At 62.9% G+C, this 110918-nt stretch carries 114 protein-coding genes and 2 tRNA genes (2 of these 116 running past the window's edge); 50 read left to right on the forward strand and 66 right to left on the reverse strand.

The genetic code is table 11. The features are described from left to right. The 6 genes from phnD to JI748_RS14045 all read left to right on the forward strand — a co-directional run. Window positions 1-27: the end of a phosphonate ABC transporter substrate-binding protein gene (phnD, locus tag JI748_RS14020; RefSeq protein WP_201631889.1), read on the forward strand. The gene continues 876 nt to the left of window position 1, outside the view; only the last 27 of its 903 coding nucleotides appear in the window; its start codon lies off the left edge, out of view; it ends in the stop codon at window positions 25-27. Between the two features lie 148 nt (window positions 28-175). Continuing rightward, entirely contained in the window at window positions 176-1141 is a 966-nt protein-coding gene (gene phnE, locus JI748_RS14025) for a phosphonate ABC transporter, permease protein PhnE (protein WP_201631892.1), read from the forward strand. Continuing rightward, window positions 1141-2448: a phosphonate ABC transporter, permease protein PhnE gene (gene phnE / locus JI748_RS14030; protein WP_201631894.1), complete on the forward strand. Its 1308-nt coding sequence runs from the start codon at window positions 1141-1143 to the stop codon at window positions 2446-2448. Before phnE (JI748_RS14025) ends, phnE (JI748_RS14030) begins: the two co-directional genes overlap by 1 nt. A gap of 101 nt (window positions 2449-2549) precedes the next feature. Then, on the forward strand, window positions 2550-3650 hold the full coding sequence (locus JI748_RS14035; RefSeq protein ID WP_201631897.1) for a tetratricopeptide repeat protein: 1101 nt from the start codon (window positions 2550-2552) through the stop codon (window positions 3648-3650). Window positions 3651-3660: 10 nt separating this feature from the next. After that, complete coding sequence (locus JI748_RS14040) at window positions 3661-5022, forward strand: phospholipase effector Tle1 domain-containing protein (protein ID WP_201631900.1); 1362 nt, start codon at window positions 3661-3663, stop codon at window positions 5020-5022. Beyond that, complete coding sequence (locus tag JI748_RS14045) at window positions 5019-6677, forward strand: tetratricopeptide repeat protein (protein ID WP_201631903.1); 1659 nt, start codon at window positions 5019-5021, stop codon at window positions 6675-6677. Before JI748_RS14040 ends, JI748_RS14045 begins: the two co-directional genes overlap by 4 nt. An 81-nt stretch (window positions 6678-6758) precedes the next feature. On the opposite strand, the gene JI748_RS14050 is transcribed toward JI748_RS14045, so the two are convergent. Continuing rightward, window positions 6759-6833 (reverse strand) — tRNA-Gly (locus JI748_RS14050). A 200-nt stretch (window positions 6834-7033) separates the two neighbouring features. Here JI748_RS14050 and JI748_RS14055 point away from each other — a divergent pair. Genes JI748_RS14055 through JI748_RS14065 form a run of 3 tightly spaced genes read left to right on the forward strand, consistent with a single transcriptional unit; the run spans window position 7034 to window position 8909 of the window. Next, window positions 7034-7990, forward strand: coding sequence for a thioredoxin family protein (locus JI748_RS14055; protein ID WP_201631906.1), 957 nt, complete (start codon window positions 7034-7036; stop codon window positions 7988-7990). A gap of 14 nt (window positions 7991-8004) precedes the next feature. Then, window positions 8005-8673: an LON peptidase substrate-binding domain-containing protein gene (locus JI748_RS14060; protein ID WP_201631920.1), complete on the forward strand. Its 669-nt coding sequence runs from the start codon at window positions 8005-8007 to the stop codon at window positions 8671-8673. Beyond that, window positions 8673-8909, forward strand: a complete 237-nt coding sequence (locus tag JI748_RS14065) for a Trm112 family protein (protein WP_164533128.1) — start codon at window positions 8673-8675, stop codon at window positions 8907-8909. The genes JI748_RS14060 and JI748_RS14065 overlap by 1 nt, the downstream gene beginning before the upstream one ends. A gap of 249 nt (window positions 8910-9158) precedes the next feature. On the opposite strand, the gene JI748_RS14070 is transcribed toward JI748_RS14065, so the two are convergent. Next, complete coding sequence (locus JI748_RS14070; protein WP_201631924.1) at window positions 9159-10373, reverse strand: FAD-dependent monooxygenase; 1215 nt, start codon at window positions 10371-10373, stop codon at window positions 9159-9161. A gap of 268 nt (window positions 10374-10641) precedes the next feature. On the opposite strand from JI748_RS14070, the gene JI748_RS14075 reads away from it, so the two are divergent. The 4 genes from JI748_RS14075 (at window position 10642) to JI748_RS14090 (ending at window position 16389) form a co-directional block, all read left to right on the forward strand. Continuing rightward, the gene (locus JI748_RS14075) at window positions 10642-10980 is read left to right on the forward strand and encodes a P-II family nitrogen regulator (RefSeq protein WP_164533126.1); all 339 of its coding nucleotides are present in this window, start codon (window positions 10642-10644) and stop codon (window positions 10978-10980) included. Window positions 10981-11003: 23 nt separating this feature from the next. Then, entirely contained in the window at window positions 11004-12395 is a 1392-nt protein-coding gene (locus JI748_RS14080) for an ammonium transporter (RefSeq protein ID WP_201631928.1), read from the forward strand. Window positions 12396-12711: 316 nt separating this feature from the next. Next, the gene (locus JI748_RS14085; protein WP_201631942.1) at window positions 12712-15435 is read left to right on the forward strand and encodes a DNA translocase FtsK; all 2724 of its coding nucleotides are present in this window, start codon (window positions 12712-12714) and stop codon (window positions 15433-15435) included. Between the two features lie 324 nt (window positions 15436-15759). Further along, window positions 15760-16389, forward strand: coding sequence for a LolA family protein (locus JI748_RS14090; RefSeq protein ID WP_201631945.1), 630 nt, complete (start codon window positions 15760-15762; stop codon window positions 16387-16389). Between the two features lie 159 nt (window positions 16390-16548). Here the strand turns inward: JI748_RS14090 and JI748_RS14095 are convergent, their stop codons facing one another. Further along, on the reverse strand, window positions 16549-17361 hold the full coding sequence (locus JI748_RS14095) for an undecaprenyl-diphosphate phosphatase (RefSeq protein ID WP_201631948.1): 813 nt from the start codon (window positions 17359-17361) through the stop codon (window positions 16549-16551). Window positions 17362-17469: 108 nt separating this feature from the next. On the opposite strand from JI748_RS14095, the gene JI748_RS14100 reads away from it, so the two are divergent. Genes JI748_RS14100 through JI748_RS14115 form a run of 4 tightly spaced genes read left to right on the forward strand, consistent with a single transcriptional unit; the run spans window position 17470 to window position 20842 of the window. Continuing rightward, window positions 17470-18150 carry a glutathione S-transferase family protein gene (locus JI748_RS14100; RefSeq protein ID WP_201631951.1) on the forward strand — a complete coding sequence of 227 codons (681 nt, stop codon included), beginning with the start codon at window positions 17470-17472 and terminating at the stop codon, window positions 18148-18150. 57 nt (window positions 18151-18207) lie between these two features. Then, a complete protein-coding gene (queG, locus tag JI748_RS14105; protein WP_201631953.1) occupies window positions 18208-19332 on the forward strand; it encodes a tRNA epoxyqueuosine(34) reductase QueG in 1125 nt (374 codons plus the stop codon). Beyond that, window positions 19329-20192, forward strand: coding sequence for an SDR family oxidoreductase (locus tag JI748_RS14110; RefSeq protein WP_201631956.1), 864 nt, complete (start codon window positions 19329-19331; stop codon window positions 20190-20192). Before queG ends, JI748_RS14110 begins: the two co-directional genes overlap by 4 nt. Continuing rightward, entirely contained in the window at window positions 20189-20842 is a 654-nt protein-coding gene (locus JI748_RS14115) for a GNAT family N-acetyltransferase (RefSeq protein WP_201631958.1), read from the forward strand. Before JI748_RS14110 ends, JI748_RS14115 begins: the two co-directional genes overlap by 4 nt. A gap of 76 nt (window positions 20843-20918) precedes the next feature. Here JI748_RS14115 and JI748_RS14120 read toward each other — a convergent pair whose 3' ends face one another. Next, on the reverse strand, window positions 20919-21704 hold the full coding sequence (locus JI748_RS14120; RefSeq protein WP_201631961.1) for an alpha/beta hydrolase: 786 nt from the start codon (window positions 21702-21704) through the stop codon (window positions 20919-20921). 152 nt (window positions 21705-21856) lie between these two features. On the opposite strand from JI748_RS14120, the gene infC reads away from it, so the two are divergent. Then, window positions 21857-22393 carry a translation initiation factor IF-3 gene (gene infC / locus JI748_RS14125; RefSeq protein ID WP_201637371.1) on the forward strand — a complete coding sequence of 179 codons (537 nt, stop codon included), beginning with the start codon at window positions 21857-21859 and terminating at the stop codon, window positions 22391-22393. A gap of 58 nt (window positions 22394-22451) precedes the next feature. Here the strand turns inward: infC and JI748_RS14130 are convergent, their stop codons facing one another. Further along, on the reverse strand, window positions 22452-22727 hold the full coding sequence (locus JI748_RS14130; protein WP_201631963.1) for a hypothetical protein: 276 nt from the start codon (window positions 22725-22727) through the stop codon (window positions 22452-22454). Window positions 22728-22878: 151 nt separating this feature from the next. On the opposite strand from JI748_RS14130, the gene JI748_RS14135 reads away from it, so the two are divergent. Together JI748_RS14135 and JI748_RS14140 are read left to right on the forward strand one after the other, a co-directional pair. Beyond that, window positions 22879-23277, forward strand: a complete 399-nt coding sequence (locus tag JI748_RS14135; protein ID WP_201631966.1) for a YsnF/AvaK domain-containing protein — start codon at window positions 22879-22881, stop codon at window positions 23275-23277. 1 nt (window position 23278) lies between these two features. Beyond that, window positions 23279-24190 carry a YsnF/AvaK domain-containing protein gene (locus JI748_RS14140; RefSeq protein WP_201631969.1) on the forward strand — a complete coding sequence of 304 codons (912 nt, stop codon included), beginning with the start codon at window positions 23279-23281 and terminating at the stop codon, window positions 24188-24190. Between the two features lie 55 nt (window positions 24191-24245). On the opposite strand, the gene JI748_RS14145 is transcribed toward JI748_RS14140, so the two are convergent. The 5 genes from JI748_RS14145 to irrA all read right to left on the reverse strand — a co-directional run bounded on the left by JI748_RS14145 (window position 24246) and on the right by irrA (window position 27641). Further along, window positions 24246-25139, reverse strand: coding sequence for a ribokinase (locus JI748_RS14145; RefSeq protein WP_201631972.1), 894 nt, complete (start codon window positions 25137-25139; stop codon window positions 24246-24248). Next, window positions 25136-25672, reverse strand: coding sequence for a DUF1697 domain-containing protein (locus tag JI748_RS14150; RefSeq protein WP_201631973.1), 537 nt, complete (start codon window positions 25670-25672; stop codon window positions 25136-25138). Before JI748_RS14150 ends, JI748_RS14145 begins: the two co-directional genes overlap by 4 nt. Then, the gene (locus JI748_RS14155; RefSeq protein WP_201631976.1) at window positions 25669-26265 is read right to left on the reverse strand and encodes a YdeI/OmpD-associated family protein; all 597 of its coding nucleotides are present in this window, start codon (window positions 26263-26265) and stop codon (window positions 25669-25671) included. Before JI748_RS14155 ends, JI748_RS14150 begins: the two co-directional genes overlap by 4 nt. Window positions 26266-26268: 3 nt before the next feature. After that, window positions 26269-27108, reverse strand: a complete 840-nt coding sequence (locus tag JI748_RS14160) for an arylamine N-acetyltransferase family protein (protein WP_201631979.1) — start codon at window positions 27106-27108, stop codon at window positions 26269-26271. A gap of 95 nt (window positions 27109-27203) precedes the next feature. Beyond that, a complete protein-coding gene (gene irrA, locus JI748_RS14165) occupies window positions 27204-27641 on the reverse strand; it encodes an iron response transcriptional regulator IrrA (protein WP_201637373.1) in 438 nt (145 codons plus the stop codon). 170 nt (window positions 27642-27811) lie between these two features. On the opposite strand from irrA, the gene fabA reads away from it, so the two are divergent. Together fabA and fabB are read left to right on the forward strand one after the other, a co-directional pair. Next, window positions 27812-28345 carry a 3-hydroxyacyl-[acyl-carrier-protein] dehydratase FabA gene (gene fabA, locus JI748_RS14170; RefSeq protein ID WP_201631982.1) on the forward strand — a complete coding sequence of 178 codons (534 nt, stop codon included), beginning with the start codon at window positions 27812-27814 and terminating at the stop codon, window positions 28343-28345. Window positions 28346-28431: 86 nt separating this feature from the next. Continuing rightward, entirely contained in the window at window positions 28432-29658 is a 1227-nt protein-coding gene (gene fabB, locus JI748_RS14175; RefSeq protein ID WP_201631985.1) for a beta-ketoacyl-ACP synthase I, read from the forward strand. On the opposite strand, the gene JI748_RS14180 is transcribed toward fabB, so the two are convergent. From JI748_RS14180 to ubiE, 7 genes are read right to left on the reverse strand one after another with little or no spacing between them, the layout of a single operon-like run. After that, window positions 29655-29840: a hypothetical protein gene (locus JI748_RS14180; RefSeq protein WP_201631987.1), complete on the reverse strand. Its 186-nt coding sequence runs from the start codon at window positions 29838-29840 to the stop codon at window positions 29655-29657. The genes fabB and JI748_RS14180 overlap by 4 nt on opposite strands. Window positions 29841-29889: 49 nt before the next feature. After that, window positions 29890-30621: a HesA/MoeB/ThiF family protein gene (locus JI748_RS14185; RefSeq protein WP_233280534.1), complete on the reverse strand. Its 732-nt coding sequence runs from the start codon at window positions 30619-30621 to the stop codon at window positions 29890-29892. After that, complete coding sequence (locus tag JI748_RS14190) at window positions 30611-31360, reverse strand: DUF2259 domain-containing protein (protein ID WP_201631993.1); 750 nt, start codon at window positions 31358-31360, stop codon at window positions 30611-30613. Before JI748_RS14190 ends, JI748_RS14185 begins: the two co-directional genes overlap by 11 nt. Further along, window positions 31311-31766, reverse strand: coding sequence for a dUTP diphosphatase (gene dut, locus JI748_RS14195; RefSeq protein WP_201631996.1), 456 nt, complete (start codon window positions 31764-31766; stop codon window positions 31311-31313). Before dut ends, JI748_RS14190 begins: the two co-directional genes overlap by 50 nt. Then, on the reverse strand, window positions 31763-32359 hold the full coding sequence (locus tag JI748_RS14200) for a hypothetical protein (RefSeq protein WP_201631998.1): 597 nt from the start codon (window positions 32357-32359) through the stop codon (window positions 31763-31765). Before JI748_RS14200 ends, dut begins: the two co-directional genes overlap by 4 nt. Before the next feature lie 14 nt (window positions 32360-32373). Further along, window positions 32374-33918 (reverse strand): 2-polyprenylphenol 6-hydroxylase, encoded by a 1545-nt coding sequence (ubiB, locus tag JI748_RS14205; RefSeq protein WP_201632001.1) that lies wholly within the window; start codon window positions 33916-33918, stop codon window positions 32374-32376. A 3-nt stretch (window positions 33919-33921) separates the two neighbouring features. Then, window positions 33922-34686: a bifunctional demethylmenaquinone methyltransferase/2-methoxy-6-polyprenyl-1,4-benzoquinol methylase UbiE gene (ubiE, locus tag JI748_RS14210; protein WP_201632003.1), complete on the reverse strand. Its 765-nt coding sequence runs from the start codon at window positions 34684-34686 to the stop codon at window positions 33922-33924. Window positions 34687-34785: 99 nt separating this feature from the next. Between ubiE and mutM the strand changes: the two genes are divergently transcribed. The 8 genes from mutM (at window position 34786) to JI748_RS14250 (ending at window position 45337) form a co-directional block, all read left to right on the forward strand. Next, window positions 34786-35670: a bifunctional DNA-formamidopyrimidine glycosylase/DNA-(apurinic or apyrimidinic site) lyase gene (gene mutM / locus JI748_RS14215; protein ID WP_201632006.1), complete on the forward strand. Its 885-nt coding sequence runs from the start codon at window positions 34786-34788 to the stop codon at window positions 35668-35670. A 330-nt stretch (window positions 35671-36000) separates the two neighbouring features. Further along, window positions 36001-36267 (forward strand): 30S ribosomal protein S20, encoded by a 267-nt coding sequence (gene rpsT / locus JI748_RS14220; RefSeq protein ID WP_164533100.1) that lies wholly within the window; start codon window positions 36001-36003, stop codon window positions 36265-36267. 883 nt (window positions 36268-37150) lie between these two features. Beyond that, on the forward strand, window positions 37151-38593 hold the full coding sequence (dnaA, locus tag JI748_RS14225) for a chromosomal replication initiator protein DnaA (RefSeq protein WP_201632009.1): 1443 nt from the start codon (window positions 37151-37153) through the stop codon (window positions 38591-38593). A gap of 185 nt (window positions 38594-38778) precedes the next feature. After that, window positions 38779-39153, forward strand: coding sequence for a hypothetical protein (locus JI748_RS14230; RefSeq protein ID WP_201632012.1), 375 nt, complete (start codon window positions 38779-38781; stop codon window positions 39151-39153). Window positions 39154-39274: 121 nt separating this feature from the next. Further along, window positions 39275-40399: a DNA polymerase III subunit beta gene (gene dnaN / locus JI748_RS14235; RefSeq protein WP_164533098.1), complete on the forward strand. Its 1125-nt coding sequence runs from the start codon at window positions 39275-39277 to the stop codon at window positions 40397-40399. A 153-nt stretch (window positions 40400-40552) separates the two neighbouring features. After that, on the forward strand, window positions 40553-41659 hold the full coding sequence (gene recF, locus JI748_RS14240; protein WP_233280535.1) for a DNA replication/repair protein RecF: 1107 nt from the start codon (window positions 40553-40555) through the stop codon (window positions 41657-41659). Between the two features lie 96 nt (window positions 41660-41755). Next, the gene (gyrB, locus tag JI748_RS14245) at window positions 41756-44209 is read left to right on the forward strand and encodes a DNA topoisomerase (ATP-hydrolyzing) subunit B (protein ID WP_201637375.1); all 2454 of its coding nucleotides are present in this window, start codon (window positions 41756-41758) and stop codon (window positions 44207-44209) included. Between the two features lie 105 nt (window positions 44210-44314). Further along, on the forward strand, window positions 44315-45337 hold the full coding sequence (locus JI748_RS14250) for an LLM class flavin-dependent oxidoreductase (RefSeq protein ID WP_201632017.1): 1023 nt from the start codon (window positions 44315-44317) through the stop codon (window positions 45335-45337). A gap of 149 nt (window positions 45338-45486) precedes the next feature. On the opposite strand, the gene JI748_RS14255 is transcribed toward JI748_RS14250, so the two are convergent. Beyond that, window positions 45487-46005, reverse strand: coding sequence for a hypothetical protein (locus JI748_RS14255; protein WP_201632020.1), 519 nt, complete (start codon window positions 46003-46005; stop codon window positions 45487-45489). 225 nt (window positions 46006-46230) lie between these two features. On the opposite strand from JI748_RS14255, the gene JI748_RS14260 reads away from it, so the two are divergent. Beyond that, entirely contained in the window at window positions 46231-48966 is a 2736-nt protein-coding gene (locus JI748_RS14260) for a transglycosylase domain-containing protein (RefSeq protein ID WP_201632022.1), read from the forward strand. 36 nt (window positions 48967-49002) lie between these two features. On the opposite strand, the gene JI748_RS14265 is transcribed toward JI748_RS14260, so the two are convergent. Together JI748_RS14265 and JI748_RS14270 are read right to left on the reverse strand one after the other, a co-directional pair. Continuing rightward, the gene (locus tag JI748_RS14265) at window positions 49003-49740 is read right to left on the reverse strand and encodes a M48 family metallopeptidase (protein WP_201632025.1); all 738 of its coding nucleotides are present in this window, start codon (window positions 49738-49740) and stop codon (window positions 49003-49005) included. 268 nt (window positions 49741-50008) lie between these two features. Next, a complete protein-coding gene (locus JI748_RS14270) occupies window positions 50009-50470 on the reverse strand; it encodes a DUF2852 domain-containing protein (protein ID WP_201632028.1) in 462 nt (153 codons plus the stop codon). Between the two features lie 129 nt (window positions 50471-50599). On the opposite strand from JI748_RS14270, the gene JI748_RS14275 reads away from it, so the two are divergent. Then, on the forward strand, window positions 50600-51922 hold the full coding sequence (locus JI748_RS14275; RefSeq protein ID WP_201632045.1) for an ActS/PrrB/RegB family redox-sensitive histidine kinase: 1323 nt from the start codon (window positions 50600-50602) through the stop codon (window positions 51920-51922). Between the two features lie 38 nt (window positions 51923-51960). Next, a complete protein-coding gene (locus JI748_RS14280; RefSeq protein ID WP_201632060.1) occupies window positions 51961-52512 on the forward strand; it encodes an ActR/PrrA/RegA family redox response regulator transcription factor in 552 nt (183 codons plus the stop codon). Between the two features lie 127 nt (window positions 52513-52639). Here JI748_RS14280 and JI748_RS14285 read toward each other — a convergent pair whose 3' ends face one another. The 6 genes from JI748_RS14285 to JI748_RS14310 all read right to left on the reverse strand — a co-directional run bounded on the left by JI748_RS14285 (window position 52640) and on the right by JI748_RS14310 (window position 57729). Next, entirely contained in the window at window positions 52640-52996 is a 357-nt protein-coding gene (locus JI748_RS14285) for a DUF1428 domain-containing protein (protein WP_201632063.1), read from the reverse strand. Between the two features lie 74 nt (window positions 52997-53070). Then, complete coding sequence (locus JI748_RS14290; protein ID WP_201632066.1) at window positions 53071-54108, reverse strand: DUF2793 domain-containing protein; 1038 nt, start codon at window positions 54106-54108, stop codon at window positions 53071-53073. Between the two features lie 195 nt (window positions 54109-54303). Beyond that, window positions 54304-55137: a metal ABC transporter permease gene (locus JI748_RS14295; RefSeq protein ID WP_233280536.1), complete on the reverse strand. Its 834-nt coding sequence runs from the start codon at window positions 55135-55137 to the stop codon at window positions 54304-54306. Next, a complete protein-coding gene (locus JI748_RS14300; protein WP_201632069.1) occupies window positions 55134-55985 on the reverse strand; it encodes a metal ABC transporter permease in 852 nt (283 codons plus the stop codon). The genes JI748_RS14295 and JI748_RS14300 overlap by 4 nt, the downstream gene beginning before the upstream one ends. Further along, window positions 55982-56848: a manganese/iron ABC transporter ATP-binding protein gene (locus JI748_RS14305; RefSeq protein ID WP_201632072.1), complete on the reverse strand. Its 867-nt coding sequence runs from the start codon at window positions 56846-56848 to the stop codon at window positions 55982-55984. Before JI748_RS14305 ends, JI748_RS14300 begins: the two co-directional genes overlap by 4 nt. After that, window positions 56845-57729, reverse strand: coding sequence for a metal ABC transporter substrate-binding protein (locus JI748_RS14310; RefSeq protein ID WP_201632074.1), 885 nt, complete (start codon window positions 57727-57729; stop codon window positions 56845-56847). The genes JI748_RS14305 and JI748_RS14310 overlap by 4 nt, the downstream gene beginning before the upstream one ends. A 121-nt stretch (window positions 57730-57850) precedes the next feature. On the opposite strand from JI748_RS14310, the gene JI748_RS14315 reads away from it, so the two are divergent. Then, window positions 57851-59044 carry an O-antigen ligase family protein gene (locus JI748_RS14315; protein ID WP_201632077.1) on the forward strand — a complete coding sequence of 398 codons (1194 nt, stop codon included), beginning with the start codon at window positions 57851-57853 and terminating at the stop codon, window positions 59042-59044. After that, window positions 59041-59916 (forward strand): glycosyltransferase family 8 protein, encoded by an 876-nt coding sequence (locus JI748_RS14320; protein ID WP_201632079.1) that lies wholly within the window; start codon window positions 59041-59043, stop codon window positions 59914-59916. The genes JI748_RS14315 and JI748_RS14320 overlap by 4 nt, the downstream gene beginning before the upstream one ends. On the opposite strand, the gene JI748_RS14325 is transcribed toward JI748_RS14320, so the two are convergent. The 7 genes from JI748_RS14325 to JI748_RS14355 all read right to left on the reverse strand — a co-directional run bounded on the left by JI748_RS14325 (window position 59913) and on the right by JI748_RS14355 (window position 65042). Continuing rightward, the gene (locus JI748_RS14325) at window positions 59913-60719 is read right to left on the reverse strand and encodes a hypothetical protein (RefSeq protein ID WP_201632081.1); all 807 of its coding nucleotides are present in this window, start codon (window positions 60717-60719) and stop codon (window positions 59913-59915) included. The two genes, JI748_RS14320 and JI748_RS14325, sit on opposite strands and share 4 nt — an antisense overlap. A 49-nt stretch (window positions 60720-60768) precedes the next feature. Further along, complete coding sequence (locus JI748_RS14330; protein WP_201632083.1) at window positions 60769-61659, reverse strand: hypothetical protein; 891 nt, start codon at window positions 61657-61659, stop codon at window positions 60769-60771. Next, window positions 61656-62552 carry an ABC transporter ATP-binding protein gene (locus JI748_RS14335; RefSeq protein ID WP_233280537.1) on the reverse strand — a complete coding sequence of 299 codons (897 nt, stop codon included), beginning with the start codon at window positions 62550-62552 and terminating at the stop codon, window positions 61656-61658. The genes JI748_RS14330 and JI748_RS14335 overlap by 4 nt, the downstream gene beginning before the upstream one ends. Continuing rightward, complete coding sequence (locus JI748_RS14340) at window positions 62549-62914, reverse strand: GntR family transcriptional regulator (RefSeq protein ID WP_201632085.1); 366 nt, start codon at window positions 62912-62914, stop codon at window positions 62549-62551. Before JI748_RS14340 ends, JI748_RS14335 begins: the two co-directional genes overlap by 4 nt. Before the next feature lie 62 nt (window positions 62915-62976). Continuing rightward, complete coding sequence (locus JI748_RS14345) at window positions 62977-64365, reverse strand: TadG family pilus assembly protein (protein ID WP_201637381.1); 1389 nt, start codon at window positions 64363-64365, stop codon at window positions 62977-62979. A gap of 15 nt (window positions 64366-64380) precedes the next feature. Continuing rightward, window positions 64381-64617, reverse strand: coding sequence for a pilus assembly protein TadG-related protein (locus tag JI748_RS14350; RefSeq protein WP_201632087.1), 237 nt, complete (start codon window positions 64615-64617; stop codon window positions 64381-64383). Further along, entirely contained in the window at window positions 64614-65042 is a 429-nt protein-coding gene (locus JI748_RS14355) for a TadE family protein (RefSeq protein ID WP_201632089.1), read from the reverse strand. The genes JI748_RS14350 and JI748_RS14355 overlap by 4 nt, the downstream gene beginning before the upstream one ends. 179 nt (window positions 65043-65221) lie before the next feature. On the opposite strand from JI748_RS14355, the gene JI748_RS14360 reads away from it, so the two are divergent. Further along, window positions 65222-66031 carry a siderophore ferric iron reductase gene (locus JI748_RS14360; RefSeq protein WP_201632091.1) on the forward strand — a complete coding sequence of 270 codons (810 nt, stop codon included), beginning with the start codon at window positions 65222-65224 and terminating at the stop codon, window positions 66029-66031. Here the strand turns inward: JI748_RS14360 and JI748_RS14365 are convergent, their stop codons facing one another. The 17 genes from JI748_RS14365 to JI748_RS14445 form a co-directional block, all read right to left on the reverse strand. Beyond that, window positions 66032-67069 (reverse strand): hemolysin family protein, encoded by a 1038-nt coding sequence (locus JI748_RS14365; RefSeq protein WP_233280539.1) that lies wholly within the window; start codon window positions 67067-67069, stop codon window positions 66032-66034. It lies immediately after the preceding gene. A gap of 81 nt (window positions 67070-67150) precedes the next feature. Further along, on the reverse strand, window positions 67151-67627 hold the full coding sequence (gene ybeY, locus JI748_RS14370) for an rRNA maturation RNase YbeY (protein ID WP_201632104.1): 477 nt from the start codon (window positions 67625-67627) through the stop codon (window positions 67151-67153). Window positions 67628-67636: 9 nt separating this feature from the next. Then, the gene (locus JI748_RS14375) at window positions 67637-68698 is read right to left on the reverse strand and encodes a PhoH family protein (protein WP_233280540.1); all 1062 of its coding nucleotides are present in this window, start codon (window positions 68696-68698) and stop codon (window positions 67637-67639) included. A gap of 379 nt (window positions 68699-69077) precedes the next feature. Further along, window positions 69078-69401, reverse strand: a complete 324-nt coding sequence (trxA, locus tag JI748_RS14380) for a thioredoxin (protein ID WP_164533071.1) — start codon at window positions 69399-69401, stop codon at window positions 69078-69080. Window positions 69402-69560: 159 nt separating this feature from the next. Beyond that, window positions 69561-72962: a double-strand break repair helicase AddA gene (addA, locus tag JI748_RS14385; RefSeq protein ID WP_201632110.1), complete on the reverse strand. Its 3402-nt coding sequence runs from the start codon at window positions 72960-72962 to the stop codon at window positions 69561-69563. Then, window positions 72959-75976, reverse strand: a complete 3018-nt coding sequence (gene addB, locus JI748_RS14390) for a double-strand break repair protein AddB (protein ID WP_201632113.1) — start codon at window positions 75974-75976, stop codon at window positions 72959-72961. Before addB ends, addA begins: the two co-directional genes overlap by 4 nt. Beyond that, window positions 75973-76629, reverse strand: coding sequence for a nucleotidyltransferase family protein (locus tag JI748_RS14395; protein WP_233280693.1), 657 nt, complete (start codon window positions 76627-76629; stop codon window positions 75973-75975). Before JI748_RS14395 ends, addB begins: the two co-directional genes overlap by 4 nt. 78 nt (window positions 76630-76707) lie before the next feature. Then, a complete protein-coding gene (locus tag JI748_RS17450; protein ID WP_233280541.1) occupies window positions 76708-79215 on the reverse strand; it encodes a methyl-accepting chemotaxis protein in 2508 nt (835 codons plus the stop codon). Between the two features lie 98 nt (window positions 79216-79313). Further along, window positions 79314-80294, reverse strand: coding sequence for an acetyl-CoA carboxylase, carboxyltransferase subunit beta (gene accD / locus JI748_RS14405; protein WP_201632119.1), 981 nt, complete (start codon window positions 80292-80294; stop codon window positions 79314-79316). Window positions 80295-80391: 97 nt separating this feature from the next. Further along, window positions 80392-81216: a tryptophan synthase subunit alpha gene (gene trpA / locus JI748_RS14410; RefSeq protein WP_164533060.1), complete on the reverse strand. Its 825-nt coding sequence runs from the start codon at window positions 81214-81216 to the stop codon at window positions 80392-80394. Beyond that, on the reverse strand, window positions 81216-82430 hold the full coding sequence (gene trpB / locus JI748_RS14415; protein WP_201632120.1) for a tryptophan synthase subunit beta: 1215 nt from the start codon (window positions 82428-82430) through the stop codon (window positions 81216-81218). The genes trpA and trpB overlap by 1 nt, the downstream gene beginning before the upstream one ends. A 119-nt stretch (window positions 82431-82549) precedes the next feature. Further along, window positions 82550-83200, reverse strand: coding sequence for a phosphoribosylanthranilate isomerase (locus JI748_RS14420; protein ID WP_201632123.1), 651 nt, complete (start codon window positions 83198-83200; stop codon window positions 82550-82552). A 51-nt stretch (window positions 83201-83251) separates the two neighbouring features. Beyond that, window positions 83252-83611 carry a lipopolysaccharide assembly protein LapA domain-containing protein gene (locus tag JI748_RS14425; RefSeq protein ID WP_201632126.1) on the reverse strand — a complete coding sequence of 120 codons (360 nt, stop codon included), beginning with the start codon at window positions 83609-83611 and terminating at the stop codon, window positions 83252-83254. Between the two features lie 32 nt (window positions 83612-83643). Continuing rightward, a complete protein-coding gene (locus JI748_RS14430) occupies window positions 83644-83928 on the reverse strand; it encodes an integration host factor subunit beta (RefSeq protein WP_164533056.1) in 285 nt (94 codons plus the stop codon). Window positions 83929-84029: 101 nt separating this feature from the next. Next, window positions 84030-84539, reverse strand: a complete 510-nt coding sequence (locus tag JI748_RS14435; RefSeq protein ID WP_201632129.1) for a GNAT family N-acetyltransferase — start codon at window positions 84537-84539, stop codon at window positions 84030-84032. A 69-nt stretch (window positions 84540-84608) separates the two neighbouring features. Further along, on the reverse strand, window positions 84609-86294 hold the full coding sequence (gene rpsA / locus JI748_RS14440) for a 30S ribosomal protein S1 (RefSeq protein ID WP_233280694.1): 1686 nt from the start codon (window positions 86292-86294) through the stop codon (window positions 84609-84611). A 231-nt stretch (window positions 86295-86525) separates the two neighbouring features. Further along, entirely contained in the window at window positions 86526-87167 is a 642-nt protein-coding gene (locus JI748_RS14445) for a (d)CMP kinase (RefSeq protein WP_201632134.1), read from the reverse strand. Between the two features lie 188 nt (window positions 87168-87355). Here JI748_RS14445 and JI748_RS14450 point away from each other — a divergent pair, with 188 nt between their 5' ends. Continuing rightward, a complete protein-coding gene (locus tag JI748_RS14450; protein ID WP_201632137.1) occupies window positions 87356-87754 on the forward strand; it encodes a TIGR02300 family protein in 399 nt (132 codons plus the stop codon). A 141-nt stretch (window positions 87755-87895) separates the two neighbouring features. Next, window positions 87896-87971: transfer RNA gene (locus tag JI748_RS14455), tRNA-Ala, on the forward strand. 223 nt (window positions 87972-88194) lie between these two features. Here the strand turns inward: JI748_RS14455 and JI748_RS17455 are convergent. From JI748_RS17455 to JI748_RS14470, 3 genes are read right to left on the reverse strand one after another with little or no spacing between them, the layout of a single operon-like run. Next, complete coding sequence (locus JI748_RS17455; protein ID WP_233280542.1) at window positions 88195-88356, reverse strand: type II toxin-antitoxin system RelE/ParE family toxin; 162 nt, start codon at window positions 88354-88356, stop codon at window positions 88195-88197. Between the two features lie 26 nt (window positions 88357-88382). Continuing rightward, complete coding sequence (locus JI748_RS14465) at window positions 88383-88613, reverse strand: transcriptional regulator (protein ID WP_233280543.1); 231 nt, start codon at window positions 88611-88613, stop codon at window positions 88383-88385. 47 nt (window positions 88614-88660) lie between these two features. Beyond that, a complete protein-coding gene (locus tag JI748_RS14470) occupies window positions 88661-88846 on the reverse strand; it encodes a DUF2934 domain-containing protein (RefSeq protein ID WP_201632142.1) in 186 nt (61 codons plus the stop codon). A gap of 121 nt (window positions 88847-88967) precedes the next feature. On the opposite strand from JI748_RS14470, the gene JI748_RS14475 reads away from it, so the two are divergent. The 3 genes from JI748_RS14475 to JI748_RS14485 all read left to right on the forward strand — a co-directional run bounded on the left by JI748_RS14475 (window position 88968) and on the right by JI748_RS14485 (window position 91919). After that, the gene (locus JI748_RS14475; protein ID WP_201632145.1) at window positions 88968-90131 is read left to right on the forward strand and encodes a winged helix-turn-helix domain-containing protein; all 1164 of its coding nucleotides are present in this window, start codon (window positions 88968-88970) and stop codon (window positions 90129-90131) included. Window positions 90132-90190: 59 nt separating this feature from the next. After that, window positions 90191-91498: a nicotinate phosphoribosyltransferase gene (gene pncB, locus JI748_RS14480; protein ID WP_201632148.1), complete on the forward strand. Its 1308-nt coding sequence runs from the start codon at window positions 90191-90193 to the stop codon at window positions 91496-91498. Between the two features lie 163 nt (window positions 91499-91661). Further along, the gene (locus tag JI748_RS14485; RefSeq protein ID WP_201632150.1) at window positions 91662-91919 is read left to right on the forward strand and encodes a hypothetical protein; all 258 of its coding nucleotides are present in this window, start codon (window positions 91662-91664) and stop codon (window positions 91917-91919) included. On the opposite strand, the gene JI748_RS14490 is transcribed toward JI748_RS14485, so the two are convergent. From JI748_RS14490 to tsaB, 4 genes are all read right to left on the reverse strand, one after another. After that, on the reverse strand, window positions 91916-92092 hold the full coding sequence (locus JI748_RS14490) for a hypothetical protein (RefSeq protein ID WP_201632153.1): 177 nt from the start codon (window positions 92090-92092) through the stop codon (window positions 91916-91918). The genes JI748_RS14485 and JI748_RS14490 overlap by 4 nt on opposite strands. Window positions 92093-92180: 88 nt before the next feature. Further along, window positions 92181-92567, reverse strand: a complete 387-nt coding sequence (locus tag JI748_RS14495) for a Fur family transcriptional regulator (protein ID WP_201637387.1) — start codon at window positions 92565-92567, stop codon at window positions 92181-92183. Between the two features lie 90 nt (window positions 92568-92657). After that, the gene (gene rimI, locus JI748_RS14500) at window positions 92658-93137 is read right to left on the reverse strand and encodes a ribosomal protein S18-alanine N-acetyltransferase (RefSeq protein ID WP_201632156.1); all 480 of its coding nucleotides are present in this window, start codon (window positions 93135-93137) and stop codon (window positions 92658-92660) included. Between the two features lie 5 nt (window positions 93138-93142). Then, window positions 93143-93751 (reverse strand): tRNA (adenosine(37)-N6)-threonylcarbamoyltransferase complex dimerization subunit type 1 TsaB, encoded by a 609-nt coding sequence (gene tsaB, locus JI748_RS14505; RefSeq protein ID WP_201632159.1) that lies wholly within the window; start codon window positions 93749-93751, stop codon window positions 93143-93145. 251 nt (window positions 93752-94002) lie between these two features. On the opposite strand from tsaB, the gene lnt reads away from it, so the two are divergent. Both lnt and JI748_RS14515 read left to right on the forward strand, forming a co-directional pair. Further along, a complete protein-coding gene (gene lnt / locus JI748_RS14510; RefSeq protein ID WP_201632162.1) occupies window positions 94003-95616 on the forward strand; it encodes an apolipoprotein N-acyltransferase in 1614 nt (537 codons plus the stop codon). Between the two features lie 62 nt (window positions 95617-95678). Next, window positions 95679-97352, forward strand: a complete 1674-nt coding sequence (locus JI748_RS14515; protein ID WP_201632165.1) for a glycoside hydrolase family 3 protein — start codon at window positions 95679-95681, stop codon at window positions 97350-97352. A 47-nt stretch (window positions 97353-97399) separates the two neighbouring features. On the opposite strand, the gene metK is transcribed toward JI748_RS14515, so the two are convergent. Continuing rightward, window positions 97400-98653 carry a methionine adenosyltransferase gene (gene metK, locus JI748_RS14520; RefSeq protein WP_201632168.1) on the reverse strand — a complete coding sequence of 418 codons (1254 nt, stop codon included), beginning with the start codon at window positions 98651-98653 and terminating at the stop codon, window positions 97400-97402. A gap of 218 nt (window positions 98654-98871) precedes the next feature. On the opposite strand from metK, the gene JI748_RS14525 reads away from it, so the two are divergent. The 7 genes from JI748_RS14525 to JI748_RS14555 all read left to right on the forward strand — a co-directional run bounded on the left by JI748_RS14525 (window position 98872) and on the right by JI748_RS14555 (window position 104258). Beyond that, entirely contained in the window at window positions 98872-99486 is a 615-nt protein-coding gene (locus JI748_RS14525; RefSeq protein WP_201632171.1) for a ribonuclease D, read from the forward strand. Then, window positions 99487-100143, forward strand: a complete 657-nt coding sequence (locus JI748_RS14530) for a hypothetical protein (RefSeq protein ID WP_201632174.1) — start codon at window positions 99487-99489, stop codon at window positions 100141-100143. Further along, window positions 100140-100598: an LptA/OstA family protein gene (locus JI748_RS14535; protein WP_201632177.1), complete on the forward strand. Its 459-nt coding sequence runs from the start codon at window positions 100140-100142 to the stop codon at window positions 100596-100598. The genes JI748_RS14530 and JI748_RS14535 overlap by 4 nt, the downstream gene beginning before the upstream one ends. Further along, entirely contained in the window at window positions 100595-101353 is a 759-nt protein-coding gene (gene lptB / locus JI748_RS14540; protein ID WP_201632180.1) for an LPS export ABC transporter ATP-binding protein, read from the forward strand. Before JI748_RS14535 ends, lptB begins: the two co-directional genes overlap by 4 nt. A 106-nt stretch (window positions 101354-101459) precedes the next feature. Continuing rightward, window positions 101460-102962, forward strand: coding sequence for an RNA polymerase factor sigma-54 (gene rpoN / locus JI748_RS14545; protein ID WP_201632194.1), 1503 nt, complete (start codon window positions 101460-101462; stop codon window positions 102960-102962). A gap of 202 nt (window positions 102963-103164) precedes the next feature. Beyond that, window positions 103165-103743 (forward strand): ribosome hibernation-promoting factor, HPF/YfiA family, encoded by a 579-nt coding sequence (hpf, locus tag JI748_RS14550; protein ID WP_201632197.1) that lies wholly within the window; start codon window positions 103165-103167, stop codon window positions 103741-103743. 47 nt (window positions 103744-103790) lie between these two features. Beyond that, complete coding sequence (locus JI748_RS14555) at window positions 103791-104258, forward strand: PTS sugar transporter subunit IIA (RefSeq protein WP_201632200.1); 468 nt, start codon at window positions 103791-103793, stop codon at window positions 104256-104258. 54 nt (window positions 104259-104312) lie between these two features. On the opposite strand, the gene JI748_RS14560 is transcribed toward JI748_RS14555, so the two are convergent. From JI748_RS14560 to JI748_RS14595, 8 genes are all read right to left on the reverse strand, one after another. Further along, window positions 104313-105602, reverse strand: a complete 1290-nt coding sequence (locus tag JI748_RS14560; RefSeq protein ID WP_201632203.1) for a bifunctional folylpolyglutamate synthase/dihydrofolate synthase — start codon at window positions 105600-105602, stop codon at window positions 104313-104315. Between the two features lie 167 nt (window positions 105603-105769). Continuing rightward, window positions 105770-108193: a phenylalanine--tRNA ligase subunit beta gene (gene pheT, locus JI748_RS14565; protein WP_201632206.1), complete on the reverse strand. Its 2424-nt coding sequence runs from the start codon at window positions 108191-108193 to the stop codon at window positions 105770-105772. 55 nt (window positions 108194-108248) lie between these two features. Beyond that, entirely contained in the window at window positions 108249-108512 is a 264-nt protein-coding gene (locus tag JI748_RS14570) for a DUF2442 domain-containing protein (RefSeq protein ID WP_201632209.1), read from the reverse strand. Further along, window positions 108493-108729 carry a DUF4160 domain-containing protein gene (locus JI748_RS14575; RefSeq protein WP_201632211.1) on the reverse strand — a complete coding sequence of 79 codons (237 nt, stop codon included), beginning with the start codon at window positions 108727-108729 and terminating at the stop codon, window positions 108493-108495. The genes JI748_RS14570 and JI748_RS14575 overlap by 20 nt, the downstream gene beginning before the upstream one ends. 3 nt (window positions 108730-108732) lie before the next feature. Further along, window positions 108733-109863 (reverse strand): phenylalanine--tRNA ligase subunit alpha, encoded by a 1131-nt coding sequence (pheS, locus tag JI748_RS14580; protein ID WP_201632213.1) that lies wholly within the window; start codon window positions 109861-109863, stop codon window positions 108733-108735. A 219-nt stretch (window positions 109864-110082) separates the two neighbouring features. Next, complete coding sequence (gene rplT, locus JI748_RS14585; protein ID WP_164533042.1) at window positions 110083-110484, reverse strand: 50S ribosomal protein L20; 402 nt, start codon at window positions 110482-110484, stop codon at window positions 110083-110085. Window positions 110485-110504: 20 nt separating this feature from the next. Then, window positions 110505-110705 (reverse strand): 50S ribosomal protein L35, encoded by a 201-nt coding sequence (gene rpmI, locus JI748_RS14590; RefSeq protein WP_046105910.1) that lies wholly within the window; start codon window positions 110703-110705, stop codon window positions 110505-110507. A gap of 119 nt (window positions 110706-110824) precedes the next feature. Next, window positions 110825-110918 carry the 3' portion of a glycosyltransferase family 2 protein gene (locus JI748_RS14595; RefSeq protein WP_201632216.1) on the reverse strand. It continues 758 nt past the right edge of the window, so only the last 94 of its 852 coding nucleotides appear in the window; its start codon lies off the right edge, out of view; the stop codon is at window positions 110825-110827.

Raw genomic sequence — 110918 nt, forward strand, 5'->3', positions numbered from 1 at the left:
GCCCGCCGCTCGGTCATCGGCAGCTGATTTCGATCCTTGGCTGCGGTCGACACGTCACCGCAGCCTTTCCCAAACGCGATGTCATCCCCGCGCAGGCGGGGATCCATCCTGAGATCTCAAGATGGACCCCGGGTCAGGCCCGGGGTGACATCGGGTTTGTGGGGGCAACAAGCCTATGACAGACACCAGTCAATCGCTCTCGCCTGCCGGCGAAACGCTGCTGCGCCACTATCGCAGCCAGGTGATGACGCGGCGGGTTTATACGATCATCGGGGTCGTGGGCGTGCTGGTCGCGCTGGCGCTGGCCATGAACTATGCCAATGCCGCCAATTCGGGGAAGTTCATCGAACGCCTCCCCTATATGTTCGACTTCATCAAGAACTTCGTGCCGCGCGATCCGCTCGAGATCTTTCGCGCCATGTTTGCCCTGGAGTCCCCCTATTTCGACGGCTCGGCGAAGTATGACTATACGTCCAGCCGCGTTTATCTGACCGACAGCCTCTACATCCCAAACTTCATTTATCAGCTGATCGTCACGGTCAACATCGCCGTCGTCTCGACGCTGATCGGCGGCACCATCGCCTTTTTCCTCTGCTTTTTCGCCGCCACTAACCTCGTTGGCGCCGGCGCCGTGCGCTGGTTCGTGCGCCGCATCATGGAAGTTTTGCGCGCTTTTCCAGAGATCGTCATCGCCGGCCTCCTCACTGCCGTGCTCTCGATCGGACCGATCGCAGCCATCGTCGCCGTTTCGCTGCACACCATCGGCGCCTTGGGAAAACTCTTCTTCGAAGTCGTCGAAAATTCCGACATGAAGCCCGATGAAGGCCTCAAGTCTGTCGGCGCCAGCTGGGCTGAGCGGGTGCGCTACGCCATCGTGCCGCAAGTGCTGCCCAATTTCGTGTCCTATGGCCTCCTGCGGCTCGAAGTGAATGTGCGCGCCTCCACCATTATCGGCGCCGTGGGCGGCGGCGGCATCGGCGAAGTTTTTCGCCTTTCCATCGGCCGCGACTATGCCGCCCAGACCTACGCCATCATCATTCTCCTGCTCGTCACCATCATCGCCATCGACCAGCTGTCGGGCGCGTTGCGGCGCAAGCTCGTGGGCGATGTGAGCTTTAATCTCGGGAAGGCCAGCGTTTGATGAGCACGATCAGCCAAGCCGAACGCAGCCGCCTCCTCCGGAAATATCCCGAGGTCTTCCGGTCGAGCTTCGTCAAGCGCCACGGCCTTGTGCTCGGCGTCGGCGCGGCAGTGCTCTACCTCTTGTTCTGCTGGATCTTCTTCAATGTCGGCCCGGCGCTGCAAAACGGCAAATGGGATCGCGCCGCCATCTACGTCCAGGACTGGTATAGCTGGCGCGCCACCCCTCGCCTGCGCTTCGGCGAGGACGGCACCATCACCCCGCAATGGTCGAGCCGCGGGCAATATCCGGCCGATCACGCCATCGACTGGCTGGTGCCCAACGCAGATGGCCTGACGGCCAGCTTCGGCAGCGACGCCGACCGGCTGGACATTTCCACAAGCCAAGTCGATGTCTATCTTGGCGGTGCGGTTTACCCCGTTACCATCACATCCGATGCGGCGCTGGCGCCGGAAAATACGCCGCCCCAGATCGTCCAGGATGGCAGCAAGGTACTGGTCGACTATGGCTTTGCAGGCCAGGCCGAGATCCGCGACAACCAAGTCTATGTGCAGCGCCGCTTTTTTGGCTGGGCCAATTTTCTTTACGACCCGACCTCGCCGCTGTGGGGCAACGACCTCTTCGACACGATCGGCCTGATCGCCACTGGCCAAGGCCCGCTCGTGCTCAAGGAATGGCTGGGCAACAAGGCCTGGCAGCATGGCGACATCCTCACCAAGCTGATGCAGACGCTGGTCATGGCTTTCGTCGGCACGCTGCTGGCGACGCTCTTTGCCTTCCCGCTCGCGTTTTTTGCCGCGCGCACCATCACCCCCAACCGCGCCGCCAACTGGCTGATGAAGCGCTTCTTCGACGTCATCCGCTCGGTCGACATGCTGATCTGGGCGCTGTTCTTCACCCGCGGCTTCGGCCCCGGCCCGATCCCTGGCATTGCCGCAATCTTCTTTACCGATACCGGCGCGCTCGGAAAGGTCTATGCCGAGGCGCTCGAAAATGTCGACGACAAGCAGCGCGAGGGCATGAAATCGGTGGGCGCAAGCCCCATGGCCGTCAACCGCTTCGGCGTCGTGCCGCAGGTGCTGCCGGTCTTTGTCTCGCAATCGCTCTACTTCTGGGAATCCAACACCCGCTCGGCCACGGTGATCGGCGCGGTGGGGGCCGGCGGCATCGGCCTCAAGTTGCTCGAAGCCATGGGCACAAATTCCGATTGGGATAAGGTCGCCTATATGGTGGTACTGATCCTCCTCGTCGTTTTTCTCTTCGACAATATCAGCACCGCCATTCGCCAACGCCTGATCGGCCAGTAGAACGATCAATTTCGCATCGACTACCCCTTTAGGCCGCTTGCCAAGTAAAACCGGGCGCGTTTAAGTCAAGGCGGAGCTTTATGCTCTGCGGGGAAGAAGCGATGACGTTTGTGCGCACGATGCTTGCAGCGACATTTGTTGTTGGGGCCATGTCGGTGCCTGCCTGGGCACAGGAGCAATCGGCGGCCGAGCTCTGCTCTGAGCGCGTCGGCGAAGGCGTCGAGTTCGACGATATCGAACCGATCGGCGCAATCGAAGCCTGTCTCGATGCGGCCAAGGCAGAACCGGACAATATCGACTTCCGATATGGCCTTGCGCGCGCCTATGACGCTGCGGAAGACTACGAGAAAGCCCATATCCACTATACCGCCGCCATGGATGGCGGCAGCCTCAAGGCCCGGGCAGCGCTGGGGCAGCTCTATGAATTCGGCCTCGGCGTCGACATCGACTACGAGCGGGCAGCAGAACTCTACCAGCCGGCGCTCGAAGGCGGCGTGCGCATCGCTATCGAGGGCATGGGCAAGCTCTACGAGACCGGCAATGGCGTGAAGCAGGATTATGCCCGCGCGGCTGAACTTTATCGGCAGGCTTCCGAGGATGGCTCGGATTGGGCGACCGCCTCGCTGGGGTGGCTTACGGAAAATGGCTGGGGCGTGGCCCAAGATGACGTCGAAGCCGTGCGCCTCTACCAGATCGCCGCCGATGCCGGCATCGACTTCGCGCAGAACAATTTGGCGACTTTTTACGAAAATGGTCGTGGCGGGCTCGCAAAAGACCCCGAGGAAGCCGTTCGCCTTTACGCCTTGGCGTCGGACCAGGGCATGGCGCTGGCTTCCAACAACCTGGCGCAGCACTATATTCAGGGCACAGGGGTCGAACGGGACCTCGCCAAGGCCGAGGATTATTTCCGCAAGGCCATCAGCGAGGGCCAGCCCGCCGATGTCGCCAGCGCGCAAAACAACCTGGCCTGGATGTTCGCGACCGAGGGCGATGACCTCAAGGATGCCGAGGCGCTGTCCCGCGCCGCCGTCGCTGCTGAGCCGGACAAGGCCACCTATCACGATACGCTGGCTTGGGTGTTGCACAAGGACGGGCGCAGCGAGGAAGCGCTTCCGGTGATCAAGAAGGCGATCGAGCTCGATCCTGCGGACGAAGCCTTCAGCGAGCATCTTGAGGCCATCGAAGCCGCAATCGCAGGCTGAGGCGGCTGACGTGAAACGGCTGGTCTTCTGTTTCGATGGCAGCTGGAACCGGCTGGATGCGCCGCATCCTACTAATGTGCTGCTGACCGCCGAAAGCGTGCTTCCGATGGCCGCAGACGGGGTGACGCAGATCACCTTTTACGACGAAGGCGTGGGCAGTGAACCGGGCGAAGGCCTTGCCGGTGGCGTATTCGGCGCCGGCCTCGTCAAGAATCTGAGCGACGGCTACCGCTTCCTGATCTTCAACTACGCGCCAGGCGACGAAATCTACGTCTTCGGCTTTTCCCGCGGCGCCTATACGGCGCGCTCGTTCGTGGGGCTTCTGGGCACCTGCGGCATTCTCGATCGCCGTCATGCGCAGCGCGCCGACGAGGCGGTGAACCGCTACAAGCGGCGCAGCAAGGACGAGGCCTATCTTCAGTCGATGCTGGAGTTCCGGCGCGAATGCGTACCCCATCTTTGCGTCTCGGCCGAAGAGGACGAATGGCGCGCCCAGGCCACGCAAGATTACGCGCCCGGCACGCTGCCGCTCCTGACCGTCAAGTATCTTGCCGTCTGGGACACGGTGGGGTCGCTGGGCATTCCGCGCTACGTGATCATGGCGGACACCATCAATCGCCAGCATCAATTCCATGATGTGAGCCTTTCGCCCATGGTGCAGCATGCGCGCCACGCGGTCGCGATCGACGAGCACCGGATCGATTTCGAGCCGACGCTCTGGCAGAACCTCGATGCCCTTAACGAGGCGCGCGACGCCGATCCATCGGCGGTTGACGCGCCCTATCAACAGATGTGGTTTTGCGGCACCCATGGCTCGGTCGGCGGCGGTGGCGTCAAGCGCGGCCTTTCGGACGCGGCTTTGGACTGGATCTGGGACGGCGCTCGGCATGCCGGCCTCGATCTCGACACCGGCCCGGGCTCGCCCCTTCGAAGCATGGCCATGTCGCACCGCGAAAGCCTCAGCAATCAAGCCGACAATGCCGGCTTTTCGGCGCTGCGCTTCGTCATGAACCGCCTGCCCAAGGCCGATCGCAATCCTGGCCCGGCCAAGCTGCACGAAATCAGCCCCAGCGTCTGGCGGCGCTGGCGCGAAAAGCCCGAGAACCTCCCCGAACGCGAACCCTACCGGCCCATGACGCTGGAGCTGCTCGCAGCAGAACTCGATGTGCTGCCGGAGCCGGCAGACGAAACGCTGACCGGCGCCTCGATCCATATCGTGCGCGAAGGCGAATCTCTTCGCAGCATCGCCTTGGCGACCTATGGCTCAGCCGATGCCGAGACACTGATTTTCCGCGCCAATGCCAACAAGCTGGCGCGGCCGGATGCAATCTACGCGGGGCAGGCCTTGTGGCTGCCGGAGAGAGTGGCATGAGCGACGACAAACAGGCGGAAACGGGTGTGCCGGCACCGGTAGAACAGTCGCCGCCAAAGGAGAAGGTGGCGGGCACAAGGCGTTTGCAGCGACCGGCTTGGCTCACGCTGCCCACTGTCGAATCCACCTCGAACTCGATGCGCGCCGTGGTGGTCAACCTCGTGCTGCTTGCCATAATCCTCATGGCCGCACCGCTGATCGCGAGCCAGGCGGCGCGCGACCAGATCCTGCTCGAGCCAATCAGCGTCCCCAGCGGTCTCCAGGTCACCGGCCTCACGCCGGAAGTCGCCTCCGCGCGCCTCAATGACGGCTTGCTGCAGATCATTGCCGAGGCAGATAGCGACAAGTCCAGCATCAATGCCATTCCAGAAGGCGAGCAGACCACCTTCGACATCCCCGAGTCCGGCATATCGGTGGACGCGCTGGTGAGCTATGCGCGCCAATTCTTCAACCTCCATGAAACCGTGATCGGCGGCGAATTCCGCTGCGGCGACGCCGAATGCTCGCCCGCAAAAGTCTCCTTGCGCCTGCGCATCAAGGGCAAGGAGCGCAGTGTCATCGACCTTCCACCGATGCGACGATCCACCGAAGCCGAATATTTCCGCACCGCGGGGCTGGAGGTCATGCGCCACCTCGATCCGTTCACCGCACTCGCGGCCGAGGTCGACACGCACCCCTCTAATGCCGCAACCATCGCACGGCAGCTGATCGCATCGGGGCACGAGGATGCCAAATGGGCGCACAATGTGCTGGGCAATGTGCGCCGCAATGCCGAAGAGCCGGAGGATGCGCTGGCGGAATATCGGGCCGCTCTGGAAATTGATCCTCGCTTCCCACCGGCACTCGCCAATATGGCAAGCACATTGGCCGAGAACGACCGGTTCGAAGAAGCCGAGCCCTATCTGGTGCGGTTGGCGGCGGCCGATCCCGACAGTCCGCTAGAAGCGGAGGTCCGCAGCGTCATTGCACGCGCCAGCGGCGACATCGAAGCGGCGCGGGATTTCCTGCTGCTCGCCTCGGACCGCGATCCGCTCAACGCTCGTTACAAGACCAAGGCGGCGTTCATGCTCTTGAGCGAGGACCGAACCGGTGAAGCGCTGGAGCTGGCGCTTGCAGCCTTCGCATTGAGCCCCAGCGATCCTCTCCCCCTGGGTTTCCTAGCCGGCTACTATGCCGGGCAGGGCGACTTCGTGGCTCTCGAAAAGCTTTATCGCGACGCGGCCGAATTTGCGCCCGAGAACGACGCCTTCCAGGCGCAACACGCCAATCTCCTAATGATTAACGGCAATTACGAAGCCGCTTTGGCGCGGCTCGATCAGGCGCTGCTCGTCAATGAAGGCAATGTCGATTATCGCCTCAGCCGCGCCGATGCGCTGACGGCATTGGGACGTCACGAAGATGCGCTGATCGACATCGATCTGGCCGCACAACGCGATCCCAGCAATCCAAAAGTGGTCTACGCACGGGCACGCAGCCTCGATTCGCTCGGTCGAAAAGCCGAGGCGATCGCTACCTACGAGCAGTTCCTGGTCATGCAACCGGAAGGATCGGAAGCAGAATTGGCCAAGGCTTTTGTGCGCTTCGCCAAGGCATCTGCGGCGGAGCCGGTTGCCGAGATCACCACCCCGGTAGAAGAAGCCCCAATTGAGGAGTGAAAGGGCAATCGGCTGCCCTGAAACGACGAAGGGCCAGACTTGCGGTCTGGCCCTTGGATCGTTGTCTTCCCGGAGGAAGATTGGAGCGGGCGATGGGATTCGAACCCACGACCCTAACCTTGGCAAGGTTATGCTCTACCCCTGAGCTACACCCGCGCTCCGTTGTCTCCGTGCTCCCTTGGAAGTCCGGCGACGCGGGCCTATATGCCTAAACACCGGACCGATTGCAACAGCGTTTTTTGCCCTTGTGACAGTTTGGCAAAACCCTTGTGGAAATGGGGGGCTTGCCAGCGCAGCGGTGCCAAGCGCAAAAAGGCCCGGAACGCCTTCTTTGCCCATTCAAAGAGCCAAGCACGATGAGTTTTTCCCTCGATGGCGCCCCCAGCGCTTCCCCTGCCCCGGCCAACCTTGTCCGCGAGGGCAGCGATGCCGGCTTCAAGGCCGACGTGATCGACGCTTCGATGGACGCGCCGGTGCTGGTGGATTTCTGGGCGCCCTGGTGCGGTCCCTGCCGGCAGCTGACCCCGGCGATCGAAAAGGTCGTCAAAGAAAAGGCCGGCGCGATCCGCCTGGTCAAGATCAACATCGATGAGCATCCGCACTTTGCCGGCCAGCTGGGCGTACAGTCGATCCCTGCCGTTTTCGCCTTTGCCGGCGGCCGGCCGGTGGACGGCTTCATGGGCGCAATGCCGGAAGGCGAAGTGCGCAAATTCGCCGATCGCGTCATCGCCGCAGCGGGTGCTGGCGCAGCCGGCGGCGGGCAAGGGCAGGAGCAGTCGCTCGAAGCCCAGATCGAAGAGGTCATGCAGGTGGCGGCGCAGGCCGTCGCCAGCGGCGATGTCAGTCAGGCGGCGCAGATCTATGGCATGGTGCTCCAGCACGTGCCCGACCATGCCGAGGCCCTCGTTGGCCTTGCCGGGGTTTATCTTCAGGCCGGCGAGATCGAGCAGGCCCGGGTGACGCTCGACATGGTGCCGGAAGACAAGCGCAGCGGCGCCCCTTATGACGCCGTCGCCAATGCCATCCGCCTCAAGGACGAGGCGTCCGGCCTTTCCGAAGCCGCAACGCTCGAAGCCGCCATCGCGGCCAATCCGGACGATCACCAGGCGCGCTTCGATCTGGCCATGGTGCGCAATGCGGAAGGGCAGCACCTCGAGGCGGCCGAAGCTCTGGTGGCCATCATCAAGCGCGACCGTGCCTGGAACGAGGATGGGGCGCGCAAAAAGCTCATCGAATTTTTCGACGCCTGGGGCCCTAAGGACCCGGCAACGCTCAAGGGCCGGCGGATGTTGTCCGCAGCGCTCTTTTCGTAACAATCGAGGCGCCAATGCCCAGACGTCCGACCAGCCCGCAAGACCTGCCGCGTTCCGTGCCGCTCTTTCCTTTGACCGGCGCGCTGCTGCTGCCGTTTTCGCACCGGCCGCTCAATATCTTTGAGCCGCGCTATATCGAAATGGTGGATGCGGCGCTGCGCGGCGACCGGATGATCGGGCTGATCCAGCCCGAGGATACGAGCGAGGAAAGCCCTTCCGGCCGGGCCCCGCTCCAGGATGTGGGCTGCATCGGGCGGCTGACGCATTTCGAGGAAAGTGGCGACGGGCGCTATTTCATCATCCTCGAAGGGGTGACGCGGTTCCGCTTGATGCATGAGCTCACCGTGCAGACTCCCTACCGCCAGGGCGTCATTTCGGGCGACGATTTCGGCCAGGACTTCAAGCGCGATTTCGGCGAGGAGGCGGTCGACCGCGCGCGCTTCGTCAAGATGATGCGCGACTATGCCGAGTTCGCCAATATCGAGCTCAACTGGGAAGAGATTGAATCGACCGGCACGGCCGACCTCGTCAATTTCTGCTGCATGGTCTCGCCCTATGGCGCGGTCGAAAAACAGGCTTTGCTGGAAGCGCCGACGCTCGAAGCACGCGCTGAAACATTGATCGCCATGACCGAATACGAGATCGCCCGCGGCGGCGCCGGCGGTTCGGGCACGCTCAACTGATGAGCGAAGCGCCCAATGCGCTTCGCCATGTCGTCGATGCGCAAACGCTCGAAATGCTGGTCTGCCCGCTGACCAAGACGCGGCTGACGCTGAGCGCCGACAAGACCGAACTAATTTCGGTCGCCGCCCGCCTCGCCTTCCCGATCCAGAAAGGCGTGCCGCTTCTAAGCCTTGATGAGGCACGGGTGGTGGAGCCGGAGGAATTGAGGAAGCAGTCTCATCCACCGAGCAGCTGAACTTCGTGAGACCTCATGGTGAGCCCGTCGAACCACGAGGTCGGGTGGCTGGATAGTGCCACGACCTCGTCCTTCGACAGGCTCAGGATGAGGTCTACTTCTGGGTAAGGCGCACAGCTCCCCCCCCCCCACCCAACCTCCCCCGTAAGTCGGGGGAGGAGCTGCATCGTGCATGTCTTGAGTTTGCAGCCGACACCGAACGAACTCCTCCCCCGCCTTACGGGGGAGGGGGGTGGGGGCTACGCTTCACTAAATCGGCAGCCCACTCAGCAACTTCGGTCCCCTGCCGCCGATCCCGGACGCTGTCCGAATAAGGAGGTTCTTGACCGGTCCCGTGCGATCGACGAGCCCGAGACCGAAATCGCGGATGGCCCGCACTGGGGCGATATCGTTGGAGAACAGCCGGTTCATGCCATCCGTCACCACGGCCATCGAGGCGGTGTCGAACTGGCGCCAGTTCTGGTAGCGGGCCAGGACATCGTCGCCGCCATGATCGAGGCCAAGCCGCATGGCTTCGATGATGACCTCGGCAAGCGCGGCCACATCCTTGAGCCCGAGATTAAGACCCTGCCCGGCAATGGGGTGGACGACATGCGCCGCGTCGCCGATCAGGGCAAGCCGCGGCCCGACAAAGCTCTTGGCGATCTGAAGCCGCAGGGGAAAGCCCATCAGCTTGTCCTCGAGCGTGACGGCCCCAAGGGTCGAGCCCATCACTGCTTCGATTTCAGCTTCGACCGTTTCGGTGTCCATGGCCAGGAAGCGCGGCGCTTCCTGGGAGCTCTCGGTCCAGACTAGCGATGACCTATTGCCCGTCAGTGGCAGGCTGGCAAAGGGCCCATTTGGGCGGAAATGCTCGTAAGCGACGCCCCCATGCGGCAATTCGTGGGCGATGGTGGCAACAAGGCCGGTCTGGCCATAGTCGTGGCCAAAGGTTTCGATGCCTGCCCGTTGCCGCAGCGCTGATTGCCCACCGTCGGCGGCGATAATCAGCGGCGCCGAAAGCAGGCGTCCATCGCTCAGGGTCAGAGTGCCCGTTTCGGACCATGAAGCGATCTCTGCCGGCGTAATGACGGTGATCAGATCCTGCGCCGCTGCCAGAAGCGCTGAACCGCTGGCCGAATTGGGCACCATATGGGCAAAAGGTTCGCCGGGCGCGACTTCGCCGTCGAACTGCAAGAACAGTGGCCGGGCGAGGTCGCGCTTGCCCGAGTCGGTGATGTTCATAGCCAAGATGGGCTGGCTCTGGTCCACCATCTCGCCCCAAACGCCCAGCGCTTCGAAAACGCGGCGGACGCCGGCAGCAATGGCCGATGCGCGATTGTCGCGCGGTACGCTCAGCGGCCTTCGATCCACCAAGGCGACACGGATGCCCGGCGCCGATTTGGCGAGCGCCAGCGCCATGGTGAGGCCAGCCGGACCGGCTCCGACGATGAGGACGTCGTATCGCTGCTGCGCTGCGGACATTGGCTACTCCTTGCTCCATTCATTTCACAACTGAGCCGCGACAATGCAAGGGCGCCGAGTGCCTCAGGCACTTTGCTCATATTTTGAGCAGTCTAAGCAAGACCAGCACAATGCGTGTGCACAAAATTGCATCACATTGCCGCCGCCGATTATCAGATTTCCTAACAGACTGATTTTGCTATCTTAATTTCCGCTCTCGAGTTTGGCACGGCGCTTGACTCCATCTTGGCCATACCAGCATGCGCCGTCCTGGCGCCAAGGGGGACACATGAAACTTGTGGTAGCCATCATCAAGCCATCGCGGCTCGAGGAAGTGCGTCAGGCGCTGAACTCCCTCGATGTCCATGGCATGACCGTGACCGAGGTCAAAGGATACGGCCGGCAGAAGGGCCATTCGGAAATCTATCGCGGCACCGAATATGCCGTGCACTTCCTGCCCAAGCTCAAGGTCGAGATCGCCGTGGATGACGCGCTGGCCGACGCGGTGAGCACCGCCATCCGCGATGCCGCCCAGACCGGCCGCATCGGCGACGGCAAGATCTTCGTGCTCGACCTTCTGGCCGTCACCCGCATCCGCACCGGCGAAACCGGCGCGGCAGCCCTTTAAGCGTCTTCGGGAGAAACAATCAGATGAAGATAGATAAAATCCTCGGGGGCGCTGCACTGGCCTCCCTTCTGCTGGCCCTGCCAGCCTTTGCCCAGGACGCGGCCCAGCCGCTGGCCGAAGCCGGCGCATCGGTTGCTGAAGCCACGACCGAAGCCGCAGCCGTCGTCGACAAGGGCGACGTCGCCTGGATGCTAGTCTCGACCATGGTCGTCATCGTCATGACCATTCCCGGCCTTGCGCTCTTTTACGGCGGCCTCGTCCGCGCCAAGAACATCCTCTCGGTCCTGACCCAGGTGTTCCTCGGCTTCTCGATGATCTCGATCCTCTGGGTAGCCTACGGCTATTCGCTGGCCTTTGCAGGCCCGACCGAAGGCGGCCTTTCGGCTTTCGTCGGCGACTTCTCCAAATTCTTCCTCAACGGCGTGACGCTCGAATCCACCGCCGCGACCTTCTCGGCCGGTTTCGAACTGCCTGAGCTGGTCTTCGTCACCTTCCAGCTGACCTTTGCCTGCATCACCTCGACGCTGATCGTCGGCGGTATCGCAGAGCGCATGAAGCTGGGCGCGCTCCTGGCTTTCCTCGCCATCTGGTTCACCTTCTCCTACATCCCCATGGCTCACATGGTCTGGTCGGGTCCGGGCCTCCTTTTCGGCATGGGCGCCTATGACTTTGCCGGCGGCACCGTCGTTCACATCAATTCGGGCGTTGCCGCCCTCGTCGCCGCCATCGTTCTCGGGCCACGCATGGGCTATATGAAGGAGCCGATCGCTCCCCATAATCTCGTCTGGACCTATGCCGGTACCGGCCTTCTCTGGTTCGGCTGGTTCGGCTTCAATGCCGGCTCCAATCTCGAAGCCAATGCCTTGACCGCCGTCGCCCTGATCAACACCGTCCTCGCTCCCGCTGCTGGCGCCCTCGCCTGGGCTCTGGGCGAAAAGGTGACCCGCGGTCATGCTTCCGCCCTTGGTGCCGTTTCCGGCGCCGTTGCCGGCCTCGTCGCCATCACCCCGGCTGCCGGCTTTGCCGGTGTCGGTGGCGCCATCATCCTCGGCGCCATTGCCGGCGTCGTCTGCCTCTGGGCCGTGGTCAACCTCAAGCCGATGCTCAAGTATGACGACTCGCTCGACGTCTTCGGCATCCACGGCGTGGGCGGTATCGTCGGCGCGCTCGGCACGGCAATCGTCGCAGCACCCGGCCTTGGCGGTTACCCGCTGGGCGACGCGGCGGCCTACTCGATCGGCGGCCAGTTCATGGTGCAGCTGACCGGCGTTGCCATTGCCATCGTTTGGTCCGGCGTCGTGGCATTCGTCGCCATGCTGATCGTCAAGGCCATCTTCGGCGGTGCCAAGGTTTCGGAAGCCTCCGAATCGGATGGCCTCGATCTCTCGACCCACGGCGAACGCGCCTACAACTGATCTCACTCCGGCAGGTGGCGCATTGTGCCGCCTGCCACACACGCGACGGTGTTTGTGGCCCGGCCATTCGAGCTTAGCTCTCATGGCCTTCTCGCCTCAAATTGCTCCACTGGAGCAATTTGCGCCCCGAGAGGGGCGACGGCTCGAAGCGTGCGGCTCATGTCCTCTTGGCCCGCCACAGAGGCTTCCCACTCGCAAACAGCATGGGCCGCACACCTCGATCCGCCATGGTTAGCACGCGATTAACCCTGGCCCGCTAAGGTCAAGCCCATCGGCCCGGTCTGATGGTTTTGATGGGCCCAAAGAGTTCGCGTACATGCCCAGCCATCCCCTTCCGACGATCGACGATGTCCGCCCTGTGCCGCCCCGCAGCCGGGCCGGCGCAGCCAGCAAAGGCAAGGCCAAGGCTCCGCCTGCGCCCCCACCCGCTATCGCCATCCGCATTCCACTGCGCATTGCCGGGCTGATGCTGCTGGGGCTTTCGGCGGTGATTCTTGCCTCGCTCGCCTCCTGGTCGGTGGATGATCCATCGCTGTCGCTGGCGACCGCCAAGAAAGCCGCCAATTGGCTGGGTTATCCGGGCGCCGTGATCGCCGACCTCGTGTTCCAGTTCCTGGGCCTTGCCGGTCTCGTCATGGTCGTGCCGCTTGCCCTTTGGGGCTGGGCGATGGCGCGCCGCTATCGCCTTACACACCCTGCCCTGCGGCTGATCGCCTGGCTCGGCGCCGTCGTTCTTGCCGCCGGGGTGTTTTCCTTTATCGCCATGCCTGAAAGCTGGCCGCTGCCGACCGGCCTCGGCGGTTTGACGGGCATGCTCTTCACCTACCTTGCGGGCATGATTGCTGGCGACCAGCCGCAGGCTGTGACCTCGACCCTTTTCGCCATCATCCTCGCCGCACCCGCCCTCGCCTTGTTCTGGATCGCCATGGGCCTCGGCACGGCCGTTCCGGTCAAGGCCGCGAAGGCCGGCTCCCGCAAGAGCGCGGCGGCCGATCTTGAAGACGAACGCGAACCCAATCCGCTGGTGGAAGTGGCCATGGGCGCCATGGTCCATCTCGGCTATTCCATGCGCACCGCCTTCCGCCGTGCTCGGGCCGAGCATGCGGCGCGCCGCCAGGCAGACGATGTCGGCGAGTTCGCCCATACCGAGCCGAGCCTCGATGGCGAGGCGCCTGCCGTGGTCGTCGACCGCGAACCGGTGATGGCCAACCCGCAGCGCCGCATCCATGCGCCGGTGAGCCATGCCGTCGAGCCAAGCTTTGAACCCAGTGCCCGCATCCAGGCGCAGCCGGACTATGACGACACCGCCATCGACTATCCCGATGAGCCCGAAGAAGACGAAGTCCCCTTCGTCGCCGACGTGCCGGTGGTCAATCGCACCCAGCGCGGCGACTCGCGCTTCCATCCCGTTGATCCGGCAGCACCGCGCACAGCCGTGGCCGTTGCCGCGCCGGCTCCCCGCCCGGCCCAGGGCCAGCGCCAGTTCCGCGAAGCGCAGCCTTCCCTCCTCGACGAACCCGGTGGTTTCGAGCTGCCGGCGCTGAGCCTGCTCGCTGAACCCAAGCACAAGGGCCCCTCGCCCGAGCACGCCCCGGAACGTCTCGAAGAGATGGCGCGGCGTCTCGAAGAAGTGCTGGGCGATTTCGGCGTCAAGGGCGACATCATCAATGTCCGTCCCGGCCCCGTCGTCACCCTTTTCGAACTCGAACCGGCCCCCGGCATTAAATCGAGCCGCGTCATCTCGCTGGCCGACGACATCGCCCGCTCGATGTCGGCCATCTCCGCTCGCGTCGCCGTGGTCCCCGGCCGCAATGCTATCGGCATCGAGCTGCCCAATCAGGTGCGCGACACGGTGTTCTTCCGCGAAATGCTGGCGAGCTCCGACTTCGAGAAGATGAAGGGCAAGCTCCCCATCTGCCTCGGCAAGACCATTGGCGGCGAGCCGGTGATCGCCGACCTCGCCCGCATGCCGCACTTGCTAATCGCCGGTACCACTGGTTCGGGCAAGTCGGTGGGTATCAACACCTTCATTCTCTCGCTGCTCTACCAGATGACGCCCGAGCAGTGCCGCATGATCATGATCGATCCCAAGATGCTCGAACTCTCGATCTATGATGGCATTCCGCATCTGCTCACCCCCGTCGTCACCGATCCGCAAAAGGCGGTGGTGGCGCTCAAATGGGCGGTGCGCGAGATGGAAGATCGCTATCGCAAGATGAGCAAGATCGGCGTCCGCAATATCGACGGCTTCAACCAGCGCGTTGCCGAAGCCGCCAAGGAAGGCCGCGTCATCACCCGCACCGTGCAGACCGGCTTTGACCGCGAAACCGGCGAAGCGATCTTCGAGAGCGAAGAGTTCGACCTCCAGCCCCTGCCCTATATCGTCGTCATCGTCGACGAAATGGCGGACCTGATGATGGTGGCCGGCAAGGACATCGAAGGCGCCATCCAGCGCCTCGCGCAGATGGCCCGCGCCGCCGGCATCCACATCGTCACGGCAACGCAGCGCCCGTCGGTCGACGTCATCACCGGCACGATCAAGGCCAATTTCCCGACCCGTATCTCATTCATGGTGACGTCAAAGATCGATAGCCGCACCATTCTGGGCGAACAGGGCGCCGAGCAGCTCCTGGGCAATGGCGACATGCTCTACATGGCATCGGGCGGCCGCACCAAGCGCCTCCACGGCGCCTTCGTGTCCGACGGCGAAGTGGAAGCGGTGGTCAACCACCTAAAGTCGCAGGGGGCGCCCGACTATCTCGACAACATCACCGAGGATGAAGACGAGAACGGCGAGATCACGGCTGACGCTATGGGCGAAAGCGGCGGTGGCTCGGGCGACGAGCTCTACGACAAGGCCGTTCACATCGTCCTTTCGGACAAGAAGGCCTCGACCTCCTATGTGCAGCGCCGCCTCGGCGTCGGCTACAACAAGGCGGCGACCCTGATTGAGCGCATGGAACGCGAAGGCGTCATCAGCCCGGCCAATCATGCCGGCAAGCGCGAAATCCTCGTCGGCAACAACGCGGATGGGTATTGATCATCCCTTGCGAAGATAGGGTTTGCAGAGTTGCCTGCACCCCCTCCCTAGCTCTGCTACGGCCTTGAAGGCCTAGCGGCGCTACCCTCCCCTCAAGGGGGAGGGTGAGCTTGGGGACTTGGCATTGCCTAGCCAAACACACCGGTCTCACCTTCCCCCTCAGAGGGGAAGGCAAGCAAAGCTTGGCGACGAAGGAGCCTAGCGGCGCTCGGAAGGGGGCGACTTCCGTGCACCTAGCGCGGGGCTTGCGGAACTTCCACCTCTTGCCGCAATTACTGCATAGCCTAGGGTCAATAGCGTCACCCTTCGGAGGAAAACCTGCCCATGAACCGTCGCCATGCCCTGATGTTCGGCCTTGCCGCTGCCTGTGCCACGACCCTGCCGGCGCTGGCTCTTGATCGAGCGCTCACGCCGGAAGAGCAGGCGCTGATCGGCGAGATCAACGCGCATAACTCGGCCGTCCGCACCATGGCTGGGCGCTTCCTGCAGATCGATACACAGGGCGGAAGGCAGGAAGGCACGTTCTTTCTTGAACGCCCGAGCAAGATCGCGTTCCGCTATGCCCCGCCGAGCCGGGAGGAAATCGTCTCGATCGGCCGCGGTTTTTACGTCATCGACCGGCGCGAAGAGACCTATTACGCCTATCCGCAGGACTCGATCCCGCTGCGCCAGTTCCTGGGCGACAATATCGACCTGCTGAATGCCAATGTCGTCAATGTCACCAATAGCGACGGCTACATGTCCATCACCGTAATCGACAACACCGTGGCCGGTACCGTTCAGGTCTCACTGATCTTCGACACAGAGACCAAGGACCTGGCGCAGTGGACGCTGGTCGAGCCCAGCGGCTCCGAACTCACCTTCTCACTTTACGACGTGCAGAAGGATGTCGACATTCCCGACCACTTCTTCACCTTCCCCGCCACCTATACGGGCCGGGAACCGCCGCGGTAAGGCATTCTCCTGAGCCATTGAACCCTCATGGTGAGGTGCGAAGCGCCAGCGTAGCCTCGAACCACGAGGGTGGGTGAGTGGAGGGTCGTGCCACGCCCTCGTCCTTCGAGGCTCCGCTTGCGCTTCGCGCCTCAGGATGAGGGCTACTTGTGCCCCTGCTCAGCGCCCGAAAGCGAAGATCGCCACGAGCCCGGCGGCGCCGACCAGGATGCGCCACCAGGCAAAGGGGGCAAAGCCGTAGCGGGAAACGAAGTTGAGAAGATAGCGCACGACCAGCGCGCCGACCACGAAGGCTGCGGCAAAGCCGATGGCGACGCTGATCGCGATGGAGCCGTCTATCATGTCGCGGCTCTTGTAGAGGTCATACCCAAAGGCGCCGACCATGATCGGCAGGGCAATAAAGAAGGTGAATTCTGCAGCAGCGCGCTTTGACGCGCCAAACAGCATGCCGCCGACAACCGTCGACCCGGAGCGGGAGACGCCGGGCACCAGCGACAGCATCTGGAAAAGCCCGATGATCAGCGCCAAATGCCAGGGAAAGCGGTAGATGTCGTCGTATCTGGGCTGGAGCGGCAGCCGATCGACGATGAGGAGGACAATGCCGCCGACAAGAAGCGTCGTGCAGATCAGCGTCGCCGACTCCCAAAGATCGCCCTGGATGAAATCGCGCAGCAGTACGCCGGCAATCACCGCCGGAAAGCAGGCGAGAATGACGGAAAGCGCGAACTGCCAGGCATAGGCCTTGCCGGTCAGCGCGTCGCGGATCAGAAGCCCAAGTTTGGCGAAATAGACCGTGACAACGGCAAGGATCGCACCCAGCTGGATCAGGACGATAAAGGTCGCCGGCTGGGTGAGGCCGAAGAAATGCCCGGCCAGAAGCAGATGGCCGGTGGAGCTTACCGGAAGGAATTCGGTAAGCCCTTCGAGAATTCCGAGGACCAGCGGCACAAAAAGACCTTGATCGGCGTTCATCTGATCCCCTAACTCAACAAAAGAGCCGTTGCGGCCAAGCTTCTAGCCCTGTTCGACCAGGGCGCCAAGGCGGGGATTGCGGCCGCGGCACCCTAAAAAGAGCGTCCAATGCCAAGCCTCGTGCACTATCCCCTCGATCCTGCGTCCCGGCTGATCCGGCTGATGTGCGCCGAATATGGCGTCCCGCTCGACCTCGAGGAGATCAAGCCCTGGTTGCGCGAAGAGGCTTTGCTGGAGCTTAATCCGGCGGCGACGCTGCCCATCATGTTCACCGAAACGGAAGCGGCGATCATCGGCATCATGGCCAATATCCATGCTGTCGAAGACCTTTATGCTCCCGAAACGGTGGAAGGCCTGCTGCCGGCGGATCCTTTGTCTCGTGCCGAAATGTGGCGGCTGGTGGAATGGGTTCTGGTCAAGCTCAATGACGAGGTGACGCGGTACCTCTTCGAGGAAAAGATCGCCAAGCGCGACATCCGCGGCGCCACGCCCGAGCCTTCGGTGCTGCGCGCGGCCAAGGCAAACCTTCAGGAACACCTTCTTTACTTCAACTGGCTCCTCGCTAGCCGCAACTGGCTGGGCGGCGACACGATGAGCCTCGCCGATTTCGCCCTCGCCGCCCATATCTCGACGCTCGACTATATGGGCGACCTCGACTGGTCGAAAATCCCGGGCGAAACGCGCGACTGGTACTCCCGTATCAAGTCGCGGCCAGCCTTCCGCACCCTGCTCAACGACCGCGTGGTGGCCATGCCACCCAGCCGAGGCTATTCCGATCTCGATTTTTAGTGCTTTGCAGCACGGCGGGCTCATGCAGTAGACCTCGTGCACAGCCATGAGGTCTACTTGAATACGCAAACCGAAAAACTCGTCGCCGAGCTGCGCAGCCGTGCTAGGGCGCTGGGTTTTGACGCCTTCGGCATTGCGGCGACCGATGCACGTCCGGACTTGCCTGAAAAGCTGCGCCACGCCATCGAACAGGGCTGGCACGCTGAAATGACTTGGATGGCCGAAACCGAGGAACGGCGCGGCGATCCGCGGCGGCTATGGGAAGAGGCGCGCTCGGCCATCCTCCTCGGCGTCAATTATGGCCCCGACACCAATCCGCTCCACCTGCTGGCTGAAAAAAGCATCGGCAACATTTCGGCCTATGCGCGCAATCGCGATTACCACGACATCATCAAGGGCAAGCTCAAGGAGCTGGCAGGCCTCCTGGCGCGACGCGGCGGTGCCGATGTCAAAGTGTTTGTCGATACCGCGCCGCTGATGGAAAAGCCGCTGGCCGAGGTGGCAGGGCTTGGCTGGCAGGGCAAGCACTCCGTGCTGGTTAGCCGCGAGTGGGGATCCTGGCTGTTTTTGGGCGCGATCCTGACCTCGGCGGAACTGCCGGTCGACAAGCCGCACCTGGAAAGCTGCGGCTCCTGCACCCGCTGCCTCGACGTCTGCCCGACCAATGCCTTTCCCGCGCCCTTCCGGCTCGATGCCCGGCGGTGCCTCGCCTATTACAGCGTCGAGCATAAGGGGCCGATCCCGCGCGAATTTCGGCGGCCGATGGGCAACCGCATCTATGGCTGCGACGATTGCCTTGCCGTTTGCCCCTGGAACAAGTTTGCCTCGATCAGCCGCGAAGCCAAGCTGCGTTCGCGCCCGGAACTGGAGCGGCCGGAACTGGCGGACCTGGTGGCGATCGACGATGCCGGGTTCAGAGCGTTGTTTGCCGGCTCGCCGGTCAAGCGTATCGGGCATGAGCGCTTCTTGCGTAATGTGCTGATTGGCATCGGCAACTCGGAAAGCGAGATCCTCGTGCCCTCTGTCATGGCACGGATGGCCGACGCCTCGGCGCTGGTACGCGGGGCGGCCGTCTGGGCGCTGCGGCGGTTGGACCCCGAGCAGGCCAGCGCCGTGCGAGAGCGGCACCTCGATGGGGAAACCGATCCTGCCGTGCGGGACGAGTGGAGCGGAATGGTATGAAGGCGTTCTTTTTCGGGCTGGGCTACTCGTCGCAGCACGCCGTCAAGGCGACGCGGGAGCGCGGCTTTGCCGTTGGCGGCACGGTGCGATCGGCTGAGAAGGCCGAACGGCTACAGGCTGAAGGCATCGATGCCATTGTGTTCGACGGCGAACGGCCCGGACCCGGGGTCGGCGCCGCACTGGAGGACGTCACCCACGTCATCCTCTCGGCCGCGCCCGGTGACGACGGCGACCCCGTCCTGCAGCACCATCGGGCAGAGCTCGATGCGGCACCCAGGCTCGAATGGCTTTGCTATTACTCGACGGTCGGCGTTTACGGCGATTTCGACGGCGCCTGGATCGACGAGACGGCGCCGCTTGTGCCGCGCAACATGCGCAGCGACCTCCGCGTTCTCGCCGAACAGGCCTGGCGCGATTATGCGGCGCAGCGCGGCGTGCCGCTGACCATTCTGCGCCTTGCCGGCATTTACGGGCCCGGCCGCTCGACCTTCGACAGGCTGCGCGACGGCACGGCGCGGCGGGTGATCAAGCCGGGCCAGGTGTTCAACCGCATCCATGTCGCCGATATCGCGCGCGTCACGGCGCTGGCCGCCGAACGGCGGCTCGATGGCACATTCAACATGGCCGACGACGAGCCGGCGCCGCCGCAGGACGTGATCGCTTATGGTGCCGAAATGATCGGAATGCCCGTGCCGCCTGACCTTCCCTTCGAAACCACCGAAATGTCGCCCATGCAGCGCAGTTTTTACCGCGACAACAAACGGGTCTCCAACCGGGCGATCAAGCACGCGCTCGGCATCGAGATGCTTTATCCCAACTACCGCGCGGGCCTGCGGCAGATCCTGGAGAGCGAAGAATGACCGTGCAGCCGGCAAAAGGCGCACCGGAGCGCGTCGTCCTCGATGGCCGCTATGCGCGCCTCGAGCCGCTGGAACGGCGCCACGCGGCGGACCTCTTCGCGCAGTCTTATGGCGAGGGCGTGCCGGAGCGTTATCGCTGGCTGTTCGAATACGCACCGGACAGCGTCGCCGCCGCTGAAGACTTCGTCGAGCGCGCCAATGCCAGCGGCGACCGCTATGTGGCGGTGGTCGACAAATCGAGCGGCAGGGCCGTTGGCCGCCAGGCCTGGATGCGCATCTTTCCGGAGCATGCCTCAATTGAAATCGGCGGCATCTATTGGGGACCGGTCATGGCCCGCTCGCGCCTCGCCACCGAAGCGCTGTTCCTTTTCGCCCGCCACGCTTTCGACGAGCTCGGCTACCGGCGCTTCGAATGGAAGTGCAACAATCGCAATGAACCCTCCAAAAAGGCCGCCGCCCGTTTTGGCTTTCAGTATGAAGGCCTCTTCCGGCAGGACCGCATCGTCAAAGGCGAAAGCCGCGACACGGCCTGGTTTTCGATCCTTGAAAGCGAGTGGCCCTCCTTGCGCGCGGAATTCGAACGCTGGTTGCAGCCTGAGAATTTTGGCGACGATGGGATGGAGCGCACGAAGCTTCGCGTTCGCGGATAAACCCCGCCCCCGCCTCCCCCTGGTAGGGGGAGGCGCCGTATTGTGCACTTGGCTCGATCTAGCTCCTCCCCCTTCTTCAGGGGGAGGTTGGGTGGGGGTCAACCATCCCCAGAACCGCAGCCCGCAATCGTTCCAGATCTTCCTCCCGGCTCAGCCGGTGATCGCCGTCCGGGATCAGCGTGAACGTCACCGGATCGTGGAGGATGTGGGTCAGGAGCTTGGCCGCATGCGCGTGCGGCACGTCGGGATCCTTGGCGCCCTGGAGGATGTGCACGGGGCAGCCGGTTTCGATGACCTTGCCGAACAGCAGGTGTTTTGCGCCGTCTTCAACGAGCGCCCGCGTGTAGCGGTAAGGGCCATCGCCATAGCGGCTGTCGCGCTCGAACCAGCCTTGCCGCTCGAGGTCGCGCGCCTGTTTCTTGGTCATGCGCTGGGGGATCAAGGTGGCGGTGGCATCGGTTGCCGGCGCAATCAGCACCAGGCCCTTGAGCGGCGCGCCCTTGGCCAGTTGCCGCTGCGCCAGGAGCAGTGCCAGCCAGCCACCCATCGACGACCCGCAGGCGATCTGCGGGCCGCTCGTGGTCGCAAAAACCGCCTCGGCTTCCTCAAGCCAGCGGCTGACGGTGCCCTCGTCGAACGCGCCCCCCGACAGCCCATGCCCGGAATAGTCGAAGCGCGTCACCTCAAGGCCATGTTCGGCGCCCAATGTGTCCAGCGTCATCGCTTTGATGCCGCTCATCACCGAGCGAAAGCCGCTCAGCCAGAAGATGCCCGGGGCCCCGCCGGACCGCTGTTCGATGGCGATGTCACGCTGATCGGGCCCCGTGCCGACGGCAAGACGAAGAGATTGCGTAAAGCTCATGAGCGAAAACCGCGCCTCATGCGTTAGAAAGTGAGTTTCCCCGGCGCAACAAAGGGAATATCCCTGTCCGGGCCAGTTGACTTTAGCTGCCGCTAACACGATTTTATCCTCGAATTCACCCCTTTGCTTGAACAACACAAGGATCGCTTGCCATTCGTCGTCCCATGAGACCCGTAGCGCCCCAGAAAGATGGGCCGCTTGCCAATGAGGATATCACCAGCCCTGACGTCCAGCTTATCGATGCCGAAGGTGAAAACCGCGGCGTCGTGCGAACGCGCGATGCTTTGGCCGAAGCGCAGGAAGCCGGGCTCGACCTCGTGCTGATCGCTGCCAATTCGCAGCCGCCCGTTGCCAAGATGCTCGATCTTGGCCGCTATAAGTACGCGGCGCAGAAGAAGGCCGCCGAAACGCGCAAGAAGCAGAAGGTCATCGAAGTCAAGGAAGTTCAGCTGCGGCCGAACATCGATACCCATGACTACGAGACCAAGATGAAGGCTGTGCAGCGGTTCTTGGACGAAGGTGATCGCGTCAAGGTGACGATGCGCTTCCGTGGCCGCGAAATGGCGCACCAGGACCTGGGCATGCAGCTGCTGCTCAAGGTCAAGGAGCAAACCGAAGCCGTGGCCAAGGTCGAGTCGCAGCCGCGCTCGGAAGGTCGTCAGATGGTCATGGTGCTGGCGCCCAAATAAGGGATGCCGGATCTGAGAATTTTTTGAAAGCGGGTCGCAAGGCCCGCTTTTTTTGCGCCTAGCTGACGACGCGCAGAAGCGGGCGGCGCGACCAGTGGATGAGGCTTACGTCCATCATGCCCTCGCCAGCGCTGCTGGCCACGAGAGCATAGCGGAAGCGCTCGGCGATGGGCCGGAGCTGTTCCACGGCGGCTGCCGACACCGTACGCTGCAACAGCGGCTCGCCCTGTGCCATCAGAACGCTGAGCGCACCCACTTCGACGCCCAAATCGAAATCGGCATTTTGCTCCGGAAAGCGCAGGCGCACCGCATCCACTATTTCGATCTTGCGCATCGGCAACTCCTTGGTAGGGCCGATTTTCGCGCGGGGTGGTGAAAGATTCCTTAAAAATGACGGGACGGTGACAGTGCGGGTTCCCCATTATTTTTGCGGAACTTGAGAGTCAGGTGGTCGTTTTGGAAGTCCTGAGATGCGGACAGGGTCGATGCAAGAGAGAGAAGACGTTCTTCAGCTCGTCACCGAGACGGCGACGATCGAAAAGCTTGACCTGCTTACGGGCCGGGTCCGCGTCACCACCCAGACCGAGACAGCCGAGCAATTGGTGTCGGCGGCGCTGGAGCGGCAGGATGTGGAAATTGTTCGAGTACCCCTCGATCGCGAGATCGATGCAGTCCCCCCGGTTCGCACCGAGGACGGGGTGACCATCGTTCCCGTGGTCGAAGAAATCCTCGTGGTCGAGAAGCGCCTCGTGCTTCGAGAAGAGATCCACATTCGTCAGACCAAGACCACGCAGACCGTTGAACTGCCGGTGGAGCTACGCAAGCAGCACGCCAAAATCGAACGCGAAGACGTCAAATCGAACCCAATCGAAGAGGATCTTTGAAATGAGCCAGTATTCCGCGAGTGCATCGACAACCCTTTCCGCCATTTTCGACAGCCAGCACGACGCACAGCGCGCCGTTGACCGCCTGATTGAGGCCGGCATTTCCCGCGACAGCATCAGCCTCATGCCCGGCTATGAAAGCGATACGCCCGTCGCCGAGCGCCGCGAGCAGCACCAGGGCTTCTTCTCCGCCCTCGCCGATTTCTTCATGCCCGACGAAGACCGCTATTCCTATGCCGAAGGCCTGAGCCGCGGCGGCTACCTCGTTGCCGTCAGCAACCTGCCGGCAGCCCATTACGACGTCGCCCTCCACATTCTCGATGATGAAGGCTCGATCGACCTCAACGAACGCGAGGAAAGCTGGCGTTCGGAAGGCTGGACCGGCTACCAGGCCGGCACCAGCGAAGCCCTTGGCTATGGCGCAGGTTCGACCACCGGCTCCACAACGACGTCTTCGACCGGTTCGTTCGGCGCCGCCGGCTCGGCCGATTATGCCAGCGACAACACGCTCTCCTCGCGCAGCGATGAAGACGTGATCCCGGTGGTCGACGAGCGTCTCGTCGTCGGCAAGCGCGATGTCAATCTGGGCCGCGTCCGCGTGCGCTCCTATATCCGCGAAGAAGGCGTCAGCGAGAACGTCAACCTCCATGAAGAGCGCGTCAACATCGAGCGCCGTCCTGTCGATCGTCCGGTGAGCGATGCCGATATCGCCTTTCAGGATCGCACGATCGAAGCCGAAGAGCATGCCGAACAGGCAGTGGTCGGCAAGGAAGCGCGCGTGACCGAAGAGATCGCCCTGCGCAAGGACGTTTCGGACCGTCAGGAAACGATCAACGACACGGTTCGCAAGACCGAAGTCGAGATCGAAGACGATCGCGATGCTCTGGATCGCCAGAGCATCAACCGCCGCTAAAAGGCAGCGAATATATTTGAGAAAGCGGGCCCTATGGCCCGCTTTCTCTTTTGCGCTAACCGGCGATCTCATCCACCGCCGAGGCCAGCGGAATAGCCGGCTGGGCACCGGGATTGAGGCATGCCAGGCTCCCGGCAATCGCGGCACGGCGGAGCGCTGCTTCAAGGCTCAGGCCCGCGTCGAGGCCTGCGGCAAGGTAGCCGCAAAAGGTGTCGCCAGCCCCGACGGTATCGACCGGCTTCACCTTGTGTGCCGGGACCGAAAGACTGCCTTCGGGGGTGCGGGCGCGAGCACCATCAGGACCAAGCGTGACGACGATGCTGCGACCGGTCTTCTTCACCCAATCGGCCATGGCAGCGTCGAGTTCGGCGATGGGCCGTCCTGTCAGCAGCGAAAACTCGGTTTCGTTGGCAACGACGATGTCGGCCAGCGGCGCAAGCTCTGGCGTGTCGGGCAAGAAGGGCGCCGTGTTGAGGACACTGCGGGCACCCCTTTCGCGCGCGATTTCGAGGGCGCGGCGCGTGGCGGCCTGCGGCACTTCCTGCTGCACCAGAATGGTGTCGCTCGCGGTGAGATGGGTAAGACCCGCTTCGGCATCGGCGGCGCTCACGGTGCCGTTCGCACCGGGCAAGATGGCAATGACGTTCTCGCCCTCAGCATCGACGAAGATCATGGCGATGCCCGTCGCCGCTTCGGCCTGGCGCATCTGCGCAAGATCGACGCCACCGGATTTGAGCAGTTCCAGCGCCATGTCGGCGAAGGCATCGTCACCCACGGCCGAGACGTGCCGCACCTGGGCACCGGCTCGGCGGGCGGCCAGGGCCTGATTGGCTCCCTTGCCGCCTGGCGCCATCGAGAATGTCCCGCCGGCAACGGTTTCGCCGGGCTTGGGGAGGCGCGACACGGTGCCGACCTGATCGAGATTGGTGGAGCCGAAGACGGTGATCACTTGAGGATCTTCTCCATGGTGTTCCAGTTGCGCATCGTACCGGGATTAGTCTTGCCGATGGCCTTGCCGAGCGGTTTGAGCACATCCTCGACATTTTCGGTATAGCGGCCATTGGCCTGGCGATATCCGGCGAAATAGAGTTCGCGCTCGTCGACGCGCAGGATTTCGACATCGCCCTTCCGGCTTTCGAGTTCGACCACCGGCAGCGGCTTGTCATAAAGGATGACGTGGCGGGTGAGATCGGCCTCGGGATCGAGGCTGGCGAAAGGGTGTTTGGCCAGAAGCTCTTCCATCTCAGCGCCGCTGCGCAGGATGACGTCGGACTTGAAGCCGAAGGTCGCGGCGATGATGGTTTCGAGATCGGACTTGATCGCCTCGGCAGTGGCCGTGGTCGTGAAGCGCACATTGCCGCTGGCGAGGATGGTCTTGACGTCGCCATAGCCGTTTTCTTCCAGAAGCAAGCGCAGAGCGCCCATCTTCATCTGGCGCTTGCCGACATTGACGCCACAGAGGAAGGCGACCCAAAGGCTCATGGCTTGGCTTTCTGCGGATAAATGGTTTCGCCACGCGCCAGCATCTGCGCAAAGGCTTCTATTTTCTTCTCCCGCGCCGCGGCGGTCTTGAGCGCATTGGTGCGAAAGATCAGGGCAAAGCGGTTTTGCGAGGAGAGCCGATCGAACATGGCCAGCGCACCGGGCGTTTGCCTGATCGCTGCCATCAGGTCCTCAGGCGGCTCCATGGTCGTAGCATAGGCTGCGTCCCAGCGGCCGTCGGCCTTGGCAGCCTCGACATGGACCATGCCATGCGCGGTCATGAGGTTCGACTGCAGGAGCCGCTCGACATTGTCGCGGTTGACCTGGCTCCAGACCGATTTCGGCCGCCGGCGGCAGTAGCGCTGGACGAAGCTCTCATCGTCCCAGCTCTTCTTGATCGCATCGATCCAACCCCAGCAGAGCACCGCGTCGATGGCCTCTATCGGCGTGATGGTCGGCTTTCCGGATGCCTTTTTGAAGATGTGGATCCAGACTTCGTCTTCGACATCGTGGTGCTTTTCGAGCCAGGTGTAGAAAGCGTCGAAATCGGCAAATTCATGCAGCCTGTCCAGGCGAACCTCAACCGGCGCCATGGCTCACACCGGCGCCTGGTCAGGCGTATCCGGCGGCAGCGGGAACAGGCGCGACAAGGCGAGTTCAAGTCGCTCGTCGTTGGGCAAGGTGATGCCGAACTCTTCGGTCAGCACCGCGCGGAGCGCTTCCATGCTGCCGAGCTCGCGCTTTTCCGCTTCGCCACCAGTCGGGCGCACGGCAAAACTGGTATTGCGCAAGGTCAGCCGCTTTCCCGGCGGGGACAGGGCTACGCGCAGTTCTTGCGTGAGCGGCACGTCGGGGCTCGTCGACAAGGTCTGGTTGAGCGCCGCGATGTCGTCCTCCTCCACGGCGTCGAGCGTAAAGGCATGCACCGGGCGCCAGGCCTCGCCCCATTGCACCTCAAGGCGCCATTCTGCGCCTTCATTAATGAGGCGGAACGTTTCGTGCGGCGTGGTCTGCTCGACATCGGCGCGCAGGCGCAGCGGCGCAGTCAGTGTGAAACCCTGGCCGACATCGGCAATGTAGTTCTGCTTGTTGACCTCCACCAGCAGAACGAGGTGGCTGCGCCGCTGGTTATCCGGATCGCTCCAAAGGCCTCGTGCCAGGAGCGGACGCACGGAAAAGTCGAGGTCGCGCAAGATGCGCATGAAAAGGAGGTTATGCTCGAAGCAATAGCCGCCGCGGCGTTCCGTCAGGAGCTTGCGTTCAAGGCTGGACTGGTCGAGAGCGACCGGTCGGCCGAGCAATGGATCGATGGTCTCGAAGGGGATCGTGGCGGGATGGAGGGCGTGCAGCTGTTCAAGCGTAGCCAGTGTCGGGGCAATGGAACCGGCAAAACCGATTCGCTCGAAATAGGCGTTGAGACTGACCTTTTCAGGCATCAGCCACCCTTGATGCTGTTGAAACCGGGCACACTATGGGCAAGCGGTCCGGGTTTGTCACGGGGGCGTCGCCCCACCCGGCTCGCGCTAGACGGTTAGCGCGACTTGCGAACGCGGATCACCACGTCGACATGGGCCACTTCCATGCCGCTCGGCGCGCGGGGAAGAGTCTTGAACTCGACGGCATCGGCGGGAATGTCGATCATGCGCTGTTCGTCTTCGACGAAGAAGTGATGGTGATCGGACGTATCGGTATCGAAGTAGGAGCGCGAGGCGTCGATGGCGACTTCGCGCAGGAGGCCGGCTTCGTGGAACTGGTGCAACGTATTGTAGATGGTCGCGAGCGACACATTGACATTGGCCGTGCTCGCCTCGGCATGGAGCTGTTCGGCGCTGATATGGCGGTGCGGCCCATGAAACAGAAGCTCGGCCAGGGCCACGCGCTGCCGTGTCGGGCGCAGTCCCGCAATGCGCAGTACCGCCGTCACGCAGGGGCGGTGAGAAGGATGGGCGGCAAGGCTGCGGTCGGGCATCGGGCCGGAAAGTCTCGTCATCGTGGTCAAAATGCCCGTTTCTTATACTAGCGCGGATGGTTCGAGACAAGCCGCGGCTGGCCGCGGCCAAGGGTGCGGGGGCGCTCGGCTTGACCCTCCCCCGTGCCCTCTATACGAGACGAAGCTTAAATGTGTGTGGGAAGAACGCCATGATGCAGCAGCAGAACGCATTCAACAAAGAAGAATTGCTGGCGCATGGCCGCGGTGAATTGCCGGGCCAGGGCGACGCGCGCCTCCCTGCGCCACCCATGCTGATGTTTGACCGCATCACCCAGATCGACCAGACCGGCGGCGCTTTCGGCAAGGGCCAGGTGCGCGCCGAACTCGACGTTGATCCGGATCTCTGGTTCTTCAAGTGCCATTTCATCGGCGATCCGGTCATGCCCGGTTGCCTCGGGCTCGACGCCATCTGGCAGATGACCGGCTTTTTCCTCTCCTGGATCGGCCAGCCCGGCAAGGGCCGCGCCCTTGGCGGCGAGATCAAGTTCACCGGCCAGGTGACCGATGACGTCAAGCTCGTCGAGTATGGCATCGACCTCAAGCGCGTCATGCGCTCGCGGCTGACGCTCGGGATTGCCGATGGCTGGGTCAAGGCTGACGGCAAAGTGATCTATGAAGCCAAGGACTTACGCGTTGGCCTTTTCACCGACGCGCAGTTGGCCGACCAAAAAGTCTCCGCCTGATCGGCCTTAAAGCTGCGCCGTTTGCAACCTAAATGGGCGCTGACGTAAACGCGCCTTTAGATAAGACCAATGAGGACACGCAAAGCATGAGACGAGTTGTCGTAACCGGGATGGGTATCATTTCCTCGATCGGCAATTCGCTCGACGAGGTGACGCAGAGCCTGCGCGACGCCAAGCCCGGCATCATCTTTGCCGAAGACTATGCCGAGCTGGGCTTCCGCTCACAGGTCAAGGGCGATCCGCGGATCGATCCGTTCGAGCAGCTCGATCGCCGCGTCACCCGCTTCATGGGCCGCGGCGCCGCCTGGAATTACCTTGCCATGCAGCAGGCGATCGCCGATGCGGGCCTGACCGAAGCCGACATCACCAATCCGATGACCGGCATCGTCATGGGCTCGGGCGGCGCCTCGACCCGCACCATCGTGGAAGCCGCCGACATCACGCGCGAAAAGAAGTCGCCCAAGCGCATCGGGCCGCTGGCCGTGCCCAAGGCCATGGGATCGACCGCGTCGGCGACGCTCGCCACGTCCTTTGGCATCAAGGGCATCAACTATTCCATCACCGCCGCCTGCGCGACCTCCAAGCACTGCATCGGCAATGCGGCCGAGGCGATCATGCTGGGCAAGCAGGACATCGTCTTTGCCGGCGGGCATGAGGATCTCGACTGGACCTTGTCCGACCTTTTCGACGCCATGGGCGCCATGAGCTCTGACTTCAACGACAATCCGAGCAAGGCCAGCCGCTGCTATGATGCGGCGCGCGATGGTTTCGTGATTTCGGGCGGCGCCGGCGTGCTGGTGCTTGAAGAGCTGGAACACGCCAAGGCGCGCGGCGCCAAGATCTGGGCCGAAGTGGTCGGCTATGGCGCGACCTCGGACGGCGTCGACATGGTTGCCCCGTCCGGCGAAGGCGCCGAGCGCTGCATGCGCATGGCGCTGCAGAACGTCAAGGCGCCGATCGACTATATCAATCCGCACGCCACCTCGACCCCGGTCGGCGACCTCAAGGAAATGGAAGCCTTGCGCGCCGTTTTCGGCAACGAGGACAAGTGCCCGCCGATCTCGGCCACCAAGTCGCTGACCGGCCATTCGCAGGGCGCGACGGGCGTCCACGAATCGATCTATTCGATCCTGATGATGAAGCACCGCTTCATCGCCGAAAGCGCCAATATCGAGAATCTTGATCCGGCCTTTGCCGACATGCCGATCATCCGGCAGCGGCGCGACGACGTGGATCTCGGCTATGTGCTGTCGAACTCGTTCGGCTTCGGCGGCACCAATGCGGCGCTGGTGTTCAAGCACCCCGACGCTTAGCGGCTCTCTTCCAGGTAGTGCCGGCCGGTCTCTGTAAGAACCGGCCCGCCTTCCTTCTGCTCCAGCAGAGCCATCGACAAGAGCTTGGCAAAGTGGAGCGGGTCTACGTCCTGCGGTTGTTCCGCACCGACAAAGCTTGCGAGCGTTGCGCGTTCTTCCTTGGTCAGGTCATAGTCGGTCATTGGCTATCCTCCGCACTGCGGAAACTGCCATGGTGCAGCAGAAGTTGCCTTAGTAGCTGAGTTCGGAAAAGCTCGCGTCGCGCGCATCATAGACCAATAGCCGTCCAAGCAGCGGCGTGCCGATGCCGACGATGAGCTTGATGGCTTCCATGGCCACCAGCGTCCCGATGACCCCGGTCACCGGCCCGATAATTCCATTGGCTTCGCAGGACGGCAGCGCATCGTCGCTGGCCTCCAACGGGTAAAGCGCATGGTGCGGCGGACTGCCGAGATGGGGCGCAAAGACGGTAAGCTGGCCGGAAAACATCGAGACGGCGCCGCTGACCAGAGGCAGGCGCAAGCTTTCGGCCGCCGCGGCAACCGCACGGCGGGTGACGAGATTGTCGGTGCCGTCGAGCACGAGATCGTAGTTCTCGAGAATACCGGGGGCGTTTTCGGTGGTCAGCGCCAGCGGATAGAGGTCCAGCACTACATGCGGATTGCGGGCCGCAACGAACGCGGCGGCGCTTTCGGTCTTGGGGCGGCCGACAGTGGCATCGCTGTGGATCACCTGACGCTGCAGGTTCGAAAGCGACACCGTGTCGGGATCAATTAGCCCCAGGCGGCCAACACCGGCAGCGGCAAGGTAAGCGATCGCCGGGCTGCCAAGTCCCCCTGCCCCCACCACGGCCACGCGGGCGGCCTTGAGCTTTTGCTGGCCAGCGCCGCCAACGCCCTTGAGCACCAGGTGGCGGGCGTAGCGCCGTGTTTCTTCGGGCGAGAGCGACGGGTCAGAGGCCAAGCGGCACCGCCAGGAAGCGCCGGTCCGGCCCTTCGAAGCCGCCGGGATAAACCGAAACGATAGCCACGGCATTGCCCATGGACGTGCCGCCATAAGGCATGACGACGGCATAAAGCCGGTAATCGAGCGGACAGCCGCGGGACCGGGGCAAATCTCCGTCTCGATGAACCAGCCGTTCGGCGCCCGCATCCGAGATGCGCAGCTCATAGCCAAGCGGGCCAGTGTCGAACCAGTCGCCGCAGGGTTCGGCGGCGGTGGTGTCAAAGGTTGAAAGTCGCAGCGTGTAATCGCCGGAGGTGGCGCCGGGATTGTAGCTCGGAGCACCGAACCGGAGGCTCTTGGCATCGGTATCGGGAACACCGTCGCCAATCAGCGCAGCGACCTCGACCGGGACGGCGAGCCCGAACTCGTCAACAAAGTCGTCTGCCAGTTCGGCAGTTTGGGCGCGAATGGCGGCAAGTGGCTCGTCTTCGCTGTCGGCGCGGACGCGGATCGGCGTGCCGACAACCCAGCTGTCCGTGCTGAGATCGACAACATAAACATTGGAATAGGCAAAGCCGGAGCCGTCCTGCTCCCCGAACTCTTCGAAGGCAAAATAGCGGAAGTCTTCGGAGAAGCCGACAAAGTCGATCAGCGCCCGATCGCCCGCCACGGCAGGAGAAGCAAAAAAACTTGCCGCAAGGAAAAGGCTAGTTGCGGCCCGTAGAACCGAAGCCGCCCGTGCCGCGTATCGTTGCATCGAGATCCCCTCCCACCACAAAATCCGGCTGCACCACCGGCGCCACGATCATCTGGGCGATGCGCTCGCCGCGCTCGATCACAAAACTCTCCTGGCCCAGATTGATCAAGATGACCATGACCTCGCCCCGGTAATCGGCGTCGATCGTGCCGGGAGAATTAAGCACAGTAACGCCATGCTTGGCGGCAAGGCCGGAGCGCGGCCGCACCTGCGCCTCGAAACCCTCGGGCAGCGCCATAGCGAAGCCACAGGGCACAATAGCGCGCATGCCGGGCGCGAGCGTCAGCGGGGCATCAACGGAAAGCGCCGCGCGCAGGTCGGCGCCCGCCGATTGCGCGGTGGCAAAATGCGGCAGGGGCAGGCCTTCACCATGCGGCAGCCATTTGATTTTTACGGCAACACTCATGGCGCGCGCACCACGGCGTAAAATTCTTCCGGCAGCTCGACATCGCCCTTGATGATGTCGATGATCGGGATCGATTGGGTAGCGATCGTTCCATCTTCGCTCATGGTCATATTGGTGTCGGTGATCTCGGCGCCGGAAAAGCTCAGCGTGAAAGTGCGACCGATAAAGATCGCTTCGGCAAGGCTTGCGGTTTCTGCATCCAGCGGTTCCCCACCTCTGATCTCTTCGCTCAGCGCTTCGGTTGCCATGGCGACGCGGACGAGCCCGTCGCCAGCAGGGGTAAAGGTGATGCCGCCTTCCTGCTGGCCGAGGTCGAGATCGGCGAAAGCACCGGCTTCGGCGATGATGCAGGTGGCGCTGCCGTCGGCGTTCTCGGTGAGTTCGCCTTCCTGGCAGAAGACGTCGGCAGCGCTTTGCTGCTCAGGGTCATCGCCCATGCCCTTCATGGCATAAAAGTCGGCAACCATGGTCTGCGTCAGCGTCGCTTCCGCCGACGTGGGGCTGGTCAGCGCCACGTCGACGGCGACATCGACACAACCGGCAAGCGACAGGGCGAGACCTGCGGCGGTCACGATTTTCCAGAGCGTGCTCATCGTCATTGGCTCCCTCAGAGCAGTTGCAAGGCGACAAAGGTCGCGGTGCCGAGCGCGACAAAGGCCATTGCCAAGACCGCCAATAGGGCAAGGCGCAACACGCCGTCGCGCGGGCGGTGCATCATGGCGCGGTGCTCGGCCATGGTGAGTTCGGCCTGAGCGATGAGGTTGGGCACGCGGCCCAGCGCCTCGGTCATGCGAGCAACGTGGCCGGAAAGATCCTCGATGCGGCCAAGGGGGCCTTCTTCGCGCCGCAGCCAGTCGCCGACCACCGGCTCGGCCACGGTCCAGATGTCGAGATCGGGATCGAGGTTGCGGGCGACGCCTTCCACCAGAACCATCGACTTTTGCAGCAGGATCAGCTCCGGCCGCGACTGCATCTGGAAAAGCTCGGTGATTGTAAAGAGCTGTCCCAAAACCTTGGCCATGGAAATGTCGGCGGCCGTGCGGCCATGCAGCGGTTCGCCGATGGAGCGGATGGCGAGGGTGAAATCGTCCACCGATTGCGCTGCCGGCACATAGCCGATGTCAAAATGGCGCTGCGCCACGAGGCGATAATTGCGGGTGATGAAGCCATACAGGATGTCGGCGAGGAAGCGCCGCTCATACTTGGTAATGCGGCCCATGATGCCGAAATCGACGGCGACGACGTCACCGGTGCGCGGATCGGCGAAGAGATTGCCCGGATGCATGTCGGCATGAAAGAAGCCGTCGCGAATGGCGTGGCGCAAGAATGACTGCAGCAGTTTTGCCGCCAGCGCCTTGCGATCGATGCCGGCCCTATCCAGCGCAGCATGGTCGCGGATCGGGATGCCATCGACCCAGGTCGTGGTGAGAACGTTCTGGGCGACGTGGTTCCACTGCACCGAGGGGATAGTGAAACCGGTATCGTCCTTGATGTTCTCGCTCATCTCGGAAATGGCCGCTGCCTCGAGGCGCAGGTCGAGTTCGAGCCGCATGGAGTGATCGAGAGTGCGGACGATTTCGGTCGGCTTGAGGCGCCGCGACGAGCGGGCAAAGGTTTCGGCAAGGCGCGCGCCGGCATAAAGCGATTGCGTATCGGCATTGAAGCGCTCGGCGACACCCGGGCGAAGGAGTTTAACCGCCACGACCTTCGGGGTGTCGCCGGGTTCGCGCAACGTCGCCTTGTGCACCTGGGCGATCGAGGCCGCGGCAACAGGCGGCGTGATGTCGTGCAGCTGCGCGGCCTTTGCCCCGAGCGCATCGCTGAGGATCGTTGGCACCAGAGAAGGCGCGAAGGGCGGCATCCGGTCCTGGAGACCGGCAAGATCCGCCGCCGCCTCGGCACCGACGATATCGGGCCGGGTGGCCAGGGTCTGCCCGAATTTGACATAGGACGGCCCAAGCTTGTGCAGCGCAGTATTCAGCCGCTCGATACGCCCCGTTTCCCGCACCGACCGGCGTTCCACCAGCCGCGCGAGGCCGATACCGGCCTTCATCATCGGCGGCAGCGATTGGCTGGGGAGCACGGAAAAAGCGCCCTCGCGCGCCAGCACCCAGCCGGCATGGAGGAGACGGAAGGTAGACCCAAGGCCCATGCGCTAGAGCTTCCAGCCCGAATGGAGCGTCGCGATATTGCCGGTAAAGCTTTGGTGCTTGACGCGTTTGAAGCCGGCCTTGCCGAGCATGGCGTCGAAGGTTAGGGGATCGGGGAACTTGCGGATAGACTCGATGAAATACTGGTAGGGCTGGGCATCGCCGGTCACCAGCCGTCCCATCGACGGTATGACGGTGTCGGAATACATGCGATAGGCGGCGTCGAAGCCCGGAATATCGACCTGCGAGAATTCGAGCACCAGGATACGGCCGCCGCGCTTCAAGACGCGATGGGCTTCGTCCAAAGCCTTCTGGATGCGCGGCACGTTGCGGATGCCGAAGGCGATCGTATAGGCGTCGAAGCTCTTGTCCTCGAACGGCAGCTCTTCGGCATTGGCTTCGGTGAAGGTCACCTGCTGCGGATAGCGCCAGTTGAGCGCCCGCTCGGCGCCGACTTGGAGCATATCGGCATTGATGTCGGAAACGACCACTTCGGCATAGCCGAGCGAGGAGTTGACGATGCGCTCGCCGACGTCGCCGGTGCCGCCCGCCATGTCGAGCACGCGATAAGGACGCGTGCCGGCGCGGGGAGGCGCCAGTTCTGCCACCATCGCATCCTTCCAGAGCCGGTGAACCCCGCCGCTCATCAGGTCGTTCATCAGGTCATAACGGCTGGCGACGTCGTGGAAGACCTTGTTGACCAGGCCCTGCTTGTCTTCGAGCGCGACGGTCTGCTCGCCGAAATGGGTGGTTTCGTAAGGCTGGGTCATGGCGGCGCTCCGATAGACTTGGGCTCTTTGGGGCGCACCATATATAAGGCGCTGGAAATTGCCCATGGCTCAATGGGGCGCAGGGCAAAAGGAGTTGCGATGCCGGAATTGCCGGAAGTGGAAACGGTGCGACGGGGGCTTGAGCCCTGGCTTGAAGGGGCGACGATCCTCTCGGTGACGCTCAACCGCAAGGATCTGCGCTTTCCGTTTCCGCAAAATTTGAAGGAGGGGATCGAGGGGCAGACGGTCACGCGCGTCGGCCGCCGGGCCAAGTATCTGCTGATGACCCTTTCGAACGGCAAGACGCTCTTGAGCCATCTGGGCATGACCGGCTCCTGGCGCTTTGCCGAGCACGGCATCGACAAGCCGCCGCGTTACTATGAGCCCGGCACCGAGCCCAAGCACGACCACATGATCTGGGAGCTCTCGCATCCCCAGCATGGCAAGAGCCACCTGATCTATGCCGATCCGCGCCGCTTCGGCTTCATCGATCTCTACGACGACATCGACCAGAGCCCCTATCTGAAAGGCCTGGGCCCCGAGCCGCTCGGCAATGACTTCAACGCCGCCGAAATGGCCGCCGCCTTCAAAGGCAAGAAGGCGCCGATGAAGGCCGCACTTCTCGACCAGCGCGTCGTCGCCGGCCTGGGCAATATCTATGTCGCCGAGGCTCTCCACCGCGCCCATATCTTGCCCACCGTTGCAGCCGGCAGATTGATCACCAAGACCGGCAAACCCAAAAAGGCGCTGGAAGACCTGTCCGCCGCCGTGCGCGAAGTGCTGATCGCTGCCATTGAGGTCGGCGGCTCGACCATCCGCGATTTCCGCAGCACGACGGGCGAAGGCTATTTCCAGCACAACTTTGCGGTTTATGACCGGGAGGGCGATCCATGCCCCACCCCGCTTTGCACCGGTGTCGTCAAACGCATCGTCCAGTCCGGCCGCTCGACCTTTTACTGCCCGGTGTGCCAGAAGGCGCCCTGAGGAAGACGCCCCCTCCCTAGCTTTGCTACGGCCTTCGGCCTAGCGGCGCTACCCTCCCCTCGAAGGGGGAGGGTCGGCCCGGTGGAGGCGACAAGCGCGGTGCCCACCTTCCCCCTCAGAGGGGAAGGCAAGCAAAGCTTGGCGACGGAGGAGCCTAGCGGCGCTCGGAAGGGGGTGCCTGTTCGCTCCTGAATCTTATTGACGCTCCCCCGCCTTTCCCCTATACCGCGCCCAACTTGGCGGCAGTCGATGTGCCGCCGATTTCATTTTATCTCCGGACGTCTGCGACTTTGAGCGCTGATCCGGCTTGGTTAGTTCAAGAGGACCAACATGGCCAATACGCCGTCAGCCAAGAAGGCGACCCGCAAGATTGCCGCCCGCACCGCGATCAACAAGTCGCGTCGTAGCCGCGTGCGCACCTTTATCCGCAAGGTCGAAGAAGCGATCACCGCTGGCGACCACGCCACCGCTTTTGCTGCCCTCAAGGCTGCCGAACCCGAGATCCACCGCGCTGCTGGCAAGGGCATCGTCCACTCCAATCTCGCCTCCCGCAAGGTGTCGCGCCTCAACTCGCGCGTGAAGGCTCTGGCGGTCTAAACTGTCCTGCTGCCGGGCTCCTGCCCGGCGCTTCCGAAACTGGCTGATGGGCTCCTCGCGGAGCCCATTTTCTTTGGGCATCGGCAGGCAAGCTTTTTCGCAACACAACTGTCATGTGTCTCTTTGGTGACGGTCTTGCCGGCACCAGAACGGATCGCGTACGACAGGATTTTTCGTGTTTCTCGAAGACCTTAGCTTATTCTCGGCAGCAAAGGCCCGGCAGCCAAAAGGTCGCATGACGGTCTTGAAGGAAATTAATTTTTCACCATCTCAAAGACGCTAAGTGATCGAATCTGCATTGAGTCACAGCGGCTTGCGGGACCCTACAAAACTTGAGTCCGGAGCCACGTTTTGAGCAGTTCTGAGTCAAGCCCCTATTTCAGCGATTCACGTGTTGCGGGGGCAAATCGAGCCATTTAAGGTACTTTGGCCGGCGGGGAAAAAGGGGATTGAACGACCCCTTCAAGCCAAGCCGGCGGGTCTCGCAAGAGACCAAATCAGTAGGGTAGATTCTGGGGCAGTTCCTCAAGGAAAGCCAGAAGAGATTGGCGCCTGTGCACAACAGTCGCCGTTTCGAATTTGGTGTGTTCCTTTCGTCCTTCGGCTGATCAAGCCGGGTTCACGCGAGAAAAGCATAGGCAAACGGCGGCTCAACCGCCGAACGAAAACGTGCGTCCGCTTGGCGGAGGCAGGGCGAAGCCGTGCCTGATATCCTTCGGGATCAGGCACGATCAGCGACAGGCAACATCCCGGGTTTTGCGGACCTAGGGCAACTTTATGGGGCTAAAAAGCAATGATGCGACAGGCGATCGTGGAAAAGGATCAGTGGGCAAACCCTGCACCTTCTTCCCAAACTCTTTCCCCCAAAGGCACCAATCCTGTCATGTCCGATAGCTCTTCCGAAACGCAGCGCGACCTTTGGAACCGTGTGCGTGCGCGGCTCAAGACCGCCGTCGGCGAAGATGTCTTTACCTCCTGGTTTGCCCGGCTCGAGCTCGAAGAAATCGTCGAGGACACGGTGCACCTGTCCGCGCCGACCCGGTTCCTCTGCTCCTGGGTGCAGTCCAATTATGCAGAGCGCATCGTAGAGACCTTCCGCAATGACGTGCCCGAAGTGGCGCGCCTTCAGGTCACCATGCGCGTCAATGGTCAGGCCCGCCCCCGGCTTGCTCCTGTTGCCGAGGCTGTAAGCGAAGCCCCGGCTGTTGAAAGCGCTGCACCGGCACCCGTCGCTGCGCCAGCCACGCCGCGCCTCGTCCGCGAAACCGCCAAGGGCGATGCCCTTTCCGGCAGCGCCATCGATCCGCGCATGACGTTTGAGAGCTTTGTTTCGGGCGAAGCCAACGAAATGGCCTTTGGCGTTGCCAAGCAGATCGCCAATGCAGCCGCCAACAACACCGTGACCTTCAACCCGGTCTATATCCATTCCACCGTTGGCCTCGGAAAGTCGCACCTCCTCAACGCCATCGCCCATCAGGTGCAGACGGCGGATCCGAGCAAGAACATCGTTTATCTCACCGCCGACCACTTCATGTACCATTTCATCACGGCCGTGCAGCGCCAGTCGGCGCTGGGCTTCAAGGAATGGCTGCGCCGGGTCGATCTGCTGCTGATCGACGACATGCAGTTCCTCCAGGGTAAGTCGGCTACCGAATTCGGCCATACGCTGGGTACGCTGCTGACCGGCGCCAAGCAGGTCGTGGTGGCCGGCGATGCACCGCCGCGCGATCTTGAAATGCTCGATGAACGCGTGCGTTCGCGTCTTTCCGGCGGTCTTGTCGTGCCGATCTCGACCTTTGACCTTGATCTCCGCCGCGCCATTGTCGAGCGTCGCGCCGCGCATGTGAATTCGCGCTTCGGCATGGCCTTCCCGACCGCCGTGATCGATTACGTCGCTCGGGCCGTGGTCAGCCATGGCCGCGATCTCGATGGCGCCGTTAACCGCCTCGTCGCCGCCAATCAGCTTACCGGTGAACTCATCACCGTGCCGCTGGCGGAAAAGACGCTGGCCGACCTGATCCGCGCCCGCGACGCCAAGCGCGTGCGCATCGAGGACATCCTCAAGGCCGTGTCGCGCCACTACAAGGTGCCGCGCAACGAACTCCTTTCCGCCCGCCGCTCGCGCGACGTGGTCCGCCCGCGCCAGATCGCCATGTATCTGGCGAAGGCCCTCACCGCCCGTTCGCTGCCCGAAATCGGCCGGCGCTTCGGTGGCCGCGACCACACCACCGTCCTGCACTCGGTGCGTAAGGTCGAGCAGATGATCAAGGACGACATCGAGCTTGGCCAGGAGATCGAGCTCCTGAAGCGGATGCTCGAAGAGTAAGAGAAAGCCCCCACCCAAGCTCCCCCGTAAGTCGGGGGAGGAGCTCTATCGAGCTCGTGGCTGGATATGGGGCACGCACCAGCGCGCTCCTCCCCCTCCTCAAGGGGGAGGCCGGGTGGGGGCGCTTTCCACACACCTTTGTCAGATGCCTTGATCCAGACACGTGCCCCGGCCAAAAGCGAGCCATGTTGCGATTTATCCTGCCGCTTTTGACGTTTATCGCCGTTCCTGCTCAGGCGGCACCCACCACCGCCGATCTGCAGATCGAGCAGACCCTTGCGGTCGCGCTCGAAGTGCAGAACCAGATCCTGGCTTGCTGGAGCCTGCCCTCCGGCTACGAGAACAAACTGGTTTCCGTGCGCCTCGCCTTTTTCGGCGACGGTACGCTCGATGGCGATCCCTCGCTCGAACCGCAGAGCCTGATCATTGCCCGGCGCTATCCCGAGCTCATGCGATCAATCGCCGGAGCCATCGAAAACTGCCTCCCCTATACCGGTCTTGAAGCCCTCGGCGCCGGCCCGGGCGAGCGCTTCGACATCACCGTGCATTTCCAGAGCTAGTCCACAGCTTGGCAAGGGCGAAAAGCCGCGCCGGCCTTGCCAATCTCTGATGAAACTGTAAACGTCCCAGCCCGGCTTCCGGCCGGGTTTTACCGTCGCGTAATGCCAGGATTTGTCGCTCATGAAAGTCACGCTCGAACGCAATCATCTGCTCAAATCGCTGAGCCATGTGCATCGGGTGGTGGAACGCCGCAATACCTATCCGATCCTCGCCAACGTCCTGTTCAAGGCCGGTGACGACCGGGTCGAACTGCGCGCCACGGACCTCGACATCGAAGTGACCGAAAGCGTGCCGGCCATGGTCTCGACGCCGGGCACGACGACGGTGCCGGCGCATACGCTTTATGAAATCGTGCGCAAGCTTTCCGACGGCGCCGAAGTGCGCCTCGAAACCGATGGCGGCGAGAACATGGTTCTCACTTCCGGTCGCTCGCGCTTCAACCTCGCCTGCCTCTCGCCCGACAGCTTCCCGGATCTCAAATCCGGCGCCTTTCCGCATGAATTCGACATGCCCGCTGCCTCGCTGCGCGAGCTGATCGAGCGGACGCAGTTCGCGATCTCCAACGAAGAAACGCGCTACTACCTCAACGGCATCTATTTCCACGCCGTGCAGAATACGCAGTCCGGCGCCCTCTTCCGCGCCGTGGCCACCGACGGCCACCGAATGGCGCGCGCCGAGATCGCCGCACCCGCCGGCTCGGAAGGCATGAGCGGCATCATCGTGCCCAAAAAGACCGTGGGCGAAGTGCAGAAGCTGCTCGACGGCGTCGATGGCGACGTCAAGGTCGAGGTTTCCGACACCAAGATCCGCTTCACCGTCGGCCCGGTCGTGCTGCTCAGCAAGCTGATCGAAGGCACCTTCCCCGATTATGACCGGGTGACGCCCAAGAACAACGACAAGCAGATGATGGTCGACAAGGCTGGCTTTGCCATTGCCGTTGATCGCGTCTCGACCATCGCCTCCGATCGCGGCGGCAAGGCCGTCAAGCTCCAGGCCCGCGACGGCCTGCTCGAGCTTTCGGTCACCAATCCGGACCACGGCACCGCTTCCGAAGAAGTGGCGGTCGAGTTCGACACCGATGGCTTCGAGATCGGCTTCAATGCCCGCTACCTCCTCGACATCATCCAGCAGATCCGCTCCGAAAGCGCCGTCTTCCTCTTCAACGACGCCAACTCCCCGACGCTGGTCAAGGAACAGGGCACCGAGGCAAATGCACTTTACGTGTTGATGCCGATGCGGGTTTGAGCGAGCACATTTCGGCACTTATGAAGGCCCCCTCACCCGCCGCATGGCGGCGACCTCTCCCCCCAGGGAGAGGTAAGAGTGGCCCCCAAGCAGCGCAGCAGCACCTCTCCCTTTGGGGGAGAGGTCGGCCGCAGGCCGGGTGAGGGGGCCTTGTTGATCCGCCACATCTCCCGCCTGCGCCTGACGGCCTTTCGCAATTACACCTCCGCCGCGCTCGATCTGGACGAGCGCCACGTCGTGCTGACCGGGCCCAATGGCTCGGGCAAGACCAATCTGCTGGAGGCCATTTCCGTCCTCTCGCCGGGGCGGGGCCTGCGCGGCGCGAGTTTTGAGACGCTGCAGCAGCATGGCTCGGACCATGGCTGGGCGGTGGCGGCGACGGTCGAGACCGGGGACGGCCCATCCGATATCGGTACCGGCGCCATGCCCGATGGCGGGCGGCGGGTGCGGATCAATGGCGCCAATGCCCGTTCCATCGAAGCAATGAGCGATTACCTGCGCGTGCTTTGGCTGACGCCGGCCATGGACGGCCTTTTTTCCGGCCCCGCGGGCGAGCGACGGCGGTTCCTCGACCGGCTGGTAACGACGCTTATTCCGTCCCATTCCGCGGCAGTCGGTGACTTCGAAAAGCTCATGCGGCAGCGCAATAGGCTCCTTGAAGAAGAAGGCGATCCGCGCTGGCTCAGCGCCGTCGAGACACAGATGGCCGAGCTTGGCGCCTCGATCCACCTCAACCGCACCGATAGCCTCCAGCACCTTCAGGCGCTGGTGTCCGAAAGCCTCGACGACGGCTCTTTCCCCGCCGCCGAATTGGCGCTGACGCCGCTATTCGACACCGGGGCCGTGCCCGAAACGTCCGCAGCGCTCGAAACCCTCCTGGCGCAGCGCTGGCATGCGCTGCGCCCCCTTGATCGAGCGGCCGGACGCACCACATCAGGACCACACCGGGTGGACCTCGAGGTCATGCACGCGCAAAAGCGCATGCCGGCGGCTTTGGGCTCGACCGGCGAGCAGAAGGCGCTGCTGATCGGCCTGATCCTCGCCCATGCCCGCCTGGTGCGTTTGCGGACAGGCATCGTGCCCTTCCTTCTTCTCGACGAGATTGCTGCCCACCTCGATCCCGATCGGCGCCGGGCGCTGTTTTCGGCTTTGGACGGGCTCGAGACGCAGTGTTTTCTGACCGGCACCGACGCGGTGCTGTTCGAGGCGCTGGAGGATCGGGCGCAGCGCATTCCGGTGCGGGACGGGCGGCTCGGGTAATCCCCTGCGAAAAGCCCGCAAACGGGCAAATTCCTTGGGGTTTGAGCCCCATTCCGCTAGAACAAACTTGACGTGAAAACGACTGATTCGGACCCCATGACCGAGAGCCAAAATCCCGCCCCCAACGAATATGGCGCCGACAGCATCAAGGTGCTCAAGGGCCTCGACGCCGTGCGCAAGCGCCCCGGCATGTATATCGGGGACACGGATGATGGTTCAGGCCTCCACCACATGGTCTATGAGGTGGTCGACAACGCCATAGACGAGGCGCTGGCAGGCCATGCTGACCTCGTGACGGTGACGCTTAATCCCGATGGCTCGGTGTCGGTCAACGACAATGGCCGCGGCATCCCCACCGATATCCACAAGGAAGAAGGCGTTTCGGCAGCCGAGGTCATCATGACCCAGCTCCATGCCGGCGGTAAGTTCGACCAGAATTCCTATAAGGTCTCCGGCGGCCTCCATGGCGTGGGCGTGTCGGTCGTCAACGCCCTCAGCCAATGGCTCAAGCTCAACATCCGCCGCGGCGGCAAGATTTTCGAGATGAGCTTTACACATGGCGACGCCGATGCGCCGCTTAAGGAAATCGGCAGCTATGTCGAGGACAAGAAGCCCGGCACCTATGAAGGCCGCAGCGGCTCCGAGATCACCTTCTTCCCTTCGGCCGAAACCTTCACCATGGTGGAGTTTGACTTTAAGACGCTGGAACACCGGTTGCGCGAGCTCGCCTTCCTTAATTCCGGCGTTCGCATCCTCCTCAATGACCTGCGCCATCCCGAGCCGGTGCATGTCGAGCTGTTCTATGAGGGCGGCCTGGAAGCCTTCGTCAACTACCTCGACAAGTCCAAAGCGCCGGTGGTCGAACGTCCGATCACCATGATCTCGGAAAAGGACGGCATCACCGTCGAGGTGGCGTTGCAGTGGAACGACAGCTACCACGAAAACGTCCTTTGCTTTACCAACAACATCCCGCAGCGCGATGGCGGCACGCACTTGGCAGGCCTTCGCGGCGCGCTGACGCGCCAGGTCGTGGGCTATGCCAATTCTTCCGGCATTGCGAAAAAGGAAAAGGTCGAGCTCACCGGCGACGACACGCGCGAAGGCCTCACCTGCGTGCTGTCGGTCAAGGTGCCGGATCCCAAATTTTCCAGCCAGACCAAGGACAAGCTGGTTTCTTCCGAAGTCCGCCCCGTTGTGGAAAATATCGTCAACGAGAAGCTCGGCCAGTGGTTTGAAGAGCATCCCAACGAAGCCAAGACCATTGTCGGCAAGGTGGCGGAAGCCGCTGCAGCCCGCGAAGCCGCGCGCAAGGCGCGTGAGCTCACCCGCCGCAAGGGGGCGCTCGAAATCTCGTCCCTGCCCGGCAAGCTTGCCGATTGCCAGGAACGCGACCCCGCCAAGTCGGAAATCTTCATCGTCGAGGGCGACTCTGCCGGTGGCTCCGCCAAACAGGGCCGCGACCGTTCTAACCAAGCCGTGCTGCCGCTGCGCGGCAAGATTCTCAATGTGGAACGCGCCCGCTTCGACCGCATGATCTCGTCCGATCAGGTCGGCACGCTGATCACCGCGCTCGGCACCGGCATTGGCCGCGAGGAGTTCAACCCCGACAAGCTGCGCTACCACAAGATCATCATCATGACGGACGCCGATGTCGACGGCGCCCACATCCGCACGCTCCTCCTCACCTTCTTCTACCGCCAGACGCGCGAGCTGATCGAGCGGGGCCATATCTACATCGCCCAGCCGCCGCTCTACAAAGCCACGCGCGGCCGCTCCGAGCAGTATCTCAAGGACGAAGATGCGCTCACCGACTATCTGATCGATGCCGGGCTTGAGGACGCCGTCTTCACAACGCGCGACGGCCACCAGCTGGCCGGGCACGATCTTCGCGCCGTGCTGCAGCAGGCGCGCGGCATCGTCGCCGCCATTGACAATCTCAACACGCGCTACAATCGCAACCTCGTCGAACAGGCCGCCATTGTCGGCGGGCTCGATCCGGATGGCCTTGCCGATGCCGAGCGCATGGGCGAAGTGCTGACCCGCGTCGGCAACCGGCTCGACCGCATTTCCGACGAATGGGAACGCGGCTGGACCGGCGAAATCACCGATGCCGACGAACTGGCCTTTTCGCGCACCGTCCGCGGCGTGGCAGAGCGGCACCTGCTCGACAAGGGCCTGTTGCAGAGCGCCGATGCGCGCAAGCTCCGCCAGCTGGCCGACCGGCTCGACGAAATCTATGGCGGCGTGCCGACCCTTACCCGCAAGGGCGACACGACGCCGGTTTTCGGACCCACGAGCCTTTTCAAGGCCGTGACCGATGCCGGCCGCAAGGGCGTTTCGCTGCAGCGCTATAAAGGCCTCGGCGAAATGAATGCCGAGCAGCTCTGGGAAACAACGCTCGACCCCAATGCGCGCACGCTGCTGCGTGTCGAAATGGGCCAGACCGACGAAGCCGACCAGATTTTTACCGCGCTGATGGGTGACCTCGTCGAGCCGCGCCGTGACTTCATCCAGGACAACGCGCTCAACGTCTCCAATCTGGACGTCTAGGCACTACGTCGTTCAGCTATTGCAGCCAGTCCGTTCCGGCGGGCTGGCTTTTTCGTGTCCCCTGCACGACATACCTAGAGCTGATATCAACGAGCGAGGCACGCCATGAAGAAGATCGGCTTTTTGAGCTTTGGACACTGGAGCCCCTCGCCCCAGTCCGGCACGCGTTCTGCCGGTGATGCATTGCTGCAATCGATCGACCTTGCGGTAGCCGCCGAGGAACTGGGTGCCGATGGCGCCTATTTCCGCGTGCACCACTTTGCCCGCCAGCTTGCCTCGCCGTTCCCACTCCTGGCTGCCGCAGGCGCCAAGACCAAGACCATCGAGCTCGGCACGGCGGTCATCGACATGCGCTACGAAAACCCGCTCTACATGGCCGAAGACGCCGGCGCCGCCGACCTGATCGCCGGTGGCCGCCTGCAGCTGGGCATTTCCCGCGGCTCTCCGGAACAGGTGATCGACGGCTGGCGCTATTTCGGTTTTGCCCCTGAAGAGGGCAAGACCGACCAGGACATGGCGCGCCAACATGCCGAAGTGTTCCTTGAAGTCATTAAGGGCAATGGCTTTGCCCAGCCCAATCCGCGCCCCATGTTCCCCAACCCGCCCGGCATGCTGCGGCTCGAGCCCCATGCCCCGGGCCTTCGCGACCGCATCTGGTGGGGCGCTGCGAGCGACGCCACGGCCATCTGGGCTGCCAAGATGGGCATGCACCTGCAGTCCTCGACACTCAAATTCGATGAATCAGGCAAGCCGTTTCACATCCAGCAGGCTGAACAGATCCGGGCCTATCGCGCCGCCTGGAAGGACGCCGGCCACGCCCACGAACCGCGCGTTTCGGTCAGCCGCTCGATCTTCGCGCTCGTTTCCGACGAGGACCGGATGTATTTCGGCTCCGGCCGCCCGGAAGAAGATCAATTCGGCTATATCGAGCCGGAAAAGCGCGCCGTCTTCGGCCGCGGCTACACCGCCGAGCCGGACAAGCTCATCGAAGAGCTGCGCAAGGACGAAGCCATCGCCGAAGCCGACACGCTCCTGCTGACCGTCCCCAACCAGCTGGGCGTCGACTACAACGCCCATGTCATCGAAAATATTTTGACACTCGTGGCACCGGCGCTCGGCTGGCGGTAGCGAAACCAATACCAACAGTAGCCCTCATCCTGAGGTGCGCAGCGTAGCGAAGCCTCGAAGGGCGAGGGCGTGGCACGACCCCTGGCTTGCCCACCCTCGTGGTTCGAGGCTGCGCTGTCGCTCCGCACCTCACCATGAGGGTTCACGCACTACTGCGGAAGCTTAAACCCCGATCCCCCGCACCCATTCGCCTGCCAATACCGATCAACCGGGGTAAAGCCGCCCGTCGCCAAAAACTCCACGCGCGCCGCAAAGGCCATGGCCCGGCACTCGTTCGGGCCGGCGACCACATGCACCATCTCGTGCAGAATAGTCAGCGTGCGAAGCCCGGACGTGCCGCTGTTCAAGAATTGCGGGCAGAGGCTGAGGGTAATGGCGCCGTTTTGCGGCGGCGACGTCACAAAGGCGGCAAAGCGCGCGCAGTCGCCGCCGTCGCCGCTACGCCGGACATCGACGGCAAGGCTTTGCCCCCAGTGCCGCGACGTGAAGCTGCCCAAGGTCAGTGCGTCCCGGTAAGCGGACACATCGACGCCGAATTCGTCGGCAGCCATTTGCGGGGACGCAGCAGCAAGATAGGACGCGGCAGCGTTAAGCGCGTCATCAATGACGTCCGCACGAGCCGGTGTCAGGGAGAGCAGGGAAACAACGAGGATCAAGACAAAGCGCATGGCTCTTCTTGGCTTTGCAATTGCGACCCCAGCAAGGCGCCAGACCCTCTGTTGCAGGGCGGTCACAACCGCCTCAGTGCCGCAAAACCCCTCATAAACCGGCCACAATCATCCCGGAGAAGCGTCCCATGAGCTGCTGGATGCGGCGGGAGATGCGACAGCTGAACTGGCGCGACACAGTCCCCGAGCAAAAGCCATCTGTTTGCCTCAGGGGCGAACAGGATTATGAAGCAGCGTGCCCCGTTTTTCGACAGGTTTGCCCCAATGGATTTCCGCATTTCGGCCGATGACCGCGTAGGTAGACCAGCCGCCCGCCAGGCCAAGCCGCAGACGCGTGCTAAGGCCAAGGGTGAACGCGTCGAGCCGACCATCGGTTCGTCGGCTATGGGTCATTCGGTCGGTTTTTCGGTCGATGACCGCGTCAGCACCGGCGGCAAGGGTGGCGGCGGGGGCAAGCCGCCCAAGGGCAAGGGAAGGCCACCGCGCCGCGGCCGGGCTGAAACGGCGCGTCCGCGCAAGAAGAAGCGCGGCGGCGGTTTCCTTATGGGTGTGCTCTGGTGGGGCTTTGTTGCCTGCCTTTGGGGCGGCCTCGCCGTGATCGGCGTCATCGTTTACTACGGCGCGCAGCTTCCGGCTTCCAACACCTGGGCCATTCCCGAGCGTCCGCCCAATATCCGCATTCTCGCCGCTGACGGCAGCCTCCTCTCCAATCGCGGACAGACCGGCGGCGAAGCCGTGACCTTCCGCGAGCTGCCGCACTTCGTGCCGGCCGCCTTTATCGCCTCGGAAGACCGGCGCTTCATGAGCCATTTCGGCGTCGACCCGATCGGCCTTCTGGCGGTTGCCGTGGAATCGGTTCAGGCGCGTGAAGTGACGCGCGGCGCCTCGACGCTGACGCAGCAGGTTGCCAAGAACCTCTTCCTCACCCCCGACCAGACCCTGGGCCGCAAGGTGCAGGAAGCCATTCTTGCCGTCTGGCTCGAGCAGAATTTCACCAAGGAAGAGATCCTCGAACTCTACATGAACCGCGTTTATTTCGGTTCGGGCGCCACCGGCATCGAAGCGGCGGCGCAGACCTATTTCGGCGTTTCCGCGCGCAACCTGTCGCTAGGCCAGGCCGCCATGCTGGTCGGCATCCTGCCCGCGCCCTCGGCCTACAATCCCAAGGCCAATCCGGAGCGCGCCAAGGAGCGCCAGCGCCTCGTGCTCAATGCTATGGCGCAGGAAGGCTATATCACCCGCGAAGAAGCCGACGCCGCCCGCATCGATCCCGATCAGGAAGTGCGCACCGTCATCGCTGGCTCGGAATCCTACGTGGCCGACTGGGTCGAGTCGCTAATGACCTCCTATATCGGGGAAATCGGCTCGGACGTGATCGTCCAGACCACGATCGACTACAAGCTGCAAAAGGACGCCGAGTTCATTGTCCGCGAAGCGGTCGCCACCGAAGGCCCCAAGCGCGGCTTTACCCAGGGCGCGCTCGTTTCCATGGACGTCAATGGCACGGTGCGTGCCATGGTTGGCGGTGTCGATTACCAGGCCAGCCAGTATAACCGCGCCGTCACTGCCAAGCGCCAGCCGGGCTCGACCTTCAAGCCCTTCGTCTACATGGCCGCCATGGAAAAGGGCTATACGCCCGATACCCTGGCCGAGGACGCGCAGTTCGAATACAATGGCTGGAGCCCGCGCAATGCCAATGGCAAATATGCCGGCACAGTGACGCTGCGCCAGGGCCTGGCCTATTCGCTCAATACCATTGCCGGGCGTCTTGCCATCGACGTCACCCCGGAAAAGGTGATCGAAGTGGCCATGCGCATGGGCATTTCCTCTTCGCTGACGCCGGTTCCGTCGATCGCGCTCGGCACGCAGGAAGTGAATCTCCTCGAGCTCACCTCCGCCTATGCGCCTTTCGCCAATGGCGGCATGGGGGTCATTCCCAATGTCATCACCAAGATCAGCGATGTCGAAGGCAAGGTGCTCTACGAAAGCTCCGATGCCGGCCCCGGCCGCGTCATCGATCCCAACATCCTTGCCGAAATGAACGACATGCTTGAGACCGCCGTCGAAGTCGGTACCGGCAAGGGCGCCCGCATCGGCGCCTGGGAAATGGGCGGCAAGACCGGCACGTCGCAGGAATCGCGCGACGCCCTTTTCGTCGGCTATACCTCGGCCATGGTCACCGGCGTCTGGCTCGGCAATGACGATAACAAGGGCACTTCGCTTTCGGGCGGCAACGTCCCCGCGGCGATCTGGTCGGACTTCATGACCAAGGCCCTGGCCGGTCGCGAACCGACGCCGATCCCTGGTGGGTCCTATTCCGGCCAGCTCGTGGCCCAGCAGATGGTCGACCCGGCAACGGGCCTGCCCATCATCGACCCCGCCACCGGTCAGCCGCAGGTGCAATATGTCGATGGCGGTACCGGCCAGCCGGTGCAGACGCAGGTCGATCCGGCCACCGGCCAGGTCGTGGCCATCGATCCGGCTACGGGTCTCCCCATGCAGGGCATGCAGCCGCTGCAGAGTGCCGCCGCACCGGTGCAGACCCAGCAGATCGACCCGGCCACCGGGCTGCCGATCCAGCAGATCGATCCCGCCACCGGCCTGCCGGTCCAGCAGATCGATCCGCAGACCGGCATGCCGCTCGATACGTCTGGTCAGACGCAGCAGGTGACCTATGATGCCAACGGCCAGGCCATCGATCCGGTCACCGGCTTCCCGCTGCAGGCGCCGACCACGGCAACGCCGATCGACCCAGATACCGGCCTGCCGATGACGCTGGTCACCGATCCGGCGACCGGCCAGCAGGTCTGGGTGCCGAGCGCGCCAGCGCAGCAGGGCTTCCAACAGGCCCAGCCACAGCAGTTCGCGCCGCCCGCCGAGGTGCAACAACAGCAGCCGCAGGTGGTCTACGACGCGCCGCAACAGCAACGCACGCTGATGGACATGATCTTCGGCAACTAAAGCATAGCCCCGGACACCGTTCCGGGGCTTTTCGTTTCAACCGTCGCTGCCGGGCGCCTGCCAGCTCATCAGCTCGCGTCCATGCGCCTTGAGCCAGGCCCGGCCGCCTTCCATGTCCGGCAGGGTCCGGGTGACCGTCGCCCAGAAGGCGGCCGAGTGGTTCATCTCGACGAGATGGGCCACTTCATGCGCCGCCACATAATCAAGCACATGCGGCGGCGCGAGGATCAGCCGCCAATTGTAATTGATGTTGCCGGTCGACGAGCACGATCCCCAGCGGCTTGACTGGCTGCGCAGCCGCACCTGCCTCACTTCGACACCCAGCCGGTCGGCATGGATCTGGCTTTGCCGCACGAGGTCGTCCAGCGCTTGACGCTTCAGCCAGTCGTAAAGCCGCCGCGGCTGGTGTTCGGATGCGCCGGGCACGAGGATCTCGCCATCGACCACTTCCACCCGCCCACGCAAGGCGCCGGTGGACACGACTTGATGCGGCACGCCGCGCAGTGGCAGCTCGACCCCCGCCCCCAGCCGCTGCGCCCCGGCCGTCCGCGGCAGCCGCGCTGCCAGCCAATGACTGTGACGCTGGAGAAACGCCTCGGCATCGGCCCAGCGCGCCCTTTCCGGAATGGTCAGCAACGGCCCGGTGGCGGGAATGGACAGCCGAAAGCTCTTGGCGCGCTTGCTGGTGCGCACGGCTACGGCGGTCGAAACCCCATCGAGGTCGAGATGCGTCACCGAAGGCGGCGCGCTGCGCTGGCGGAGAAAGGAGAACATTGGCGACCGAAGAATCGTAGACGCAGAGTGTAACCCAGGCGAGATAACCTGTGGGTGTAGAGTTTGCGGCATTGGCCCCCACCCCGCCTCCCCCGGAAGACGGGGGAGGAGCCGCATCGAGTTCCGATCCAACCAACGCGCACCGGCCGAACTCCTCCCCCGCCCTACGGGGGAGGGGGGTGGGGGTCGCTCGGTACACCAAAAAAAAGCGCCCCTTGCGGGGCGCCAGTCGTTGTCAGGAAAGGAGGTCGTCTGAGGCCAACGGGGCTTAGCCGTTGTTGTTGCCCCAGTTATCCTGTGAGGTGTTGCTGTCGCCATAGCCCTGGCGATTGCCGCGGCGGTCGTTCATGAAGCGGTCGAATTCTTCGCGATCCTTAGCCTTGTTGAGGTTGGCCATGTATTCGTGGAAGGCGTCGATCTCGGCGTCGAGGCGGGCGCGTTCTTCTTCGAGGCGCTTGAGCTGTTCGGCGCGATATTCGTCAAAGGCGGCATTGCCCGAAGAGGTGGCAAAGTTCGGGCGGCCAAAGCCGGTATTCTTGGTATTGCTGCGCACGAAAGAGCATCCCTTGTTCCAGTAGCGTTGAGCCTGCTCGGCAGAGCCGCCGAACTTTTCACCCCAAAGGATGTAGCCGAGCACCGCGAGGCCCAAAGGCCAGAAGACGATGAAGCCGATAACCATGAGGGTAATGGTCAGGGGAGACCATTGCGGTTTAATCAGTGCAGTGTTCATATCGTTCAAACTCCCAGTCACGATGGTCCTAACGTGGTCCCGCAAGAGTCGGGATCAAGAATGTGCCTGTCGTTTTTTTGAACTTGAATTTTTGGCCGCGCGTCCCATGCGCCGCCTTGTGAGCCCCCGATGACCGAGCAAACCGCCATATCCGCACTGTTCCCGACCGGCTGGCGGCCGATGCGGCTCCAAACCCTGGTCGTGCTGCGCTGGCTGGCCGTCGCGGGGCAAACCATCGGCGTCCTGTTCGTCACCTGGGGCTTGGGCTTCCCGCTGCCGCTCCTGCCCTGCCTCACCCTGATCGGGCTGTCCGCCGCGCTCAATATCGGCCTCGTCCTGCGCTATGGCGCTCATTTCCGCCTATCGTCGCGCGTCGCGGCGCTGCAGCTGGTGTTCGACCTATGCCAGCTCGGCGGCCTTCTGGCGCTGACCGGTGGCCTCGAAAACCCCTTCGCCCTTTTGCTCCTGGCGCCGGTTTCGGTTTCGGCCACCACCCTGCCCTCGCGCCAGACCTGGGTCATCGCCGGCGTCGCCGCCGTGATCGCCACCATTATTTCCGTCGTGCACCTGCCCCTGCCCTGGGACCCGGTGCAGACCATCACCTTCAACCGCATTTATGTGATCGGCATCTGGGTCTCGATCATCTGCGGCGTGGTCTTTGTGTCCGCCTACACCAATCGCGTCGCCCATGATGCGCGCCAGATCGCCGATGCGCTGGCCGCCACCGAGCTGGCCCTTTCCCGCCGCGAACAATTGTCGGCGCTCGATGGCCTCGCCGCCGCCGCAGCTCACGAACTGGGAACGCCGCTCTCCACCATTGCCCTCGCCGCCAAGGAAATGCGCGCCGAAGTGGAAAGCGGCAGCCAGCTCGCCGAAGATGTCGAGCTCATCATCGCGCAGTCGGCGCGCTGCCGGGCGATCCTTGCCAAGCTGCGCAACCTCGGCAGCGAACCGGCCGATCTTTTCGCCCAGGCGCCGCTCACCGACATCCTCGACGAGGTCGCTGCTCCCCATGAAGGGCGCGGCAAGGTCATCCTCTTTTATTCCGAAAACGCCACCGGACCCGACCCAATCTTTCCGCGCAGCGTCGGGCTGCTTTACGGGCTCGGCAATCTCATCGAGAACGCCAGCGACTACGCCCGGCAAACAGTCCGCATCGAAAGTGCCTGGGACCTGGCCTCGATCACCGTGCGCATCACCGATGACGGTCCCGGCTTTGCCCCAGAGCTGATCGCCCGGCTGGGCGAGCCTTATCTCACCAGCCGGCCACGCGATCCTTCCGGGAGCGATGCGCATCAGCCGGGAGGTCTCGGCCTCGGCATCTTCATTGCCAAGACCCTGCTCGAGCGCACCGGTGCACGCCTCACCTTCGACAATGCAGAAGGCGCTCATCATGCCCGGGTGAGTATTCGCTGGCAGCGCCAAGATTTGACGGATCGTTCACCCAGCTGAGTTTTGACGAAAGGCCCCGGAGCGCCTATGTGAGAGGCATGGAAACGATCGAACAACTTTTGGCAGGCGATCCGAGCCTTCTGCTCGTCGACGACGACGCCGCCTTCCTCCAGCGCCTCGAGCGCGCCATGGCCCGCCGTGGCTTTGACGTGCGCATCGCCGGCAGCGTCGCCGATGGCCTCGCCGCCGTCGCGGAAAAGCCTCCCGCCTTCGCCGTGGTCGACCTCCGCCTCGAGGATGGCAATGGTCTCGACGTGGTGTCGGCCCTCCACCAAAAGCGCCCGGACGCGCGCGCCGTGGTGCTGACGGGTTATGGCAATATTGCCACCGCCGTCACGGCGGTGAAGCTCGGCGCCATGGATTATCTCAGCAAGCCCGCTGACGCCGACGACGTCATCAACGCCCTCCTCGCCACCGGCGAAGACAAGCCCGAGCCGCCCGAAAACCCGATGTCGGCCGACCGGGTGCGCTGGGAACACATCCAGCGCGTCTATGAACTGTGCGACCGCAACGTCTCGGAAACCGCCCGGCGGTTGAACATGCACCGGCGGACGCTGCAGCGAATCCTGGCCAAGCGGGCTCCGCGATAAGGGCACCGGCACCCCCACCCCACCTCCCCTTAAGAAGGGGGGAGGGGCTTCATCGAGTTAGCCCCCGACCGTGCCACAGGCACGATGGTACTCCTCCCCCGCCCTACGGAGGAGGCCGGGTGGGGGTCTATTTATTCCCCACATCAAAAATCGTCTGAAACCCACCATAGATCATGCGCGCGCCATCGAACGGCATCTGCATGTTGGCCATGCCAGGATCGTTCATCATCTTTTCGCTGGCGGCGTCGCAGGTCGCCTTGTCGGGATATTCCACCCAGGAAAAGACGATCACCTCGTCGTCCTTGGCCAGCACCGAGCGCTGGAAGTCGGTGAGTTCGCCCTTGGGCACATCGTCACCCCAGTTCTCGACGCAGCGCGTTGCTCCCCATTTGAGGAAGTATTCGGAGGCTTCCTTGGCGTGGGCCATATAGGCCTCCTTGTTGGCGGCGGGCACGGCGGCGATAAAACCCTGGACATAGGTCATTCTGGTCTCCTGTTGCTCGGTTCACCCTCGAGACGAACAAGAAGAGCCTACTCCGACACCCGCCATCGAGAAAGTCAGGCCTCCTTCGCTTCAAGAGCACGCAGCCGAGCCGCAAGCTCCTGCACCGCCGCAACCAGCGGGGCGATGAACTGATCGTAGCGCAGTGCCTGAAGGCTATCGACATCCTCCTTGTCGCTCAGCACATGGCCGCCGAAATCGCGCACGCCGCAGCTCGTCACCGCCGCGGCGACCTCCTGGGCCAGAAAACCGTAATGGGTGCGGCCGTCATCTTCCTGCCAGTGAAAGCGCACCGGCTCCAGCGCTTCGATGAAGGCAAGACCCAGATCGGTGGGCGCGATCGCGGTCTTGCTGCGCCGATCCGAGGTCTGGATCGTACCCGTGGCCGACCACACGGCGGACCAGCGGGCGCTGCTGCTGCCCAGGCTTTGGGCATTGTCGCTGGCCGGGCGCAACACGCCGCCAATGCTGATGGCGCTGGAAGCGGCATCGACGCGGATCGCATCGGTCCAGCTCGCGCCATCGGCGCTGACCTTGATGCGCCAATGATTATCGCCCATCAGCCCCATCTCGGCGCGACCCGACCAATTGGACTGGAAGAGAAGGCTCGCCGTGTCGGAAGCAGAAGCCTTGTTGAGCTTGAGCTGGTGGCCCGCCCCGGCATGGGTCAGAAGCGTTGCTTCCGAGGCAACGGCCAGCCGGTTCGTCGGATCGGCACTGGTGTTAACGCCCAATTGCGGCAACCCGCTGCCAATGGCCGCCACGGCGGTCCAGGCAGTGCCCGAATAAACCAGCAAAGCGCTCTTCTCGCGATCATAGACCTGCCAGCCCTCGGCCGGATCGTAGAAAGTCCAGGCACCCGACTGGAAGGCCGCGATTTCGTCTGTGTGTCCGGCCCAGACACCACCTGCGCCGGAGGGCACGATATAGCTCTCGCCCGGAAGTGGCGTCGCCGGCGGCATTGTCTCGAGGCAGCTTTCGACGAGAGGCTGCACCAGGGCATCAAGGCGCTGCAAGGCGTCATTGTGGGTGATGTGCTTGAGAGCCTGACCTGCCATGATGAAGGGCAGGTCGAGGCGTGCTGTCTTGTCCATGATAGGCTCCGGTTTTCACTGGGGCCCAGTTTGGCGCCGCCTCACCCCGCGGGGATAAAGGGGATAGAAGGCTCGGCTCATGCGCCTCCCTCCCCCTTGAGGGGAGGGACCGAGGGTGGGGGTGGTGCGGTTTATCACTGCCGGACCCCCACCCCCACCCCTCCCCTCAAGGGGGAGGGGAGCCTGGCATCCAGGCTAAGCGACGGACGTAGTCTTCTTCTGCGAAGCGATGAAAGCAGCGACGAAGCAGAGGCTCATCAGCAAGACGATGGTCGGCGCCGGGGCGCTATCGAGGAAAAAGCTGAGATAAACCCCGACGAGACTGCACACCACCGACACGGCAATTGCCAGCCACAGCATGACGCCAAAGCGCTTGGTTAGGAGAAAGGCAATGGAACCGGGGGCGATCAGCAGGGCGATCACCAGCACGATCCCCACGGCCTGCAGCGCACCCACCACGGCCAGCGAGATCATCGCCAGGAGGCCGTAATGCAGGAGCTGCGTCGGCAGGCCGATGGCGCCGGCCTGCTGCGGATCGAAGATGAAGAGCATGAGGTCGCGCCACTTGGCGCCGAGCAGGGCGACCACGACGAGAGCAATGATGCCGGCCGTGATCAGGTCCGAGGCACCGACGCCCAGCATGTTGCCGAAAAGAATATGGTCGAGATGCACATCGGTTTCAATCGCGGTGTAAAGGACAATGCCGAGGCCGAAGAGCCCGGCAAACACAACGCCCATCACCGTATCTTCCTTGATGCGGCTGTTCTCCTTAAGGAACCCGACGGAAAGCGCACAAACCATCCCCGCGACGAAGGCGCCGATGCCGAGCGGCAGGCCGACGATATAGGCCAGCACCACGCCGGGCAGCACGGCATGGGAGATGGCGTCGCCCATCAGCGACCAGCCCTTGAGCACGAGGAAGCAGGACAACATCGCCGTTGGCACCGCCACCAGCACGGCGATGATCATGGCCTGCACCATGAACGGGAAGCTGAAGGGCCAGAGCGCCATTTCGTACCACGGGATCATGCTGCTTCCTTTCGGATGCGGCGCCGGGCGGCGAGCATGCCGTGCTTGGGGGCGAAGACGAAGGCTGCAAGGAAAACCAGCGTCTGTAGCAGCACGATTATCCCGCCTGTCGCACCATCGAGAAAATAGCTGACATAAGCGCCGACAAAGGATGTCGCCGTCCCGGCAAAAACGGCGATTACAATCACGCGTGAGAAGCGGTCGGCTAGAAGATAAGCGGTCGCGCCCGGCGTGATCACCATGGCGATGACGAGAAACGCCCCCACCGTCTGCATCGCCGCAACCGTCGCGGCGCTGAGCAGGGTGAAGAAGATGATCCGCAACAGCTGGGTGCGAATGCCGATGGATCGGGCATGGCTCTCATCGAAGAAGGTGACCATAAGATCCTTCCAGATCAAGGCCATGACAAGGAGCGTCACCACGGAAATGATCACCAGCTGGATGGTTTCGCCGGGCGTGATGGCCAGGATGTTCCCCAGAACGATCGACTGAACATCCACCGGCGTCGGCGAGATCGAGACCATGAAGAGCCCCAGCCCGAAAAAGCCGGTGAAGATCAGCCCGATCACCGCATCTTCCTTGAGCTTGGTGCGCTGGCTCAGAAATAACATCGCCGCAGCCGCCATGCCGCCGGACAAAAATGCGCCGATCGAAAACGGCAGGCCCAGCATATAGGCGCCGGCGACGCCGGGCACGATCGAATGGCTCAGAGCATCGCCGATCAGCGACCAGCCCTTGAGCATGAGATAAGCCGAAAGGAAGGCGCAGACGCCCCCCACCAGGGCCGAAACCCACATGGCATTGACCATGTAGTGGTAGCCGAATGGCTCGATCAGGGTGTCGATCATGGCGCGTCCGGCCGCCGGTTCTGCTGCGCCTCGCGGCCCTTCTCGCCATAAAACACCAGCGGCCGCTCGTCGTCTGTAAGAACCGACAGGTGCCGTGGATCGTCATCGTCGTGAAGGCCCGCGCCAGACAGGACGAAGTGGCGCAAGACGCCGCCAAAAGCTTCCTCGAGCTTTTCGCGGGTGAACACTTCCTCGGTCGGCCCATAGGCGAGCACCGTGCCTTTGACCAGAACCGTGCGGTCGCAGAACTCGGGCACCGAGCCCAGATTATGGGTCGATACCAGGATCACCTTGCCCTCGTCGCGCAGGTCGCGCAGCAGGGCGATAATGGCGTCCTCGGTCTGTACATCGACGCCGGTGAACGGCTCGTCGAGCAGGATGACCTCGCCCTCCTGCGCAAGCGCCCGCGCAAGGAACACGCGCTTCTTCTGCCCGCCCGAAAGCTCGCCGATCTGGCGCTTGGCGAAATCGGTCATGTTGACCCGCGCCAGCGCCGACGCAACCTTTTCGCGATCGAGCGGGCGTGGAATGCGCAGCATGTTCATGTGGCCAAAGCGCCCCATCATCACCACGTCTTCGACGAGGACCGGGAAATTCCAGTCGACTTCTTCCGATTGCGGCACATAGGCGACGAGGTTCTTGCGCTGCGCCTTGCGGCCCTCCTCACCAAGAATGGTGATGCTGCCATTGACCAGCGACACAAAGCCCATGATGGCCTTGAAGATCGTCGACTTGCCGGCCCCGTTGACCCCGACCAGCGCCGTGATCGAGCCGCGGGGCGAGGAGAAGGTCGCGTGCTTGAGCGCCAGCGTGCCATTGCGATAGGCCACGGTGATGTCGTTGACGACAATGCCTTGGGTCATGGAGTAAGGCCTGCGAGAATGGTCGAGGTGGTAACGCGCAAAAGGTCGAGATAGGTGGGCACCGGACCATCCGGCTCGGAGAGCGAATCCACATAGAGCACCCCGCCATAGACAATGCCGGTTTCTCGCGCCACCTGCTCGGCCGGCCGGGACGAAATGGTGGATTCCGAAAAGATCACCGGTATCGCATTGGCCCGCACGGCATCGATCACCTCGCGCACCTGCCGCGGCGAGCCCTGCTGGTCCGAATTGATGGGCCAGAGGTAAAGCTCCTTGAGCCCGAAATCGCGCGCCAGATAAGCGAAAGCCCCTTCCGACGTCAGCAGCCAACGCCGCTCCTCGGGGATCGCCGCGAGCGATGCACGGATCGGCTCGACCGTTGCGGTGATCGCTTCGGCATAGGCCGCGGCATTGGCGGAATAGATCGCCTCGTTTGCCGGATCGGCCGCAACGAAAGCCTTGCGAATATTTTCGACATAGATCAGCGCGTCGGACGGCGACATCCAAGCATGCGGATTGGGCTTGCCTTCATAGGGCCCGGCCCCGATGCCGATCGGCGCGATGCCTTCGGTCAGGACGACGCTCTGGACATCGGGCAGGTTGTCGAGGAACTGGGCGAACCACTGCTCGAGATTGAGCCCGTTCCACAAAATAAGATCCGCATCCTGCGCCGCCACCAGATCGCCCGGCGTCGGCTGGTAATTGTGAATCTCGGCGCCGGGCTTGGTGATCGACACCACATCGGCCGCATCACCCGCCACATTGCGCGCCATGTCGGCCAGAATGGTAAAACTCGTCACCGCCTTGAGGCGATCTTGAGCCTGGGCGGGAAGCGCTAGCGGCACCAGTGCCAGCGCCAGAACATAGAGAAAGCGAACCACGTCACACTCCTGATTGCCCGAAAGCTAGTGCGACTGCAAATCATTTGCAAGTAGCGATCTGATCGGAAGTTGACGCGCGAAGCACGAGGCGACACAACGGCACGGATAACAGGATGGTCCCTTGCCGCAGCTCGTCAGTCTTCTCGCCGCCCTGGCGCTGTTTGCCGGTCTCGTGCTCAGCACCCCGCTTCCGGAAGTGGCAAACATCATTGGCCTCGCTCTCATGGTGGTGGCGCTGATTGCGCTGTTCTTCGATCGGCAGGCGCGCGACATTGCCAAGCAGAAGCATTTTCTCGTGGTCTACGGCGCCGGCCTGCTGCTGCTCCTTGCGCTCATCCCCACCGCCACCAGCGCCGAGCATATCGCCGCCATCCTGATCCTGGCGCCGCTATGGCTGGCCGGGCCCTATGCAGGATTGGTTGCCCGTGCACCGCGACAGCTTTTGTGGCCACTTAGCATCGGCGTTCTGGCGCTGATCGGCACCACCGCGTCGACGCTGATTGCCGGCTACGATGTTTTCGTGCTGCAGATGCCGCGGGGCGGTTTTTCGGTCAACAACCCGATCCACCTTGCGGACCTTGCCGTGTCTCTCGGCTTTTTGTCGCTGCTCGGCCTTTCCAGCCGCAGCCGCTGGCGCTTTATCGTGCTTCTCGGCCCGGTGCTTGCTCTAGCGACTGTGCTGCTTTCGGGGTCGCGGGGGCCGCTTTTGGCCTTTTTCGTGCTTTCGGCGGTCAGCGCGGTTTTCTATGTCGCCGCGATTTGGCGCCCCCGTCGAGCCATCGCACTTGGCCTCGGTCTTGCATTTGCCTGCCTCGTCTTCGCGGCGCCTTTCGTCAGCGTCGATCTTAACGGTCGAAAGTTCCAGCTGGCAGACATCGCGCAGCAGGTCCTCACAGGCTCGACCGAAGACGGCTCGACCAGCGAGCGCCTGTTCATGCTCCAGACAGCTTGGGGAGCCTTTAAGGCCTCACCCGTCTACGGCTTCGGCATGATCGACTACCCGGCCAAGGCCGCTCCGTTTGGTCCGCCCGACAATCCCTTCGCGCCTTCGCAGCATCTTCATAACGACATTGCGGATTTTGCCGTGATCGGAGGGTTGTTGGGCCTGTTGAGCTATGCCTTGATCGTCCTCGCTCCCCTCCTTGGCGGCTTGCGCGCCAGGCGTCCCGATGCGCTGTTTATTGGCCTCATGGCCACCACGGGCTATTTCACCATGGGGCTTACCAATGCCATGATCGGCATCCTGACCCAGACGATGCTGTTCGGGCTGATGCTGGCGCTTATCGGCATGCTGTCGCACAAGGATCAGACGTGAACGCCATTCATATCGCTCTCACCTTTGACGACAATTTCTGGGCGCCGGCATATGCGACCATGCGGTCGGTCTGTTTGTTCACGCTTCGCCGCCACGATCTCGTGTTTCACCTATGCCACCGCACACTGACCGATCAGCATCGCGCAGACCTTGCGGCAATCGCCGATGAGTTTCCCGTTGAACTGCGTTGGTACGATCTCGACCAGTCCGCAATGTTTCGCGACATCGCAAAGCGCATGCCGGAAAACAAGCGGCTGTCGAACATCGTCTACGCCAGATTGATGCTGGACCGCCTCGTCGGGCCAGAGGTGGAGCGGATTCTCTATCTCGACTGCGACATGCTGGTGCGTGACAGGATTGAAACGCTTTTCGACATCGACATGCAAGGCAATGCCATCGCTGCGGTCCGAGACACGATCGGCGCGTTCATCACCGGTGGCCGGGATCTCAAGGGCAATCGTGATCTGTTCGATCCGGCCGACTATTATTTCAATGCAGGCATGGTGCTGATCGACACTGCCAAGTGGCGGGACGCCGATATCATCGGGCGGATGGAAGAGGCCTTTGCCAGTGGGGTCATGGCGCGCATCTATTACGACCAGGATTTGCTGAACCTGATCTTTCAAGGCAAGTGGTTGAAACTTCCCTGGCGCTGGAACACGGTGGATGCACGACACGCGCATGAAGGATTAGACCCCGCGATCCTCCACTACACCGGAGAGAACAAGCCCTGGGGCGTGCTTTCGGGCATGCGGCAGTCGGTAGCCTTTGCCAGGCTTTACCGACACGTCATGACCAACGAGTTGTTCTACCGTTTCGCACGGCATCGCTGGAAACGGTGGTGGCGCAAGACGCTGCGGCTTGGTCGCTAGACCGCGGCGGGATCAAGACCTTCCCGGGCGCAGAGAGTGTCCAATGCGCTACCCGGTTCGGGAAGCGGCAGCCCCGCCCGCCCGCGGTCGGTAAGTTGGCTCCGCCAAAGGTGGATGCCCAGGGTTTCCGGCGTAATGGCAGCGTCGAGGCTCGAACCCTTCTTCATCAGCGCCGGAATGCCCTCATAAGGGACGGGATAAAACGTATCCGCCGGAAAAACTCTGTCGATGAGCCCATGCGCCGCCACGTAATGGGTCAGCGCCATGGGGCCGGTTGCCCCATACTGCATATGCTCGGGTGAGACGCGGTCTCCAAAAAGGCGGCGAATGGCAACTTCCCAGCGACGGAGCGGGGGAAGGTGCGGCTCGAACAGGGGGCGGTGCGGATTCTCGAAAATCGAGAGCAGGTCGAGAAGAAGCGGCGCATCCCTCGGGATGCGGAGAACCGCGCCGTTGACCGAGCCAGGCCGCTCCCAGGCCATCATGAATTCTGATGGTTTGTCGAAGGGACGCAGGCAGTAGATGTCGAGATCGGCATAGATGCCGAGCCCGGCGCGCAGCGCCGCATAGCGGAAGTGGTCTGAAAAAACGCCGGGTGTGCCCTTGCCCTTGTAGAACACCAACTTGTCCTCGGGCAGCACCTGGCTGGCGTCGCGCCATTCGGCGCCGGCGGGGAGGTCGGCGATGGGCGCGTAGGAATAGACCGCCACATTGTGGCCGTGGCGGCGAAAACTCTTGATCGACAAATGTTCAAGCCAGCTCAGTGGCCCGTGCCAGAAGCTGACAATTGTGGGCAGGGTCATGGCATCGCTCTAGCAGGCGAAAGGCCGCGCGGGAAGCGCGGCCCGAAGCTTAATTGGCAGCCGAGCGGCGGCGGTATTCGGCGGCGATATAGATGACGACGAGGGCAAAGCCTGCGCCGATCCCCACCTGCAGCCAGTCGAACTTCTGCAGCATATCGGTGAGGAAGAGACTGGAATTCCAAGGCGCCGCACCGTCGAAAACGCTTTCGAGATAATCGAGCGAGACCGGCACCTGCGAACGATAGTTGAGAAAATCCCAGGTGCGGGTGGCGAAGGGATGCATGCCGCCCAGCGTCACCCATTCCAGTGCGGAGATCACGGTTGGCAACAGGAAGGTCAGCGGGATCGCCCAACGCCCAACCACCGAACCCAGCGCGCCGACCAGCGCCATATACGGCAGGTACCAGAGGAGGGCGCAGACCAGGACGACGAGGAAGACCAGCGCCATCTGGAAATAGGTGGAAACGATGCTGCCCAGGAGCGCGCCGGTGCCCAGCCCGCCGACCATGGTGGTGATATAGGCGACGGTGAACATCAGCAGGATGCTAAAGAGCGCAACGCCGAACACCGAGCCGGGCAGGATGGTCAGTGCCGCGGCAAGCTTGCTTAGCAAGACTTTGAGGTCGCTGACCGGCATGGATTTCCAGAACAGCATGGCATTGTTGCGCTTGTCGGCGGCAAAGCCATCGGCGCAGTAAAAGAACAGCACGAAGCCCAGATACATCATCCAGCCGACGGCGAGACCCGCAAAGCCGGCCTCGAAGACCCAGGTCGGCACGACGGTCGCCAGCTGTCCCGTGAGCCGCGTATCAAGCCGGTTGACGCTGAAGGCGAGAATGGTCAGCGCCAGGACGATGGCGACAAGGATCAGCGGACCATAAAGAAACGGTCTCCGATGCTCGATGAATTCGCGGCGCACGAGGGCGATAAAGGCTTTCATCGAGCGGTCACCGGATTGGCGGTCGGCCGCTGCATCAGCGCGACGAAGAGGTCCGACATGGTGGGTGTCGAAACGCGGCCCAGGGGTTCGAGCGCGGTGCGATCGGCACCTTCATAGATAAAGACGGTCTGGCCGAAGCGCGTTTCCTCGTAGACGGGGTTGAGCGCGCGTGCCGCCTCGGCATCCTCGGGACCATTGATCACCAGCTGGCTGAATTTTTCGCTGACGGTTTCCATCTGCATGTGCAGGATCAGCGCGCCATCGCGAATGAACATGATGTCGGAAAGCATGAATTCGATCTCGTCCACCTGGTGGGTGGTGATGATCAGGGTTCGCTCCTCGGTCATGTAGTCTTCTAGGAGACGCCGGTAGAAACGCTTGCGATAGGTGATGTCGAGGCCGAGCGTCGGCTCGTCGAGCACCAGGAGCTTGGCATCGATGGCCATGACCACCGCCAGGTGCAGCTGCGCCAGCATGCCTTTGGACAGGGTCTTGATCTTCATTTCCGGCTTGATGTCGGTGCCTTCAAGGAAGCTCCGCGCCTTGTCCGGGCTGAAATTGGGGTGGATATTGGTCAAAAGCGCGAAGAGCTCGCGGACGCGCAGGAAGCGCGGCAGGCTCGCGACGTCGGAGATGAAGGCGACGTTTTCCATGAGCTTGGCGCGCTGGGCAAATGGATCCTCGCCGAGGACGCGAATGGTGCCTTCATAGCTCGTGAGGCCGAGCATGGCATTGAGCGTCGTGGTCTTGCCCGCGCCGTTATGGCCGATCAGCCCATAGATGCGCCCAGCCGGAATATCGAAATCGAGGCCATGGAGGATTTCCTTACGCCCAAAATTCTTGCGCAGGCCGCGGGCCGAAACGATGGGTTCGACGTGTGACATGTCGGTCATTTGCGGTCTCCAGTAGCGGCCTTGTCGATCAAGGTTTCAATGTCGAGCTCCAGCGCCCTTATCTGGGCGGCAATGCGCGGCCAGTCTTCGCGCAGGAACTTGTCGCGTTCATGCGCCAGAAGTGCCGGACGCGCGCCGGTGGTAACGAACATTCCCAGACCCCTTCGTTTTTCGACAACGCCGATTTCGACCAAAGCCTCGAAAGCCTTGGTGACGGTTAACGGATTGACTGAAAGTTCTCCCGCAATCTGGCGAACGGAGGGGAGAGCATCCCCCTCGTTGACCTGGCCGCGGAGGATCATCTCGATCAGCCGTTGCCGGATCTGAACGAAGATCGGCTCTTTGGCGTGAAAATCATCCATAAAAGCTTCGCCTCTAGTGTGCTATATATCCATCACACCAGAACAGCTCGTCAAGCGCTGTGTTAGCCGACCAGCACAGCCTTGTGGCAGCGCACGCCATAGACCCGCACATCGGCTTCGCCGACGCCGAGCCCCAGGGTCGAAAAGGCGGCATTGATGGTGGCGTCCAGGGTAGGCGCCAGGGGCATGACGAGGGCGCGAACGGCCTGGGCGATGACCGAGCTGGGAGAAAGCCCCAGGCCCAGAACATCGACATGGATGCTCATGCCCGACAGCAGCGATTGAGCGAGTGCGGCCACCATGGTCTGGGTGCGGGCGGTCCGGGCCGTGCCCTGCCTGATGTCGGTCGCAAAAAAATCGAGCCGCAGCGGCGTGTTCTGCACCGCCTCGATGCGCGCAGAACCGGTGACGCGCAACAGGAGGAGATCGATGAGCCGCACCGAGGTCACATTGGGCGGCGTACCGAAATTGCGGAAGGCCGTATCGGAAAGTTCGCCCAGAGCCAGCGTCGCGCCACCGGGCAGAACTTCGATACGGGCGCTGCCGGGGTTTGTTTCCGTTGGGCACGTTGCCGAAACCACGCGGGCTTCGGCCGAAGCCAGGTCGAGCCAGACCGGCAGGTTGACACCGGCACCAAGCAGGACCGGTCCGCCCAGGAGCTTCGCCTTAAGACGAAGACGCACCTGCGCGGTGCGAAGAACGGAACCCACCGGGCCGATGGCAAACCATCCCCTGCCCTGCGGCGGGTCGCCAATAACTAGATCAAGGCCGAGGCTGAGCAAGCCCGGCAGGTTCGCGCCGAGCGATAGCGACGCCTGGCGGTCTCCGTCCGCCAGCGCCGCCGCGGCCGAGAGCACTTCCATGGCCGAGAGCGAGAGGCCCGCCATGGCGCCTTCGCTTCCAAGCTGAAGCTTGCCCAGTGCACCCAGCGAAAAGAGCTGGCGCAGCGGCACCGTGTTGCCTTGTCCCGCATGTGCCAGCGGCTGAAGCGCGGTGCGCGTTGCGCCGGTGACCACGGTTGCAAGGGCGGCAGCGATAGTGCCGGTTCGCGCCTCCATGGCCAGAACGTCGTCATAGCTGCCAGCGGTGACGCCCAATTGCGTCGCTAGCGCATCGAGAAAGGCAAAGGCATCGATGCGGGCGGCGGCGAGGGCGGTGTAGTCGAGAACCGAAAGGTTAACGGCGGTACCAGTGAGTTTTGTGAGGAGGGCATTGGCGATGCCGCCATTAAGACTCGCCAGGCGGGAGCCAACCGAGAACGAGACTTCGGGGGTAACCGCGGCGATGCCCTGGGCGCCGATCGAGGGCGCGTTCAGCCACTGGGCGGAAAAGTGCAAGGTGCCGGGCCGCTGCAAGCTGACGCGGACGGCGTTGGCCGGTGTCTTGCCCGGCTGAAAGCGCGCCCCGATGACCGGTTCGGCGGGATTGTAATTGCCGGTCGTGACCGTCAGGCCCTCCGTGCTGCCCTAGTCCAGCAGCCCCGCATCACGCAAGGCGGCCTGGGCACGGGTTCCGGCATGGGCGGCGTCGGCCACCGCGTAAATGGCGGCCAGATCAACCCCGGCCTGCAGCTCTCGCCGTTCGTGGTAGAGCGCAGCAGTATCGATGGCAATGACGGACATGGCGGCCGACGCCGAAAAGCCCAGGGCAAAAAGGATCGCCATATTGCCCGAGCGATCGCGCAGAAACCGCCTCAGGCTCATATCCCGCCCCGGCGGATGGTGGCGCCATTGACGATCTCCGTACTGGGCAGCGGCAGGGGCGGATACAAGTTCCAGATCGGCAGATCGGTCGCGTCATAACGCAGCCGGACCACATATTGGTTGGGATCATCCGGATTGTCGCCGATCTCATAGGACAGCCGCGCCGGGTCGATCAGCAGGTAGGCGCCGCCATTGTGGTCGATGAAGGCCGCAACCAGCGTGTTTCGCTCGCTCTGGTCCTGTCCTGCGATCGCGGTGCGCGCCGCGTCAGCCGCCAGTTGCCCAAGCGCATGGGCCGCGCCGAAATAGATGCCATAGGCCAGCATTCCGGTCAGCATGAACAAGAACACCGGGGTCAGAATGGCAAATTCCAGAACCGCCGTGCCGTGTTGGTCTTTGATCCATCTGGCTCGGCTCAGAACCATTGCTGGCCTCCAAGGCAGTTGGTAAGCGCCAAATCTGCACCGGCTGGAGGCGGCATTAAGTGAATCGGGGCATGGGGAGAATCCCGACCTCCCGTCAGGAGAAGCCCGGCATCAGAAGCGGACTTTTCTTGTCCGGTTTATTGCGCTAAAGCTCCGGTTCGCCCCAGGGAATTGAAACCGTGACGGCTCGCAACTATCTTTTCGCTCCAGCCCAGGAAGACGTCGCGCTGACGCGCTTTATCGCTGCGGGCGCCCAGGCCACAGGCTTCCTCAAGGGCGCGCCGGGGGGGCATCTGCCGGGCTGGCATCGGACCGGGCTCGACAATGAAGATTTCCTGCGCACGCTCTACGCACGGCTCGAGGAAACCTATCCCCATGCCGGCCAGCCCTTCTATTCGGTGCGGCTCTGGACCAACCTCATGTGGCAGCCGGCTTATCTTGCCGCCATTGGCGTCCACGTGCACCGGGCGCTGCCGGATCTGACGCTTCTCAGCCAGTCACGGCAGAATATCGACATTAATGGCTATCGGCTGGAAGCGGCGCCACAGCGCACCGGCTCTACCGACGAGCTCGTGGCGCTGGCCGGCCGTGAATTGCGCGCCATGGCTGATACGGTGCTGGCCGAGATCAACACCGTCACCAAACTTAAGCGCATCCCGGCGCTGCGTCTCCTGACCGATCGCATGCTGGGCCTGATGACCCGGCTCGACCATTACGATCCCAGCATCGGGATCGCGGAAAAGCAGCGGCTCTGCGACCTCTGGCTTTCTTCCATGGGCCTCACCGGCCACGGCAATCTCGAAAAGATCACGCTTCAGGACGGGCACGACGTGCTGATCACCGCCCGCAAGGGGTGCTGTATGGATTACCTGGCGTTTCCAGGAACCTATTGCAGCTCGTGCCCCAAGCAGGACGATGAATTGCGCCTAGCTCGCCAGCGGCAGATCGCCACTGACGAGTGGGAGGCGACGCGCGCAGCCGCGGAGTAGTTACTCCGCAGCCGTTGCCGCTTTTTCTTCGTCGCTCCGCTGATCGGTGATCGCCAGCGGCTCTTCCACGACCTCGCGTTTGCGGCGGATGCGCAGGCGCTTGATGCGGCGGCTATCGGCGGCAAGCACTTCGAACTCGAAGCCATCGAGCCCCAAAATCCGCTCGCCGCGCTTGGGCACGTGTCCTGCCAAGTCGAACACCAAGCCGCCGATCGTGTCCACTTCCTCGGCAAAGTCGCCGGGATCGAAATCGGGCCCGATCAGTGCCTGCACGTCTTCAAGCTCGGCGCGGGCATTGGCGATATAGGTGTCTTCGCCAACCTTGCGGATCAGCGCCGCCTCAGTGACGTCGTGCTCGTCCTCGATCTCGCCGACCACGGCTTCGAGCAGGTCCTCGATGGTCACAAGACCATCGGTGCCGCCATATTCATCGACGACGATGGCCATGTGGGTGCGGCTGGCGCGCATCTGTTGCAACAGATCACCCGCCGGCATGAAGGTAGGCACGAACATGGCCGTTCGCATGATGCCGAGCTTGCCGATCTTTTGCTTCAGCGCTGCCGACAGGAGGCGCACCGGCACGTCCTTTTCGGGGTCGGTCACCTGCTCGGTGATACGCGACATGGCATCCTTGATGTGGATGAAGCCCAAAATATTGTCGAGCTCGCCCTCATAGACCGGCAGGCGCGAATGGCCGACCTGGCGGAAGCGAGCGATCAGCGTGCCCAGATTGATATCGGCCGGCACAGCCTGCATGTCGGAGCGCTCGACCATGACGTCGTCCACCGACACCTTGGAGAGTTTGAGCACGTTCTGCAGGATAACCCGCTCGCTTTCGGAGAAGTCGCCGGTTTCGGCGCTGCCCTTCTCGTCAAGCGCGACCTGGAGGTCGTCTCGCAACGAAACCGTCCGCAGGGCGGCAAGCCCCTTGATGCGGTTCCAGATGCTTGGCCCCCGCGCTTGGGCGGAGGCGGGACTAGAAGGAGGCTCGGGGTTTTCAGCCGCCCGAAGGGCCTTGTTGTCAGTGTCGTTCATCATCTCGTGCCGCGTAAACAAAGCGGCTCTGGTTGAAACCGAAGAAGCAATGGACCCCGGCCGAAGGAGTTCCCCGCAGCGCTGTTAATCGGCATAGGGATCGTCGATGCCGAGCCCAGCCAATATCTGGGTTTCGAGCCCTTCCATCTGAAGCGCCTCTGCATCGTCCAAGTGATCATAGCCCAAAATGTGGAGAAAGCCATGCACCATAAGGTGGGTGAAATGGTCGTCGAGACTTTTGCCCAAGTCGGCCGCCTCGCGCTCCAGCGTTTCGCGCGCCATTGTGATGTCGCCCAAAAGGCCCATAACGGGTCCGAAGGGCTCGATCTGGGGAAAGCTCAAGACATTGGTGGCGCTGTCCTTGCCGCGCCATTGCGCGTTAAGCTCACGCTGCTCCTCGTCATCGGTGAGCAGCACTGAAATCTCGGCGGCGCCCTTGAGCCTAGCCTTCGAACCGGTCAGCGCGGCAAAAACCGCCTTTTCCGCCAGCGCGTCAAAATGCTCGGGCCAGCCATCCACATTGCGGATGACGGCAACTACCAGGGGTGGTGTTGCAGGCATGATCGCGCGTCAGCTCCGCGGTGCGGCGCCGAGAACGCGCTCGAGGCCTTGCCTGTCGCCTTCCTTGTCGGCGATGCGGCGCGCCGTATCGGCCTCATAGGCGCGCACGATGCGACCGACGAGAGCGTGGCGCACCACGTCTTTGTCGTCGAAGCGCGAAATATGGACGCTCTCGACGCCATCAAGGAGGTTTACGGCCTCGACGAGGCCCGAGCGCTCGCCGCGCGGCAAGTCGACCTGGGTCGGATCACCGGTAACGATCATCTTGGAGTTCTCGCCCAGGCGCGTCAGAAACATCTTCATCTGCATCGAGGTCGTGTTCTGCGCCTCGTCCAGAATGACCACGGCATTGGCCAGGGTGCGGCCGCGCATGAAGGCGAGCGGCGCCACTTCGATAATGCCCGAGGTGATGCAGCGCTCAACATTTTCGGGCTTCATCATGTCGTAAAGCGCGTCATAGAGCGGGCGAAGGTAGGGATCGACTTTTTCCTTCATGTCGCCGGGCAGAAAGCCCAGGCGCTCGCCGGCTTCGACAGCCGGGCGGGAAAGGATGATGCGGTTGATATCGCCGCGTTCCAGGAGCGAAGCGGCATGGGCCACGGCAAGATAGGTCTTGCCGGTACCGGCAGGGCCAACGCCGAAGACCAGTTCGCTGCGCTCCATCGCACGCATATAGGCGTCCTGCGCCGGCGTCCGGGCGAGAATCGTCGACTTGCGGGTGGCGATCTGGGCCATGCGCACCTTTCCGCGCCGTTCCAGCGTCGGCAGCGACAGCTGCGAATCCTCGGTTTCCACCATGCGGATCACCGCATCGACATCGGCGATATCGACGGTGCGGCCATCCTCGAGATTGGCATAGAGCGATTCCAGCACGCGCCGGGCTTGATCGACCTTTGAGGCAGCGCCTTTGAGCAGCACATGGTTGCCCCGCGGCGTCGCCGTCACGGCAAGGCGCTGTTCGACAAGGGCAAGGTTCTGGTCGAAATCGCCGTAAAGCTGGGCCGCCAGGCGATTGTCATCAAAGGCGAGTTCGAGTTGCGATGCGAGGGCGTTGTCTGCGGTAGGTGGCAAGTGCCTGCTCAAACTTTCTTTGGCTCCAGTGGACAGCGCCCCATGCGCGGTCGAGGCGGTAACGAGGCTAGGACGTTTTCGGTGCAGTGTCTGTAGATATTTTGTGACGGCAACCCCTGGAGTCAAGGCTGCCCCTTCTTTCCTCTCCCGCCTTGCGGGAGAGGGGGACCACGCGAAGCGTGGTGGAGAGGGGAGCCACTTGCTCTCAGTCAAAGACGTGCGGAAAACGACCCGCAGGTGCACGTGGCACCCCCCTCCACCGCCTTGGCGGTCCCCCTCCCCCGCAAGCGGTGGAGGACGGCAAGCCCGAACCCCGCTCGAACAAAAACACCGCCGGAGCTGCCCCCGGCGGTGTTGCAAAACTTCAGTGCGAAAACCCTTAAGCCGCGTGACCCTCGAGCCATTTGGTCAGGCCTGCCTTAGGCGTGCCGGCGCCGATCTTCATGTCGGCGGCCTGGCCGCCCTTGAAGAGGATCATGGTCGGGATCGAGCGGACGCCATACTGGGCCGCGAGAGAAGGGTTCTCGTCGACATTGAGCTTGACGATCTTCACCTTGCCTTCGAGCTCGGTCGAGAGCTGCTCGAGCACGGGGGCAATGGCGCGGCAAGGGCCGCACCATTCCGCCCAGAAATCCACCAAAACGGGCTCGCTGGAGCTGAGGACTTCCTGGCCGAAGGTGGCTTCGGATACGGCTTTAGTCATGGTTTTTTGCCTTTGAAATGCGCTTCAGCCTTTGTGACTGCCACTCTGCCACTGAAACGCAAAAAACATGTCACCGAAACGGGCAGGACGCCCGGTCCGGAAAGCGGCGGTCTCTTTGCTCCCAAAGCTGGTATCTGTCCAGCCTCTGGGCAAGATCGCTCACTTGAGGGTGAAGTCCGCCCGGGCCGCCTCCATGAGCCTCGCAGGTAAATTCATCAGCGATTCCAACTCTGTCCACAGGATTGCCGCTTCCACTTTACGTCCGGGGAACAGCTGACCTGCGATAAGTGCATATAATCCGATCTGGGTTATATAGTTCCTTGGCACATCGGCGACCGAACGGGGCGCCTTGGCATCGGATTTATAATCGACCACCAACACCTTGGTCTCGTCAACCACCAGCCGGTCGATGCGCCCCGAAACGCGCACCGGCTCGCCGCTGCGCAGCAGGTCGAACAGAAACGGCACCTCGGCGCGGCTGTCGGCTCCAAAGATATACTGGAAATCGAGGCGGTCGAGGATGGCGATGGCTTTGGCCGTCACCCGCTGGTGAAGCTCAGGAAATTCCGGCAACAGCGTTTCCAAGGCGCGCGGCGCGACCTGCCGCCATTGCGGCCGCTCCACGCGGCCCAGATGCTGTAGCAAGGCATGGAGCGCCAGTCCTTCCTTGCGCGCGGCTTCGGCATCGCGCACTTCCTCGGCCACGCTTTGCAAGAGCCGAAACGGCGCCGCTTCGACGCCGACGCGCGAAGGTGAGACGATCGGCAGCACGGCGGGCGGCGGCACGGGGGCCAAAATAAGCGGCTGGTGGCTGCTCGACGGGGCCGAGCGGCGACCCGACAGGCGGGCGGGTTCGAGCCTGGGGAAAACACGAGCTACCAGCATGCCATCGTCGGTCACCGGATGAAGGTCGGCCTCCAGCGCCTGCTCCACCGCCTGGTACCAGGACCCATCGAGCTGCTTGTCCACGGTCTTTGACGCGCTCAGCGTGCCGGTCAGATAGAGCTCGTCCTCGGCGCGGGTCATCGCGACATAGAGGCGGCGCCAATATTCCTCGAGCAGCGTTGCGTCCGCCTCATCCTTGATGGTGACGGTTTCGACCGTGTGCTGGTCCTTGGCCGAGGCATGGATCAGCATGGGGCCGGGCGCCTCGTTCAGCAGATAGACCGGCTTGCCGGTCATCTGCACCGAGGGCTTGGTGGTCGCATCGGCCAGAATGACGATCGGGGCCTCGAGGCCTTTGGCGCCGTGCACGGTCATGACCCGAACGCCACCGCCGCTTTCGGCGAGTTCGCGCTTGATGGTCACCGTGCGGCGCCGCATTTCGGCGGCAAAGCCCTGGAGCGATGGCTGTTCGCTCTGCTCATGCGCCAGCGCCAGTTCCAAGAGTTCGGACAGGACCTCGTCCACCTCGGTGCCAAGCCGCGCATGAAAGCGCTTCAGCCCGCCTTCGGTATAAAGCACATGGGTCAGGAACTCGAATGGCCGCTCGCGGCTAAGAGCGCCACGCCAGCGGCCAAGGGCCTCCGCAGCAACCTGAGCCGATGGAATGGATGAAGCGAAGAGCGCTTCCCAAAGGCTCTGCCGCTCGCGCCCATGTGCAAGCGCGAAAAGATCGTCCTCGCTGACGTCGAAGAGCGGCGAGCGCAAGAGCGCAGCCAGTTGCAGATCCTCGGCCGGGTTCAAGAGCACGTCGATCAGCGCCAAAAGATCGAGCACGGCGATGTGGCCGGTGACCGTCAGCCGGTCGGCACCCGGCGTCGGCAGGTCGGCATTGCGCAGCGCGCGGATGATTTCCCCGAACAAGGCACCGCGCTTTTGCACGAGGATCAACACATCGTCGGCAACGGCCGGCCGGTCGCGGTCGCCAAGCATGCGGCCGTTGTCGATCCAGCTTTTGATCTCGGCGGCGATGCGGGTCGCGACCTGCCGCTGGGCGCTCTGCTCGGCCTCGACCGGCGCCTGCGGCCATTCCGTTGTTGTTCGTTCATACTTGACGTCCTGGACCGGCGGCCAGAGCGTCACCGTCCCCCCCGCCTGCGTCCGCGCCGCCTGGTGGATCACCTTATCGACCGACAGCAAAGCCTGCTGAATGTCCGGCCGCTCGGTGACCCGGTCCACCGCATCGAGAATGCCCTGGAGTGTCCGGAAACTGGTATGGAGCTTAACCGCCTCGAACTGCTTTTCCGCCTCCCGCGCCCGCCGCGCCATCTCGCGCCCGGTCTCGCCAAACAGCACCGGCTGCGCCCCTTGAAAGGAATAGATCGACTGCTTCTGGTCACCCACCGCAAACAGCGAGCGCGGCCGGCTGACCGCCCCGGCGCCGGTGAAAAACTCGTCGGCCAGCGCCCGCACCACCCGCCACTGCCGTGCATTGGTGTCCTGCGATTCATCGACCAGGATATGGTCGATACCGGCATCGAGCTTGTACTGCACCCAGGGCCCGAGCGCCCGGTCGGCAAAAAGGTCGCCGAGCTTTTCGATCAGGTCGTCAAAGTCGAGCAGCGAGTGGCGCCGCTTATCATCCTCGTAGCGTTTGCGAATGGCCTGTAACACGTCGAGCAAAGCCTCGCTGCGCTGAACGAGAAGCGCGGAGGTCACGCGCTCATCGAGCCGCACCAGCCGCTCCTGCTCGGCAAGCAGCAGGTCATGCAGATCCGGATTGGCGGTGATCTCGGCCTTGCTCATCAACCGCGCCCGCGGGGTCCCCTTGTCGGTGAAAAAGGCCTTGCGCAGAGCGTCGGCGGTTAGGTTCTCGCAGTCGAGGTCATCATACTTGCCCTTGCACGCCGCTTGCACGCGCTTGAGCAAGTCAGAGGTTAGCAATGTGCTAGCAATTGCCTCGTGAGTGAGACCCTCGATCGACGATCCGTCAAAGCCGACATGCTTCCTGAGCCGGTTCTTCGACATTTCCACGCTTTCGAGCACCGCATCGAGCCGTGCTCCCTCGCTCAGCGCCGAGTTGATCGCCTTGGCGATGGCATCATCGCTCAGGAGCCCGAACAGGGTCTCCACCGCCCCGGCATGCTCCCCGCCCTTGAGCCCCTCGGCGAGCACTTTTTCCTTGGCTGCCAAGACCATATTGACCTGGCGATCGTCCTCGATCACCGCAAAATCGAACGGCACACCGGCTTCGATCGGGAAGCGGTGCAGCACCGCTTCGCAAAAGGCGTGGATGGTGAGGATGCGAAGGCCGCCCGGCGTCTCCAGCGCCCGGGCAAACAGGGTCCGAGCATCCTCCAGCATTTTCTCGTCGGGCCATGACCCCACCAAGCCGTTGATCTCGTTTGCCAAATCGCGCTCACCGGCAACTGCCCAACCCGCCAGACGATCGCCCACGCGGCGGCGCATTTCTGCTGCCGCCGCCTTGGTGTAGGTGAGGCAGAGGATCGATTGCGGCCGCACGCCGGCGAGCAGGAGCCGCAGCACGCGGTGGGTCAGCACATAGGTCTTGCCGGAGCCGGCATTGGCCTCCACCCAGATCGAATAAGCAGGGTCGCTGGCGCGGGCCTGGTTCCTGCTGGTGTCGGAAGGGACGACAAGCCTGCCGCGCTCGCTCATGGCTCTTCCTCGCCGTCCACAAGTGTCCACTCGGCAACACGTGCGAGATGATCGTAAGCGCCCGAAAACCTCTGCGTCTTGAGCGGCATTAGACGCGCCGGCATCGGCGTGTCGCGCATCAGGAAGAGGTCGATGTGCCCCTGCATGCGCCGTCCGACTTCGTCGGCAAGCGCCATGACATCCATGTCCTCGGGCAGCGCGAAACTGCTCGGCTTGAAGGCCTCGGGCCCCAGGCCGATCTTGATATAGGTCAGGGCCGACGTGGGCGCGGCCTTTAGCCCCTCCATTGCCCCCGCTCCGGCCATCAAGGCTTCAAGCGGCAATTGGGGAGCCTCGAAGCCACGCATGCTGGCCGGCGCAGGCGGCGAGCCGGTCTTGAAATCGAGGATTTCAAGCGATCCATCGGCCAGAACATCGACGCGGTCCGCCGTGCCGGTAATACGGAAGGGCTCCGCTAGTTTCAGGCCCCAACGGCCGGAAATCTCGGCATGGCGCTTGAGGACATTGGCGGCTCTCGCGCGCTCGAAATCGAGGAACTGGTGGGCGGCCGCGGCGAAGCGCCGGAGCCAGATATCGCGCCGTTCGCCGATCGTATCGAGCCCACCGAACTCTTCGGCAGCAATCAGCATGAGCCGCTCGAAGGCGTCCTCGGCGACCGGGTCGTGACCCTCTTGGACGAACCGCCCAAAAATGGCGTGGACGATGGTGCCCCGCTCCCGCGCGTCGGGATCGTCGCCCAGGACATCGAGCGGACGCAGGCGCAGAACGTGTTTGGCATAAAGGTCATAGGGCGAGCGCATCAGCGTCTCGACCTCGGTCACCGACAGTTTTCGCGGGCGTATCGCTGCCGGCGGATTTGGGGTCGGCGGATGAATTTTTGCGGTGGCTTCCACCGTATCAACGCGGCGTGCCGTTTCGATCCAAACGGCGCCACGCGCCTCCATCGCCCTGGTCGCGTCCGCGCCGACGAAGGCATCAAGCCGCTGCACCAGGCGCGATGGCAGGGCCGGGCTCGATCCGACCCGGTCGGCATAGGTGACGATGACCTTCCCATTGCCCAGCGCCTGCGCAAAATCGTGGGCGGCGAGGCCCTGCATCCGCTCCGGCGGCTCGAGCCCAGCGGCAATGCGCATGCCGCGGCTGAGCCACGGACCGGGATCGGCAGCGCCCGGCCATTTGTCTTCGTTAAGGCCACCCAGGATCATGAGGTCAGGGCTCATCAGCCGCGCCTCGATCTGGCCCCAGATGTAGATGTCGCGGCGCCGTTCCTCGCGGTTGCGGACCTCGAAGCCGGTCATCAGCGCGGAGAGTACGCCGTCGAGCCCAAACGGTGCGAAGCGATGTCCCTCACCCGCCAGCCCCGCCATCTGCCCGGCCCAATCCGCCATTTCGCGGCGGCCATGAAGCGTCGCGCCCAGGCTCAGCGCTTCAAAGCTCGACCACAAGGCATTGGCGAGGAGACCGGCATCAATCTGGTCGCTGCCGAGGACGGACTCAAGCGACAGGATGGCCGCATGCAGATCGTCGAGCAAGCCGGATATCGCCACGCCTTCTGCTGCAGTGAGGCGCCTCGCCGGGTGCTTGATCTCATCGCGCAGATGCGCCGCCAGCATTTGCCGTAACCCGGCGATGCCTGGCGCAGGGCGTTGTCCGCGCAGCAATCCGAGATCGACCAGATTGGCGAGACGAACCACTTCTCCTCGCTCGCGGCCCAGCAAAGCCGCCTCGTTGCGCAACAGCGCAAGAAGATCGACGGCGTTGCAGCTGCCGGCAACCAGGTTGAGGATTTGCCGCGCCAGCGCCCCGGCGGGCGACTGAAACAGCGGCGCGCCGGCGGCGTCGTCGGCATGAATGCCGAAGCGCTTGAGCTCGGCGGCGATGCGGCGGGCTAGGTTTCGATCGGGCGTGACGATGCCCACCGACTGCCCCCTTTCAAGCGCCGCTCGCGCCGCCACAGCGACGGAGCGCCCTTCTTCGTCTTCGTTGCGTGCCCGGATGATCGTGACACCGGCAAAGGCCGTCTCTATCCCCGATGGCGCCGGCCGCTGCCCGGCCCAGCGGGCGGTCTCCCTGGTGAGGGCCAGGGCGTGATTGACGATGCTGGTGCGACTATCCGTTTCTTTGCAGAGCTCGGTCACCTGTCCGACACCGGCGCCAAACTGCCGTAGCAGATGCGCGAGGCCATATTGCGGATGGCCATGCGGATTGCTCTCGGGATCGAGCAGCGCTTCATGCGTGGCCGGGGTCATGGCCATGTCGAGGCCAGGAAGCACGACGGCGCCGCGGGGAAGCTTGGCGATCGCCGCTAAAAGCCTTGCAGTCGCGGGGATTGAGCCGGTGGAACCGGCCGCGATCACCGGGCGGTCGCGATAAAGGTACTGTGCCGCGGCCGCTTGCCGGTCGAGCCGGATACGGCGCAGGGTTGCTGTATCCGCGCGGTCGTCCTGCGTGAGCAGCGCTGGCCACGCCGCAAGCGCGATGTCTAAGAACTCGAGCGTCTGCTGCCAGTATTCGCCGAGATCCTGCGCCATGTCTTCGCCCAGCGCGCGGATATCGGCAGGCGTTTTCTCCTCGATGGTCAGGTCATCGATGAGCTGGCCCAGCGACTCGGCCATCGAGAATATTTCGGCGGCGGTGGGCGGCGTCGAAAAAGCCAGCCGCCCGCGCTCGCTTTGCGCCCATTGCGCGACGAGCTTAGAGAGCACCAACCGGCGCTGCAGGCCGGTCGCGGTCTTGGGCAATGCCGGTGCATCAAAGGGCGGCAAAAAGGGCTCTTCGTCGGCCTCGTCGCCGCCAAAGGTGCGGATATCAGGGAGGAGCCCTGTAAAATCGGGATGCCTGGCGAAGGCTTCGGCAAGGCCCTGACGGGCGCGCTGCGTCGGCACGATGATGCTGACATCGCTCAGCCAGAACGGCCCCGACCGTTCCCAGCCGCCAAGGAGCCGGCCATCCATGATGGCGTCGGTCAGGCAAAGGAGGAAGGGCGTACTGGGCGCGATGGAAAAAAGGCTCATGCCAGCGCTGCCTCGGCTGCCGCCAGACCCGCCGCATCACCGACATGAAACCAGTCGGCATCGAGCACCACGCCCTTGAGGCGCTCTTCTTCCAGCGCTCGATCGAACAACAGGCTCAGCGAAAACGGCCCGTCAGGCGTGCCGGCGAACAGATTTTTGCCCAGGAGCGCAACGCCGGCATAAATGATCGGCGCGCCATAGTCGCGTGTGATGGTGCCGTGGGGATCAAGGCAAAAGTCGTGGCTGCGACCGAAGCCGGAGGCACGTCGCGGCTGGGCGCAGAGAAGAACGATGTCGTCATCCTCGTAGCGTCCGATCATGCGCTCCAGCGGGCGGTCGGCTCCCGGCGTCCAGAACGCATCGGTGTTCATGACGAAGAATGGATCGGAGTGAAGCAGCGGCAGTGCTGCCTTGACGCCGCCGCCTGTGCCCAGCAGCAAATCCTCGCGGTTGGTCTTCAGCAGGCCACCGAAATGCGCCAGCACCTGATCGGCGCGGTAGTGGGCGTTGGCGGCGAAGCGGTTGGCACCCTCGGCCCGCGCATTGGCCATGACGCGCTCGATCAGCGGTACGCCCGCGACCGGCACCAGCGGCTTGGGCAGCGCCTCGGTGATCGGCCGCAGCCGCATGCCGAGCCCGGCGGCAAGCAACATCACATCAGGGAATCGGCTGGGGCGGTCCATGCCGGGATAGAACCCGGGCCGGTGCCCCCTGTCCAGTACGGCTTACGCTCAGAACTCGGCCCAGTCTTCCTCGATCTTGACTGCCGTGTTGCCGCGCTTGAGGTAGGTGTTGGCAACGGTTTTTAGCTTTTCCTGCATGCCGCGGATGCCGCTTTGCGGCATGACGGCCGGCTTGGGCGCGGCGGCCGGAGCGGCAGAGGCCTCGACGGTGAAGATATCGACGATATCGTCGAGCCGCACCGCCTGCGCTTCGGTCTGTTCGATGGCAGCATTGGTCTGTTCGACCAGCGCCGCGTTGTGCTGGGTCATTTCGTCCATCTGCCGCACGGAGATGGTGACTTCCTCGATGGCCGAGGCCTGTTCGCGGCTCTCGCGGGCTATGGATTCAAGCGCCGCGGTATTGTCGCGGATGCCGTCGAGCATGCTGGCGAGCTTTCCGGCGGCTTCCGTCACCAGCTTGCTGCCGCCCGAGACTTCGTTGGCGCTCTGTTCGATGAGCGCCTTGACGTCGGACGACGCGCTGGCGGCTGACTGCGCGAGGCGGCGCACTTCGACGGCCACCACGGCGAAACCCTTGCCGGCGTCGCCGGCGCGCGCGGCTTCGACCGATGCGTTAAGCGCCAAAAGATTGGTCTGGAAGGCGATGTCGTCAATGAGGCCAATGATGTTGGAGATCTTGCCCGACGACTGGGTGATCCGGTCCATGGCTTCGGTGGCATGCGCCATGACCGTGCCGCTGGCCTCGGCCTCACGCGACACGTCCTGCGCCTTGCGGCTTGCACTCTGGGCCTTGCTGGCATTGCCCAGAACCGTTGCGGCGAGCTGCTCCATGGTGGCCGAGGTTTCTTCGATCGTCGCGGCCTGCTTGGTGGTGCGCTCGGAAAGATCGTTAGCGCCGGAGAGGATTTCGCCGGTGGCGCGCTTGAGGGCACCCGAGGTCTGGCGCAGGTCGCCAACGATTTCGCCAAGCTTTTCGGCGACCTTGTTGGTGTCGGCCTTGAGGTTTGCAAAGGCGCCCTGATACTCGCCCTCGACGCGGCGGGTCAGGTCGGCGTCGGCAAGCGCCGAAAGCACGCTGCCAGTTTCGTCGAGGCCGCGATCAACGGTTTCGACCAGACGGTTGACCGAGCCAGCAAGTGCGTTGAGCTCGGCATCGGGAAATAGCGCATCGACGCGGCGGCTGAAGTCGCCGGCAACTGCGGCGTCGACCACGTCGCCGAAGGCGCGCTGCAGCGACACCATCATGCGGGCGCGTTCTTCCTGGTTCGCCAGCGCCTGCGCGGCCTCCGCCTCGGTCAGCTGGCTGATCTTGCGGCCGTTCTCGCGGAACACTTCCACGGCGCGCGCCATGGCGCCCAGCTCGTCGGCGCGGTGATTGCCGGGCACATCGACGTCAAAGTTGCCCTCGGCCACGGTCTCCATCGTGCCGGTCAGGCGGGTGATCGGCCTTGTGATGGAGCGCGAGAAGAGGAGGCTGAGGAGCGCGACGACGGCGAGGAGCGCTGCGCCGATAACAAGCATGGTGTTGCGCATGTCCGCAACCGGGGCCAGCACCTCGTCGGTGGCTTCGACGGCCACCGCAGCCCAATTGCCGGCGCGGGTCGTGATCGGGGCCGCGGCAACCAGCATGTCGGTTGACCGGTAAGCCGTGGTTTCGCCGTCGGTCGCCGTGCCCGCTAGGGCGGCCTCGACAATTGGGTCGACGAAAGAGGTTTCGAGCGCGTCGTTGTTTTCGGTGAAGGTGGAGTTGGAGCGCAGCAGGCCATCGGTGCCGACGATCACCACTTCGCCGCTATCGCCCAGGCCCGTCCGGCTGCCGATCACGGCATCGAGGCGCTCGGAGGGCAGCTGGAAGGCGAGGACGCCGACTGTGCGGCCCTGGCCGTTGATCACCGGCTTAGCAAAAAAGCTCGCCGGCATGTCGCCCGCCACGGGATAGCGCGCAAAATCGGCCACGGCGATCTGGTCGGGATCGGTGATGGCCATGGCTTCGCGGAACACACGGCCGAGGCTCGTGTCGGCCATAGGGCCGCCCTCGGCAAAGCTCGTGCCGTAATCCTCGCCCTTGTTGACCGAGTAGATCAAGAACCCCTTGGGGTCGAAAAGGTAGAGATCGGCATAGCCGCGCGTGCCGATCTGGCTGCGGAAGGTCGGGTGATAGCGAGTGTGGGGAACGTCATAGGGCCCGACCGTGCCGAGCGTCGTCAGTTCGGCGAGGTTCTCCTTGTTGGGATTGTCCTCGACATACATCTTGCGCACTTCGGCGGTCGGGTCGGTCTTGAACTGCAGCCAGGCGCCGGCGAAGTCGCGCAGCGCCAGGATGACAGCCTCGGAGCGCGAGGAGGCAATAAGGTCGTTTTCAACGGCATCGAGATAGGTATCGACGGCCGCCGCGCGTTCGTTGGCAATGGTCGCAAGGGTATTTTCGGCAGAGCTGCGCAGCGCCTGGCTGCCGATCATATAGCTCGAAAGACCGACACCGAGACTGACCAGCAGCGCCGAGCCCAACAAGGCAAGTGGAAGCTTGCGTGCGATTGGCAGCGAAAGACGGCGCATGAAGATCCCCCGGGACAGATCATTGGCAGCCGCTGCGTTGGTTCGCGCGGCCGATTAGTCCCGGAGAATAGAGCGAACGTCCTTAATCCTGCGTAAAGCTACTCGGCATGCGCGGCGGCAGCAGGCGGATCGATGTCATCGTCGCCTTCGGCCGCAACCGCGGCTTCGCGCAGGCTTGCCTGTGCGGCAATGGCTTTCTGCGCTGCGCCGGTAAAGGTGTCGTTGGCGGGGGCGTTGGTCAAAATACCTGCCAGCGAGCCAATGGTGGAGCGGAGGTTGTGGCGGTGTACTACCATGTCCACCATGCCGTGCTGGTAGAGATATTCGGAACGCTGGAAGCCTTTGGGGAGCTTTTCGCGGATGGTTTGCTCGATTACGCGCTGGCCGGCAAAGCCGATGAGGGCTCCAGGCTCTGCCAGATGAACGTCGCCGATCATGGCGTAGGAGGCGGTGACGCCGCCGGTGGTGGGGTTGGTGAGGACGACGAAGAAGGGAAGGCCGGCTTCGCGGAGGCGCAGCACTGCGACCGTGGTGCGCGGCATCTGCATCAGCGAAAGGACGCCTTCCTGCATGCGGGCGCCGCCGGACGAAACGAAGAGCACGAAGGGCGTCTTGTTGCGCAGCGCCGTTTCAAGGCCGGTGATGATGCCCTGCCCCGCGGCCATGCCGAGAGAGCCACCCATGAATTCGAAGTCCTGGATGCCGACGGTGATCGGGCGATCGTGGAGCTTGCCGGTGGCAACGATGACGCTGTCTTCGTAGCCGGTCTTGGCGCGGCTTTCGCGCAGGCGATCGGTGTATCGCTTCTGGTCGCGGAATTTGAGCGGATCGACCGGCACGGAGGGCACCGGCACGAGATCGTACTTGCCGTCATCGAGGAAGGTCGCAAGACGATCGGCCGGCTTGATCTTCATGTGGTGACCCGAATTGGGCACGACCCACTGATTGGCCTCGAGATCGCGATAGAACACCATCTCGCCGGATTCTGGATCCTTGACCCAAAGATTTTCGGGAGTTTCCCGCTTGGGATTGAGAATGGAGCGGATTTTCGGGCGGACGAAATTGTCGATCCAGTTCATGGCGCGGCCTTTCCGGGGGAGCGTTTGGCTCCCCTAATCGTCAATTGTGGCAAATGTTATCAGGCCTCACTTCACCAGCAAGGCCCGCTTGAAGGTGTCAGACCCGCGCCCGGCGCAGGCCGCCGGCGAGGTCGGCCACGAGGTCGCGCACGGCAGCAACGGTCTTTTCCGTCGCCTTGCCGTCAACCAGCGAAGTGCCGACCGCATTGACCAGCACGGTGCCGACGGCAATGCCATCGGCATGACGTCCGATCTCGGCAGCATCGTCGGCAGTCTTGATGCCGAAGCCAACGATCACGGGCAGGTCGGTGTGCCCCTTGATGCGTTCGACAGCGTCTCCCACGGCACCGCGCGAAGCAATGGCGCCGCCGGTCACGCCGTTCATGGAGACGTAGTAGACAAAGCCCGAAGTGTTTTCGAGCACGGTGGGCAAGCGGCGATCGTCGGTGGTCGGCGTGGTCAGGCGGATGAAATTGAGCCCGGCCGCCAGAGCCGGCTTGCAGAGCTCGTCGTCCTCCTCGGCCGGCAGGTCGACGATGATCATTCCATCGATGCCGGCTTCTTTGGCCATGGCGATGAAGCGGTCGACGCCGAAAATGTAGATCGGGTTATAGTAACCCATGAGCACGATGGGCGTCGTCTCGTCCTTGCGGCGAAACTCTTCCACCATGCCGAGAACGCCGGTCAGCGTCTGGCCGGCCGCAAGGGCACGCTGTCCGCCCAGCTGGATGGCGACGCCATCGGCCATCGGATCGGAAAACGGCAGGCCCAGTTCGATGATGTCGGCGCCGGCCTGGGGCAGCATATTGAGGATGGCCTGGCCGGTCGCGAGATCAGGGTCGCCAGCCATGACATAGGCGGCCAGCGCGGGACGGTTCTGGGCCTTCAGCTCGGCAAGGCGGCGGTCGATGCGCGTGGTCATTACTTCAGCAGTCCCAGATATTTGCCGACGCTTTCGACGTCCTTGTCGCCGCGGCCGGAGAGGCAGAGCACGACGGACTGGTCCTTGCTCATGGTGGGCGCAAGCTTCATCACCTGCGCAAGGCCATGGGCGGATTCGAGCGCCGGGATAATGCCTTCCATGCGGGTGCAAAGCTGGAAGGCTTCGAGCGCTTCCTGGTCGGTGATCGGCACATAGGTCACGCGCTTGCTGTCATGCAGCCAGGCGTGTTCGGGACCGACGCCGGGATAGTCGAGACCGGCTGAAATCGAGTGGCCCTCGAGGATTTGCCCATCGGCATCCTGAAGCAGGTAAGTGCGATTGCCATGAAGCACGCCAGGGCGGCCGCCAGTCATGGATGCAGCATGGCCATTGTCGACCTCGATGCCATGGCCACCCGCCTCGGCGCCGTAGATGGCAACATCGGGATCGTCGAGGAAGGCGTGGAAAGTGCCGATGGCATTGGAGCCACCGCCAACGCAGGCGACGACAGCGTCCGGCAGCCGGCCCTCTTCCTCGCGGAACTGCGCCTTGAGCTCGGTGCCGATGACGGACTGAAAGTCGCGCACCATTTCCGGGTAGGGATGCGGGCCCGCTGCGGTGCCGATCAGGTAATAGGTAGTGTCGACATTGGTGACCCAGTCGCGCAGGGCCTCGTTCATGGCGTCCTTGAGCGTGCCGGCGCCGGCAGTCACGGGCCGCACTTCGGCACCCAGCATGCGCATGCGCAACACATTGGGCATCTGCCGCTCGACGTCGGTCGCGCCCATGAAGATGGTGCAGGGCAGGTCGAACTTGGCGCAGACGGTGGCGGTCGCGACGCCATGCTGACCGGCACCGGTCTCGGCGATGACGCGCGTTTTGCCCATGCGCTTGGCCAGAAGAATCTGGCCAAGGCAATTGTTGATCTTGTGCGAGCCGGTATGGTTGAGCTCTTCGCGTTTGAACCAGACCTTGGCGCCGCCAAGATGGTTGGTCAGCCGTTCGGCAAAATAGAGCGGGCTGGGCCGGCCGGTATAGTGCTTGGCGAGATGCTCGACCTCAGCCAGATATTCGGGGTCGTTCTTGGCGGCGCGATATTCGCGCTCGAGATCGAGGATCAGCGGCATCAACGTCTCGGCGACGAAGCGCCCGCCATAGATGCCGAAGCGGCCATGCTCGTCAGGACCGTTGCGCAGTGAATTGGTGCCGTCCAAAAGATGTCCTAACTTGCTCGACGTTCTCCCACAGACCTCATCCTGAGCCTGTCGAAGGACGAGGTCTGTGCCCACCGACCTCGTGGTTCGACAAGCTCACCATGAGGTCTACGGTAAATCTATCCTGCTGCCTTGGCGTTTCGGATGAACGCTTCAATCAGCTTCTTGTTCTTGACGCCCGGCGCCGTCTCGACGCCCGACGACACATCGACGCCAAATGGCGGCCGCACGGTGCGAATGGCTTCGGCCACGTTGTCCGGCGTCAGGCCACCCGAAAGCATGAAGGGCACCGAAGGGTCAAGGCCTCCGAGCAGGCTCCAGTCGAAGGCCTCGCCCAGTCCGCCCGGCCGGTCCGCATTCTTGGGTGGCTTGGCGTCCAGCAGGATACGGTCGGCAACGTCGAGGAAAGCTGCGACATGGGCGACGTCATCGGCCGAGCCGATCGGCAGCGCCTTCATGATCTGCGTGCCGGCTTCCGCCCTGATCGCTTCTACACGATGCGGTGTTTCGGGTCCGTGCAGCTGGATCCAGTCCGGACCAAGCGCTGCAACTTCGGCGACGCAGGAATTGTCCGGATTGACCAAGAGCACGCAGCTTTCCACCTGGCCGCGGGCTGCCGAGATCAGACCACCAAGGTCTTCGATCGATACGTGGCGCGGCGAGCGCATGAAGTGGACGAAGCCGACCATGTCGGCGCCGGCCTCGATGGCGGCATCGAGAAGGTCGAGCGTCTTGATACCGCAGATTTTGACGATAACCGGGTCGGCCATGGGGCTCGGGCTCAAGGGGTCACGTAAGCGTAGCAGAAAACGGCAAAAAGGTCAGCGCAGTTCTAGCACATCATCCACTTCGCTCAGCGTTGAAACGCTGGTAGTGCCAGTGGCGCGGCGCTGCTTGTCGAGCTCCTGCGTCAGCTGATGGGCCTCGCGCCGCCAGTGCCGCTCGCGCTTGCGGTGCTGTCCTTGCGCAAACCAGGTCGCAATACCGCCCAGCAGCACGCCGATCAGCAGCACCACAAACAGCACCACGAAGAGCGGAATGCCATAGCCGGCGGTGGGGTCAAGCGGGGCGACGAAGGGATTGACGTTGACCGTCACCAGCTGCCGATTGGCCAGGGCGAAGGCAATCAGCAGCGCGCAGAAGGGAACAAGGACCAGCCAGCCGACGATTTTCTTTGCCATACCGTATCCTAGACGCGCCGACGACGATCCGCTCAGGACGAGCGGTTGAGCCGCTCGCGGATTTCCTTGCCGGCCTTGAATTGGGGAACGTACTTTTCACCCACGTCAACCTGTTCGCCGGTGCGCGGGTTCCGGCCGACGCGGGCCGGGCGATTTTTGACCGAGAAGGCGCCGAAGCCGCGAAGCTCCACCCGGTCGCCGCGGGCCATGGCATCGCCGATCTCGTCGAGGATGGCGTTGACGATGTTCTCGATGTCACGCTGGAACAGGTGCGGGTTTTCCGCCGCGAGCTTTTCGACAAGTTCCGACTTGATCATCCAAGGCTCCGCCGTTTCCTCCGCCCCATCGAAAGAGGCCGGGCCAACCTGCCAAAGCGCGCTCAAAGCGTCAAGCAAAACAGGGGCTTCTAGCCGCTAAACTACGGCAGGCGCTTGATCATATAGCGCGCGTCGGCCTCATAGCCATGGAGCTTTTCGGCCAGGTCGGGCCGCTTCTCGACTTCAAAGCCGAGCTTTTCCCAAAAGGGGCGCGACTTGTTGACCGCAACAAGGCTCATGGTCGCAAAATTCTTGACCGCCGCATGCTTGGTCAGCGCAGCGACGATGCCTTTGGCCGAGCCCAGGCCGCGGGTCAGCGGCAGCAGCGCCAGATCGTGAATATAGTAGGTGTCCGGTGTCTCCGGCAGCGCACCCAGAAGCGTATTGAGCGGCGGCAGGTCACCCAGGCGCCAGGGATGGCTCAGCACATAGCCTGCGGGCTTTTCGTTGACCTCGAGCAGGTAGCAGCCGTTGTGGTAGAGCGCGTATTTTTCCGCCAAAACCTCGACCGACTCGAAGAAGCCGGGATGTACCTTACCGGCAATGGTCGAGACGGCGTCGATGTCGTAGCCCGACATGGCCCGCCAGGCGACGTCACGAAACTGGATCATGGGCGGCTTCCATAAAAACGACCCGCACCATGTGGCGCGGGTCGAAAATGTCGTCAACGCAAGAGCGCTTTACTTCTCTTCGCGACCCTTGAGGGCAGCGCCGAGAATGTCGCCCAGCGAAGCACCCGAGTCGGACGAACCGAAGTTGGCCACGGCTTCACGTTCTTCGGCGATTTCGAGCGCCTTGATCGAAAGCTGGATGCGGCCGGTCTTGCGGTCGTACTGGGTGATGCGCGCGTCGACCTTGTCGCCCTTGGCGAAGCGCTCGGGGCGCTGGTCGTTGCGATCGCGGCTGAGATCGGCGCGGCGGATGAACGAGGTCACGTCGCTGTCAGCGATGCGCACTTCGATGCCGCCTTCGTTGACGTCGATGACTTCGGTGGTGACCACGGCGTTCTTGCGCAGGCCACCGGCTTCACCGGCTTCGCTCGAGGACGAACCAGCCGAAGAGGACGTGCCTTCGCCGTTGAGCTGCTTGATGCCCAGCGAGATACGTTCCTTTTCGACATCGACGTCGAGGACGCGCGCCGAAACCATGTCGCCACGGTTGTAGTCGTCGAGGGCAACTTCGCCCGACTTCTGCCAATCGAGGTCGGAAAGGTGAACCATGCCGTCCACATCGCCTTCGAGGCCGATGAACAGGCCGAATTCGGTCTTGTTCTTGACTTCGCCTTCGATGGTGGAGCCGACCGGGTGCTTCTCAGCGAAAGCTTCCCACGGATTCTGCAGGGTCTGCTTGAGGCCCAGCGAAATGCGGCGCTTGTCCGGATCGACTTCGAGCACGACGACGTCGACTTCCTGGGAGGTCGAGACGATCTTGCCCGGATGGACGTTCTTCTTGGTCCAGCTCATTTCGGAAACGTGGATCAGGCCTTCGATGCCCGGTTCCAGTTCGACGAATGCACCATAGTCGGTGATGTTGGTCACGCGGCCGGTGAACTTGGCGCCAATTGGATACTTGGCTTCGATGCCTTCCCACGGGTCGGACTGCAGCTGCTTCATGCCGAGGCTGATGCGATGCGATTCATGGTTGATGCGGACGATCTGGACCTTGATGGTCTCGCCGATCGTGAGCACTTCGGACGGGTGGTTGACGCGACGCCATGCAATGTCGGTGACATGGAGCAGGCCGTCGATGCCGCCGAGATCGACGAAGGCACCGTAATCGGTGATGTTCTTGACGACGCCGTCAACAACCTGGCCTTCTTCGAGCTGCTGCACGATTTCCGAACGCTGTTCGGCGCGCGATTCTTCGAGGATGGCACGGCGCGAGACGACGATATTGCCGCGGCGCTTGTCCATCTTGAGAATCTGGAACGGCTGCGACACGTTCATCAGCGGGGCGATGTCGCGGATCGGACGGATGTCCACCTGCGAACGCGGCAGGAAGGCCACGGCGCCTTCCAGATCGACGGTGAAGCCACCCTTGACCTGGTTGAAGATGATGCCTTCGACGCGTTCGTTGGCGTTGTACTTTTCTTCGAGCTTGACCCAGCTCTCTTCGCGGCGAGCCTTTTCACGGGAAAGGACGGCCTCGCCGACAGCGTTCTCGACGCGGTCGACATAGACTTCCACTTCCGAGCCGACCTGGATCTGGCCATCGCGGTAAGCCTGGCCAAATTCCTTGAGCGCCACGCGGCCTTCGGTCTTGAGACCGACGTCGATGATGGCGAGGTCCTTTTCGATGGCGACGACCCGGCCCTTGACGACCGCACCCTCTAGGGGTTCGTTGTCGACAAAGCTGTCGAGCAGCATCGATTCAAAATCTTCAGTAGTCACAGTTTGCTGTGCCAAACGTATTTCTCCGTTGCGCCGGTGGTTGGGTGGTTAAATCCTGCCGGAAGCCGGGTCCGCCTTGGCAAAAACACCAAGGCCGGCGCACGGAGCACCGCTTCTTGAGCAGGAGGATGGGGTAGTCTTTTGTTCCGGGCCATCGAAGAGGCTGAGCGTCGTGACGCCGGCGCACAAGGAGGAAATTAGGAAGCGTCAGCCCCCTGCCTTGAGCGCCATGGTCCGATCGACGATCGCGATGGCAGCGCGGAGTGCGGCCTCAATATCCAAAAGCGTCGTATCTAGCAAGTGCGCGTCTTGCGCCTGATAGAAGCCGCCATGGGGATTAAGCATGTCGCGGGCATCCCGCTCTTCTATCTGGTGATAGAGCGCATAGCGATCAACCACCTCTCCGCGCTTTTCGAGCTGCCTTGCCCGGCGCTCCATACGGGCCTTACTGTCGGCGCGGATAAAGAGTTTCACATCGGCATCGGGGCAGATCACGGTGCCGATATCGCGGCCATCGAGGACGGCACCATTGGGGTTCTGGGCGAACTGGCGCTGAAAATCAAAGAGCGCTTTACGCACATCGGCGATGACCGCCACCTTGCTGGCCAAGACGCCGGTTTCGGCGGAGGTCAGCGCTTCGATATCGCCAAGCTGGGTGGCATCGAGCGCGCGCGCCGCGGCAATGGCAGCGGCTTCAAACATCGTGCTGTCCATATAGGTCGCGACGGCCAGTCCCACGGCGCGGTAGAGCAGCCCCGTATCGAGGTGCGGCAGGCCATAATGACGCGCGAGCCCGGTGGCGAGCGTGCCCTTGCCCGAGGCGGCAGGTCCGTCGACGGCGATGATCATGGCTTGGCTCCCCGCTGGCTCCCCCAAGGCGATAGCGGGGTGCGGCAGGGAGGGCAAGGGGCAGCATCGGCGCGAAAGCCCATGCATTTTGCGTTTGACAGGGCTGGGCTTTGACCATAACCGAAGCGACCGAAACGGGCGCCGCGGCACTGGTGCGCCCGCACTTTTCCCAAGACGAGGCATGAGAAATGGCCAACGAGCGCGGTACCAAGCGGACCGATCCCGACACCGGCAAGAAATTCTACGACCTCAACCTGGACCCGATCGTCTCGCCCTATACCGGCAAGAGCTATCCGCGGTCCTTCTTCGAGCAGATCAGCGGCAAGGCCGGCCCGGCCACTGCCCGCAAGATCGATGACGAAGACGAGACCGAAGAAGAAGAAGTCGAAGACGTCGCAGCACCCGAAATGGTCAGCCTCGAAGAGGCCGATGCCGAAGAGGCAGGCGATGACGAAGTGCCAGATGACGTCGAAGACGTCGAGGTCGACGAAGAGCTCGGCGACGACGAGGAAGACGTGTTCCTCGAAGAAGACGAAGACGAGGACGACGGCCTCGGTTTTGAAGTCGGCGACGACGAAGACCGCTGATTTCGTTAACGAATTCGTACCGGGCAGGCTCTCTGCCCGGTGCGCCAAAAAAGTGTCATTTAGGCACTTGCACCCGGGCGGATCATCCAATAGGTTCCGCCTCGCTTCGGACGGGTTAGCCCTTCCGGAACCCAAAAAGATGGGGCCATAGCTCAGCTGGGAGAGCGCTTGCATGGCATGCAAGAGGTCAGCGGTTCGATCCCGCTTGGCTCCACCAGCCTTCGCTGCGTTGCAGCTTCGGCTAGGCAAGCCTTAGAGGCTGCCACGAAGCTCGCGGACTTATAGAAGCGAAGGCTGTCTCGTAGAAGTTGCGCAGCAACGACGGCGGACGACGACCGAAATTTCAGTTTAGCTCTTCTGGCCATCTCCTTGCCGTGTGGACCACCGCAAGTATCTCGACTTGTTCGGTTACACGGTAAGCGACGATGTAGGGTAGGTCGCTAAAGACGAACTCTCTTGTGCCTGACAGCCGTCCCTAGTCGACCCGCCATGGGACTTGCTCCCAATGCTTGAGTGCGTCGGAAAAGCTCGGCCGATAATCGATACGCAGCTGATGGACTGTCTTGCGCAACATAGTCTTGGATTTCATCCAGATGCGCCAATGCAGCACGCGTCCAGATGACCCGAATTATTCCGTGCGATACTTATTGACGACGCGATCGACCTCATCGTCGGTCGCAAAGCGCTCTTCCCGAGCGTCGGCCAGTCCGGCGGCCACCTTTTCCAAAAAACGTTCCTGCCACTCAAGAGAATGGCCGTTTTCCAAGGCGTCGACGACGATTTGCTCGACCGTCAGATTGGTACGGGCTGCAATGGCCGCCACGCGCCCTTGAGTTTCTTCGGACAGATTTAGAGCCATAGTCATGGCGCGAATATGCCACTAGGCCCTAGCTAATCGCAAGCGTCTCACTTCTTCGCTTCGCCTGCTGCCTTGTCATCGGCGCGCTCGGCCATCAGCATTTCGATGGCGCGGAACCAGTAGTCCTTTTCTTTGCCGAACGGGCGGCCGTCGTCTTCCCAAAGGTGGTAAGCGGCCTTACGGACGTTTTGTTCGAAATCCATGTCGACGAATTTTTCGGTGTCCTCATACATGACGCTTCTCCATTCTTGATCGTGAAACGCTAGCACGGTTCTTCCGTATCCATAGCTGACATGGGTTATTTGCGCAGTCGGTTGACGGCATGGGGAGCCCTGCTCATGCTGCATGCCTCCAATGGATCGCCTCGTGACCCGCAAACCTCTTGTCATTACTCAAAAACAAGCGCGCGCCATCTGGATGCGGGCGCAGCGGCTCGATAGTTTCGAGCCATTCGGCGCAGGGCCTGAAGCGGCGCAGGCTGCGATCGCTCATCTGGGCTATTTGCAGATCGACACCATCAATGTGATCGAACGCTGCCACCACCACATTCTTTATTCGCGCATTCCGAGCTATCGCCGCTCGGACCTGGCGCATCTGCAAAGCGCTGAGAAGTCGGTCTTCGAATATTGGACGCACGCGCTGAGCTATGTCCCGACGGCCGACTTTTCGTTTTTCGTGCCGGCGATGAAGCGCTATCGCGACAATCCCAGCGCCTGGTTCGGCTCGGTGACCACGAGGGAAGTCAGCGCCATGACCAGGCGGCTGAAAACCGAAGGCGCGCTGTCGATTCGCGACATCGATGACGATGAGCTTGTCGACAAGAACCACCCCTGGGCCAGCCGCAAACCGTCAAAACGCGTGCTGCAGCTGATGTTCTACCAAGGGCTTGTGACCATCTCGGCACGCGAAGGCATGCTCAAGACCTATGAGCTCACCGGTCGCCATTTCGGCTGGGACGCCTTCCCAAGAGCCGCAACCGAGCGGCAGATCACCGCATACCTGCTTGACCGCGCCTTGCGCAGCCAGGGGCTGGTCAGCCTCGATTCCATCTGCCACCTCAATGCGCCTGCCAAAGCGGCTGTGCTTGAGCTTATCGAGTCGCGCGTCAAACGGCGCCTGCTTGTTCCGGTCACGGTAGAGGGCGCTGACAAGACGCCACATTGGGCTGAACCTGCCACGCTCGACTGGGCGGGGGTCGAGGCCTCCAACCGCGTCCATATCCTTTCGCCCTTTGATCCGCTGATCATCCAGCGCAAGCGGCTGAAGCTTATGTTCGGCTATGACCATGTCTTTGAAGCCTATGTGCCGGCTGCCAAGCGACGCTTCGGCTATTTCGCCCTGCCGGTGCTGGTGGACGACCGGGTCGTGGCAGTAGCTGACCTCAAGACCGACCGCGCCGCGGGCAAGCTCTTGCAACAACGATGGACATGGCTTGAGGAGCTCGGAGCCGAAGTACGAACGGCAATCAAAGCCGAGCTCGGGCGATTTGAACGCTTTCAACTGGACCGCTCGGCATAAAGCCGCCTTTCCAGCCTCTCGTCGCCGCGCTAGAACCCCAGCCGCGACTGGGGACAGCTATGGCCACCTATACCGATATTGCTCGCCGGGTTTACAACCATACCTGGAAGCTCGATCCGATCATCCGCAGCCTGCTGGACACCGATTTCTATAAGCTCTTGATGTTGCAAATGATCTGGGGGCTTTATCCCAAGGTCGAGGCGACCTTTTCGCTGATCAATCGAACGAAATCCGTACGGCTCGCCGAAGAGATCGATATCGACGAGCTGCGTGCTCAGCTCGATCACTGCCGTAGCTTGCGCTTTTCCAAGAAGGAAATGATCTGGCTGGCCGGTAATACTTTTTATGGCAGCAAGCAGATTTTCCAGCCCGGTTTTCTGCGCTGGCTCGAAAACTACCAGCTGCCGGAATACCGGCTAGAGAAGCGCGACGGGCAGTATATCCTTGAATTTCCAGGGCTTTGGGTCGACACTACGATGTGGGAAATTCCGGCGCTTGCCATCATCAACGAGCTGCGGTCGCGGGCAGCGATGAAGCGTTACGGGCCGTTCACGCTCGACGTGCTTTACGCCCGCGCCAAGGCGCGGATGTGGGAAAAAGTCGAGCGGTTGCAAAAGCTTCCGGACCTCAAGATCTCCGATTTCGGCACCCGCCGCCGCCATTCGTTTTTGTGGCAGAGGTGGTGCGTAGAAGCGCTGAAAGAAGGGATCGGTGACAGCTTTACCGGCACCTCAAACGTCAAATTGGCTATGGATAGCGACCTTGAAGCGCTCGGCACCAATGCGCATGAACTGCCCATGGTGCTGGCTGCTCTTGCCCGCTCCGACGATGAGCTGCGCGAAGCGCCCTATCGCGTCCTCCAGGACTGGAAGAGCTACTACGGCGGCAACTTGCTGATCGTCTTGCCGGACGCCTTCGGCACCGATGCGTTCTTGCGCAATGCGCCCGACTGGGTGGCCGACTGGACCGGCTTCCGTCCGGACTCGGCGCCAGCGATCGAAGGGGGCGAACGCATCATCGAGTTCTGGAAGTCGCGTGGCCGCGACCCGCGCGAGAAGCTGCTGATTTTTTCCGACGGGCTCGACGTCGACATGATCGAGGAAGCCTATATCCACTTCGATGGCAAGGTGCGCATGAGCTTTGGCTGGGGCACCAATCTCACCAATGATTTCGAAGATTGCGCGCCCGAGCCCAATCCGGGCCTCTCACCCATCTCCATCGTCGCCAAGGTCAGCGAGGCCAATGGACGCCCGGCGGTCAAGCTTTCCGACAATCCCGCCAAAGCGACGGGCACGCCGGACGATATCGCGCGCTATCTGCGTATCTTCGGCGATCAGGGACGAGTGGAGCACGCCGTCCGCGTCTAGACTGCGGCTACGCACCAGATTCGCCACACTAAAAATTGGGGATGGCAAGCGGGAACTTTTCGGCATCTTGCATTATGTCGAGAAACCTAAGCAGGTTCCCGCCGTTAAGGCGTGGTGAACCACCATGTGCCAATCTGGCTCTTGGGGGCTCCCCGGAGCCAATATGACTTTCGAATTGATTGATATCGCCTTGGCAGAGCGCCAGGTGCATGCGCGGCTACCCGACCGTATGACGGGCAAGGTGCGCGCCGTCCTCACTGAAACGATCGGCGAACAGCAATACCGGCACGAATTGCTGCTGCCGGTCTGGGTGGATACCCATGCGGGCATGAGCGACGAAGACATCGACCTCGGCTTGATGGTCAAAGCCGCCGACATTGTCGGCCGCCTCAAGCAGACTCTGGGCCGGCCGGCGGCTTAGCCGAGCCGCGCCAGCCGCGCAGCAGCGGAAGGCTGGTGCCGATAGGCGGGTGCGACGGCAAAGTGGCGCGCTCGTGCCATCAACCGCTCCTCGCGCAGCCGCTTCTCATCGCGCACGAACCACAGCACGGTGGTAGCGACGATCGCCCAGATTGCCAGCAGTTCCCAAGCCATGACGTGCTCCTTTTTCAGGCGTGTCATAGCTAACGGGAAGTTAACGCCAAAGCGGGTTCACCAGTTAAGGCTAACGCCTAAACTTGGATCATTTCTGCCCAGGCTTGGTGCCGAGCGGCACGGCATAAAGTTCGAGCCGGTGATCGATAAGCTTATAGCCCAACCGCTTGGCGATCACTTCCTGGATGGCTTCGATTTCCTCGTTGCGGAACTCGATAACCTTGCCGGTGCGGATATCGATCAGATGGTCATGGTGCTCGTCGGGGATGAGTTCGAAGCGGGCGCGGCCATCCTTGAAATCATGCTTGGTGACGAGCCCGGCCTCTTCGAAGAGGTTGACGGTGCGGTAAACCGTCGACAGCGAAATGCGCGGGTCGACGGCCGAAGCGCGGCGATAAAGCTCTTCCACGTCGGGATGATCGGAAGCGCCTTCGATGATGCGGGCAATGGTGCGGCGCTGGTCGGTCATGCGCATGCCGCGCGCGACACAGGCTTCTTCGAGCGTTAGGTCGGAACTGATCTTGCTCACACTATCGCTCCCTAGACGCCGGGTGACCCTTCCGGGTTACCCAAGATCGCGGGCCATGACAAGCGCAGTGGCGGCGCTGCCGTCGGGCTGGGGATAATAGCCTTTGCGGGTCGAGATGGTCTTGAAACCCTGTTGTTTGTAGAGGCGGACGGCAGGCGTGTTGCCCTCCTCGACTTCCAAAAACATGCGCTTGGCCGGCGACATCATTAGGTCGGCAAAGACCGCATCGAGCAGGGCGCGGCCGATCTTCTTGCCGCGCCACTTTGGGTCAACGGCAATGGTCAAAAGCTCGGCTTCGTCGACAACAACGCGGATCAGGGCGAAGCCGGCGATGCGGCGCTTGGCGTCGCAAGCCACGTAAACCGGGGTCATGCGATCGGCGAGAAAGGTCGAAAACTCCTCGGCCGGCCAGCCGCGGTAAAAGCCCAAGGCATGGATGCGCGCCATTTCCCTGGCGTCGCCCGCTTCGCCCATTTCGATATGGAGCCCCGCCGGGGCGAGCCAGAGCTTGTCCATGCTGCTCACGCCCGGCGCGGCACGCGCGAGGCGTCCTGCGGCTTGGCATCGGCGTCGCGCACATAGGCGGCGTGCGGCGGGAAGGCGGTGGGATCGGCATCGGCCGCAAAGCGCGCCAACTTGCCGATTTCGACGAAGGGGGACTCGATCAGCGTGCCATCTTGCGGGATAGCGGCGCGCGCTTCTGCCATGGGCAGCAGCCGGGGCCCGTCCCCGACTACGCCCGGCGCCGGAAAGGCTTCGAAATAGGCTTCGTCGCGCCGCGCATCGAGCAGAACCGCGACCGGCCCGGAGGGCGCGTTCAGCGAAATCGCGAGGAGGCTCGGCACGCCGATCACCGGCAGTTTTCGGGCAAGACCGAGGCCGCGGGCCGCTGAGAGGCCGATGCGCAGGCCGGTGAACGAGCCGGGCCCGGTCGTCGTGGCAATGCGCGCCAGCGCCTCGTAGCCGACGTCATTGCGCGCCAGGAGCGTGTTGATGCGGTCGAACAGGATTTCCGCGTGACCCTTGGCAATGTCTTCAACCAGCACTTCGCAATGCCCATCGGCCAGGAGCAGCGCGAGCTGCAGGCGGGGCGCGGCGGTATCGATGGCAAGGGTGATGGGCAGGGTCACGGCAGCAGAAACCCCTCATCCGCCCTTCGGGCACCTTCTCCCGCAGGGGGAGAAGGGGGCACAGTGGTTGGTCTGGCACAGCGACTCCCCTCTCCCCTTGCGGGAGAGGGTGGCTCGGCCAGAGGCCGAGACGGGTGAGGGGTGCCAGATGCACTCCTAGCCTCGCGCTCGCGGCAAGTCCACCGCCTTGACGCTCCCAGTGCAGGCGACCACCTTGCCGCCATGTCCTTTGATTCGCCTTCCCCAAGCCGATGACCTGGCTGGCCGAAACTGCCATGTTGAGCCAGGGCTGGCGCCGCTTCCTGCTGCTGCTGGTGGCGGGCGCGATTGCCGGTCTCTCGGTGCCGCCGCTGTTTATTTTGCCGGCGCTGTTTGTCGCCATGCCGGTCTGGATCTGGGCCCTCGACGGCGCAGAGCGCGGCAAGGGTTGGCGGCGCATTTTCAGCCCGGCCTTCACTATCGGCTTTGCCTTCGGCTGGGGCTATTTCATTGTCGCCTTCCATTGGCTGGGCGCAGCCTTTTTTGTGGATGGCGGCTGGATCATCGGCGCGATGCCCTTTGCGATCGCGGCCCTTGCCGCGCTGATCGCCGTGTTCTGGGGATTCGGCAGCGCCTTTGCGCATCTGTTCTGGAGCCATGGCTGGACGCGGATCATCACGTTTTCCGCCTGGCTCGCCGCAGCCGAATTCGCGCGCGGCCATGTGCTGACGGGTTTTCCCTTCGATCTCCTCGGCTATAGCCTCACTGGCAGCGACGAGATGATGCAGCTGACCTCGGTAATCGGCATTTATGGCGTCACCTATCTGGCGCCGCTCCTGGCTTCGGTCCCGGCGCTGGTCTGGCCGGCAGATGACCGCTCCTGGTCGCGTCGCCTGGCGCCGCTTTTTCTTGCGCTCTTCGTCATCGCCGCGCAGCTCGGCTATGGCTACAACCGGCTCGCCGGCACCATCTCCACCGAGCGGCAGGACATAGCGATGCGCCTTGTGCAGCCGCTGGTCTACGAGCATGCGGATTTCGGCAATGTCGATCCGGTGGCGCTGGTCGATCGCCTGTTGATGCTGAGCGACATGCGCATGGACCCGACGGACCAGGGGCTGGGCGACATCACCCACCTGGTTTGGCCCGAATCGAGCTTGCCGTTTTTCCTTGAAAGCTACCCCGATGCCTTGGCCCGCATCGCCCGGCTCTTGCCCGAGCAGACGACGCTGATCGCCGGCGTACCGCGCCTGCCCTATGAACTGGATGGCGCGCGAACCGGGGAGCCGCCCTTCAATTCCGTCGTGGCCATCGATACGGAAGGCGAGATCGTCGCGTCCTACGACAAGGCACACCTCGTGCCCTTCGGCGAATTCCTGCCGTTTGCGACCTTCTTCCGGCAGATCGGCATCACGCAGTTCGTGCCCGGGGTCGATGGCTGGTCGGCCGGTGACGTTCGCCGGCGGGTCCTGGCCCTGCCTAATGCTCCTGCAGCCCTGGTTCTGGTCTGCTACGAGATCATTTTTTCAGGCGATCTGGGGGCCAGCGGCAGCGCGCAGTTCATGCTCAACCCGACCAACGATGCCTGGTTCGATGGCTCGATCGGACCGGCGCAGCATGCCCACCACGCGCGCGTCCGCGCGGTCGAAGAGGGCATGAGCCTGATCCGCGCTGCCAATACCGGCCTCACCTTTGCCACCGATCCGGTCGGCCGCATCACCGCCGAACTCGCGCCGGGGCAGATGGCGGCGCTCGATGTCCGCCCGCATCAAAGGCTCAACGGGACGATCTTCACTCGAGTGCGGCATTGGCCGTTCCTGATCGCGGTCATCGCGGGCATGCTGATCGGCCTTGTCGCATCGCGGCGGCTTCGACGCCGGCGGCTCTGAGCGCCCTTCCCATCGCCTCCTCGGGCCTGCTACGTCTCACGCAGCACTTTGAGGAGAAGGCTGTGACCCCGATCGATCTTTCCGCCGCGCCGTTCCATCTCGATGAGACGGCGCAGGCCTGGGTGCACCAGACACGCGACAGTCTGAGTGCGCGGGATCGGCTGGCGCAGCTTTTCAATCTCCTCAGCCGCGAGGGGCCCGAAACGGCCATCGAAAGCCTGCGGACCTTCAAGCCGGGCGGGGTGACGCGCATCTTTTCGGCGAACCTTGCCGACGAGGTCGCGCTGATGCGCCAGGTCGATGGCGCCGGTCCGGTGCCGATGCTGGTGAGCGCCGATCTTGAAGGCAGCCGGATGAGCCTCCCCTTCGGCACGGAAGTGCCGAACCCGCTCGGGCTGGCTGCAGTGGACGATGTCGAGGCAACCGCGGCGATCTCGACCATCATGGCGGAAGAAGCGCGCGCCGTCGGGCTCAACTGGAGCTTTACGCCGGTCATCGACATCAACAAGGCGTGGCAAAGCGCCATTGTCGGCACGCGCTCCTATGGCTCGGACGTCGCTCGCATCGAGCGGCACGCCTTGGCACAAATCCGTGCCTTTCAGGCCAAGGGCATCGCCGCGACGGTCAAGCATTGGCCCGGCGAAGGCTATGACGACCGCGACCAGCATCTGGTGACGACGGTCAATCCGCTGACGCTGGCGGAATGGGAGGCCAGCTTCGGCCGGCTTTATCGCGCGGCGATCGAGGCCGGGGTGATGAGCGTCATGTCGGCGCATATCGCCTTCCCGGCCTTTGTTCGCGAGCTCGATCCCGCGGTGGAAGGCGAGGCGTTCCGACCTGCCTCGGTCAGCCGCGTCCTCAATCAGCAACTCTTGCGCGAACGGCTCGGCTTTAACGGGCTCATCGTTTCGGATGCGACAGGCATGGCGGGGCTTGGCGATTGGGGGCATCGCGACCAGACCGTGCCGGACCTTGTGATCGCCGGCTGCGACGTCATTCTTTTTTCCGACGACCCCAATGCCGACCTGATGCGGCTGGTTAAGGCGGTGGCCGACGGACGGCTTTCGCAGGAGCGCGTGGACGAAGCGGTAACGCGGGTGCTGGCCCTTAAGGCAGCGCTCGGACTGCACAAGCCGGAGCGTGTTCTACCGTCACTCTCCACCGCCGAGATGATGATGGCGCGTTCGGATAGCCGCATCACCGCAAAGTCGGTGACCGAGCGGGTGCCGACGCTGGTCAAGGACGTCCAAAAGCTGCTGCCGCTGTCACCAGCCAAGCACAAGCGCGTGCTGGTGTTCTCGACGGGCGCAGTGCAGCCTTTTGCCCCCATGCCGCTTCCTTTGTCGCTTCCTGACCGGCTGCGGCAGGAAGGCTTTGAGGTAACGGAATTCTCGCCGGAGCTGGAGGTCAATCCCAAGGACTTCGACCTCGTGCTCTATCTTTTGGCCGAGGAAACGCTGCTGACGCGCGGACGCATTTTCCTCAACTGGCGGCAGCTGACCCGATCGGTGTTCGGGGCGATGCGGCGCTATTGGCACGATGTGCCCACGCTGATGGTCTCGCTGGGTTTCCCCTACTATCTCCACGACGCCCCGCGTGTGCCGACCTATGTCAACGCCTACGGGTCGAACGAGAACATGCAGGCAGCTGTGGTCGAGGCACTGATGGGACGCATTGCGTGGACCGGCGTGAGCCCAGTCGACCCGTTCTGCGGCAGTGAGCAGGCGAAGTTCTAACGCCGCCTTAAGACCCGGCCCGGCAATTGCGCGCCGGGCCGAAACGGTCAGGCCACGGCAGCCTTGAGTGCCTTCACCAGGTCGGTCTTCTCCCAGGAGAAGCTGCCATCGCGGCCGGCCTTGCGGCCGAAATGGCCGTAGGCGGAGGTCTTGGCGTAGATCGGCTTGTTGAGATCAAGATGCGTGCGGATGCCGCGGGGCGTGAGGTCCATGACTTGGGCCAGCGCGGTTTCGAGCTTTGCTTCGTCGACCGAGCCGGTGCCATGGAGGTCGACATAGATCGAGAGCGGCTTGGCGACGCCGATGGCATAGCTCAGCTGGATCGTGGCGCGATCGGCAAGGCCCGCAGCCACGACATTCTTGGCGAGGTATCGCGCCGCATAGGCCGCCGAGCGGTCGACCTTGGTCGGGTCCTTGCCCGAAAAGGCGCCACCGCCATGCGGGGCTGCGCCACCATAGGTGTCGACGATGATCTTGCGGCCGGTGAGACCGGCATCGCCATCGGGACCCCCGACGACGAACTTGCCGGTTGGGTTCACATGCCAGACGGTGTCGTCGGAAATCCAGCCTTCCGGCAGCGCCTCACGGATATAGGGCTCGACGATGTTGCGGACGTCGGCCGAACTCAGCTTGTCGTCCATATGCTGGGTGGAGAGGACGATCTGCGTCACGCCAACGGGCTTGCCATCCTGGTAGCGGACGGTGACCTGCGACTTGGCATCGGGCCCCAGCACCGCGGCCGGACCTTCGCCCGACTTGCGCGCCGTGGTCAGCGTTTCGAGAATCTTGTGGGCATAATAGATCGGCGCCGGCAGCAATTCGGGGGTTTCCCGGCTGGCATAACCGAACATGATGCCCTGGTCGCCTGCGCCAACATCCTTGTTGCCGGCTTCATCGACGCCCTGCGCGATATCGGCCGACTGGCCATGCAGCAGCACGTCGATCTTGCAGGTCTTCCAGTGAAAACCGGACTGTTCGTAACCGATGTCGCGGACCGCCTTGCGCGCCGCCGACTTGAACTTGGCGGGGTTGATCACCGGAGCGCCCGAGGCGTCGGTGACGACCACGCCGTCCTTCTTCTTGAGAAGGGTTTCGGGCACACGCACTTCGCCGGCGATGACCACGCGATTGGTCGTGGCCAATGTTTCGCAGGCAATGCGCACCTGCGCCGGGTCCATACCGACTTTTTTGGCTTCCTTGAACACGAGATCGACGATCTCGTCGGAAATGCGGTCGCAGACCTTGTCGGGATGGCCTTCGGAGACAGATTCCGAGGTGAACTGGTAATCGGGACGGGCCACGTTAAACCTCTTTGCAAAGTGGCGAGGGCGCACGGGCAGTGCGCGTGTGGAGACGTCCCCACACTTTCAGCTTCGCTTCTCGCAGGTCACGGAGGCGAAATCAATATCCATATAAAGAAAGCTTTATATCGTGCCGGTACGGTCCTGGAGAGCGCTGTGCCTTTTCTTGGCCACGGCTCTGTGCCAAGGAAGCTTCTAACCAAACGCGGGAATTCTTCATGGCCATTCGAGTGCATCGGGGCGATCTGCCCAATCTTTCCAACTATGGCCGCGAAGTTGCGATCGATACCGAAACCATGGGCCTCCATCCCCACCGCGATCGGCTCTGCGTCATCCAGCTGTCGCCCGGCGATGGCAGCGCCGATGTGGTGCAGATCCCGCAGGACGCAACCGAGGCGCCCAATCTCGTTAAGCTCCTGAGCGATCCCGGCGTCACCAAGATTTTTCACTACGCCCGCTTCGACGTCGCCGTTTTGCAGAACCGCTTTGGCGTCGTCACCGGCCCAGTTTATTGCACCAAGATCGCGAGCAAGCTGGTCCGCACCTATACCGACCGCCATGGTCTCAAGGACCTCGTGCGCGAGCTGCTCAATGTCGACATGAGCAAGCAGCAGCAGAGTTCGGACTGGGGCCACGAGAAGCTCAGCGATGCCCAACTCGAATATGCCGCTTCGGACGTGCTCTATCTCCACGATCTCAAGCGCCATCTCGATCGCATGCTGCAGCGCGAAGGCCGCACCGAACTGGCGCGCGAGTGTTTCGAGTTCCTAAAGACGCGCTGCGCGCTCGACCTGCTCGGCTGGGAAGAAACCGATATTTTTGCCCATAGCTAAATGAGCATCAGCACCGCCGCCTCACTGCCGCCGATCCACCGACGCCTTCAGCGGCGCAACCGGCTCGTGCGCGTCTTGCGGCTAGCGGTGCCGATCCTGGGCGCGCTGGTGCTGTTCGCCCTGATGCTGCAGATCGTGCTGTCGAGCCTCGGCGGGCGCTTCAGCATCGGCCAAATCACCGTAACACCAGACGCCGTGACAGTGGCCGCCCCCGACTATATCGGCGTCATGCAGGACGGCTCGTCCTATCGCGTCTCCGCCAGCAGCGCCCGTGCCACCACCGAGCGACCCGACCTTATCGGTCTAGCCGAAGCCAAGCTGGTGCTCGACCGGATCGATGGCGTTCAGCTCAGCGCCGATGCTGCCCTTGCGCAGCTCGACACCACCAACCAGCTGACCATGGTGCCCGGCGTGGCGGACATCGCCGACTCGAGCGGAACCACCGGTACCCTGCGCGATTCCGTATTCGACTGGCAGGCGCAGCTTCTGACCACCAATGGCGAGGTTGTGATCGATTATGCCGATGGCACCACGGTTCGGGCGGGCGGTCTCGTCTATGATGCGCAAAGCATGATCTGGACCTTCAACCGGTCCGTCGTCACCCTGCCTTCCACCCCCGGAGAGAACGATCTCTCGGACGGAGACCAAGACCCATGACCCGACCTTTGCGTCTCCTTGCCACTGTCGCGTTCCTGCTGCCGCTGCCAGCTTTGGCGCAAAGCCAGGTGGAGATCACCTCCGACACCTTTGTCATGAACGAAGCCGTGCACGAGGCCGTGTTTACCGGCAACGTCATCGTCAAGCACCCGACCGTCAATGTCTGGGCGCCAAAGGTCGTCGCCACTTATGGCGAAGGCGGCACCACCGACATCGAGACCTTCGAGGCCTCTGGCGGCAATGTGCGTCTCCAGACCACGGATCAGGACGCCACCGGCGACCGCGCCGTGTTTACCCCCGCCGACCAGCTCCTGCGCCTTACCGGCAATGTGAAGGTCACCAACGCTTCGGGCACGATCGACGCGACCGAACTGGTGGTCAACCTCGAGACCAATGTCTCGACCTTCACCAGCTCTGGCGGCGGCCGCGTCACCGGTATTTTCTCCTCTAAATGAGCGCTGAACCGGCGCGCCCGCGCATCGACCAGAAGGGCTGGCTCGTCGCCCATAGCCTGGCCAAGAGCTTTGGCAAGCGCGCCGTGGTGCGCGACGTTTCGCTCGCCGTGCGCCGCGGCGAGGCGGTGGGATTGCTCGGCCCCAATGGCGCCGGCAAGACCACGGTCTTCACCATGATCATGGGCCTCGTCAAACCCGACGCCGGCAAGATCATGCTCGATGGCCAGGACATCACCCGCCTGCCGCTGTTCCAGCGCGGGCAATTGGGCATCGGCTACCTGCCGCAGGAGCCTTCCATCTTTCGTGGCCTCACCGTCACCGGCAATATCATGGCTGTGCTTGAAAACACTGTCAGCAACCGCGCTGAGCGCAAGCTGCGGCTCGAAGCGCTGCTCAACGAATTTTCCATTGCTCACCTCGCCAAGTCCAATGCCCTGGCCCTGTCCGGTGGCGAACGCCGCCGCGTCGAGATCGCACGGGCCCTCGCTGCCGATCCCGGCTTCATGCTGCTCGACGAACCTTTCGCCGGTGTCGACCCCATTGCCGTGTCCGAGGTCAAGGGCCTCGTCCGCCAGCTTACGCAGCGCGGCATCGGCGTCCTGATCACCGATCACGCGGTGCGCGAAACCCTAAGCCTCGTCGATCGCGCCTATCTCATCCATGGCGGCAAGGTGATGATCCAGGGCAAGCCCGAGACCATCAGCGCCGATCCCGAAGCGCGCCGCGTCTATCTCGGCGAAAGCTTCTCGATCTAGCTGATCAACTTCTGGCACGAAACTTGCCATCCGTTATCGTTCTTGCCATGGTGCGCGCGGGAAGTGGCCGGCAACGGCCCAAGTTTGCATCAAGGGCCGCTTGCGAATGGCGCTTTCGCCACGGCTGGAATTTCGCCAGTCTCAAACGCTGACATTGACGCCTCAGCTCATGCAGTCGATCCGGCTGCTGCAGCTGAGCCATCTCGAATTGTCCGCTTTCGTCGACGACGAATTGCTGCGCAATCCGCTGCTGGAACGCGAGGACGGCGGCACCGATGAGGCGCCCGAACCCGCCGAGCCACGGGTCGAAATGAGCGCCTACGAGGATACCGTCGCGTCCTCCGATCGCATCAAGGACGCCGACCAGATCGCCGAGGGCTACGATACCGCCGTCGAAAACGTTTTTCCCGACAGCGCGCCCAGCGACTTGGGCAGCTCCGGGGGTGGACCCGACCGCAATGGCAGTTTCGACGGCGGCGATGCGCCTGACCTCGACCAGTTCGTCGCCACGCGTCCGCGTCTTTCCGATCACCTCGAAGCGCAGGCGCACATGCTGCTGCGCACGCCGGCAGACCGCCTTATTGCGCAGCACCTGATCGATGGCCTCAACGAAGCCGGCTACCTCGCCATCGAGCTCGATAGCGTCGCCGAATTGCTTGGCGCGGAGATCGAGGACGTCGAGGCCGTGCTTGCCGTGCTGCAGACCTGCGATCCGGTCGGCATATTTGCCCGCACTGTTGCCGAATGCCTCTCCATGCAGCTGCGCGAGCGCGATCGGCTCGATCCGATGATGCAGCGGCTGATCGATCACTTGCCGATGTTGGTTGAGCACAATATGCCGGCGCTGCTACGCGGCGTCGGCTGCGATCGCGAGGATCTCCAGGATATGCTGGCAGAGCTTCGAATGCTCGACCCGAAACCCGGTCTTGCCTTCGACACCAGCCCTGTTGAAACCGTCGTCCCCGACGTCTTTGTCCGCGCGGGGCCTAACGGCAGCTGGCAGATCGAGCTCAATTCCGACATCCTGCCCAAGGTTCTGGTGAACCGCAGCTATTACGCGACGGTCAGCAAGAAGACCCGGGACCCGGGCGAAAAGACCTTCCTTACCGATTGCCTCGCCACCGCCAATTGGCTGACCAAAAGCCTCGACCAGCGCGCCCAGACCATCACGAAGGTGGCGGCCGAAATCGTGCGCCAGCAGGACGGCTTCCTCACCCATGGCGTGGCTTATCTCAAGCCCATGACCCTCAAGATGGTGGCCGAAGCCATCGACATGCACGAGTCGACCGTGTCCCGGGTCACCGCGCAAAAATACATGGCAACGCCGCGCGGCCTCTACGAAATGAAGTACTTCTTCACCACCGCCATCGCTTCGGCCGACGGCGGCGGCAATCATTCGGCGGAAGCGGTACGCCACCGCATCAAGCAGCTGATCGATGCCGAACCGCCCAGCGCCATTCTTTCCGACGACACGATCGCCGAAATGCTGCGCAAGGAGCAGGGCATGGATGTCGCCCGCCGCACCGTCGCCAAATACCGGGAGGGCATGAACATCCCCTCTTCCGTCATCCGCCGGCGGCAAAAGAAGGAACTGGCGCAGGCCTCCTGACACCCTTCCCCAAGGTTGACGAATGTGTGTCTACTGTCTCGATCAATCGAACCGGTAACGACACTTGCGCATTGCTTCCTTTGCGCGAGCGGGTCTAGCATCGCTTCTGCCTCGTCCTAGTGGAGGGCAGACGTGATCCCGTAGAGCCGGGAAACGGCTTTCGGATCTCTCGCGTCAAACAAAGACTGAGAGGAAAAAAGCCATGACCTTACGCGTTTCGGGAAAGAACATGGATGTCGGCGATGCCCTGCGGGGCAAGGCGGAGGAACACTTCGCCGCCGTGGTCGGAAAATATTTCGACGGCGGCTACGACGGACACCTGACCCTCAGCCCCGATGGCAGCGGTTTCCGCGCCGACTGCATGGTGCATCTCGATTCGGGCGCCGTGCTGCAGGCCAGCGCCCAGGGCGGCGACGCGACGTCCGCCTACGAGATCATGGCCAATAATATCGAAAAGCGCCTGCGCCGCTACAACCGCAAGCTCAAGTCGCATCGCAAGGGTTTCGACGGCGATGGGCTCGATGCGGTGACCGCGCAATACACCGTTTTCGGCAACACCGAGGCGCTTGACGAACTTGATGAAGATTATGCGCCGCCGGTGATTGCCGAGACCACCAAGAACCTGCGCCAGATGAGCGTCGAGGCGGCGGTGGCCGAGCTCGATTTTTCCGGTCAGCAGCTGGTCATGTTCCGCCATGCTGGACATGGCGGGCTGAATGTGGTCTACCGCCGCGCGGATGGCAATATTGGCTGGATCGACCCAGCCCTGGGCGCCAATTGATCGGCGCCCGCGCCTGTCCGCGGGGTAATAGATCCTAAGGCAGATTAATGGACTTGGCCGATATTCTGGCAGAGCGCGCCGTGCTGACTTGCAACGGCGCGCTTGATAAGCCTCAACTCTTCAAGATCATTGCCGACAAGGCCGCCGAACTGACCGGCTTTGCCGCGGAAGATCTGCTGGCGACCCTTGAGGCGCGCGAAGACCTCGGCTCGACTGGCCTGGGCAATGGTATTGCTGTGCCGCATGGCAAAGTTGCAGGCCTCAAGCATGTCACCGCCATTTTCGCCCGCCTCGACCAGCCGATCGAATTCGACGCCGTGGACGACGAGCCAGTCGACATCGTTGTGACGCTGCTTGCGCCGATCGGTGCCGGTGCCGATCATCTTAAGGCGCTATCGAAGGTCGCCCGTCTGCTGCGGACCGAAAGCATCACCGAACAGTTGCGTGCCGAAAGCGACCCGGCTCGCCTTTACTCGATTTTGACGACGCCGCTCGAGACGCACTACGCCGCTTAAGATTTGCTCGATGGAACTCCTCCCCCGCGTTACGGGGGAGGCTGGGTGGGGGCTTCAGTCAGGCAAGGTCCCGTTCTGCGCGAGGACATCTCCCGCTAGATACAAAGACCCACAGATCAAAACGCGCGCACCTTCGACCTTTGAGGCTTCGATCAACGCTTCCCTGAGGTCTGACTTCGCCGCGGCCGGAAAACCTTGGGCTCGCGCCCGCCCGGCAATTTCCTCGGCGTCGCGCGCATTGGTTTCGCCCGGGATCGTCAGCGTCATGACCGAGACCGGCTGCAGGTCTTGGAACGGCGCCAGGATATCCTCGGGCTGGCGCGTGTTCATCATCCCCATGATCAGCACCAGCGGCTTTTGCGGCATCGCCGCGATGGAGCGCGCCAGCGCCGCCACGCCATGCGCATTGTGGCCGCCATCGAGCCAGAGCTCGTGGCTGTCGGGCAGCAGCGCTCGCAACACGCCGGTGCGCAGCGGCTGCATCCGCGCGGGCCAGCTCACCCGCCGCAATCCTTCCGCCAGCGCTGCTTCATCCACCGGCAGCGCAAAGTGTCGGACCGCGGCTATGGCCAGAGCTGCGTTTTCAAATTGATGCGCGCCAAGGAGGGCAGGGGGCGGCAGGTCGAGGAGGCCATCCTCGTCCTGGAACACTAGTCGTCCGTCTTGCGCGCTGCCGTGAAAATCCTCGCCCTGCCAGACCGGTCGCACGCCCAGCCGCGCCGCCGCACGCTCCAGCACGTGGCGCGCCACATCCTGCTGCAGCCCCATCACTGCCTTGGCACCGCGCTTGAGGATCCCCGCCTTGCTGGAGGCAATCTCTCCTAGCGTGTTGCCCAAGAAGGCCTGATGGTCATAGTCGATCGGGGTGATGATGGTTCCGAGCGGATGCCGGACCACATTGGTGGTGTCAAAGGTCCCGCCCATGCCCGTTTCCAGCAGCAGATAGTCTCCGGGCTTTTCCGCAAAGAGCTTGAAGGCTGCGACGGTGGTCACCTCGAAAAAGGTGATCGGGTCACCTCCATTGAGCCGTTCCACCTCTTCCAGCGCCGCGTTCAGCGGTTCCGTCTGAACCAGCTTGCCGGCCAGCCGGATGCGCTCGTTGAAGCGCACAAGATGGGGGGAATTGTAGACATGCACCCGTTTCCCCGCAGCCTCGAGAAAGGCCCGCAGATAGGCGATGGTCGAGCCCTTGGCATTGGTGCCAGCCACATGGATGGTCGGCGGCAGGTGATCCTGCGGATTGCCTAGTCGCTCGAGCAGCGGCAGCATGCGATCGAGGGACAGGTCGATCAGCTTGGGGTGGAGCTGGGACAGGCGTGCCAGGATTTCATCGGTGCGGGACATGGGGAAGCTCCATCGCTTAAGCCCGGAGTAAAGAGAGTGGGCCTCCCCCACCCAACCTCCCCCGTAAGTCGGGGGAGGAGCCGGCCAGTTCCAGACATCGATCCAGCCACTTTCACCGCTCGAACTCCTCCCCCGACTTACGGGGGAGGGGGGTTGGGGCTTCGGAGCTACTTCCGCAATTCTCCGCCCGTCGTCTTGGTCACTGCCGCGACCACCGCTGCGGACACCTTTTCGATTTCCTCGTCGGTGAGCGTGCGGTCCTTGGGCTGAAGCGTGACTTCGATCGCGACCGACTTCTTGCCTTCGCCGACATGGGCGCCTTCGAAGACGTCGAAAATGTCGACTTGCCTGATCAGCGCCTTGTCGGCACCGCGCGCCGCTCTCAGGATCGTTGCTGCGGCAACACCGCGATCCATGACGAAGGCAAAGTCGCGAGAGACAGGTTGAAACTGCGAAAGCTCAATGGCCGGCTTGGTCTTGCTGGCTTTCTTACGCGCTTCCGGAAGGGCATCAAGGTCGATCTCGAACAGAGCAACGGCGCCCTCAAGATCAAGCTCGGCCGCCAGAGCCGGATGCAATTCGCCGAACCAGCCCAGAGTCACCTTCGGGCCCAGCGCCACGCGACCGCCGCGCCCCGGATGGCTCCAGGCGGCGGGCTCGGCCAGCACCTGGACCTTGTCGATGTCGACACCCAGGGCGTCGAGCGCGGCCGAAAGGTCTGCCTTGGCATCCCAAACGCTGACCGCCTGGGCCTTGCCCGACCAGTGCCGGCCAGCGCCATCCTGCCGTGCCGTCCCGGTGCGCATGCCGGAAGCAAAGGTATGCTGCCCCTCGGGCCGATCTGACAGAAACACCTGCCCGACCTCGAACAAAGCCACGTCGCCAAAGCCGCGATTGCCATTGCGCCGCGCACCGGCAAGCAGGCCCGGCAGGAGCGACGGCCGCATGTCGGTCATGTCCGAGGCGATGGCATTGGCCAGCTGCCGATCCTCGGTACCACCGCCAAAGCGGGTCGCATCGGCATTGGAGATGAAGCTCCAGGTCACCACCTCGTCGAGGCCACGCGCCGCCAATGCACGACGCACGATACGCCGACGATTCTGGATCGTGGTCAGCATGCGCGGCGCCACATGGCTCAAGCGCGGCAAGGGCTCGACCGGAACATTGTCGACGCCAACCATGCGCATGACCTCTTCGACAAGGTCTGCTTTCTGCGTTACATCCGGGCGCCAGCTCGGCACTTGAACGGTCCGCGTCTCGCCCGAGCCCGAAGTTTTGAAGCCAAGCGATCCGAAAATCGCATCGATCCGTTCTGGTGACACATCGAGGCCCGTCAGGCGCTTTACCTCGCCGAGCGGGAACTCAACAACGGTCTTGGGGAAGACGTCCTCGCCGGAAGTCACCGGCTCCAGCGCTTTGCCACCGCAAAGCTCCAGCACCAGCCGCGTGGCCAGTTCCAGCCCCGGTTCGGTCAACGCCGGATCGACGCCGCGTTCCAACCGATAGCGGGCATCCGAAACAATGCCGGTTTTGCGGCCGGTGCGGGCGATGAGCTCGGGATCCCAGCTGGCGCATTCCATGAAGACGTTGGTGGTTTCCTCGGTCACGCCCGAGCGGATGCCGCCCATGATGCCGCCAAGGCAGAGCGGACCTTGATCGTCGGCGATGACGGTCATGGTCTCGTCGAGGGTATACACCTTGTTGTCCAGGGCATCGAAGCTTTCGCCGCGGCCCATGCGCAGCACCATGTCGCCCTCGACCTTATCGGCATCATAGGCGTGGAGCGGGCGGCCCCAGCCGAGCGAAACGAGGTTGGTGATATCGACCACGGTATTGATCGGCCGCAGTCCAACGGTCCGCAGTCGCGCCTGCAGCCAATCCGGCGACGGGCCATTCTTGATGCCGCGGAAATAGCGGCCGGCAAATTTGCGGATCGCCTTGAGCTCGCCGTCAGCGAACTGCTGCGGCAGCGGCGGGATGGGGCTCGGACCAACCGACGGCACCGGCGACATGTCGGTCGTTTTGAGCGTGCCGATGCCAAAGGCAGCGAGGTCGCGCGCCACGCCATAGACGCCGGTCGCATCGCCGCGGTTCGGGGTGATCGAAATGTCGAACACCACGCCGTTGATACCGGCATAGTCGACGTATTTTGCGCCTACCGGCGCATCGTCCGGCAGCGTGATAATGCCGTTATGATCGTTGGAAAGCTGCAGTTCCGCCGCCGAGCAGAGCATGCCGTTGGATGGCTGCCCGCGAATGACGACCCCACCCTTGAGCTCGAAATCCTTGCCCGGAATATAGGTGCCGGGAAAGGCAAAGACCGACTTCATGCCGGTTTTGACATTGGGCGCGCCGCAAACGACGTCGATCAACTCGCCCGTCCCGGCATCCACCTTGCAGACATTAAGATGATCGGAATTGGGATGCGGCTCGGTTGACACCACCTTGGCGACGACGAACTTGTCCAAGGCCTTGCCCTGGCTTTCGATGCCTTCCACCTCAAGCCCGACAGTCGTCAGCGCGACGCCGATCTCCTCGGCAGTCGCCTTGGTGTCGAGATGTTCCTTGAGCCAGTCGAGGGTGAATTTCATGTCTTTGGCCTTCAGCAGAAATCAAAACGCGCCGGTAGCGACCGGTAGCGGAAAGTTATGGAGCGACAGCGCCGGGCGCTTTCTGGCCCCGCAACATACTGGCGATGGAAATGTCTTCGTCGACTTCGGGCCAGTGCAAGCCCATCGGCATGAGCTCTATTTCCGCTCTCGCGTTAGCGGAGGCCGCTGCAAGGCGTGGATACCACCAGAGCGGCGTCGAAAGAATGCGGCCATCCGCAAGGCGAACATGCAGCTGCCTCTCATCGCAATGCGCCTCGACAGGCTGGCTATCCTCGATCTCAAGCACCAAAGTAGTCATTCCAGGCCTCCAGAAAGGCGTCCTTGTTCTCGCGCGCCGCGCCGATGATCTCGTTCAGGTCACGGGCGGAGAAGCCGAGGTTAACGGCCACCGACATGTCCCGCAGCCATATCTTGGCTTCGCACCCGTCTTTGACAACATGAACATGCGGCGGCTCCCACCCATCGGCCGAGTAGAAGAAAAACCGGTATCCCTTCCACCGCAAGAGCGTCGGCACGTGTCAGCTCGAAAGTCCGCCGAACAGGGTCGGCAGGTCCAGGGGCCGGAACCCGTAATGCTCGATCCAGCGCTGATCGGCGTCGAAGAAGGCGCGCAGGTCCGGCATGCCGTATTTCAGCATGGCAATGCGGTCGATGCCCATGCCCCAGGCAAAGCCCTGGTAGACGTCCGGGTCGAGCCCGGCATTGCGGATGACATTGGGGTGTACCATGCCGCAGCCCAGAATTTCGAGCCAATCGCTGCCCTCGCCGATCTTGACCTCGGAGCCGGAGCGATCGCACTGGACGTCCACTTCCATCGACGGTTCGGTGAAGGGAAAAAAGCTCGGCCGGAAGCGAAGCGTGACATTGGGCACTTCGAAAAAGGCCTTGAGGAACTCTTCGAGCACCCAGCGCAGCTGGCCGATATGGGAGCTCTTGTCGATGACGAGACCCTCGACCTGATGGAACATCGGCGTATGCGTCTGGTCCGAGTCGTTGCGATAGGTGCGGCCGGGCATGACCACGCGGATCGGCGGGTCCATGGCGGGCGTCAGGTAGCCGGCAGCGGGCTTGTCATTGGTCTTTTGCATAACGCGCACCTGCACCGGCGAGGTATGGGTGCGCAGCACCTTCTTCACCCCGTCGGGGCCGGGCTTCATGAAGAACGTATCGTGCATTTCGCGCGCCGGATGGCCTTCGGGGAAGTTGAGCGCGGTGAAATTATAGTAGTCGGTCTCGATATCGGGCCCTTCGGCGATCGAAAAGCCCATGTCGGAGAAAATCGCGGTAATCTCGTCGATGGTCTGCGAGATCGGGTGGATGCGGCCGCGGGCCGTGGGGGCGGGCGGCAGGGGCAGGGTGATGTCGACCGTCTCGGCCTTGAGCCGGGCATCGAGCGCGGCGCGCTTGAGAGCCTCGCTGCGGGTCTCGATCAATCCGGCGATCTCAGCCTTGAGCCCATTGATTGCAGGGCCCGCGGATTTGCGCTCTTCCGGCGCCATCGCGCCGAGCGAAGCGAGGAGGGCCGAAACGCTGCCCTTCTTGCCCAGCGCCGAGACACGTACGGCATCGAGCGCGGCTTCGGTCTCGGCTCCAGAAATGGCGGCGGAGAGATCGGTGCGCAGGGTTTCGATCTGGGCGTCTAGGGACATCTTATGTCTTCCGCAGTCTCATCAGCAGACCTCATCCTGAGCCTGTCGAAGGACGAGGTTGTGGCAAGATCAGTGTGCCCTACCTCGTGGTTCGACAAGCTCACCATGAGGTCTCATGGGTTGTCGTGTTCTTGGCCGCTATAGACCAAAACAAAACGCCCCGCGCCAGCCCTTCCGGGTGGCGCAAGGCGCAAATTTCAGCCTCAGCGAGGAGGGTGCTTAGGCGGTGACGCGGGCGTGGGTGACGGAGTCCACGCTTTCCAGATACGCCAGCGCAGCCTTGGCCTTGGTGACCAGGGCAGCGAACGCTTCGGGCTGGGTGATCGCGAGATCAGACAGCACCTTGCGGTCGACAGCAACTTCAGCCTTGCTGAGGCCGTCGATAAATCGGCCATAGGTCAGGCCGTGATCGCGCACGGCAGCGTTGATGCGCTGGATCCAGAGCGCACGGAAGTTGCGCTTCTTGACGCGACGATCGCGATAAGCGTACTGGCCGGCCTTTTCGACGGCCTGCTTGGCGATACGGATCGTAGACTTACGACGGCCATAATAGCCCTCGGCGGCCTTCAAGACCTTCTTGTGACGAGCGTGGGCGGTTACGCCACGTTTAACGCGTGCCATTTATTTTGTGTCCTTCCAGCTTAGCGATTGTACGGCATGTACCACTTCACCAGACCCTCGTCGCCCTTGGACAGGATCTTGGTGCCGCGGTTGGTGCGGATGTACTTGGCATTGTGGCTGATCAGGCGGTGGCGCTTGCCGGCGACGCCGGCCTTCACCTTGCCCGTGGCGGTGAAGCTGAAACGCTTCTTGGCGCCGGACTTGGTCTTCATCTTTGGCATTTTGCGGGTCCTCAAGTGGTGGTGAGATGGATTGGTGGCCCATCGCATTCAAGAACCGCCACGGCATGCCTTTTGGCCGGGCGGTCCGGAGAAGTGGGCTCTATAGGGGCAAAGGCCCGCTAAGGCAAGGGCTTGGATGCGCGCAAACGCGGTTCGAGATGATCTTCAAAAAGGAGCCCCGGCCTGGCGGCGACCGCATCCCCATAAGCCGCC

The sequence above is a fragment of the Devosia rhizoryzae genome (assembly GCF_016698665.1).
Classification (GTDB): Bacteria; Pseudomonadota; Alphaproteobacteria; order Rhizobiales; family Devosiaceae; genus Devosia; species Devosia rhizoryzae.

Excerpts from the sequence above, each read along its gene's own strand:
- JI748_RS14065 (WP_164533128.1), top strand. The coding sequence starts at position 8,673 with ATGAGCGAAGCGCCCAATGCGCTTCGCCATGTCGTCGATGCGCAAACG.
- JI748_RS14525 (WP_201632171.1), top strand. The coding sequence starts at position 98,872 with ATGGCCATTCGAGTGCATCGGGGCGATCTGCCCAATCTTTCCAACTAT.
- irrA (WP_201637373.1), bottom strand. The coding sequence starts at position 27,641 with ATGCCCGACCGCAGCCTTGCCGCCCATCCTTCTCACCGCCCCTGCGTG.
- JI748_RS14135 (WP_201631966.1), top strand. The coding sequence starts at position 22,879 with ATGCAAGAGAGAGAAGACGTTCTTCAGCTCGTCACCGAGACGGCGACG.
- JI748_RS14465 (WP_233280543.1), bottom strand. The coding sequence starts at position 88,613 with ATGGCTCTAAATCTGTCCGAAGAAACTCAAGGGCGCGTGGCGGCCATT.
- JI748_RS14570 (WP_201632209.1), bottom strand. The coding sequence starts at position 108,512 with ATGACTACTTTGGTGCTTGAGATCGAGGATAGCCAGCCTGTCGAGGCG.
- JI748_RS14420 (WP_201632123.1), bottom strand. The coding sequence starts at position 83,200 with ATGGCCGACCCGGTTATCGTCAAAATCTGCGGTATCAAGACGCTCGAC.
- JI748_RS14100 (WP_201631951.1), top strand. The coding sequence starts at position 17,470 with ATGCCAAGCCTCGTGCACTATCCCCTCGATCCTGCGTCCCGGCTGATC.
- lnt (WP_201632162.1), top strand. The coding sequence starts at position 94,003 with ATGACCTGGCTGGCCGAAACTGCCATGTTGAGCCAGGGCTGGCGCCGC.
- JI748_RS14475 (WP_201632145.1), top strand. The coding sequence starts at position 88,968 with ATGGATCGCCTCGTGACCCGCAAACCTCTTGTCATTACTCAAAAACAA.
- JI748_RS14265 (WP_201632025.1), bottom strand. The coding sequence starts at position 49,740 with ATGTTCTCCTTTCTCCGCCAGCGCAGCGCGCCGCCTTCGGTGACGCAT.
- JI748_RS14485 (WP_201632150.1), top strand. The coding sequence starts at position 91,662 with ATGACTTTCGAATTGATTGATATCGCCTTGGCAGAGCGCCAGGTGCAT.
- rpsT (WP_164533100.1), top strand. The coding sequence starts at position 36,001 with ATGGCCAATACGCCGTCAGCCAAGAAGGCGACCCGCAAGATTGCCGCC.
- JI748_RS14200 (WP_201631998.1), bottom strand. The coding sequence starts at position 32,359 with ATGAGCACGCTCTGGAAAATCGTGACCGCCGCAGGTCTCGCCCTGTCG.
- pncB (WP_201632148.1), top strand. The coding sequence starts at position 90,191 with ATGGCCACCTATACCGATATTGCTCGCCGGGTTTACAACCATACCTGG.
- JI748_RS14090 (WP_201631945.1), top strand. The coding sequence starts at position 15,760 with ATGAACCGTCGCCATGCCCTGATGTTCGGCCTTGCCGCTGCCTGTGCC.
- JI748_RS14270 (WP_201632028.1), bottom strand. The coding sequence starts at position 50,470 with ATGAACACTGCACTGATTAAACCGCAATGGTCTCCCCTGACCATTACC.
- addA (WP_201632110.1), bottom strand. The coding sequence starts at position 72,962 with ATGAGCGAGCGCGGCAGGCTTGTCGTCCCTTCCGACACCAGCAGGAAC.
- JI748_RS14255 (WP_201632020.1), bottom strand. The coding sequence starts at position 46,005 with ATGCGCTTTGTCTTGATCCTCGTTGTTTCCCTGCTCTCCCTGACACCG.
- JI748_RS14305 (WP_201632072.1), bottom strand. The coding sequence starts at position 56,848 with ATGACCCAAGGCATTGTCGTCAACGACATCACCGTGGCCTATCGCAAT.
- JI748_RS14190 (WP_201631993.1), bottom strand. The coding sequence starts at position 31,360 with ATGCAACGATACGCGGCACGGGCGGCTTCGGTTCTACGGGCCGCAACT.
- ybeY (WP_201632104.1), bottom strand. The coding sequence starts at position 67,627 with ATGCCTGCAACACCACCCCTGGTAGTTGCCGTCATCCGCAATGTGGAT.
- hpf (WP_201632197.1), top strand. The coding sequence starts at position 103,165 with ATGACCTTACGCGTTTCGGGAAAGAACATGGATGTCGGCGATGCCCTG.
- trxA (WP_164533071.1), bottom strand. The coding sequence starts at position 69,401 with ATGACTAAAGCCGTATCCGAAGCCACCTTCGGCCAGGAAGTCCTCAGC.
- addB (WP_201632113.1), bottom strand. The coding sequence starts at position 75,976 with ATGAGCCTTTTTTCCATCGCGCCCAGTACGCCCTTCCTCCTTTGCCTG.
- JI748_RS14495 (WP_201637387.1), bottom strand. The coding sequence starts at position 92,567 with ATGCGCATGACCGACCAGCGCCGCACCATTGCCCGCATCATCGAAGGC.
- JI748_RS14490 (WP_201632153.1), bottom strand. The coding sequence starts at position 92,092 with ATGGCTTGGGAACTGCTGGCAATCTGGGCGATCGTCGCTACCACCGTG.
- JI748_RS14285 (WP_201632063.1), bottom strand. The coding sequence starts at position 52,996 with ATGACCTATGTCCAGGGTTTTATCGCCGCCGTGCCCGCCGCCAACAAG.
- pheS (WP_201632213.1), bottom strand. The coding sequence starts at position 109,863 with ATGTCCCTAGACGCCCAGATCGAAACCCTGCGCACCGATCTCTCCGCC.
- rpoN (WP_201632194.1), top strand. The coding sequence starts at position 101,460 with ATGGCGCTTTCGCCACGGCTGGAATTTCGCCAGTCTCAAACGCTGACA.
- dnaA (WP_201632009.1), top strand. The coding sequence starts at position 37,151 with ATGTCCGATAGCTCTTCCGAAACGCAGCGCGACCTTTGGAACCGTGTG.
- JI748_RS14045 (WP_201631903.1), top strand. The coding sequence starts at position 5,019 with ATGAGCGACGACAAACAGGCGGAAACGGGTGTGCCGGCACCGGTAGAA.
- JI748_RS14335 (WP_233280537.1), bottom strand. The coding sequence starts at position 62,552 with ATGACCGACATGTCACACGTCGAACCCATCGTTTCGGCCCGCGGCCTG.
- JI748_RS14060 (WP_201631920.1), top strand. The coding sequence starts at position 8,005 with ATGCCCAGACGTCCGACCAGCCCGCAAGACCTGCCGCGTTCCGTGCCG.
- JI748_RS14150 (WP_201631973.1), bottom strand. The coding sequence starts at position 25,672 with ATGAGCCTTTGGGTCGCCTTCCTCTGTGGCGTCAATGTCGGCAAGCGC.
- JI748_RS14075 (WP_164533126.1), top strand. The coding sequence starts at position 10,642 with ATGAAACTTGTGGTAGCCATCATCAAGCCATCGCGGCTCGAGGAAGTG.
- JI748_RS14435 (WP_201632129.1), bottom strand. The coding sequence starts at position 84,539 with ATGATCCAGTTTCGTGACGTCGCCTGGCGGGCCATGTCGGGCTACGAC.
- JI748_RS14295 (WP_233280536.1), bottom strand. The coding sequence starts at position 55,137 with ATGATCCCGTGGTACGAAATGGCGCTCTGGCCCTTCAGCTTCCCGTTC.
- ubiE (WP_201632003.1), bottom strand. The coding sequence starts at position 34,686 with ATGACCCAGCCTTACGAAACCACCCATTTCGGCGAGCAGACCGTCGCG.
- JI748_RS14560 (WP_201632203.1), bottom strand. The coding sequence starts at position 105,602 with ATGTCCCGCACCGATGAAATCCTGGCACGCCTGTCCCAGCTCCACCCC.
- rplT (WP_164533042.1), bottom strand. The coding sequence starts at position 110,484 with ATGGCACGCGTTAAACGTGGCGTAACCGCCCACGCTCGTCACAAGAAG.
- JI748_RS14080 (WP_201631928.1), top strand. The coding sequence starts at position 11,004 with ATGAAGATAGATAAAATCCTCGGGGGCGCTGCACTGGCCTCCCTTCTG.
- JI748_RS17450 (WP_233280541.1), bottom strand. The coding sequence starts at position 79,215 with ATGCGCCGTCTTTCGCTGCCAATCGCACGCAAGCTTCCACTTGCCTTG.
- JI748_RS14095 (WP_201631948.1), bottom strand. The coding sequence starts at position 17,361 with ATGAACGCCGATCAAGGTCTTTTTGTGCCGCTGGTCCTCGGAATTCTC.
- lptB (WP_201632180.1), top strand. The coding sequence starts at position 100,595 with ATGAGCGCTGAACCGGCGCGCCCGCGCATCGACCAGAAGGGCTGGCTC.
- JI748_RS14445 (WP_201632134.1), bottom strand. The coding sequence starts at position 87,167 with ATGATCATCGCCGTCGACGGACCTGCCGCCTCGGGCAAGGGCACGCTC.
- trpA (WP_164533060.1), bottom strand. The coding sequence starts at position 81,216 with ATGACCACGCGCATCGACCGCCGCCTTGCCGAGCTGAAGGCCCAGAAC.
- ubiB (WP_201632001.1), bottom strand. The coding sequence starts at position 33,918 with ATGGGCCTTGGGTCTACCTTCCGTCTCCTCCATGCCGGCTGGGTGCTG.
- JI748_RS14330 (WP_201632083.1), bottom strand. The coding sequence starts at position 61,659 with ATGAAAGCCTTTATCGCCCTCGTGCGCCGCGAATTCATCGAGCATCGG.
- JI748_RS14155 (WP_201631976.1), bottom strand. The coding sequence starts at position 26,265 with ATGGCGCCGGTTGAGGTTCGCCTGGACAGGCTGCATGAATTTGCCGAT.
- JI748_RS14350 (WP_201632087.1), bottom strand. The coding sequence starts at position 64,617 with ATGAGCCTGAGGCGGTTTCTGCGCGATCGCTCGGGCAATATGGCGATC.
- dut (WP_201631996.1), bottom strand. The coding sequence starts at position 31,766 with ATGAGTGTTGCCGTAAAAATCAAATGGCTGCCGCATGGTGAAGGCCTG.
- JI748_RS14325 (WP_201632081.1), bottom strand. The coding sequence starts at position 60,719 with ATGACCCTGCCCACAATTGTCAGCTTCTGGCACGGGCCACTGAGCTGG.
- JI748_RS14425 (WP_201632126.1), bottom strand. The coding sequence starts at position 83,611 with ATGGCAAAGAAAATCGTCGGCTGGCTGGTCCTTGTTCCCTTCTGCGCG.
- mutM (WP_201632006.1), top strand. The coding sequence starts at position 34,786 with ATGCCGGAATTGCCGGAAGTGGAAACGGTGCGACGGGGGCTTGAGCCC.
- pheT (WP_201632206.1), bottom strand. The coding sequence starts at position 108,193 with ATGAAATTCACCCTCGACTGGCTCAAGGAACATCTCGACACCAAGGCG.
- JI748_RS14035 (WP_201631897.1), top strand. The coding sequence starts at position 2,550 with ATGACGTTTGTGCGCACGATGCTTGCAGCGACATTTGTTGTTGGGGCC.
- phnE (WP_201631894.1), top strand. The coding sequence starts at position 1,141 with ATGAGCACGATCAGCCAAGCCGAACGCAGCCGCCTCCTCCGGAAATAT.
- JI748_RS14260 (WP_201632022.1), top strand. The coding sequence starts at position 46,231 with ATGAAGCAGCGTGCCCCGTTTTTCGACAGGTTTGCCCCAATGGATTTC.
- JI748_RS14115 (WP_201631958.1), top strand. The coding sequence starts at position 20,189 with ATGACCGTGCAGCCGGCAAAAGGCGCACCGGAGCGCGTCGTCCTCGAT.
- JI748_RS14140 (WP_201631969.1), top strand. The coding sequence starts at position 23,279 with ATGAGCCAGTATTCCGCGAGTGCATCGACAACCCTTTCCGCCATTTTC.
- JI748_RS14365 (WP_233280539.1), bottom strand. The coding sequence starts at position 67,069 with ATGATGAACGACACTGACAACAAGGCCCTTCGGGCGGCTGAAAACCCC.
- accD (WP_201632119.1), bottom strand. The coding sequence starts at position 80,294 with ATGAACTGGATCGACAATTTCGTCCGCCCGAAAATCCGCTCCATTCTC.
- JI748_RS14555 (WP_201632200.1), top strand. The coding sequence starts at position 103,791 with ATGGACTTGGCCGATATTCTGGCAGAGCGCGCCGTGCTGACTTGCAAC.
- JI748_RS14250 (WP_201632017.1), top strand. The coding sequence starts at position 44,315 with ATGAAGAAGATCGGCTTTTTGAGCTTTGGACACTGGAGCCCCTCGCCC.
- JI748_RS14085 (WP_201631942.1), top strand. The coding sequence starts at position 12,712 with ATGCCCAGCCATCCCCTTCCGACGATCGACGATGTCCGCCCTGTGCCG.
- JI748_RS14530 (WP_201632174.1), top strand. The coding sequence starts at position 99,487 with ATGAGCATCAGCACCGCCGCCTCACTGCCGCCGATCCACCGACGCCTT.
- JI748_RS14280 (WP_201632060.1), top strand. The coding sequence starts at position 51,961 with ATGGAAACGATCGAACAACTTTTGGCAGGCGATCCGAGCCTTCTGCTC.
- phnE (WP_201631892.1), top strand. The coding sequence starts at position 176 with ATGACAGACACCAGTCAATCGCTCTCGCCTGCCGGCGAAACGCTGCTG.
- JI748_RS14430 (WP_164533056.1), bottom strand. The coding sequence starts at position 83,928 with ATGATCAAGTCGGAACTTGTCGAAAAGCTCGCGGCGGAAAACCCGCAC.
- JI748_RS14535 (WP_201632177.1), top strand. The coding sequence starts at position 100,140 with ATGACCCGACCTTTGCGTCTCCTTGCCACTGTCGCGTTCCTGCTGCCG.
- JI748_RS14055 (WP_201631906.1), top strand. The coding sequence starts at position 7,034 with ATGAGTTTTTCCCTCGATGGCGCCCCCAGCGCTTCCCCTGCCCCGGCC.
- JI748_RS14290 (WP_201632066.1), bottom strand. The coding sequence starts at position 54,108 with ATGGACAAGACAGCACGCCTCGACCTGCCCTTCATCATGGCAGGTCAG.
- JI748_RS14470 (WP_201632142.1), bottom strand. The coding sequence starts at position 88,846 with ATGTATGAGGACACCGAAAAATTCGTCGACATGGATTTCGAACAAAAC.
- rpsA (WP_233280694.1), bottom strand. The coding sequence starts at position 86,294 with ATGCTGCTCGACAGCTTTGTCGACAACGAACCCCTAGAGGGTGCGGTC.
- fabB (WP_201631985.1), top strand. The coding sequence starts at position 28,432 with ATGAGACGAGTTGTCGTAACCGGGATGGGTATCATTTCCTCGATCGGC.
- JI748_RS14110 (WP_201631956.1), top strand. The coding sequence starts at position 19,329 with ATGAAGGCGTTCTTTTTCGGGCTGGGCTACTCGTCGCAGCACGCCGTC.
- JI748_RS14160 (WP_201631979.1), bottom strand. The coding sequence starts at position 27,108 with ATGCCTGAAAAGGTCAGTCTCAACGCCTATTTCGAGCGAATCGGTTTT.
- JI748_RS14340 (WP_201632085.1), bottom strand. The coding sequence starts at position 62,914 with ATGGATGATTTTCACGCCAAAGAGCCGATCTTCGTTCAGATCCGGCAA.
- JI748_RS14130 (WP_201631963.1), bottom strand. The coding sequence starts at position 22,727 with ATGCGCAAGATCGAAATAGTGGATGCGGTGCGCCTGCGCTTTCCGGAG.
- JI748_RS14300 (WP_201632069.1), bottom strand. The coding sequence starts at position 55,985 with ATGATCGACACCCTGATCGAGCCATTCGGCTACCACTACATGGTCAAT.
- gyrB (WP_201637375.1), top strand. The coding sequence starts at position 41,756 with ATGACCGAGAGCCAAAATCCCGCCCCCAACGAATATGGCGCCGACAGC.
- JI748_RS14355 (WP_201632089.1), bottom strand. The coding sequence starts at position 65,042 with ATGGTTCTGAGCCGAGCCAGATGGATCAAAGACCAACACGGCACGGCG.
- dnaN (WP_164533098.1), top strand. The coding sequence starts at position 39,275 with ATGAAAGTCACGCTCGAACGCAATCATCTGCTCAAATCGCTGAGCCAT.
- JI748_RS14070 (WP_201631924.1), bottom strand. The coding sequence starts at position 10,373 with ATGTCCGCAGCGCAGCAGCGATACGACGTCCTCATCGTCGGAGCCGGT.
- JI748_RS14180 (WP_201631987.1), bottom strand. The coding sequence starts at position 29,840 with ATGACCGACTATGACCTGACCAAGGAAGAACGCGCAACGCTCGCAAGC.
- fabA (WP_201631982.1), top strand. The coding sequence starts at position 27,812 with ATGATGCAGCAGCAGAACGCATTCAACAAAGAAGAATTGCTGGCGCAT.
- JI748_RS14395 (WP_233280693.1), bottom strand. The coding sequence starts at position 76,629 with ATGTTGCTTGCCGCCGGGCTCGGCATGCGGCTGCGGCCGATCACCGAG.
- rimI (WP_201632156.1), bottom strand. The coding sequence starts at position 93,137 with ATGGACAAGCTCTGGCTCGCCCCGGCGGGGCTCCATATCGAAATGGGC.
- JI748_RS14275 (WP_201632045.1), top strand. The coding sequence starts at position 50,600 with ATGACCGAGCAAACCGCCATATCCGCACTGTTCCCGACCGGCTGGCGG.
- JI748_RS14120 (WP_201631961.1), bottom strand. The coding sequence starts at position 21,704 with ATGAGCTTTACGCAATCTCTTCGTCTTGCCGTCGGCACGGGGCCCGAT.
- JI748_RS14450 (WP_201632137.1), top strand. The coding sequence starts at position 87,356 with ATGGCCAACGAGCGCGGTACCAAGCGGACCGATCCCGACACCGGCAAG.
- rpmI (WP_046105910.1), bottom strand. The coding sequence starts at position 110,705 with ATGCCAAAGATGAAGACCAAGTCCGGCGCCAAGAAGCGTTTCAGCTTC.
- JI748_RS14230 (WP_201632012.1), top strand. The coding sequence starts at position 38,779 with ATGTTGCGATTTATCCTGCCGCTTTTGACGTTTATCGCCGTTCCTGCT.